The sequence below is a fragment of the Cohnella sp. GCM10020058 genome (genome assembly GCF_042683485.1).
Lineage (GTDB): Bacteria > Bacillota > Bacilli > Paenibacillales > Paenibacillaceae > Cohnella.
Genome location: NZ_JBHUJV010000017.1, coordinates 632777 through 748119, shown reverse-complemented (window position 1 = coordinate 748119; position 115343 = coordinate 632777). Strand labels below are relative to the sequence as shown.

The following is a 115343-nucleotide window of genomic DNA, read 5'->3' as shown; positions in this document are numbered from 1 at the left end:
GGTGCTGAATCTCTCTAACGGCGGTACCGAGGTGATCGGCTTCACTTCCAAGCAAGCGCATGATTTATTCGAGCTGCGCCTGCTGCTCGAACAGAAAGCGCTCGAACAAGTATTGGCGAGTCGTTCCTTTCATTTCCGGCCCCTTTTCGAAGCCATGGAGGACCTGGAACGACGTCTGTCTATTCCCGGGAACGCGCCGTCGAGCGCGGAGACGTCCGTTCTCGACATCCAGTTCCACCGCAGCCTGGTGACGATGGCGGAGAACAGTCCCCTACTGTCGGCATGGAATACGATGGCGAACGTGTTCCAGGCGATTTTGGAAATCACGAATATGACCAGCGCGACCTACCGGCAATTTTACGAGAGCCATCGTCGGCTGGCAGATCTGGTCATTCAGAGGAATCCCGATTCGTTGGACGAGCTGACGCGTCATATCTCGAATGCCAAAGAAATCATTATCGCCCGGCTCGAACAAAACATGAAGCCCTGACCGCATCGCGATTTTTACTCTTGAGCGATTACAGGAAACGGCTTCTTTTGCGGTAAGCGCCGGGCTGCATGCCCGTATGTTTTTTGAACCATTTACAAAAATGATGCACGCTGCCGAACTTCATCCGTTCGGCGATCGCGGTGGAGCTAAGGTCCGTTTCCTCTAGAAACTGCCGGGTTTTGGCCAACCTGGCCTGGTTATGATAGTCACGCGGCGTCTGCCCGAAGCATTGCTTAAACAATCGGGAGACATAATCATGGCTAAAAGGCAGCCCGTCCGTCAGCCAATCGGTCCGGTAGCTCTCCATCGTATGGCTTTCCAGGCTTTCTTTCACGCGAAGGATTCGCTTGTCTTGCGGCAAAGCAGGCGCAGGCTCCTCGATCACCCATCGCGCGACTCTGGCCAACAGTTCCGTGAGCAGTCCTCTTAACACCAACGCGCCCATCGTTCGGTTACCCCGATACTCCTCGACCAATCGCTCGAAGTATGGCAGCGGCCAAGCGCCCGTCTCCATCCTCGCGGGAAACGGTACGGGGACATCGGAGTTCATTTTTTCGAAGCGATCCCAATTCACGTTTTGAATCATTCGCAGAACATCGTCTAGGCCGGAATGACCTTCATAACCAAAGTGCAATCCGTACAACACCAGCGGATCGTCTTCGCTCGAGCAGAACCAGTGCGGCTGCCCGGGACCGTAGGTGAACAAGCATCCGGAATAAACGCGGAACGACTGGTTACCAATCCTCGCATTGCCTTTCCCGCTCCTCACGTAGATCCATTGATAATCCCCGATGATTCGCGGCCCGAACGATTCGCCCGGAACGCCGACCCACCGGTTCGCAAAATGAACGACGGGCTGTGCGTTTTCGATTGCCTTGACGAATGCTTCCAACCGTGATCCCTCCCTTGATTCCATTCCGGTAAATGACAATCCTTTCCGCTGCCATCTAAATGATTATCACCAATTGGATGTTATGATGGCAACAATACGAGAGGAGGAAACGCAAATAATGAATCCCGTAATGGACAATGATCGAAAGCCAGTCTCAGGTACGTTCTCGGACGCCAGCCCGCTTCTTGACCAGCCCGATCAATTGCGCGCCAGAGCGAACGAAGATGGCGTTCTGTTCTTCAAAGGCCTTCTCCCGCGGGCCCGCGTACTCGAAGTCCGAGGGCGTGTCATGGACATTCTGGACAGCTTCGGCGTAATGAACCCGCAGTATCCGCTTCTGGAAGGCATGGCCGATATCGAAGCCGTCAACCGTTACACCTCCGATGAGCTGCAATGGAACGGCGTAGGCGTCACGTTCGAGATGTACCACCGGATTCAAAAGCTTGAAGCATTCCATGCCATGGCCCATTCTCCGGAAATCCTGGCGGTATTCTATACCCTCTTCCAAGAATCGCCGTTTCCGCATCCGCGGAATATCGGCCGGGTCATGCTCCCGCATCGCGACGCGAAGATCACGCCTTCGCACCAGGACTTCCTTCATATCCAGGGGGCGTCCAACACCTGGACCTGCTGGATGCCGCTGGGCGACGTATCGAGACAGCTGGGCGGCCTGGCCGTGCTTAAAGGAAGCCATCAGGCAGGACTGCTCGGCGTATCGAGCAACCCTGGAGCCGGCGGGCTGGAATCAATCCTGTGCGGACTTGATTACGAGTGGCAGACGGTCGATTATGAGGCTGGCGACGTGCTCGTCTTTCACAGCCACACCGTTCACAAGTCGATGCCGAACCAAATCCCGGGTCAGATCCGGTTATCGTGCGATTACCGCTATCAGCCGGCAAGCGAAGTCATCGAACCTGCTTCATTGAAGCCTCATGGTCCGTTTGAATGGGATGAACTCTATGCGGACTGGACCAATGAGGATCTGAAGTATTATTGGAAGAGCAAGGAATTCCGGTTTACGGAATTCGATCATTCTATCCGCTGGCAAAAAGACAAAATATGCTGATGGACGAGAAGCTGCGAACCGGATTTTCGGCGTCGCAGCTTCTGTTTGCTATTATATCAGAATCGGCGCCAGTACCGGCGTCAATGCATCGGCAATCCGCATGAAGCCAAGGTCGGTCGGATGGACGCCGTCTACCGTGCATTCGTTCCAGCACTCCCCGAGCAGATGAGCCCCGTCGTAAAAATGAACGAAGCGATCGCCCTGGCGCCGAAGCGCTTCCACCCACTCTTTTTGATAATCCCGTCTCGCAATTCGATCCAGACAGGATGAAGTTTGCGTATGCTCGTAGCCATAAGGAATCCGCGACAGCACGAGGATCGGTACATTTGCATGCCTGCTTCGCAAAATGCGAATAAATTCGGGCATCGTCCGGATCAGATTGTCGATATTCGGATTGTTGGCGTCATAATCAAGGACGATGCAGCCCGGATCGTCGATCTCGGTCATGAATCTCGCAATCTCGGGGTCGCCCTGGCCGTTGCCGGAGAAACCGAGATTAATAAACTCCCGGTCGAATCTGCGGCTCAGTAGGTTGGTGTACGACATCCCAGGTCGCGATGCGCAGCCTCCCTGCGTAATCGACGTTCCGTACAGCACAACCTTGCGATCCGACGCGTACGCCGGAAACGCGCTGATGTCGGCACTCGGATTTACCCCGATACGAACTTCATGCACGCCCTGGAATAACGGAAAGTTCAAAGTGACGCAGCGCTGCGCCGCCTCCAGGCCTTCAAAAAACACATACTCGTAATGATCGGCATCATATGGAAATCTTGTCGTTCCGAAATACCGCTGCTCGCCGGGTGCGCCCAGATAGCAGTCGAATCCGTTAACGGCCGTCGCAGGGATATGCTCCGCGGTGTTCGGCGCGAACAGCTTGACCTGTATGGCGAGCTTGGTCGCATTCGTGCGGAAACGGATCTGGCCCCCTGACGTATGGTTCGCCAGCTCATCCAGAATCTCGCGAATCGCGCCGGGCGCGACGGTCGGCAGCCGGCGATACTTGCGCTCCTTCGTCCGCCAGGCAAATCCGGCGATCTGAAAAGGAGGCTCATCGGGCGCGTGCCATAGGAGTTCTTCCAATTAAGCCGTCCCCTTTTCTTCGGACAACCATAGCAGCAACTTCAGTTCCTGCGGCGGATTCGGAAGGTAGAGATGCGTACCGCTCAAGTTTCCGTTCCATTCCGGAGCCCGGCCTTCGCGATTTTGACCGTCTCCGGGAGGCAGTTCAACCTTTCGTATTTCGTAGCCATTCTTTAAAACGAACGTTACTTCGAACGCCTGAATTCCATTCGGCAGTTGAACCTCGACTTGAAGCAAGTCAAGCGAGCTTCTGGTCAGCTTAAAGGATAGCTCGCCCAAATAGGTCGCTACCCGGTTCGCTTCGATCCGCTTCCCGGGCTCCAGCCAATCGGCAGGCGCGCACGGCAGCAGCTTAATCGTACGATCTTCCAAAAGGTACAGTGAATTCAGAATCATCTCCATAACGCGGCCGTTGCCGCTTCCGTTCGGCTGCCAGGGAGACAGCCACGGCAGCTGCGGACTAAAGCGCTCATGAACGTGAAGGGTGTCCAGCGTCGTCGAAAAGGCCATCGTCGAATAAAAATAACGCAGCGCCTTCTCCCGTTCTCCGCGCAAGCACCATACCCGATGCCAGATTCGCTCCGCCTGGTTGACATAGTATAAATCAATCGCCGAGCCCGCATATTGCTCCTGAAGCTTGCCCAGCGCCGCGTCTTCCATCCCGGGCAGCCTCACCGCGAACAAGTCGCCCATGGAAAAGTAGCTGCGCATATAATACTCGATCTCCGGAACAAGCGAATCCTCGGCGGACAGAATCCCCGTGTCCAATAAGCAGGCAGGACCGTCGATCGCATATACGGCTTTCTTTTCTCCCGGCTCGGTATAGGCTTCATTGGAGATCCAGCGGATCTGCTCGCCGGGGGGATACGAATAGGTCGCCCGTCCAATCGCCGCTTCCAGACATTCCCGATAATCCCGGGACGCCGCCGCGTACTTAGCCGCGTCTGCATAACCCCATTCCTGGAGAGCAAGGGCCATCAGATTCAAACCGTGCCACGTATGCGCGTCCGAGAAGAAGAAATGCCCCTGATCCGGCCAATCGTGAACGCGTCCTTTCGGCAGCAGGCCGTAATGCGCCGCTCTAGTGCCGTCTTCCTGGATGATTTTAGTCGCGCTTCTCTCCCGTTCGATCCATTCGCAGGCTTGAACGATCGCCGGCAGATGCTCGCCGAACCACGCTCGGTCCTTCGACGTCAAATAATAATCCGCCAGCATCCCGAGTACCGCTCCCGTCTCGCACATCCAGAAAATATGCGCGCGAAAGGATCCCTCGGGAGACACGATGTCCCCGGCCGGCCCTTTGCTGCCGGCCTGCGTGCTTAAAAAATACTGCAGCGTTTTTTTAACCGTATCCCCGTAGCCAAGCCGATTCATCATTTTTAAATATGCGGATACTTCCCAGGAATACACCGTCATATATTCGTTGAATCCGCCTTGTCCGGGCAGTGCGGCGCCATCCGCTCTTTCCGCGATCAACTGCAAGGCGTTGACTTGGGCCGTATCGAATATATCCTGAATGATCGGTTCCGGCACATGAATGCCTGCTTTCCCGGTTAACGCCGCGTTCCAGACTTGCCTGCATCGTTCGATGGCCGTAGCTTCATCTAATCGGATTTCATTTTGAATGGAAACAAGGTCATTCGTTCTTCCGGTCGCCGTGTCGAAAATTTCGATATGAATTTTTTGGGTCTCGCCGGGAGCAAGCTCCATATGAAACTGAAGGATATTGGCGAATTCGCCGACTTGTGCCGCATACGCCGTGCTCGTGCCAGTCGCCGCTTCGTACCGCACAATCGTAACGCCTTGCCGATCGAGCAGGAGCCCGCTTGAGGAATCGATGGCCCGATGCTCGAGATCCATCCCGTTTAGCCAAGGCGCAAGGACCTGGTCATAAGGGACATAATCTTCGTTGATATCGACATAAAAGTTCTCATGCTTGTCTTCAACGCTCGCAAAATACCAATCCGCCGATCTGGCGAGGGTCGGATGCAAATTGGCAATTGAAAGATAAAGATGTACGCGCGCGCCGCCATCCGGCTCCGGTAAGGTCAAGCTCGTCAATCGATGATCGAAGCCGGATTGCGGCAGCGACGAGAATAAGATCGGTTCCTTGGGCGACAAATACGTTTGCTCCACGTTGCGGAAATCGAAAAATTGCGGTTCCCCGCCCGCAGACGCGCTAACGAAGAAGCCGTGTCCCCTTCGGAGCTGGCCTTTGCGTGCGAGCGCATCCTTAACGATTAACGTCAGATCCGGCCTGACCTCGACCAGCGAATCGGCCAAAGGCGGATGAATATAAACTCGTTTGGAGCGGGTCCGGGGGTAACGCCCCGAAATTTGCGACCAATTGGGTTCAGGCGTACGGGAAAGCGTCATAAGATATTCCTCCCCAGCGTCGTTTGCGCATATCGGATTAAATTGAGTAGCAGCCGGTCCGCTGCCGGATGGCGATCGATTTGCGCCAGAACGTTCATTGCATTCAGGAAAAACCGGCCCTCTTCAGTCTGATAATGAGCGATTAACAAACTCGACTCGTAACCTCGAGGAATCCGATAATGTCCCGTGTTGAAGCCGGCGCAAATCGTTTCATAAGGCGTATCTTGTCCTAAAAAGATCTCATGCGAGATCACTTGACCGTAAACGTCCATATCGAGAATGCCGGGCCCTTGCAGACCGTCGAATACGACATGCCGGTTCGCTACGCATTCCTTATGATAAATCGATTCTTTGATGCGCTTGCACGTGCCTTTATTCGTCAGAGGCAGCCATTGAATCGCCGATTCGTTGTCAATAAAAAGCGTCGGGTCCGCAAAAAGAACGGCCGCGCCATTATTCATGCGTTGCTTAAGAAGCATCCAGGTTTCTTCGTTCGAGGCGTCTACCGGATTTCCGACAATAATGACTTCCTGGTTCGGTCCTTCTCCAGCTTGAAGCGGTATGCAATTTAACCCGCGATCTGCGAGCCAATTCTCTACAGACTGATCGATCCCCCATAGCGTCACTTGTCCGTTGCATAGCGGATATGCTTTCGGATCGGTCATCTGAAATTTCACCGCGCCCCCGGAAGGCGCGCCGCCTCGTTCCAAATTGGCCGCAAACGTGTAACTTCCTTGCAGACCGTCGATTCGGATTGTCTCTTTTATCACGGGCACCGCAAAAGGCATGCTCTCCGGAACGGTAAACGAAACGGCTTTCTCCCATACCGTGCCTGTCGGTCCGAAAACTTTGAATCGGGCGGGATACGCTCCCGGCGCCAACACGTCCTCCGTGGCCAGAACCGCTTCGACCGTAATCTCCCGGCCGCAATAGCCATGCATGGCATCCACGAACAAGCACCACCTGAGCGGGGCAAACCCGTCGCTTACCGCATCGAACATCGTCGGCTTCCATTCGCGCCACATCGTCCACATGCCTTCGCCGCTCATGCCGTGATCGAGCATGCCGGTTAAATTGTATCCGCACAGGCGCGGATTCGAGCGGATCAAATCGAATCCGAACGTGCGTTGGCGAGCGTTCAGCCGTTGGCTGTCGCGCAGCATGTCTTCCGGAAACGGATAGGCGTCTTCCAGACCGAGCCGCTTCCAATCCGCGTACAAGGACTCGCTTTGCTCCTGCAGCCATGAAGCGTCCTCCAGGTCGGTCCTGGCGCCCGCTTGTTCAAAGTGCCTCCACTCATTAATCACGTTAAAGAGACTGGCGATTCCGTATTCCGAAAGATAAACCGGCTTGGTGTCTTTGCCCATCTGGCGAAGGAAGCTGTTCGTCTCGTCGGATTGCGGCGTCGGCGGATAATAATGAAATTCGCCGCTGCCCTCGGCGGACGGGCGATCGAACTTAAGCGTCGGCGCGTCGGGCGCTTCGATCCCCCAGCAATACTCCCATGAATCGCCGCCGGGATTGCTTGCCGAGCCGATGCTGAACCGAAAATCAAAGCGGCCGCTGTTGAGAAGCACTAATCGGGAAGCGTCGTAGCGACGCAGGGTGGGAAGAAAGGCAACGGCCCTTTCGAAGACGGGACCGTCGTTCGTCTCGTTCAATAAGCTCCACGCGGCGATGCAAGGGTGATTGCGGTCGCGTTTGATCATTTCCACGTTGCTGTGATCGTACCGCTTCCCGACTTCCTCGGTATAAGGAAGATTCGGATATTTAGGATCGCTCGTGAAATTCAAGCACCAGTTGGCCATCGTCTCTTCGAAAACCAGCAAACCGATTTCATCGCAAAGATCGAGCTGCTCCGGCGAAGCGACGCCTGCAATAAACCGGACCGCATTAAAGCCGGCTGCTTTCAAATAAAACAGATCTTTGCGGAGATGATCGGATAAGGTCTGAACGTTCATCGTAACGGGCGTCGCATTACCCGTGTGCGTGCTTTTCAGGAAGATCCGTTTGCCGTTCAAGTGAAAGAAACCGTCGACAATCCGAAAATCCTTGAAGCCGAAACGAACGGTTTGCCTGTGCGGGCGTTGCCCGGCTGTTTGAATCTCGATCGTCAATTGATAAAGATAAGGGTCTTCGAGTCGCCACAACCGCGGATTTGGGATCGTCACGGTCATCTCATGAACGGACTCGCCGCATTCTGCGTTCAAGATAATGCGATCGGCTTGAATCGTGTCCCCGGATCCATCCGTTCGTGCGACAGCGCCTTGTAAAGCAGCGGCCTTTGCTGCGCCAAGACCGTTGCGCACCGTAGTCGTGATCTTCACTGTGCCCGTATTCATTTCCGGCTGCACAAAAACGTCCGTCACATAAACGGCAGGCACCGTCCTCAAATCCACGTGCCCTTTGATCCCGCCATGGTTGAAGTCCCCGCCGGCCGACGCGACTTCATTTTTGTTCCGATGCGGTACTTGGCCGAGTACGATGCCGTCAATCGGTTCATTGGTTGGATTCAGTACGCGAACAGCCAACAAGTTCCCGCCTTCGGCAGCCCATAAATCCGTGATGTCAAACTCGAAAGGCGTTTCCCCGCCTTCGAAGGAGCCGGCGCGCTTGCTGTTCACCCATACGTCGGCCAGATAATCCACCGCGCCGAAACGGAGGAGGGTTCGCTCTCCGGCGGAACGATCGCAGTCGTCCTCGATCGTCTTCCAATACCAGGCCACGCCATGGTATCCGGGAAACACTTGCTGGATGACGCCTGGTACGGGAGCGGGCTGTGCTTCGAAACAAATGCTGTCGAACCATCGTTCCTCGATGCCTTTATTCTCCCGGTCGACGAGCAGCTGCCAGGTACCGTTTAACGATAGGATGCTGCCTTTTTGGCCGGTTGCGGTCATGGTCATGCGTTACGCCTCCAATTGCCCTGCCCCTTTGGAATGAAAACGAGTTCGGAAATGGTATTCGCCGGACCCGACCTGCACGACTCGTTTTTGCCCGACGATGCCAAGAACGATTACGGATGCGTCAGTCCGGTCGTTCGTCCCGTCATGTAAAGGCATGCCGCCCTCATAAACTTGCTCCCCGTCGATGAACGGAATATGAATGTCCGCCTGCGTATTCGGCGGAATCGTCACCTGAAGCTCGGCGAAGCCGTCTTCGATCGACCAGCGGCTCCGGATCGTGCCGTAGCTGCTTTCATATTCGCAATCCACGGATGCGAGACGGGCGTTCATGAAGGGCCGGATCTGAATGTGCTTGTAACCGGGGATTCCGGAAGCCTTGTCGATCCCGCCCATGTATCGGAACATCCATTCCCCTACCGCGCCAAGCGCATAATGGTTGAACGAATTCATGCCCGGCGTCTGGAACCCTGTCTCCTCGGTCCAGCCGTCCCAGCGCTCCCAGATCGTCGTCGCTCCGTTGCGAATGGAGTACAGCCAGGAAGGATACGTATCTTGAAGCAGCAGGCGGTAGGCGACTTCCTCGTAGCCTGCTTCGCATAAGACGGGCAGCAAATATTTAATGCCGTGAATTCCTGTCGTAATATGCCAGCCGCGCTGCTCGATATCCGCGACCAGATGGGCCGCGGCCTTCGCTCTTGATTCATCGGGAAGCAGCTCCATGAAGAGCGCCATCGCATAACCGGTTTGTGTCTCTCCCGCGATTCGTCCGTCTTCCCCGACAAAGGTTTCGTTGAATCGAGATCGGATTCGTTCAAAAAGTTCGGCGTACGAGGCGGCTTGCTCCTTTTTCCCGACCGCCTCCGACATGGCTGCCATGAGCTTGGCGCAATAAGCAAAGTAGGCGGTAGCGAACAAGTCCATCGGCGTGTTTGCGTTGAGGGATAACCAGTCTCCGTAATACTGGGTATCCGTGCGCAGCAGGCTCGGATTCATCTTGATCAGGAAGTCCATCCAGGCGGCCATCGCCTCGTAATGGTCTTCGACGATCCTTCGATCTTCATAGACGCTGTACATCGTCCAAGGGATGATGACGCCTGCGTCGGCCCAACCCGCGGAAGCGACGAACGTGCACCAGTCCGAAAATCCTTTGAGAAATGGCGCCGTATCGGTAAATGCCCCCGTTTTCCGCTGCGCATCCACGATATCGGTCATATACTTCGCGAAAAAACCGGCAACGTCCATGTTATACGAAGCGGTGCGGGAGAAGATCTGCGCATCTCCGGTCCATCCCATTCGCTCGTCCCGCTGCGGACAATCGGTCGGGACGCTTATAAAGTTAGCGCGCTGCGTCCAAAAGATGTTGCTGAATAACTGATTGACGCCCTTATCTGAAGTGACAAGCTTGCCCGTCGACTTCATCGCATTGTGGATGATGCGTCCGGTGATTTGCGTCACCGTCACATCATCGGACGCGACAATCTCCACATATCTGAATCCGTGGAAAGTAAACTTGGGCTCGTATATTTCCTCCCCCTCGCCTTTGAGGGTATACGTATCCGTTTGTTTAGCCGTCCGCAAATTATCCGTGTAGATGGAGCCATCCTGGTCCAATATTTCCGCATAGCGCAAGGTAACCTTGGAACCCCGCTCGCCGGTCACCCCGATTCGAACCCAACCGACCATATTCTGGCCGAGATCGATCAGCTGCGCTCCCGACGCCAGCTTCCGCTCCGCAATCGGCTCCTTCTCTTCCATCACTCGGATCGGCGGGCTCGCCTGGGCTGTGATCCATCCTTTGAAATCGCCGTACACATGCGGGCTTCGCCATGCCGAATCGTCAAAGTCAGCTTCATTCCACCCGCCATGCTCCAGTCTGGCGTCGTAGCGCTCGCCCATGAGGAAGTCCGAGTACAGAATCGGTCCCTTGCTCTCCTTCCACGAGGCATCCGAGACGATCGTGTCCTCCGTTCCGTCTTCGTATCGGATGGAAAGCTGCAGCATAAACCGGAGCGCCTCGCCATAAAGGTTTTTTCCGTACCAGGCAATATGACCGCTATACCATCCCTCTCCGAGAATACTTCCGACTGCATTCGAGCCTTCGCGCAGCAAAGCAGTGACATCGTAAGTCCTGTAATGCACCCTGGTCTGGTAGTCGGTCCATTCCGGCGCAAAGTAGTCCTCCCCGACGCGGCTGCCATTGATGCTGAGCTCGATCGCGCCGAAAGCCGTCGCGAATAACGTCGCGCTCTTCACCGGTTTTTCGATCGTAACGGACTTGCGGAAGAAGCTGACTTCGCGATGGCCATCCACGGGTTTAAAAACCTCGCCGATCCAATTCGCTTTCCAGTCGCTTATGCTCAGCAGCCCCACGGACCACTCGCTTATTTCGCTCCAATCGGACGGATGGTCATCCCGATCCCACACGCGAACTTTCCAATAATAGCGTTCATTGGACAATAGCGCAGTCCCGTTATAGGGCACGAAGACGGATTGCGCCGAACTCACCTTCCCCGAATCCCAGACGAACGCGGACTCTTCAACGAGCTGCTGCCGACCGGAGGAGACGAGGATTTGATAAGCGAATTGGATAAATCCCCTCGACTCGGTTTTAATCATCCAGCTCAATCTTGGGCGCGGCGTATCGATGCCCAGCGGGTTGTACAAGTATTCCGTCTTGAGATTCGTCAGGATGACGTTGTTCATAGGTCCGCCCCCATTGAAAAAGTTAAGCCTCAGAGCAATTGACCGATCCGCGGCTGGAATTGGGGATCCTGCGGATCGTAGAACACCATCTCGCGTTCGAAGTCCGTTCCGTAATGGTTCAGCTTCGTAATGTCCAGATCGATGCCGAAGCCCGGGCGGTCGGGAACCGTTATTTTCCCTTCGTTGAACACAAGCTCCTCTCGTAGCAAGTCGCCCTTCATAAATTTCAGATGGGTATCGTTCGCAAACGGGAAGTTCCGCGAGGACGCGACCATGTGCACGTTTCCGAGCGTGCCGATGCCCGTCTCCGCCCAGCTTCCCGTGGCGCACCAGACGCCTGCGTGGTTGGCCAGATCGACGATTTGTCTGGCCTTCAGAATGCCGCCGGCCTCGGACGGATAGACAAGGAAGCAGGCGCAGGCGCGCTTGTCGATCAACCGCAAGGCATCCTCGTATGTGGCGCAGCCTTCGTCCGCGATGATCGGCACGTCGACGGCGCGCGCGACGGCGGCCATGCCGTCCACGTCGTCGAAGCGCGTCGGCTGCTCGACCATTTGCAGGTCGTATTTCTCCATCTTGCGGATCGCCTTGATCGCCGTCGGCACGCTCCAGTTCTGGTTGGCGTCGATGCGGATCTTCATCGCGGGGCCGACCGCTTCGCGCACGGCTTTGACCCGCTTCGTATCCAGGTCGATGTCGCGTCCGACCTTCAGCTTCAGTTCTGTGTAGCCCGCTGCAGCGAACTTGCGTGCTTCTTCGGCGTTGACTTCAGGCTTGTCGATAAAGATGTAGCCCGAGAACGCCACTTCCTGCTTCACCTTGCCGCCCAACAGGTTGTAGACGGGCGTGTTCAGGATTTTGCCGCGCAGGTCGAGCAGCGCCATCTCGATGCCGGCCAGGCCGTAATTGCCGATCTGCTTCCAGTTGACGCAATATTCCTCGAGCCGGTGAAGGATCGATTCCAGCTCCATCGGATCGCGGCCGATGACGAACGGGGCGAACTCCTTGTCCACGACGGATTGGATGACCGGGATCGTCGGTCCGACCGACTCGCCGATTCCGATCAAGCCTTCGTCCGTCTCGATCTGCACGATCAGCGAAGGCGCGCTGTACCTTGTCCCTCCGGACCATTTTTCACCTTTAAAAAAGGGGATTTTAATTGCTTTCGTATGGACGGCGACGATTTTCATGGCGATTTCCTCCTATTCGTGATTGACGATAATTTTGATCGCTTCATCCGGTTCGTTCCGCGCGAATGCAATCGCTTGATCCAGTTCGTCGAAGCTGTAATGATGCGTAATCATCGGGCTCACCTTCACACTGCCGGAAGCGATCATCTCGATGACGCGCGGCCATACTTGCGGCGCGTTCGTCGAGCCCATCAAGGTTAATTCCTTCAGCACCGCTGCCTGAATGTCCACCTGGACGGGATGGCCCGGCAATCCGAAGAGCAGTAGTTGTCCACCTCTTCGAAGCAGCTCGATGCCGAGCTTCAAGGAAGCCTCGTTGCCTGCCGCATCGATGACGATATGCTGGGTTTCCGCCGCCGGAAGCGGATCCTCGGCATCCAGGGCTTCTGACCGCAGGTTAACCGCGGCATCCGCGCCTAGCTTGCGACCGAGCGCAAGACGATTGTCGCGCATGCCGATCAGCGTGACCTTGCTTGCGCCTGCCGCTTTTAACAGCTGCACATAGTAGAGGCCAGTCGGACCGTCCCCGATCACGGCGGCATGCTGTCCAAGGCGAATATCCAGTTTATCGATGCCGCCCAGGCAGCAATGCAGCGTCTCCGCCTGGGTCGCTTCCGCCAAGCTGACGTTGTCGGGCAGCCGGTACAGGTTGACGGCGGGGACGACCAGATACTCCTGCCAGCCGCCCGGGAATTGCAGCCCGATCTCGCCTGCATCCGAGCAGCGGTGCTTGTTGCCGTTCCGGCATTCGTGGCAAACGCCGCAGCCGGTCAGCGGATCGATGCAGACGCGGTCGCCAGGCTGCCAACCTCCAACGCCGTCGCCGATACGCTCCACGATGCCGGCCAATTCATGGCCGAGCGCCAGCGGCGGCGTGCCGAAGCCGGCGTGGCCGCTCATGATATGCAGATCCGTGCCGCAAATGCCGATCGACAGAATGCGGATCTCGACGTGGCCGCTGCCCGGTTCCTCGCGCCCGATAACGCTTGACGCCATCGTATTGGTTCCCGTCCATTGCCATATCTTCTTTTGCATCTGCAGCACCACCCTTCCCTTAAAGCGCGATCGCCGTATCGTAAGTCGTTAAGACGCCCGCATCGTCAAGAATCGCAAAGGACAAGGGCGAGAGCTGAACGGAATAACAGCGGTCTGCCCATTGGACAATCCCCTGGTTTTCCGTTTCCAGCAGATTAAACAAAATACACTTGCCGCCGTCCTTGAGCCATACCAGGCCGACCTGATTCCCCTCAACGAACCGCGGGAAATCCCAGGAGCCTTGAGCAATCAGCCGCTGCAGCAAAGAAAGTTGCTCTGCGGAAGGTCTTGCCGTCGCTGGTTGATCCCAAATGACAATGCTGGTTGCGGCAAGCTGCAGCTGTTCCAGCAGATCCTTGTTTTTTTTGGCTGCCGCTTGGTCAAATACGACTTGCTTATATCTGGGCAGCTGCGCCAGCCATTGTTCGCTCAACCGATAATCGCCGAAAAACAACAGCAGCTCTCCGTCTTCTCCGCTCTGGTCCGCGCGAACGGCCTTGACCGGCAATCCCGCCAGCAGCGGCAGACTGGTCGGGACAAATGCTTCCGCGAATGCGCCATGCGTGCCGTAAGCCAGATGCACCGGAAATGCTCTCGGCACGTTTGCGGTCGCTTGGTCCAGCTCGCGCAATACAGGCAGCGCGTCCGCGATCGCATGCCAGTAGCTCGCTTCCAGCACCCAGGTGCCGCTCATGAACAGCACGTTCTCAAGGCCGGCGGTAATGGCCAGCTTCGCTTTATAGACCAGATTGTGCTCCTTTAATGAGCGCGGCGGAAAAATCGTCGATTCGCTGTAAGCGAATTTCTTATCTATAAAGCTCAAGTGATACAGAATGCCAAGCAGTTCTTCTGCTTTTGCATGAGGAGCCGAGAATCTCGTATCGTTGAATTGGTACTCCCCCACCCGGAAGAGCGTGTCGGGAATCTGCTCGCGAATTGAAGGCATGTCGATCCCATGCCGCTCGTCTCCGAAATGCATCACCATAATACCGGGCTGAACGCCTTCGATATCCGTTGCCTTCACGACGTCCGTTACTTTGACGCACTGGAACGCAACCCAGTCCTTCATGATGGCCGTGTTCCGATTTTGCGTGATTTCGACCAGCAACGATTCTCTCGTTTCCTGACGGCCGTAGGTGCGATTGAATTCCGCTACGCAAGCGTCGCAGTAACAGCCTTCTATAAATTCGTTGAAGTTGCCGGCTCGCAGATCGTCGTCCAGGAATACTTCCTTGAAGCCCGCATCGCGCAGATGCTTGGCCGCCTTCCCGTTGTCCTCGATCAGACACTTATCGATGGCTCCGCAATAATAGACGGTTTCGCCATGGATATCGACCCGGTAATGCCAATGCTTGGGGATCTCCAGATCCAGATCGGGGTCGTCCGGATTCAGCGCGTTGCCGGGGTGTCCGATCGGGATCGTGACCGCGCCGACCTCAAGGCCGTGCAGCTCTGCGAACGCCTTGGCCTCCTTCAGCTCCTCGATGTCGACCATCTTGCCGGAGAAAAATCCGGCGATCCAAATCTTCTCGATGCCGGCGTTTTTGATATTCGCGATCAGGTCATCCCGCGTGGCGGTGTCCAGCAAGGGCTCGTGCGCCATGCTATATTGCAGCTTCATTTTTTTCACTCCTGTTTTGCTCGATTTTAAAGTAGCGGTTTGAAATGGGTAACCTGGCCGCTAATTTTGAGTGGCGAGGCGTGCGAGAGCGTCGGATTTGGCCGCATCGCCTGCACTAGAGCAGGCGATGGGCCCGGGAGCGCCCGAATCGGTGGCATCGCCTGCTCTAGGTTAGGCGATGGGCCCGGGAGCGCCCAAATTGGTGGCATCGCCGCACTAGGTTAGGCGATCAATTCGGGCGCCCGAATCGGTGGCATCGCCTGCACTAGAGCAGGCGATTGGCCCGGGAGTGCCTGAATCGGTGGCATCGCCTGCACTAGAGCAGGCGATTGGTCCGGTAGCGCCCGAATCGGTGGCATCGCCTGCACTAGAGCAGGCGATTGGTCCGGTAGCGCCCAAATTGGTGGCATCGCCTGCTCTAGGTTAGGCGATGGGCCCGGGAGCGCCCGAATTGGTGGCATCGCCTGCACTAGAGCAGGCGATTGGCCCGGTAGCGCCCGAATCGGTGGCATCGCCTGCTCTAGGTTAGGCGATGGGCCCGGGAGCGCCCGAATTGGTGGCATCGCCTGCACTAGAGCAGGCGATAGGCGCGAAGGCGCCCGAATCGGTGGCATCGCCTGCACTAGAGCAGGCGATAGGCGCGAAGGCGCCTGAATCGGTGGCATCGCCTGCTCTAGGTTAGGCGATGGGCCCGGTAGCGCCCAAATTGGTGGCATCGCCTGCACTAGAGCAGGCGATTGGTCCGGTAGCGCCCGAATCGGTGGCATCGCCTGCACTAGAGCAGGCGATTGGCCCGGGAGCGCCCGAATCGGTGGCATCGCCTGCACTAGAGCAGGCGATTGGCCCGGGAGCGCCCGAATTTGTGCAGGTACGCCCGATTCGATCCCGCCGCTGCATCCTCGGCTGTTACTTCACGGTAACATCCCGCGAATCCCGGTCCGGGAGCGGCGGAAACGCCGCATGCGGTTCCGACTGGTACCAAAACGCCGTGGATGCCACGTCGTCCTGCAGGTGCAAATACTTTTGTTTGTCCTCGGCGTCGACCTGCCAGCCCAGCGGCTGAACGGTCGCCTTAAAGTCCGCCCCGAACAAAATCGGATCGCGAATATGCCAGCGGTACAGGCCGTGCCGCATGCAGGCCGACATGAAGCCGTCCGGCTTGATCAATTGATGGTAGCCGAGATAAGGCGCGCTGTACATCTCGTATGCCTGCTGATCGTTCGTGAAGAAGCCCCAGGCCCCGCCGAAATAATCCTCTAAGCCCGTCCCGCAATACGTAGGGAACTGCGTGTCCCCGTCGATATAGAACTTGACCTCGCCTTCACCCCACCAGCGGTTATGGCGCTGCTCCCAAGCCAGATAGACGCCGGCGAACCGGCCTTTGCCGGAAATGCCGTCCACGATCGTATATTCCGTTCCCCGCGGAATCGGGTTCTGCCTGCGCCACTGTGCATGGAAATACGTGCTGTCCTCGGGAACTTCCGCAAGCGCATAATCGATCTGGTAGAACAGCATCTCGAGATCGACCCGACGCGTATTCTCGACCGTGATGCGCGCCGAGCGCCGGAACGGCATCGGCCAGTAGCCGTTGAAGCCGCCCAGCGGATTCACGTTGACCGGCTCGGACACCACGTTGACCGGCACCCCCCAGCCGTTGCAGAAGAAATCTCCGTAAGGCACCTCGACCGACGGCTCCTCTTCGCCGTCCCAGTAGAAGCGCAGCACCAGATCTCGAAAAAACTTCTCGCCGCCGAGCGTCATCCAAATATGCATAACGATGCCCGGCCCTTCAATATCGGCCAGCACGACCGTTTCTCCGCCCTTGACCGTTATATAAGGACGCGCCTTCCACCCGATGCCCATGGCCGACGCCGGTCCGTCCGGACTCGGCGCCGCCATCGCGCCTTTGCCCTTCTCCCCGGTGGGATTCTCGGCGGAGATCGAGCGGGACACGGCGGTCGAAGCTTGAAAGATCGTGGATAAATCGAACGATATGCTCATCGCGAACCTCCGGTCATTTTGTTGTTTGCTGCGTCTTACGGAAGCAGATGCGGACTTCCCGGGATCGGAAACAACGGCAGGCTGCGGAAGCCTTCCGCGTATTTATAGCCCGGGGCAAGACCGCGCATGGAGGCGATTCTGACCATGTTCGCGACGATATCGGCGCCGTACACATGCTGCATCCAGACGTCCTGGCTTTCATGGCATTTGAGCATTTGCGATTTGGCCTCGAACGTATCGGTAATATCCACATAAGCCTCGGGCTGAAAATCGACGGCGCCTACGTTTTCGTATAAGAACACATGCGGCACTTTGGTCATCGCCGGATATTCCGTGACGATGAGCGGCACGGTCACCGGTATACGGCAGTCGATCGATATTTCCGAGCAAACGCGGTGGTCGGGATGATAATCGTTGGGACTGTGCACGAACATGACGTCCGGATTCGCTTGACGGATCGCATTGATAAAGGTCATTCGGGATTCGCGGTCATGGAACAAAAACTCGTCGTCGTAATCAAGCCAGATCAAATCGGCGCCGATGACATCCGCTGCGGCTTGCGCCTCTTTTTTGCGAACGGCCGCGATTTCTTCCTTCGTAAGCGTAGGCGAGCCGACGTTTCCGTTGGTCGCCACCATGACCGTCACTTCATCGCCGCGCGCCGCGTACTTCGCCAACGTACCGCCTACGCAGCATTCCACATCGTCCGGGTGTGCGCCGATAGCCAAAATTCTCATTCCCGTTCTCCTCCTTTTGCGTCCGTTTAATAGGGATTCGACGGCATCATTTCCCAGACCTCAATCGTCTCGAAGATAGCCGTACCTCCCTCGCTGAAGAGGTAGACGCCCGTGCTGTCCGATCTTTCCGGATAAACCCGTCTTGCGATCGCTTGTCGCTCATTGGCGAAAATTTCGATCACGCCTTTATCGATATAGACCGAAAATTCGAGTCGTTCGGAATCTTTCAATTGAAACGGAGCGGCTTCCCTCGCCTTCCAGCCGCCGGCGCCGCTGCGCGTCGAGTCAAAGACGAGCTCTTCCGTCTCGGCATCGTAATAGAGCAGCGTGACTTCCGCTTCGTCCGGGGAAGTGCGCACCTTCAGACCGGACTTCCGGGCGTTCCCGGGTGTGATCGTCAGCTTGATTTCGGAAGATTCGCCGTTTATTCCGTCCAGCTCCAGCTGTTCTCCTGAGGAGAGTTCGATGGCCGGAAAGGCTTTGGCGTTATATCTTAGCATCGCGAGCTCGTCTACCGGCGCCATCCGCAGCGTCTCGTCCTCGCCCAACCACACGGTTCTAGGCAAGCTGTACACGCCGGACCACCCGAAGCCGGATTCGTCCTCCAGATTATCGATGAGCCATACCCATACGATCTGTCGGCCTTTATCGTCCATCAACGCTTCCGGCGCGCAGAACACCCTGTCTACCCATGTCATGCGTCCGTGACTTTCCGGCAAGAACCTATTCTCGCTGTATTCGCCGATATAATATTGGCAGCCCTTGTTATGCGAGATGAACAGCTGCAGGTATTTGCCGCTCGGCGCCCCGCCTTGTCCGGTCAGCGGCAGCGGGAAAAAGCTCGCGCACATGGCGTCTTCGGATTCCTGCGTCCATCGGTTCGAACGGTCTCTTTCATAAAAACGGCCAGCGTATTCCCAGTTTTTCAAATCCGCCGATCGGAATAAATCCGTCCAGTCTCCTCGCGCCTCAAGCGGAGAATCCGCCGATTTTCCGTAATCGTCCAGCACGCATAAATTCCCGGTTTGCATATAATACACGCCGTCTTTTTTCCAAATGTTGCTTGGATCGCAGCTCCCCGCATACACGATGTCGCCGTTTTTGCCGACAACCTCCGTAATGCCGTTTACCGTGCTTTGAATAGCCAGCGCATCGAATTTTTCCCACTGTTCATAGTGTCGGTCGGAGCTCCTGGCAATCCCGACGCCGCCGCCGGACATCGTCTTTATGTCCGTCGCGAGGCTCGAATAAGAAAGATACGCGGTGCCGTCGTCATCGACGAAAGCCCCGCCGCTAAAAGCGCCGTTATCACCGTGGCTCGGAACCAACGCATCCGGGTGGTGGCGCCAATGGACCAGATTGTGGCTCGAAATATGCCCCCAATTAAAAGCGCCGGTCGTGCTCGAGCAGTTTTCATAGAGATACATCAGATGGTATCTGCCGTTCGCATAAAAAGCGCCGTTCGGGTCGCCCGGCAATCCGTAGCCCTCGGGAGTGGCAAAGTGATAGCCGGGACGGTAACGGTCGCCAAGCAGCATCGTCCTAAACGCTTTGACGGTCCGGATCGATTCTTTTATCGTTTGATGGTCCATAACCGGCTCCTCCAGCCCATCCGTAGCCGCATTTTGCGCCTATAGGAGTATTTTTAATATAGCGCCGCTGAACACGCGATCGAACAGTCCCCAGTTCTGATCGACAAGCCCATAGGGATGGTTGACCATATTGCCTTTAAGCTCCGTTATGAAATACTTGCCGAACTTGTGGAGGTTCTTGAAGTAGCTGTAGCCTCCTACAAAAGCCACTTGGTATTCGGCAGCCAAGCCGCGATACAGGTCGTGGAATTGCTGAAAGCTCCTTGATGAGCCGTTTCTGGAGAATAGCGGGTTGGCGCCGTTATTCGTCAGGAGAATGCATGGAATGCCCGACTCCCGGATGCTTTGCAAAAGATAACGGGCGGCTTCCTCGGTCTCCTCCGGATGGCCATGGCATACGTCGTTGATGAAATACTCCATAACGATTAAGTCGGGCGCTACGCTTAATACTTCATGGTGGAACCGATGCCTGCCGTGACGCATCTCCTCCCCGCCGTAGGCAATGACTGAGGTTGAGATCGCCGTCTGCGGATAGGCCTTCCTTAGCGCCCGAACGACTTGCGCGGGCCATAATCCGTGACGCGCGTTGCTGGCGCCGAAAAACGCGATGCGTACCGGATCGCCGGCTGCGGCTTTTTTCCTGAAGCCGTCCAGATGCTCGCGCTGCTCCAACGGAACCGCGTCCAGCGGATCGCTTCCGTTAAGCGCCGGTCTTCGATCGAATATCATTTCCGGATAGGCGGTAACCCGGTACGCGCCTGACAAGTCGACATCGGCATCCGCCACCGATGGGGAAAAATCAAGCTCCAGCCCCCAGCTTACCGGATACCGGTAGGCGGATTGCAGCAGCAGCGGCAGCTTCCGATCTTGCGGCAGAGGCATGGCTTCCGTCCATCGCAAGTGATCTAACGTGAAGGAGGCGCCCGTGCCGTAGTCCTCTCCCGTCGTCCCGATTTTGACTTGATAGGATGCCGACGAATCGCCATCTGCAGCGCGAACCTCGACCACGTAGGTACGTTCTGTCATGTCCTCGTATCGTCCCGTCACGACCGGCAGCGGATGCTCCGACGCGGAAGACGACGCGCGATCCGCGTCGACCGCGCTCCCTCCGCCATAGATGCAAGATTGGCCCCAGCCCGTGAAAACATGGGCCAGCACAACCCCCTTATCCACCGCCGGCGGCTCGGGCAGCAGCAGCTCGCGAGACTCCGGCGCTTCGCTGTCCCCTTCGACAACGCGGATCGTGCCGTCATCAAGCAGGACGATGGCGTCATATCTGCACAGCCATACGGCGTAATCGATGGAAAGCTCTTCATCGACGCCGATCTTCCCCTGCGGATGGCGCTTGATGGTCCCCCAGTAGCTGTCTTGCGTATAATCGGCTTCAGACACGTATCGCTTCCCGCGGTCCTTTGCGTACACCTGCAGCGAACCGGGAACCATGCGCTGGTAAGGCATCCCCGCGGTGCCGCGAATATTTTCGCCGTTCCAGCCGCTCGGGGAAGCCGTGCCTTCGCCAACGATCCGGTAGCGTTGGTCGTTATACCGCCTTTGTCCGGCCACGCGAATACATACCGTTGCGGCTTCGGCCAGCTCGATGACCCGATTGCCCGTCGCGATGCGTCCAGGTTCGACGATTACGTTCATGGATGCCGGCTTCGTAGGTACGACCGCCAGGCCCGAAAAACTTGTTAACATGAATAGCCCCCTGCTCGCCGGTTCATCGCTCGGCTTTGGTCAGTAATATCATTTGCGAAGTTAAAGCCGTGTCCAGCTCGATCGCGAGTCCTTGTCTCGACAATTCGTAACCGCCGACAACGAACTCGCTTCCTTCCGGCTCAAACCGCACGCGATAGCTCGCGCCCTTGTCGAGTCCTTTGAATTTTAAGGCGTAGCGATCTTCATCCGCATTGATTAGCCGGAACACGGTCGCCACGGCTTTTTTTCGGTCTTCCGACACGTACTCCAGCGCGGCCCACCCCGTACCGTCGGCGCCTGGGATGACCGGCGTATGATGGTAGACTTTTGCCGTCCGGTGGAAGGTCCGAATGAAATTTTTGTAAATGTCGACATATTTTTTGACGCAAGCCATCATGGCGGGACTCGCTGCCGCAAGCGAAGGGGTAACCCCGCACAACATCGGATGCCCCAATATCGTCACGTGCATTTGGGTGTCCAAGTTCCCTTCCATCCCCGGCGAGTATGACCTGTTGATATATTCAGGCGGGAGAGCCATGCTCATGCCGTTTAAGATTCGCACCGTCCGCGGCATCTTGAACCAATCGGAAACCCAAGTCGTCGTAAACCGGCTGACGATGCCGATATCCGTCCGTCCGCCTCCGCTCGCGCAATTCTCGAGCTGGAGGTTCGGAAACTGCCTGCCGACCCGCTCGAAAATCTCGTAAATGGCTTCCATATGCCGCCAATGCGTGTTCTCGTTCCGGCCTTCCTTAAGGTTAAAGCCCCCTTCGTTTGAGCTTGAATTGTAATCCAGGCGGAACATATCCAATTGATATTTTTCGACCAGCCGAACGATTTCGGACGCCACAAAATCCTTGACCTCCGGCTTCGACAGATCGAGCACTCTAGGGAACGTGCTGCCGTATTTCGATAAGAACCAGTCGGGATGATTTTCGGCGAGCTTCGATTTCGAACCGGCGGTTTCGATTTCAACCCACAAACCGCACTTCAAGCCCTTTGAACGCGCATGCTCGTAGACGGGAAACAGATCGTTGGGAAGAATGTCCGCAGCGTGCCAATCGCCCGTCGTATTCCCCCAATCCGTTCCCTGTTGCCCGTTGTTGCCGTACCAGCCGGCATCAATCATAAATAGCTCCGCGCCCAGTTCAGCCGCGATGTCGACCTCGTGCTTGAGACCTTCTTCGCTCATGTCCGGCTGCTTATAGGTGGGCACCATATATCCGGCTTGGTTGTAAACGACGGGCTGCAAGCCATCGCCGACTTGACGCAGGACCGATTGCCGCAAATAGGCATGCAGATTTTGGACCGCCGCATCCAAGTCGATATGGCTCATCCCGAAATGCATGTCCGGCGCCGCGATCGTCTCTCCAGGCGCAAGCAATCTGGCGGGAGACGCCGTAACCGGTTGAACCTCGAAGTTCAAGGTGATCTTGTTCGGAAGGCGGCTATCGTTAAAGTAGTCGGCGAAGAAGGACGTCTTCCAGTTGGCAGACCAACCCATCTGGGAGACGAAATAGCCGCCGTTGATATTGTTGCGAAGTATAAAGAAAGGGCTGCTGTGCCCGCTCATGCCGAAGGTGGAGTTAAAGAAAATGCCGGTGTTCACCGGAATATCCTGCCAAGCGAAGTTCCCTTCGTTCGCCCAATACAAATCCTTGAATCGCCCGACGGAATAAGGCGCTACCGTGCCGTCCCGCAGATTGTCGGCGACGTTATCCGTTATGCTCCAAATACATCCCTTTAATGGGATGACGCTCGTTAAACCGACGGTCGCATCGTCCGACAGATTCGTGATTTCCATCGATCTTCTGAAGAAGCCGAAGCCGCAGCAGCTCGTTATTACTTTTAACTGAATAGGTTTTCTTACGTGCTTTAACGTCAAGGTCCCGGTCGTATTCCCAAGTTCATCTCGTTTCGATGCGAAATCGCGATATTCCCATCCGTCATTCAAGGATTCCCCGTCGATCGTCAGGTCGAAGGCGGGTTTATCCTTTAAGTCGTTGTAATCGTATATCGTGGTGCCGTTATCCTGAAACCCGGCGAAAAGCAATCTTCCTTCCATGAGCTTTTCTGTATAAATCGACAGCTCCGATTTGTACTGGAAGCGCATATTGTCACGATCGGCGATGATCGAAGTCGAATTTGCGGACATTGAATTCCCTCCAATAGAAGTCCTTGGCCATTCGAACCAGTAGAAAAGGGACCACCAAAAGGCAGTCCCTTTTCAATTGCGTCAATGGCTTCCGATCTTATTCCAGGTTGTTCTCTTTCACGAACGCTTTGGCGTCGTCGACCAGCTTGTGGAATTCGGCATAAGCTTTGTCTACGCCCATCGCCATGAAATCGTCGACGGCTTTGTTCTTGGCGGCTTCGAAGGCTGCGTCGTCTTTGGCCATAATAAATTTCGCGACGTTCGCCAGGAAGTATTGGTCCGCCTTCACCATAATTTGTTGATTCGGCTCGGACATTTGCTTGACGAATGCGGTGAATGCAAAGTATTTCGAATCCGTGACGGCTTTTCCATCTTTAACCAGCTTGTCGTAAACTTGGCCCGGGTACAGGTCCGCTCCAAACTGCTGAGCGAGCTCCTTCTCGGCCGGCGTGACGGTACTCGGATCAATGACGAGCTTCAGATCAAGCGGATAGCCGTCTTCTGCCGTCCAGGCCTCATGGAGATTGGACAATTTGTTCAGCTTCTCGGTACCTACGCTCGTCAGGTAGTCGTTGTAGCCAGGATCGGTCGTATTCGCCATTTTGCCGATCAATTGCGGTTTGCCGTCTACGACATCCCAATCCACGCCTTTAACGCCGGTGAACAGCAATCGTCCGCCTTCGTCGCCGCTCAGGTAATTAAACAGCTCCATCGTGCGTTCCGGATATTTGTTGGCCTTCGTGATGGCGCGAGCCGGTCCCAGGAGGTTACCGCCTGGCGCGTCTTTCGGATACAGAGCCATGTAACCAGGGAACGGTCCGGGCAATTGCAGCAGTTCCGCATTTGCATTTCCGGTATTCGTCACCAGGTCGTTGCCGCCCATCCAGAAGCTTGCCGCCGAGTTGAATACTTGGCCGGAATTAAGCTTGGCAATGTACTGCTCGATCTTCTGCGTGAAGCCTTCCGGATCGAACAGTCCCATGCGGTAAGCTTTATTAAAGAACTTGATGCCGTTCCAGAATACGCCGTCCTTCGCGATATAGTTGTCAACGATGTCGCCGGTCGTTGCGCTGATCGACGTATTCGCCGTCCAGTTGTTGTAGCCCATCGAGAACGGATAAGAGATGATGTACGGGAACGGATCCGCCGCCCATGCCGAGAACGCATACGTTTTTTTGCCGTCCTTCGTCGTGGGGAACTTGTCTTGCATTTCCTTGTTGACCTTCAAGAAGTCGTCTTCGTTCGTCATGGCCGGCGCGCCGATGGCTTTATACAGATCCCATCTGGTGTAGAATCCGGCAAGCGCGCTCTTAAGCGGCACAGGGCTGCTTGCTGCCTTGTTCACCCGCACGGGCAGGAAGTAGATTTTACCTGTATTGTTGCTTGCGGATGCTTTCATGATTTCCAGCGCCTGTGGCGTATTTTTTTTAATGTTCGGGCCGTACTTGTCGATCAGGTCATCCAATTGAATAACCTGGCCGCCTTGGATCAAGGAGTCGACCAACGCGCTGACGGATCCGCCGGTCGTAATGACGTCGGGCAAGTCTCCGCCGGCGATCATCGTCTTCTCTTTGACATCGTCGCCCGTAATGAAGTCCAGCGTGATGCCGAATTTTTCTTGAATGACTTTGCCGATCGAAGTATTCCAAATGCCCTTGTTGGCATCCGAGCCGCCAATAAATACCTTCAGCGTGATCGGATCTCTGGGAAGCTGGGGATAGTCGGACGTACCGGCCGAATCGCTGGATGCCGGGCTGGATGCAGCGGCTTGACTTGATGCGGGGGCTGCGCTTGAAGCGGGTGCGGATGAAGCATTGTTCGTTGCGTTATTGCCGGAACATGCCGTCACTGCCAGAAGGGACATGCTGACTAGCATCGCAAGCAAACTCGATTTCTTTTTCATCCCTGACATCGAATAACCTCCCTAGTGATTGACTTCCTGTTTTATCTATTGATACATGGTTTTTAGAAAAAACCATTATACCCGCATTAACCTTTGACGGCGCCGAGCATGATGCCCTTGATAAAATTCTTTTGGAGGAACGGATAGACAAGAATGATCGGAAGCACCGAGATGACGGTAATGCTCATCTTGATCGTCTCCGGCGAAAACTGGAGCTGCCTGCCCGCCCCTGCATGCGCCGCCATGGCCGCCAGATCCTGCGTCATGCTCTGCGCTTCGTTCAGGTAACCGTACAAGATGACTTGAATCGTCTGCAGATTCGCTTTCTCGACCAACAGGTAATTATCGATCCAGGTGTTCCAGCAGCCGACCGAGGCATATACGGCCACCGTTGCAACAATCGGTTTGGACAAGGGGAAGATAATTTTATTGAAGACCGTCATGAATCCCGCGCCATCCAGCTGCGCCGACTCTTCAAGCGATGACGGCAGCTGCTCGATATAGGTTTTGATCAGGATGATATAAAAAGCGTTAATAATGCCGGGCAGGACGTAGAGCAAAAAGGAATTGCGCAGTCCGTACGTTTTCATCGTGATATACCAGGGGATCAAGCCCGAATTCAGGTACATCGACGAGATCACGATGCGATACATGAATCTGCGAAAAGGCATCTGATGTTTGGTGAAAAGGTAGGATAGCATCGCCGAAAAATAGACGCATAATATCGTGAACAGCAATGTTTTTTCAACCGAAACGAGGAAGGCATGCGGGATCGTGTTCAGGCTGAACACTTTGACATAAGCGTCGATATTCAAGCTTGCCGGCCAAAAATAAACGCCTTTTTGCGCCAATCTCGGTTCGCTGATCGAATAAATAAATACATAATAGAACGGGTAGACACAGATAAAGGAGAACAAAGCCATAAATACGTAGTTAAAAATGTCGAATGTGCGTTCGCCCAGCGAACCTCGTTGTTTGCCGATCACAGAATCGACTCTCCCTTCGTTTTCTTGGAGAGATAGTTGACGGAGAACAGCAGCGCGATTCCGAGCAGCGACTTCACCATTCCCAGGACAGTCGCATAAGAGTAGTCGCTGACAGCCCAGCCGACCTTGTAGATGTAGTAGTCGAGCACATCCAATTTATCTGCGACAAGCGAGTTGTAGAAAACGAAGTACTGATCAAAACCGTTATTCAACAAATTGCTGATCTGCAGCAGCAGCAGGACAAAAAATGTTGGCGCGAGACCCGGAATCGTAATATGGCGCATCAGACCGAACTTGCCTGCCCCGTCTATACGAGCCGCCTCGTACTGCTCGCTGTCAATTCCGGCGATCGCGGCCATATAGATGATCATCGTCCATCCGATCGTCTTCCAGACGTACAGCCCCGCCTGGAAAAACCAGGCCGCGCCATTGTTGCCTAAGAGTCCGATAACAGGTACGTCGAGATGCAGGTTTTTCAGCAACGTATAGTAGAGACCATCGCTGGAAAAAACGGCGAACGCAAGGGCGAATACGACAATCCAGCTTATAAAGTTCGGCAGCGTCGTCACCGTCTGAATAAATCGCTTGTACTTGGTATGTCTGATTTCATTCATCATAATGGCTGCGATCAACGGCAGCGGCGTGACCAGGATCAGGAGGAAGCTCATGGCCAAGGTGTTCTTCAGAACCCGGTAAATCTCGCTGCGTTCGTTATACATCTTCATGAAGTTGTCAAAGCCTACAAACTTAAGCTGCGAGAAACTGAGCGCCGGATTGTAATTATAGAAGGAGTAGATCCAACCGAATAACGGTACGAAGTAGAAAGCGATGACATAAATCATAAACGGCATGGCGATGAGGAAGTATTTCCACCCGATTCTATTCTTTTTAGATAGCATCGATTTCTTCTCCTTGGTTCGAATTTGTCTATATTCTTATTATAGAAAGGGCTTTCATGCTTAAAAATGGACTTTCTATTGAAAAATACAACAAACCTGCACGACCAAAATGAAGCTTCTGCTTACCCTCTAAAAAGTTGTATTTTCTTTACGTTTTTTGCACTTTTGGAATCGTAAATTTCAATTCGGTCCCCCATTGCAGCTCGCTTTGAATTTTTATCGTGTGACGGTCTCCGAAGTGAAGCTGAATTCTGCGATTCGTATTGTACAGGCCGATCCCTTTCTTTTCGCTCGATTGCTCGCTGCTGCTTTTAAGGAGCGACTCCCTGATCTCTTGCAGCTTCGTTTCGGACATGCCTTCGCCGTTATCGAAGATGCTCCAGACGATTTCGTTTTTATGTTCCGCGGCCGATATGGTAATGACACCCCCGTTTTGATTTCTCAATCCATGGGTAATCGCGTTTTCGACCAAAGGCTGCAGCAGAAATCGCAGAATGGGATAATCCATCACCCCGGGCGCAATCTGAAAATGAAGCTTCACCCCGCCAGCCATGCGATAATTCATGATCTTGATATAATTTTCGATATAATCCATCTCTTCCCGGATCGAGCAAAGCATGCCCTGCTTAAACATAGGCTGCAAATAATCGCCTAAAGTCGTGATGCTTTCCACGATGTTGTCGGCCTTGACCATGATGGCCATCCATTTGATCGTATTTAGCGTGTTATAGAAGAAATGAGGATTAATCTGCGACTGCAAGGCTCCGATCTCGATCGTCCGCTTCTCTTCCTGTATCGATTCCTTTTGTTCGATCAGGTCCTGGATGTTCTTGGACATTTTATTAAATTGCGCAATGAGAATCCCAAGCTCATTCTTTAAATCGAGATCGAGCGTTAATCCCAGGTTGCCTTGCCCCATTCTCCTGACGACGGTCGTTAAGCTGTTGAGCGGCTTCGTAATTCTGCGAATCCAGTATCCGGAGAGAAGGGCCGCCGACGCCAAACTGAAAATAAACATGGTCACGACGATGAGCCGCAAGGTCAAGATGTCGCTGATAAAAAGACTTACGGGAATCTCGTTCACAAGGAACCAGTCCATCTCGCTGATACGGTACGACATGATCTGTTTTCCGTTTCGTTCTTCGCTGGCGAACTTATCGTTTGCGTGCGCGGGATGGTAGCCTTGTTCGGGGACGGCACCCGTTTGCCCGATTTTCGCTTCGTCCCCATGGGATACGATTCGTCCCGATTCATCGACCAGATACAAATCGTTATTCTCTATATCGTTGGCATGATTGTAGATATCGTTGAAGTACCTCATATCCATGTTGATCACAAGCGTGGCCGAGTGGTTATTGGAGTAAAAACTGCGCGCGGCGGTAATATAGTGAATCGGCTTCGCCACGATGCCGGACAGCGGTTTCGTATCCGCGATATTAAAATCCTGGTCGGTAAAACCTCCGAACCAGACGAGCGTTTGCCCAGCCGACTTCATTTTGCTATACAGCCGTTCTTGATAAAATGCGTTCACTTTACTGGTCGAATCGAATAAAATATCGTTTCTTTGCGCGGTCGTTCGAATCATAAAGCCGTTGTCGCCAAAATAACTGATCGAATCGATGAATTTATTATCCGAGAGCGCTTCGGTAAAGGATTGGAATGCCGCCGAAACCTGCAGGACGCTGTCCATCTCGGTCATGCTCTTGAAGTTGATTAAATTTTGCAGCTCGGCCTCCAGGAAAAGCTGCCTGGAAACCTGGTCCACCTCGTTGACGAACACCGACAGATTATAATCGTTTTGCTTGAACTGCTGTTGATTCGTATCGATGGCATTTTTTTTCAGTACATTCAGGATGCCGAAATAAGCGATCAGCGAGCTGATCGTGAAGATAAACAGAAAGATGATCAGGAACGAGACGACCAGCTGATTGGCCAGAGAATATCGGTTTGCTCTATTGAACAGTCTCATCATCCGCGTCATCGTCTCTTTCCTCCCTGCTGTCCACGAACCATTGCTTCCTGAATTCATGCGGGCGCATGCCGGTTAACCTTTTAAATATCCGACTGAAGTAACTATCGTCCTTATAGCCAGTCTTGGCGGCGATCTCATAGGATTTCAAATGGGTATTCATCAGCATGTTTTTGGCCATATCGATCCGATAAGAATTTAAATATTCGATAAAGCTCGTTCGCAGATGCTTCTTGAACAGCCTGCTTAAGTAACTCGGATTCATCTTCACCTGGTCGGCCAGCTGCTGCAGGGAAAGATCCTGATCGTAATGCGCTTGAATATATTTGATCGCCTCGGCAATTTCTTTGCTGATCGCTCTTTTTTTCTCGTGATAATACTGAACCTCATGTAAATATTGCTTAAAAATCGCGATATTGTCGTCCAAAGTCGAGCTGAGATGAATCCGGCCGGCATAGTCGAGCGCCATGCTGGAGATGTCGTCCGCGTAAATATTGAGGTTCACGGTCGGCCAGTGAATCCAGCGAATCATCATCGACTGAATATCCTGCTTGGAGCTGCGCTCAAGCTGGCAGAGCGACTGATTGCCGGCTTCGATTTCTTTGAAGTACCTTTCGTTAAACGGCTCCAATTCGCGAATCATTTTGTCCAGCTTCATGGCTACGTTTTTAGACACGCGGTCCGCGCCCATTTGATCAGAACGGATATAGGATACGTTTCCGAGAACAAATTTCAAATCGAGCATGCGGAGGCATTCCACGTACATGTGCTTAAGCGCGGAATAACCGTTGTGAATGGAACTGATTCCGAAGGTGACGGAGGCATTGAGGTAAGTTTTAATGACGCTGCCGATATGCGAGAGAATGTCCTGCAGCTGTTGATAAATGTTCGATTCGCTGACGATATCCTGGAAGCTGAACGCGAGTATATACTTCTCGTCCCGTTCGTAGATGACCTCTCCCCGGTTGTAGCCCGCCAGCAGCTCGCTCATCATATTTAGAATGCTGAATCGGATCAAATTGCCGTGGCTGTCCTTGAATTTGCTTTCCATCTGCCTGAAGTTGTCGATCGCCATGACGCAAAGAATCAGCCTCTCCGGCTCCAGACGGAAGCGCAGTTCTTTGGTAATAACGGCGAATTCAGCATCCGAATAGCGCCCGTAAGACAAATAATCCTTCATGGCGTTTTCTTTGAGGTTGATGGCGTTCAACAGGTCGTGCTGGGGCTCCGTTACGGATCGGACGCTTTTCGTTTTTAATTCGGCCTGCACCTTCTGCAACACCTTTTCCATCTCGTCGATGGACATCTTGAACTTGAGGATATAATCGGTCACGCCGAACCGGATGGCCTTATGCACCCAGTCGAATTCCTCGAAGGCCGTCAGGATGATAATCTTGGTCTGGTCATCGTGCTCCCTAATGCGGGTGATCAACTCCATCCCGTCCATATTCGGCATTCGGATATCGGTCAGGATGAGATCGGGCCTTACTTGCTGGTAGAAATCCCATGCAGTCTGCCCGTTCGAAAAGTCGGCGATGACCTCCATGCCCAGTCTTGCCCATTCGATCGAATTTTTCAGACCAATTCGCACGAGCATCTCGTCTTCTACGATGATGACTTTGATCATAGTTCACACCTCTTTATACAAGATGCAATTGATTTTAAATACATAGAAAGAGCCTATTCGGATAAAGAATCGGCTCTTTCATGCGAGATTCGAATTGGTTGTGATTCGGACGGTTACAGCATGGAGGATTGCAACAGCTCGACCTTCAGCAGACGGTCGCCGTGCGCGTACCGGCCTCGGGCGACGCCGATCGGCGCGCCGCTTCTCTGGCGAACGGCCATGCCCGTCGCGTCCAGCTCGACCGGCTCGTCCTCGGCTGGCTCCGCCTCCGGATGAGCGCGAATGAACACGATTCCGCGATCCTGGACGATGCCGTAATCGCTGGGCGATATGGCGTCCATTGCCGTTCCGTACAACCGTTCGCCCGGAGCCCACGACTTCACGCCATTCCCTTTCAGCGATACCAGGCTCCCTTTTTCGATGTCCGTCGTTCCGGCATTCCGAACGAACCGATGGAGCGCAGGATCGCTGATGGACCACTTGCCCTCGCATAGCTCATCGAACGCTGTGGGAACCGACGTGCTGCCCAGATCCGATGTCGTTAAGGCTTCAATGTAATCGATCGAATTGCCCCGGAGCTCGAACGAAAAGCTGGATTGAACGTACGGACGCAGCTGCTTCACGGCTACGCCTTTAATGTATAGATAACGGAGGAATTCCGCCCGGCAGCCTTCGATGATGACCTTTTCACTGCCGTAGGTGATCAGTTCGCCTATTACGATATATGGACTGATGCAGTTGTAAAGCTCAAACCGGCAGCCTTCGCCGGTATAAGCCTCGAAGCCGTTGTGCATCCAGAGCATGCCGTTGGAATGCACGCCTCTGGCGACGACCCGTTGGCCCTGTCGAAGCCCGCATGCGAGACCATTTTGATAATTGCCCATATCCGGCGTGTTTTCGTTGATCAAGGTGCAGTCGAAGAGCTCAATCGTGCCCTGCAGGTATTCGTCGTCGATGTGCACGGGCGCCTTTAAGTTATAGCTGACGATGGTTAAGTTCCGGAGTGACGCGTATTCGATTCGTTGTCCGTAATAGGCCGAGTCGAACACGGCTTTCGCGTCGCTGTAGCTTTCGTCCCGTTTTACGATTCGCACACCGCCCCGGGATTGCCCAACGATCTCCACGTAATTTTTCAAGCCCAAGTAAAGGTTTCCGTCGTTCGAGAGATCGTAAGTGCCGTTCAAAATCCGCAGCATATACCGCTTCCGGGCCGAGTTATCCGCGATATCGTCGAGCGCAGCCTTCAGATCTGTATAATCGCAATCCTCGCCGACGGTTCCGCCGGCTTTTACGACCTTCTCTACGAGTTCGTACTGTGCGCTCAAATCATGGGCCATGCCGGAACCGCCTCCTTGCGTGACCAATGTATATTGTTCGAAGCCGTATCGAACAGGGAAGCCGTGTCGACCAGGCAAGCATTATCGGCTAGGGAAGCAGCTTGAAGTTCGGCATATAGCCGTGAATCCGGAAAGCCCGGAAGCCTTCGGCATACTCGTAACCGGCCTGCAGACCTCTGAACTTGTCCGTTATCTCCATGATGCTGAGCAGGTTATGCGACTGATATACGTCCATCCAGTTGAACTGACTGGTATGCTTGGTCAGTGCTTCCTTCTTCAGCGGGAACACGTCGGAGGTGTCGACGTACACTTCCGGCAGGAAACCGATGCCGGCGGCAGGCGTGTAGTAGAACAGAGACGGATTTTTGGCGATTGGCGGTTCGTCCGCCGGAATCAGCTTACCCGGAATCGACAGCATGACCTCGCTTACAATCTTCCCGGTAACGCCATGGTCCGTGCTCGGGTCTTCCGGAGAATGCGTCAAAATGACGTCCGGAACCGCCCAGCGAATCGCGTTGATGACCGCTCTTCTCGTCTCGGGCGTGTCTTGCAGCCCTTGATCGTCGAAGCGGAGGAAGCGGACTTCCGCACCCAGGATCTTCGCCGCTTCCAGCTGCTCCTGTTCCCGCTGCGCGGCGATTGCCTCTCTGCTCTCGTACTCGTTTGAACCGATATTGCCGCTGGTCGTCAATGCGATAAAGATGTTGTGCCCTTGCTGCTTGTACTTCAACAAAGTTCCCGCGCAGTACACTTCGATGTCGTCCGGATGCGCGCCGATGGCCAATACGTTCATAGGGATCCTCCCGCTTTCGAATCAGGTTAGATTTTTTTCAAGCGAATGACGTTCCAGGACAGCTTCGGCAGGGTAATATGCAGGCGTCCGTCCCGCAGTTCGGAGCCGCTTGCGGCATGCGGCATTACGTTCAACGGGTCACTCGCCGTATTCCTTGCCTTCGGATCCGGATTGTCCAGCACCAGATGCTCGACGATCCGGTAGCCGGCGAATTGCCGGAGATCGGCTTCAACGTCCAATGCTTCCGCCAAGTCCCGGTTCACCGCGAAAATCGTAAGCTGCTCCGACTCCTCGTCGTAAACGGCGGCCGACTCCAGATACGGAACGTCCGTAAACTGCTTGCAATCGTACTTGGGGCTTCGGATAATCGGCTTCAGCGAGACGCCCCGTCCGTATATCGATGCATGCAGATAGGGATAAAAAATCGTCTGACGCCACGCGATTCCGTTGTTTGCGGTCATGATCGGGGCAATCACGTTCACCAGCTGCGCGATGCAGGCCATCCGGATGCGGTCCGCGCGCTTCAGCAGGGAGATGATCATGCATCCGACTACGATCGCGTCTTCGAGCGTATAGATGTCCTCAATCTGCGGCGGCGCGATCGTCCACCGCTCGAGCTGTTGATCGGCGGCCGCGCTATGATACCACACGTTCCACTCGTCGAAGGAAAGCATCATCTGCTTCTTGCTGCGCTTCTTAGCTTTCATATAATCGCAGACGGCGATGACGGAATGAATGTAATCGTCCATCTCCAGCGTTTTCGCGACGAAGCTGGCCGTATCGTCCTTGCGGTTCCCGTAGTATGTGTGCAGAGATAAGTAGTCGACTTGATCGTACGTATGGTCGAGCACGGTGGCTTCCCATTCGCCGAACGTCGGCATGTCGCGCATGGAGCTGCCGCAGGCGACCAGCTCGATCGAGGGATCGACCCATTTCATAAGCTTCGCCGTCTCGAGCGCCGTACGCCCGTATTCGTCGGCCGTCTTGTGACCGATCTGCCAAGGACCGTCCATCTCGTTGCCCAAGCACCAAGTCTTGAACTTATGTGGCGCTTCGTAACCGTGAGATTTGCGCAGATCGCTCCAGTACGTGCCGCCGGGATGGTTGCAGTATTCGATCAAGTTGCGCGCATCTGCCGGACCGCGCGTGCCCAGGTTGACGGCCATCATCACTTCCGCGCCGACTTTTTGCGCCCATGCCGCGAACTCGTTCGTCCCGACTTCATTGGTCTCCAGCGCGCCCCAGGCCAAGTCAAGCCTTCGCTTGCGCGCGGCAACGGGACCGACGCCGTCCTCCCACTCGTAGCCGGACACGAAGTTGCCGCCGGGATACCGGATGATCGGAACGCCCAGCTCCTGAACCAAGGCCATGACGTCCTTGCGGAAGCCTTGCTCGTTGGCCTCCGGATGGCTTGGCTCGTAGATGCCGCCATAGACAGCGCGGCCGACGTGCTCGATGAACGATCCGTACAGTCTGGGATCCACGGTGCCGATCACGTATTCTTTGTCTAAAATCATTTCAGCTTTATTCATTCGCGTTGAGTTCCCCTTTTCGATGCTATGGTAAGCGGTTACATTGAGGCGCCATTTTCACCGACTAAGTTAGCTTCATGTTGTCCATTAGGTAAGTTGTCTGACCAATTTAATGATAATATATGTGATTTCCTATGCGCCGTCAATCTCTTTCGAGGTTTCCTTCGAAGTCCAAACGATCGAAGGCGCATATGCGAGCTCTATTCTACTTCCTCCGCCATGTCCGAGAACCAGAACCTATTGCCAATATCTCCATCGCATCCGGTTAGCTTGTAATGGTCGCCCCGCTCTTCGTTCTTCTCCAGCTCAATTCCCCGGCACACCGTGCTCGGACGGCCTGCATCACTGCCAAACTTGTCCATCGAATTGTCGTAGGTATAGGTAATCGCCTCGCCCCCATCGTACACCAGCTCACTGAAGATCGGGTCGCCTTCTATCGTATACTGCGTAATTCGAACCTGATTCGCCACGCCCGTTTCGATATTCGCCAGGAAGAGCTTCCACTTATCGAGATTGTACTTCTTTCCATGAACGTCAACCACGTCGCCATTCTCGGCGGCTTGGTCGGGATTATAGGGGTCAGACACTACAGGGAAAGCCTTTGGCTTTGCTTTTGGAATAACCGTTTCCCCCGGTGCGGGAGCGGTAGTCGGATTAATTGAAGCGCCAGTTGTGCCGGATTTATCCATGCAGCCAGTTAGTAGAACTACTGAAGCGGTTAATGTTAACGTCCATTTGTTCATTAATAATCACCTCTAAATAAATAACGTAATGAAGTGAAGAAATGTTTTGTCACACGAGTGGTTACAGAGCTTCATGGCAATCAGGTTTTGGAATTAGACCATGGCGAATGGCGATCGAGTTCCGACTCGAAGGTCTCAAGAATTTATAAGTGATGAATTCAGATTTAAATATTAATTTTCTAATTAATATGACCAAGCAAAAATAATAAATAAAACCGAAATGAGGTTTGTAAAAAGCAATGTAAATGCATTCAAATACCAATTAACACTTTCAGACAAAATCACATAGTGCGCACTTTTTCCAAGATCCCCATTTTCAAAGTTTTCGTAGCCATTATTGAACCAATTTTATTTGTAATCATGCAAATAGTAACTAAGAATAAAGACCAACAACCAAAAATAATGGGGACATGTTTTAGCCATCTATTATATTTATATTTTTATTCAGTAACCTCCTTCAAACATTAGACTCACAACATTATACTCAACTATAAAATTCTTAAATTGACCTACGATCTTCATCGTAGCGTTCCTTAAATAAATGTTTCGAATATCTTTAATTACGCTTCTCCAGAATGCTTGTGTAGGATAGTTCTTTTCAATTTGAGTCACTTTCCACAGCTGCTTTTCTAAATAGCCCTTCTTCATTTAGTTCAAAATTCAAATATGAGCTACACTCATAATCGTAGAGTTAAAACATATTTTGTAGAGCGCACGCCTTCGAAAATTCCACTTGTTCGATTTTATTTCCAAATGTCTCATCTCTCCTTTCGTAATCCTTTGAAAGTATTCCGTAATTTGTTAGATGCCTGTTTCAGAATTCAATAATCGCTCGCTACTTTAACAAGTGTCATTTAATAAGAGCGCTAATTTTTTTTGAAAAACTGTCCCAATCACCACTGTATCCCGTGTTCATTTTCCATCCGGCTGCTTTTAAATCTTCGCCTAAGGTCATTAACTGGTTTATGGCGTCGCCATTCAATTCGGTGTTTGAGGAATCCTGATATGTATAATATTTCAAAAAATATGTGCTTAATTTGTGCATATCTTCTTCTTGGGACTTTGTAACCAGACCTGTGTTTTTACCTGTTGCTAACAAGTAAGTAATGCTTTCGTTAACATCTTCTATTTTTTCGATTACCTTGTCCGTTTCTTTCCAATCAACGTTATTTTGGAGCTCGATAGCATTCTCCAGTTGAACCAGATCGTTCTGCAGCGAAAAGGATAGATTGGAATAAACATTTGTCAGAAGATTCGCCTTCAGATATAAATACGTAATTAAAATAAGATTTAGTAAGATTGAACAAATGATTATTAATTTCTTCGCCAACTCCACCACCCCTTTCCATAATTTAGATGCATTTTTTTTATTAATGTTGCGATAATCTTGCTAAATAGCTCAAAGAAAAAATGCCGCCACAAACCCTGCTGTCCAAGGACAGACAAAGGATTTATGAGGGCATAGTCATGAGGCAAAAGTTTACTGCAAACCAATTCAACATTAATTCGCTTAATCATTATCGGCGGGTATTGCTGCCAGCAATTCTTTAAGAAAATGGCACCTGTAAACGATCAATCTATGTAACCGGTACTGGCACCGATACTTCGTACGAAGCGGTGTCCTCTTTAATCTCGAAGATTACCTCGGCCGATGACTTCACGCTCGTGCTTTGCCCGGGTGCTACAGGCTCCGCCGTGCTCATCGCGTACTTGCCCGGAGGCAAGTACAGTTCGAATTCGCCCTGCCTCGGCTTGAAGCCCATCTTTTGGCCGTTTACGGTGTTCCTCATCACTAGTATTCCGTTATAATTGGCAGGATCGGATGCCATCACGCGCGCTTTTACATTGAGTGGCGGTAAAGTCAGGCGCGAAGGCGCTGCTGCCGCTTCTCCGATTTTTATGATTGGCTGCCGATCCAGGAACCATGCCTTGCCGTTAACGAGAACTGATTCAGGCTGATAGTTGGCGCTGTCAAAGTAGGCATATTGGACAAATCTGACGCTCACAGGAGAACCTTTACTTGTGTAAAACGGACTTAACTTTACATTGCCCTCCCAAACGGGATTGCCCTCTGCGGTCTCTATTGCAAGGCGCGACAGTGTCTGAGCCGCATCGCGCACAAGCCATCCCTCTACGCCACGGTCACGGGCAGCCTTGCGAGGCGTCACAGAATTAAGCCATAAAAGATCCGGGTTGCCGCCATGGCGCAGCAGCTCTTGAATCGTATCATAATCGGCAGCTCCGGCGGCGCGGTAGAAAACATCCGATGACACTTCGGCTCCAAACTTTAACAAAAGACTGACCGTATCATAGGATGGCATGACCGTCGGTCGCGGACTCGGTGCATTTATGTTGATTGGATAATTATTAAAGGCTTGCTCCAGTAGCGTATACGGGCTATCGAATACCTTACTATTTGCATCGAGCCCATTTTTGAGAAGTACCTCCAGCGTCTCGGTCGCCTGCTTATCACTTGGGTAGAGCAGTGGAACAACCTGTGCTTGCTTATATGTGCCTCCCCGTTTAAGCAGAAGCTCTGCGAGAAGGGGGCGGTGTTGCTGAATTGCATAGTCCAGCACCGTCCATTCGCTTGAACCGTTGATTTTCGCATTTATGTCGAAGCCGATGTCAAGGAGCTTTTGCAGCTTTACCGCATCTCCCTGCATGACCGCATCATATGCCAGCTTGTTCAGCTTTTGACGGCTGTAGCTGAATGTAAATCGCTTGCTCTTGTCGTCATAGCTCCATACATCGTATTCCATAACGCCAATGGCCAACTTTGCGGGTATGTAAAGCGTTCCATTAATAAGTTTGGGTGAATACTCGAGCTTGGCCGTCGTTCCGTTAATGAATGCATTTGGCGAACCGATCGTTCCGGTTATGCTGCGACCTTCGAGTTTGGCGGAGAAGACGTTTTTCTGCAGCTGAAAGCTCGCGCCGACGTTTTGAAAAAACGAGCGAGCCGGCACCATCAGCACCTGGCCGAGTTGAACAGTTTGAAGCTGAAGGGTTGCTAGCCGATCGGATACGTTAAGAGACGAGGTCGATAAAGATAAGGCCGCTGTTGGGTTGGCGGACATTGCGGATATAGGTTGTACTGCAAGCAGCAGCGCGACGGCTGTTGCCGTTGACAAGCGAAGTCTAGCGATTTTCATTTGGGCCCCCTGGCTGCTTAATCACTTTGTTTTAATCCCGATCAGAATCCATAATCTCTCTCTTCTACCGCTCACGTCCATTATATAGTGAATACGGTTCATTGGCACTAGCTTAATGCGGATAGAAATAACCCGCAAGCGGACACTTTTCTCAAAGTACCGATCTTGCGGGTCACGGATCACTATCAGCTTTGCTTGCACAATTATTTAGTCAAGAGGTTCAGTAGTCGATCAACCTCTTGCGTCCAATCCATCCCCATCATCTTCGCATCTTGCAGCATCAGACCGTTAACGACCGATAGAAACAAAATCAACCGTTTGTAAGCATCGCCCTCTGCGAATTGCCCCTCTTGCTGCCCTCGGACAAATATAGGGATCATCCGCTCGATGGTATCCTGGGGGGAATATCGCTCGATAGCTTCTCTAGCCTTGCCCGGAACGCCTTCGGACGTAAGTGCCTGTTGAACGAGCAGGAAGTATTGCTTGTGTTCTTCATCTAACAAATGAAGCGTGAACGCTCTAAGCTGTTCAAGAGGCGAACCTGGCAACTTTCCGATATCCTGAATGGCGCTCCGGGATTCTTCGATCGCTTCTTCCACCAGTAGCCCGAAAATCTCGTCTTTGGAATTAAAGTAGCGATAGGATAAGCCCTGGCTGATGCCTGCTTCCTCGGCGATCATGCTCATCTTCGTGCCTGCGAGGCCTTTCTCCGCAAATATTTTAAGAGCCGCCTTTTTGATCTGCTCTTTGCGTTCGTCGATCGCTTGCTCGGCTTGCGCTCTTCCTATTCTTGGCATTCGTCATCCTTCTTCCTATTTGCAAGTCGTTCTGCGGGTTTCGCAAGTCGTTCTGCGGGTCAAGTTCGGGCAATACGGGTTTGCGCTTCGCTCGCTTCCCACAGCTTTTGCGCCGCTTCCATGCTGCCCGCATGCGTTGACGGCGTCGTTATTTGCTTGTCGTAGTAGTACCGCCCGCTCTCCAGATTATTGGCGTCGGTATCCGCCAGCCACACAAGCGTCTCCGCACCCTTCTCCGGCGCTTGGGCAAACCGCTTCATGACGGCCATCGTCATCCGGGCCAGCCATCCGTTATCGTGATTGAAGTTTGTGTCGACGAGTCCCGGGTCGAAACAATACGCGGCGACATTGGTGCCTTGCAATCGCTTTGCCAACTCGGCCGTAAATAAAATATTCGCCAGCTTCGTCTCGCCGTAACGGAAGTTCGGGCCACCCTTCAATTTGCCCCAAAATCCAAAACAGCGCTTGCCGTTCAAATCCTCGAAGTCGATGCCTTTTCTGGCCATTTTATGGCCGTGGGACGACGTCGTGATGACGCGGGCATCTTCGCTCAACTTCAGTTTATCAAGCAGCAGTGTCGTTAACAAGAACGGCGCGACATGATTGACCGCCCAGGTCATCTCCAAGCCGTCCTCCGTCAGCTTATGGTCGACGAACATGGCGCCCGCGTTATTTATCACCATATCGATCCTCGGGCACTTCGCCAACATCTCGTCTGCCGCTTGCCGAATTGAGCGCTGCGAGGACATGTCGGCGATAAAAACGTCAACCGTAATCCCAGCGCCGGAAGACTTCTTTATTTTAGCCGCAACCTCATTCGCTTTGGCCGCATTGCGCGCAACGATGCCTAAATTCGCACCTTTGGCCGCTAATGCGTGCGCAGCCGCCAAGCCGATTCCGCTCGTTGCTCCGGTAATTACGATATATTTACCTTTTACGTTTTGACCCTCGACACGTTGAATTCCGCTCATTAGAATTCCTCCTTATAAATGAATGAATGGTTCATTTGTATTTATTGTATGAATGATTCATTCATTTGTCAACAAAGAGAATTATAAAATTTCGGAACAGAAACAGCATCAATAACAGGACCCGCAAACCCAATACAAAACCCGTCGCTCCATTAAGTCGTCAAGCGATTATATAGGCATTCGTTTTAAGAGCGGCTATAATCTAGTTAATCTATTAGTAACCCCCTGCCAACTGGCGGATATAGGAGGCTCGCAAAAGGATGAGCATGCGCAAACGCAAAATTCCCGGTATAAATCAAGCGTGTTCGGTCATCGTCATGGGCGGCGTCGATCTCGGGACTCGCCTGGACGAGCATCAGTCGATGCGGCTATTGGATCTATATGCGGACGCAGGCGGCAACATGGTCGATACGGCTGAAGTGTACGGCAACTGGGTTCCGGGAAAGACAAACGCGAGCGAGCTCGTTATCGGGAAATGGATGAAGTCGCGCGGCAATCGGGATCGTATGATCGTGACGACGAAGGGCGGGCATCCGAACCTGGGATCGATGAATATCTCCAGGCTTCATGAAGCCGACATCAGAGCCGATGCCGAAGGCAGTCTGCGCCGGCTGCAGACGGACGTGATCGACCTCTACTGGCTGCACCGGGACGACCGGACCATTCCGGTCTCCGAGCTGCTCGGTCCTCTCGGTAGGTTGGTCGAAGACGGAATCATACGAAGCTTCGGCTGCTCCAATTGGGAGACCGATCGGATTATTGAGGCGAATCGGCTGGCGACTCAGCAAGGTTTGCCGTTATTGTCCGCCAACCAGGCTTGGTGGAGTCTCGCAAGCTTGGATCAGTCTCGGATCGAGGACCCGACTGTCGTCGTATTGGATGAAGCCATGTACCGTTATCATGCGGCAACCGGTATGCCTCTTTTCGCCTACTCTTCACAGGCCAAGGGATTGTTCTCTAAAATGGAGGCCGCTACAGCAGCAGGCAAGGCTTTTGAAGCTCCTCCCTTGTATGCCGTAGCCTCAAATACCAATCGATTTGAGCAATCGCTCCGCATAGCCTCGGAACGAGGCGTGACGATCTCTCAGGTTGCGCTATCTTATATCGCTTCCCGCCCGTTTCCCGCATTTGCAGTCGTGGGCGCTTCCAACGAATCGCAGTTGGCGGACAGTATGGGCGCCGGCGCATTGATTCTTGATGAAGAAGAGTTAATAAAGCTTGATGGCGGACAGTACGTCGAATAAAGAAAAAGCCTCGTCCCTTCAGCAGGGGCGAGGTTCTTGCATTGTTCGCTGCACGAATACGACGCCTACGCAAAAAGCCTGCCGGTCGGCAGGCTTCCTAAGTCGTATTAACGGCTTTTGTCCAACAATTCTAATTCTTTTAAAACTTCATTTACATCGCGTTCTGGATTTAACGCTTTGATCATTTCGACCGTAATAGGAGCCCCATTATATATTTGCCCTACGATATCTAACGATAACGACAATTCAAAGTAGCCTTCGGCGAATTCGACAAAATCCTCAGGCGTTTGGAATATACAACCGACGAGAAAATCAGAGCCATCGTTCTCTCCATCCGCGAATTCTACATCTCCCTTGCGCCAGGTCGAGTCGCTGCTTTCTCGCCAAATGCAAAACGTCACATCGTCTTTTTCCATGGCTTCGTCTTCGAGCAATCGCAGCAATACTTTGGGAACGTCGTCATAGATTCCTTGTACAACATGATGTTCATCCTGCGCATAGGGGCTGAATTCAGATTCATGATCGAAACCCTTCAATATACATCCGTCCCGGGAAAACAATATGAACAATCGATCGCCGGCGCCATTCTCAATTTTCGCCATACTGACGTTCTCGTCCCATTCTTCAACGAGGCTGTGATATCGAAGCCATTCCTCTTGACAGAGAATGATATTGAGAGCCGCTTGAATTCTCATTAGATTTTTTAGATTGGCTGGTTCTGGTATTTGGTCTAAGACGGTTGATTTCATGAATAGTCATCCTTTCTTAAAAGCCACGTAAACCATTTTGCAATCGTTAGTACTAAATCGGAACACTGTCGCCGCTACAATAAAAATCTCTCCTTGATCATTTCGGCAACTTCATGAGCCATGAGTGACGTGTTGTTTATTTTTAAATCGTTTTCCTTTTTAATTTCCCCTTCAAACGAGTTTAATCGATGTTGTTGCATTGTCTTTCTCAGATCTCGTTCGGAACGTACAAGATCCCTCTTCGTCGGTTTGTGCTCAAGCCTATGCGGGGTATTGTTACGCGCTACTCTTTCCTCCAGATCAGCTTCAAGCTCGACAAAATACACTTCCGCTCCTTTTTCCTCAAATACGTTAACGATTTTATCGACATAGTCCCAGTCGCTCTGCAGATCGAATCCCCACACGTAAGTGAAGCTTCTCAATAATCTGGTCATGAGCTTATTAGATAATGCCAAAGCTTCTTAACGCGTTGATGCGGGAGCGGTTCCTTCCAAATTTATACGCCCTACGTTTCATGAAGTTGTACAAAAATAGGCTCCCAGCTCATTAAAAAAGAGCAGCTTGCCTGCAAGGCAAACTGCTCCAGCGTGAGATGTAAAATGTCTCATGCGTTCTTATAACCGTATTTAGCATCACCGGTTGTCCCGTTATGCTTGTAATAATAGGCCCGCATCACGACAACAGTCGCCATCTCGCGCGTGACGGAGCCCTTTGGATCGAATAGGCCGTTCTGACCTTGCATCAAGGAACTCGACGCTACCGTCTGCACATCCGATTTTGCCCAGTCCGAGACGTTCTCCAGATCGCGCAGCAGAGTGGCCGGCGTTGCCGGTTTAAGATTCAAAGCTCTGACGATAACAGAAGCCAACTGCTCGCGCGTAATCGCATCGTTCGGTTGGAAATAGCCGTTATAGCCGTTCACCAGTCCGGCATGCGAAGCCTTATTGACATAAGTGTAATACCACTTGGACTCGTGCACATCCTTGAAGCCTCCTCCATTGTCGGTCGTAGCGGTCAACTCCTGAATGGAGACGAGCAGCTTCGCGAATTCGGCCCGCGTCAGATTGGCTTTCGGATTCAGCTTGCCGTTGCTCCCTTGGACAAATCCTCGTCCTACTGCGTCCGTCATTGAATCGTAAGCCCAGCTCGAGATCGCGTTTGCGTCCGAGAACAGCTTATTCATGTCAACGTTCCCGCCGTTTTTGGCGCCTTCGACCGTGTATGAGACAAAGGTGGTGAAGTGATTCGTTTTTACAATCAGGTTATCGCCCTTCACGAACGCATAGGTTATTTTTTCGGCTCCCTTTGTCGCTGCGACGCCTTGCGAGTCGTCGCCATACACCGGAATAGGCACCCATTTTCCGTCTTCAACGAAGCCGACTTTCCGGTCTTTTGCGTTTTGGAACGTAAGCGTTACAGGTGCGGAAAACAGGAAAGATTGATCCTTCGCCCCGAGAACGAAGGCGCTATCGATCTTCTTCAGTCGTTCGGTAGCGGCAAGACCGCCTTGAACAAGCGCTTGAAGCCCGCTTTCCGTCGGATCAAGCTTCGTGAAAAGCTCGATGGCGCTTCCGCCCTTCACCAATGCTTCATGTTCAGGAATTTCGAGCGAGAGCTCGCCGCGTCTGACCGTAATCCTGGGCATATCTTTCAATACAGCGTTGAGATCGAGAATGACCTTTGGCTGAATGTCCGGTATGTTGACCTGGATTCCGTTAGGATAGGATTTTCCGGCTTCTATTGCGAAAACAAAATCTTTCGCAGCATTCTCGGGGACATTGACCACCGTTGGAGCTCCCGCTCCGCCTCCTGAACCGCTCGAATCGCCGTTGTATGGATGCCCCAGATCGGCGCCCAGATCGGTCGTATAGCGCCACTGTACGCTATCGCCGTCCTTTAACTTATAAAGACTGGCACCGTAATCCGGGTACATCCCGTTGACGTTATACATCCAGCCGCTGAGATTTCCGTGATCGAACTCGCCGTCGCCGGCGATCGATTGAACGTACACGCTGTTGTATTTCGGCGTGTATTCATATTTGTAGGCAATCTGCTTGCTATCCAGCACGCGTGACAGTATGGTCCATACGGTATCGCCATCCTGAAGCTCAACGCGCTCCGGGGCGATCACATAGCCTTTGCCTATCGTATTTTTATCGATCGACAACGTTACATGTCCAGTTGTATTCCCGCTGCCTCCGCCGCTCGAAGGATCCGAGGATTTCTCGGCATAAGCGACAAACTGGGTAAAATGGTTGGTCTTGACGATCAGATCTTCTCCGCTGTCGTACGCGTACTCGTCTTTGCCCGTTTCCATGCCGGCCGCGTCATCGGCGACCTTTTGAATCGTGTGGGCTTGATCGTTTTCAACGTATGCGGCGCTCTTTCCCTTCAAGCCTGTGAAGGTCAGCGTGATAAACCTGTCGAACGTCACCCGAACCGTTCCGCCCATCGCGAACGCCTTCGCAATAGAATCCAGTTTCATGCCGCTTGCCGCGATGCCGCCGATTTTCTCGTTTAGCGTCGGGTCGGCTGCCTCGATCGCCGTAAGCAGCTCAACCTTAGACGGATCGCCGCTCTTGATCTGTGTGCCTTGCGGAATAAAAGCGGACACGTTGCCCTTCGTGACGGATAACGCTGGAAGATTGCTGTCCGTCGCCGTATTCAGGCTAACCTTCGATCCGGAATCCGCCGGAATCGTAACCGTTACTTGCTTGTTCTGGTCGTAAGGATAGAGCGTAAGGCTGTAATCGTTCGTGTCCAGCGGGATATCGACGACCGGCGTCAAACCGTCCGGCAGCGGCAAATCGATTACTTTGGGCGCTGCCGGATCGACGGCATCCGTCATATCGTACAGCCGGTTCTCGCTCTTCGTATATCGATCGTATGCGATGAGCGCATAAGTGCCCTGGTCGGTCGCCATGCTGTCTACTTTGCCAGTCAGTACGTGCTTGAAGCCGCCATCGGGAGCGCCAAATGACAATAACGCCTCCAGAACGGACATGCCTTGCTTGACGAATCGCGCATCCGTCGCCGAATCGATGCCCAGAGCGGATAGCGCCGTAACGACCTGCGCGATGCTCTCGCTGCTGGTGCTTCCGAAGTTCGTAAAGCTGCCCAGGTTGTTCTGTTTAGCAGACAGCCAGACGATCGCCCGATCGACCGCCGCCCGTACCGAATCGTCGGACGCGTAATACGGTGCGAGCGACTGCATCGCCATCGCGGTCAGATCGACGTCGGCCGTAACCGTGCTGAAGCCCCAGCCGCCGGCCTGTTCGGTGCCTTTTTTCACTTCATTGTTCAGCATATATTGAATGAGGTTTTCTCTGGTCGCTTGTTTTTTGCCTTGCGCGGCGGTCGGGAACGCATAGCCGCGCGTATCCATTGCGATCAGCGCCCAGATCGGACCGTTGATGCCTTGCTTAAGGAGATAATCGTAATCGGACAAAGCCTGCGTCGCGTCAAAGCCCCCGACGTCATGCGGGTCCTTGGCGATTGAAGCCAATCCTAGAATAAGACGCGAGTGTTCTGTGCTTTTGCTCTTATCGAGTACGCCGTCGTTCTGAGCGGCTAACGAACTAATTTTCGCCGTGACATTGTCGTAATACTTCGCATAATAGCTTGCAGGTATATCGTAATGCCCGCGCGCGAGCGACAGTACCGACCATTCGCCTCCGAGCGTTCCGAAGGTCGGTTCTTTTACCGTATTCGCAATCCAGGCGAGGTTTTTGCCGAGCTGATCTCCGACGATGCCCGATAGATCATAGTAAACCGTAAACGTCCGAAGCGCCGAGTTACCTGCGTTATCCTTAGCCGTAACGACGATCGTATTGGCGCCTACGATCAGGTTGGCCGTATATTGACTACCCTTGGTCGTAAGTGCGGTGCCGTTCAAGGTCACTGTCGGGACGATGCCGGGCGTACCCGCGTCAGTTGCGGTTACTTGAAAGCTCAGTTGTTTCGTATGTAGATAAGCCTGGTCTTCGATGCCGGCGATCGTGAGCTCCGGCTTGACGACGTCCCATCCGAGTCCGTCCGCCAGTTCCGTTAACGCCCGGTCGACGCTTTCTTGCGTGCTCTCGATATTTTCAAGCACTGCGTACGCATGCGAATACGAGACGGCTATCGTCGGATCGGAAAGCAGCGTATCTCTGGCTGGATCTCCATTGACCTTGCCGATCAGTGCCGTCAATTCATCCTTATCGGCTGAATCTATATAGCCACTGCCGCCTGAATGGTCCAGATCCGCACCGTAGCCCCACACCGTGAACTGCGTGCGGACGACGTCGCCGTCATGCGGGAGGTAAGCCGACAATCCGACCGGCGGGAATTCCCCGTTGACTTCGTACATCCAGCCTGACATCGGCGTATAGTCAAATTCGCCGAGCCATTCGGAATCCTGCCGCCCGCCGAGCGTCTCATTGCCTAACGCGATTTGTTCGAGTATGTAGTCCGGCACATGCGCTTCTTGCACCGAGTCTCGTACATCGGATAAATAGAAAGCGCCGTCGACAGTCCCTGTATGCTTGATATTTTCTTCGCCCAAAACCCGGGCGATGACGGCCGCGCCGTTCTCTCCGGCGTAAAAGGGCACACGGGTAGGCTCCAGCTTGTAGCCTTGACCCAGCGTGAACTTCTCGACACTCAACGTGATATAACCTTCGAGCGCTCCCGCCGCCTCAGCGGCGCCAGTCGTTCCTGCGCCTGCCGCAAACATCGAAAACGCGACGCTTAGCGTGAGCAGCCAGGCCGTTATTTTTCTCATCATGGTGAATGATCCCTGCTTCCCATTCATTATGCTTGCTGATTCGCGATGTGAACGCAATAAAAGAACCTCTTAACGGAATCGTCAAGAGGTTCTAGACCGAGAACGCCAAATAACCAGGCAGCCTCAACTAAAACACCCCCTATCGCTCGTAGAGTTGTCGGTGTGTCATTCAGGCAGGTCTTCTGGCTCGAGAATCATCGTCTCATGCCGCCTTCCCGGAACATCCAGTGGCGTATGGCATAAAGCTCATCTCTTACAGCGGCGGGACCGCGCGGGAATTGCACCCGCTTCCCTTTTAACCCGTCCATAACGCTAGAAAGCAAATCATGACGGGCACCTGAAATGAAAGTATTCAATTAGACTTGATCATCATAGCGGAATATCATGCCTTTGTCATGGATGGTTTATGGCAATTTAATGAATACCGCAAAAGAGCCCGAAGACCAAAAGTCTCCGGGCTGAAACTATGGGATGCAAAGCCTGTCCGCACTTACAGACGCCAGCCAGGCAGCATCGACTTCGTGTTTTGCAGCATGCGGTCGAACAATTGCTCCGCACGATCGCGCGGTATCGTCACCAACGGATCGTTCAAAAATGCCTCCAGTGCCAGGCTTTTATCCTGCTTTAGCGCGGCCTGCAGCGTCGTCTCCTGGTTCGTGACATGGCGCAGCACCATCTCATGAACGGCGTCCGGCAGTCTGCCGGCTACGACCGGGCGAACGGAGTCGAAGGCGAACACGGCATTCGTTTCCACGACCGCGCCGGCCGGCAGGTCCGTCGATTGTCCGCGATTCGTCAGGTTTACGTTCGTGATCAACTCACCCATGCCGAGCAGCGATTTGATCATGTCGATGCCCTCTTCCCCCGTCGGCTTCAGCGTAAAGCTTTCTTCTCCGGCAGCCAACCGGTCGCCGTCGGCATGCAGCTTCTGCTGATTGAGGATGCGCCAGTCGACCTTCGTCAAGCTGAACTTCCAATCCCGAACCGCCTCCGGATCCCGGAGATACTGATCTCCCGGCATAAACTCGGCCAAGTGCCGGTCGCCGGCGGCAGCAATAACGCCGTACCGGCGGAACAGGTCGAACTTCACCCGCTGCGCCGACGCAAAGTGATCGTTCAGCCAGTGACCCTTGCGGCTGCCCTCGAACCCTTCCTCGTAAAATTCGTCTACAAACTCCTTATACAGGGGAAACAGATCGATTCCCTCATAAGACGCCTGGTCCAGCCAGGTAAAGTGGTTGATCCCGAGCACGTTTACCTTGATCTCCCTGCGGTCCACCTTGGCAATCCCGAGCTTGCGCTCGACCATTTGGGCCAGCAGATGCTGCGTTCCGAACACTTCGTGGCAGCAGCCGATCGCTTTGATCCCCGGGAACACTTCATACAGCGTCCGCGTGCACAGCGTCATCGGATTGGTGTAGTTGATTACCCACGCTTCCGGCGCATGCGCCTTGATCGCACCGGCAATCTCGACATACTGCGGTATCGTCCGCAGCGCGCGCAGAAGGCCGCCCGGACCTACCGTGTCGCCGACGGACTGGTAGATGCCGTATTCTTCAGGCAGATGAACATCGGATGCCATCAACTCGAAGGAGCCGGGAAGGATGGAGATGATGACGAAGTCCGCGCCTTTGAGCGCTTCCGGCAGTGTTCGGGCAGCTTCGTACCGCCACTTGCCGGGCGCATCGTCCCGTTCTGCCAGCCTGTTGCCGATGACCGCATTTTGCGCTGCTGCATCGTATTGCAGGTCGTACAGCCTGACGACGCCCGACAGATTCGGCTCCATCGCGAGGTCGCTCATCAACCCCCAGGCCCATCCGCGCGAACCGCCGCCGATATAGGCGATTTGTACGTCTCTATGCTTCTCTCCGCTTGCTTGTTGCATAGCCGCCACGCTCCTTATCCTTTCAAACCTGTGGTAGAAATTCCTTCTACAAAGTATTTCTGCGCAAAGAAGAACAGCAAAATACAAGGCAGAACGCCAGTCACCGACATCGCCAGCACCTGATTCCACGATACGACGGATGACGCGTCAAGCGACATGCGCAGGCCGAGGGACACGGTGAAGTTTTTTACGCTGCTGATATAAATGATCGAGTTAAAAAAGTCGTTCCAGGTCCAGATGAACTGGAAGATGCCGACCGAAAAAATCGCTGGCTTGCTCAGCGGCAGAAGGACGCGAATAAGCACCATAAAGGAATTGCAGCCGTCGATGATCGCCGCTTCGTCCAGATCTCGCGGCAGCCCGCGGAAAAACTGAATAAGCATGTAGATAAAGAACGCGGACGTCGCGAACCCGGCAGGTACGATAAAAGGCAAATAGGAATCCAGCCATCCGAGATTGCGGAACAAAATATACCGCGGGATAATAATCGTCGATTCCGGCAGCATGAGCGTCGCCATCATGAGCGAGAACAGCAGCGTCTGCAGCGGGAAACGAAAGCGTGCGAAGCCATAGGCGACCAATACGCTTGAGGCGATCGTCAGGACGACGGTCGGTACGACAAGTTTAAGCGTGTTTAAGAAGAAATCGGAGAAGCCGTATTGACCGTTCCCCTTCCAGCCCAGCTGGTAGGAATTCCAGACATAAGTATGCGCAAAGAGCTTGCTGGAGCCGAATATATCCTCGTTCGTTTTAAAGGAAGAAACGAACAGCCAGATCAGGGGGTAAATCATGATGAACCCGAGGACGATGAGCAGTACGTAAAAACCCGCTCGTCCCAGCGCGCCGCGTCTTGCCAACGTCATTTGGCCTTCCCCCCGTCCTCGTAGTACACCCATCGGTTCGATGTCCGGAAGATAACGGCGGTAACGATCATAATGATGATGAACAAGATCCAGGAAAGCGCCGAGGCGTAACCCATTTTAAAGAACGAGAACGCTTCTTGATAGAGTTTGAGCGCGTAGAGAAAGGTTGATTTCATCGGTCCGCCGCTCGTAATGACAAACGCACCGGTAAACTCCTGGAAGGCATTGACCATCTGCATGACCAGGTTGAACAGCACGATCGGCGTTAGCATCGGTACCGTAATCCGGAAAAACATGCGCGTACGCGAGGCGCCGTCGATCGACCCGGCTTCGTACAGCTCGCTCGGGATTTGCTGCAGACCGGCAAGGAACAGCACCATAGATGAACCGAACTGCCAGACGGACAGCAGGCCGAGCGTATAGAGCGCGATGTCGGGATTGCCGAGCCAGTCGACCGGACCGAGGCCGATGGCGCCGATCGCGTTGTTCACGACCCCGTCCTTCATGAACAGAAAGCGCCAGAGCACCGAGATGGCCACGCTGCCGCCGAGAATGGAAGGCAGATAATAAACCGTGCGAAAAAAGTTGATCGCCTTCAGCTTCGCGCTCAAGATCAGGGCAATGAACAGCGCGAACGCCAGCTTGACCGGCACAGCAAGCAAGACATATATCGAGGTGACTTTTAATGACTGGCGAAAGTCCGAATCTTCCGTCAATATTTTGCGGTAGTTGTCCAGACCGACCCAATGCGGCGGATTGATCATATTGTAATCCGTCAGCGAATAATAGAATGACGCGATAAACGGATACAGTTGAAAAGCAAGCAGTCCAACGATCCAAGGAAGCACGTAGACGAGGCCGATCCATTGATAGTTCTTTTTGCTCCTCCAGGACACCGAGTCGCCATCTCCTTTCTAACCTGTTGACCTGCAATCGAGCGGCGGAAGCAGGCAGAGCCGGGATAAGCCTCCTAGATCCGCCGCCTTGCGTCAACCTCTGCCCTTCAGCTCATCCAGCTTTTTTTGCAGCGTCTGAATTAACGTGTCAGCCGCTTTATCCGGTGTCAGCTTGCCGTATGCGGCCTGCTCGATCACGTCTTGCAGGACGGCCGACACTTCCGAGTTGGTCGCCACGACGCCGTCGACGATTCCGGCGTTTGCAAGGCCGTCCGCGACCGCTTTGGTTACGGCGGGGTCGATCTTGCCGGCTGCGAGCGCCGCTTCCTGCGCGGTCTTGGACGCCGGCGAGGAGCGAACGTCGCCCAGCAGAACCGCCGCATCGGGATCGTTCAAGAACCAATTCAGGAATTTGACGGCTTCATCGGCGTTTTTGCTCTTGGCATTCACTGCGACGAGCTGAGACGGACGTACCAGCTCTGCCGTGTCCTTGCCGTCCTTCGTAACTGGCGGCAAGGCGGTCGTGACGACGGTTCCTTCAGGCAGCACCGACTTTAAAGTGAGCATCGTGCTGCTCATCGCCGGGATCATCGGGATGTCGCCGTTGATCCACTTCGTGTTCTGCTCGGTTTTGCCGAAGAATAAATCGGCTTCGCCTAGCGGCTGGTAGACGCCTGCTTCCGTTGCCCGCTTAATCCAGTCGAAGCCCGCAACCGCGTCTTCCTTGGCGAATCCTAGCGTGTAGTCGTTATTCACCCACTGATTGCCCGTGCGCTGCTTGAGAATGTTGGTAAAATCCTGCATGACCATGCCATGGTCCGCCACGAGCAAATATTTGGTTTTGTCGCTCTCGTGCAATTTCTTGCCTGCCTCGTAGAGCGAGTCCCAATCCCATTTGATGTCGGTCGGCACGCCGAGCTTGTCCGCGGCGGTCTTGTTAATGACAAGACCGTAGGCGTTTACGCCTGTCGGCAGCCCGACCACCTTGCCGTCGTAGGTACCGAAGTTTTTGAGAAAATCCGCATCGAAGCTGTCCAGCGACATGTTCGGCTGATTGTTCAGATCGAGGAAAAAGCCGCTCTTGCTAAGCTCGGTCATCCACGGTACATCGAGTTGGATGATATCGGCCGCGGTGGCGCTGGCCAGCTGCGTCTTCACTTTCTGCTCATACCCGTCGAAGCCTTGATACTCGGCCTCGATCGTGACGTTCGGCGCCACTTTTTTGTAAGCTTCGATGGCTGCCAGCGTCGCTTTATGACGGTCGTCGCCGCCCCACCAGCTGAACCTGAGGGTGACGTCTTTGGCTTCGCCTCCGCTTTGTCCGGCAGCCGCGCCGTTTGCGTCGTCATTGCTTTTCCCGCAGCCTGCCAGCAGGCCAGTTGCTAATATAGCCGTCATCGTAGCAGGAATCCATTTTTTCCGGCTCATTCAAATCTCTCCCCTTCACTTGATTGGAAACGCTTCACTCATTATAAAAACGTTTTCTCGTGTTGATAACGCATCCAATCTTCGATTGTGGGTGTCATCTTTCAAGTGTTTTTATGGTGAGGGTATCCTTATATCGGTTAACGTATCCTCATTATACAAGTTGATGCCAGAACACCGTAAAGGCGTTTACATGTCTGCTTTGGTGCTATAATAGCAAGGAAAAATGACTTCACAGAGGTGTGGGCCGGTGTATAAGCTGCTATTGGTAGACGACGAGGCGGAAGCCCGCGAAGCGCTGTCGCTTTACTTTCCCTGGCATGAGCTTGGCTTTGAAGTCGCTGGACAAGCCGGCAACGGGCGGGAAGCGCTCGACATGATCGCTTTGCAAGGGAACATCGACATCGTTTTAACGGACATCCGCATGCCCGTCATGAACGGCATCGAGCTGGCCGAAGCGATACACGAACGCAAGCTGGATATCGAGGTGCTGTTCCTCAGCAGCTACCGGGAGTTCGAATACGCGCAAAAAGCGCTCAAATATCGCGTAAAAAATTACATCGTGAAGCCGGCCAAATACCAGATGCTGATGGACGTATTCAGCGAACTCAAGGCGGAAATGAGCGTCTCTCGGCGCGCCGAAGAGACCGCCGGCCTGGCTGTCCAGACTCGGATCGGCGAGGAAGGTCTTATTATGAGCAAGATTAAGGCTTTTCTGCAGGAACATTATCGAACGGCTACGCTCGAAGAGGCAGCTAAGCTCGTCCATATGAACGCCAACTATTTGAGCTATCTGTTCAAGCAGAAGATTGGCGTAAACTTCACCGATTATCTGATCCGCGTCAAGATGGAGGTTGCGCTGAGGCTGCTGGCGGACGTTCGTTATAAAACTTACGAAATCAGCGAGATGGTCGGGTACAGCAACGCGAAGAACTTCACGAGAACGTTTAAAAGCTACTACGGCAAAACGCCGAGCGAATATCGAAACGGATTTGAGCAAAGATGAAAAAGCGCTATTTCATCAAACATCTGGCGACCTTCGTCATCCCCCTGCTCATTCCGCTTCTCATTCTCGGCTCTGTGTCCTTCTTCACGTCCCAGCACGAGATGAAGGCCGATATCAACCGCAGCAGCCAGTTTCTGCTGACGCAATCGCAGCGGCAGATCGAAATGATCCTCGACGAACTGGATACGCTTAATCTCGCGCTCTATCAAAATGCCAAAGTATTTAACGAACTGGCCAATGTTCTCCGCAGCCCCAGCTATTCCTACGAAAGCTCGTCTGCCTATCAAATCATTAGCGGCTATATGACAGCGCTCACAAGTTCGAAGCCCTATATTCAATCCGTCTACTTCTACATCGATAACCCCAACGGCCGCTTTCTGTCCTCGGTCGACGGGCTGTCGACGTTCGCGCATGCGACGGATACCGCCTGGTTTGACGAATTCATGGCCTATGACGGACCGCCGCACGAGTGGACGACGAGGAGATTGACGAAGCAGCTGGGCATGGCGGACACCGTGACCATTTCCAACGTGATCTCGGCCCGTCATATCGGTATTTTCCTGAATATCCGGCCGCAGTATATCGAGAGCATTTTGCGCAGTATCACCACTTACGACGGACAGAAGCTGCTCGTGCTGGACGAGAACGATGAGATCGTCTTTTCCAATGTCCCGTCCGCTTCGCTCAGCAAGTCGGAGCTCCGGCGAGTAGCTCGGGAAACGTCGCCGTTTTTTGATATGGAGACGGCCGGCGGGAAGGAGAACGTCACGCAAGTGGAATCTGCCCGCTATAAATGGAAATATGTATCCATCATTCCCCACTCATCCTTGTACCGCACGCCGTCTCGCATTTTATCGTTTACGATCGTTTCGGCCAGCCTTTCTTTTGTGCTCGGCTTGCTCTTGACTTATTATCTGACGCGCCGCAACTATCGGCAGCTGCTTGCGATCACGACGCTCATCCGATCGGCCGAGAACAACCGGGCACCCTTGAAGTCGCCGGTCGACGTGCGTGACGAATATGCGTTTATTACGCAAAATATCGTAAAGCATTTTATCGAGCATCGCTTTGTCGAAACGCAGCTGTCGGAAAAGAAGTATCGCCTGCAGGCGATGGAACTGCAAGCGCTGCAGGCGCAGATCAATCCCCATTTCCTCTACAACACGCTGCATTCGATTTATTGGGAGTCGGTCGGACTGACCGGCAAGCCGAACAAGGCAAGCGAGATGATCGAGCAGCTGTCCGACATTTTGTCTTACTCTTTCAGCAATCCGAACGAGCGGGTGACGTGGGAAGCGGAGATCGCCAATACGATCAATTATGTGAGCATCCAGAAGCAAAGGTACAAAAATCTGTTCGATGTCATTTTTGAATACGAAGAAGACATTCGCGGATTGACCACGATGAAGCTGCTGCTTCAGCCGTTGATCGAGAACAGTATTTACCATGGACTTCGAGAAAAGCCCGGCGGGGGATTGATCAAAGTGAAAATATGGCGTCGTGCAGATGCGCTTCGAATTACGGTTATCGACAACGGCATTGGCATGGCGCATGCACGCTTGTCTGAGATCCGACGGCGCCTGCGCCAACCGGACGATGCGGCAGCCCATATCGGCTTGCGCAACACGCACAAACGGCTGGCGCTGATGTACAATGAGATGAATCTGTTTCGCATCCTCAGCAAGCCCGGCTTGGGAACGGTGGTGTCCATCGTCATTCCGGCGGCTCCGCCGGTTCGCAGATGAACTTTGCCTGAAACTAACGCTATCGAGTAATGTAAAAAAGAGCCCGTTCGGGCTCTTTTCTTGCGTTACTCGCCCAATGCTTTGGCCAACACGTCCCCGTGAAACAGAGCGATGAAAAGCAGACCATCATGAAGATATATACCGCTGGCGTCGTCAGACAACGCCAGTAATTCTCTGCTTTCCCCGGTGCCGGAATCAAGCTCGAGGAGCGTTTTGTCCGCGGCTACATAAAGTTTGCCGTTACTGGCCGCTAAGTTCGATAGATGCCAGTCCGTCAGGTATTGGTCAAAGGATACCGTCCATTTTAGTTCGCCTGTTTTGGCGTCAAGGGCATGGACGGCGTTTGAAGTCGTTGTATAGACGGTGTCTCCATCTAACAGCGGATAAGAAGTTACTTTATCCGTGCGGGTTTCCCATAGAAGACTTCCGCTTTTCCGGTCGATACCGTAGACGTTGCCGTCCCAACTGCCGATGATGACAAGGTTAGCGTAAAATACAGGCTTCGTATTTAAGAGCTCCGCGATTTGATTGTCCGGATTATTCCAATCATTGCTCGCTAAAAGCGTAGGTGTCTGCCACTTCATCTTTCCGCTCGAAGCGTCGGCCGCAATCAATATGCCGTTGTTTCCGTAAACATAGATTACGCCGTCCTTTTCTGTAATCTCTGATCGTATGCCCAGATCATCTTGCTTGGCGGACCAAATTTCGTCTCCCGTTTTCGGATCGAGAGCGAGGATGCTCCCATCATCGATGCCTGCAATCAGCTTATCGTCGTAGCGAAGCGGCGCTGCCGTCGTCCACTGGCCGATCTGCTTCTGCCACAGCTTACCGCCGTCGACTTTATTGTAGGCTCGGATGCTGTAACTTCCGCTAACAAACAGGGCATTATCGTCAGCGCTTATGCCGTTCGCGTTGTCGGCCATTTCAATGCCCTCAACAGTCGTAGAGATCGGATCGGTAGACCACAATTTTTTCTTTGCAGCGATATCGACAGCTGTTACGCTGCCGTCTATGTCTCCCATGTAGAGGACGTTGCCTTCCGCGTACGGCTGAAAGTCCCCGCTGATGAGCTCGCCTAAATGGTACCCGAATGCGTAGCCCGGCGCCTCGAAAAAACCGGCCTCCTTTTGTTCTCCTTTCGTTTCTGTCGAGTCAGGCTGTTTCTCCGAACACCCCGCTGCTAGAAGCGACAATGCCACCAAGGAGAGTAAGACCCCTTTTTTCAACGATTTCTCCGCCCTTCTTTAGCCTTATAAGCACGAAGTAATATCATATCTTAGCGTCCTCCTCTGGTAAAGCGTTTGGTTGCAACGTTACCGTGCTTGATAAGTAAAAGTTCATGAGATCAACCATTGACAGAATAATGCATCGCATAATTGAGAAAAAGCCGCGAGTTTTCGCGACTCTTAATGGGATATTTCTGCAATATGGGTCCATTACGGACGCATGTTCATCCCTGCCAACGCGCGCGCAGCGGCGTTCTTGGCATTGCTCACGCCGTTTCTCGCCAATTCGCGCAAGGGTTCCTCTGCAGCCGTAAAATGCTCTTCGCCTAAACGTTCGCAGGCCCTTTCCTGTACGTACATATCTTCATCCTCCAGCAATACAAGCAGTTGCGCCAGATCAGCCTTGGGTGTCAGACCTACGATTGCAAAGGCCGTCTGGCAGCGGATGTCCTCGTCATCCTCTTGCTTCCATAATGGCCACAGCTGCTCCACCGTTTCTCTGTCCCCTTCAAGTTGCTCTCCCGGACTGTCTTCCGGAGTCGGATAATCGAAGGTCCAGTCGCGCCACTCCCCTTCCGGATCGGCATCCATCCGTTCCAGCAGCGAGATAACGTTGCGCCAGCGAGGCGTTAAGTCCGTCTCCTCATGGGACATCACGCAAATTTTCCCGTCAAGCGGACCGCTCCGATAGATCGCTATGTAATCGCCTCCGCTATTTTCCCAAAGCGGCAAAAGGTCTCGATAGACCGGGATGGACGCAATCGCCTCCAGCAGTTGACCTTGCTCCTGTACCGACATCCACCGCATCTCGTATTCCGTTCCAAGCTGTTTTTCTGCATGCCGCTCCAGTGCGTCCAGCTCCGGCTCAGGCAACTGGATGCCGATCGACGACAGCCATTCTTTCATTTCCATGATTGCTCCCCCTTGTCCTTTAAATATATTAAACCAAAATAATCAAGCAAATTGCATTTATCCGCCCAATGCGCTACTATTTTTATATCGACAAATTTGCAGGTCTAAATAAGGAGGGAGCCACGCCCATGTGCCCGCGTACCAAGGAACAAAATGAGCGCATTCGCATGCAGCGCAGAGAACAGATCCTGGATGTCGCAGCGCGCGCCTACTTCCGCACGGGCGGCAGCTTTGACGTTCGCGACGTCGCGCGCGAGGCTGAGCTCGGATACGGCACGGTATACCATTATTATCCGAACCGTCATATGTTGATTGAGGATTTGCTGGACAGCGGCTTCGAGCGCTGCGAGCAGTCGCTGGCGGAATGGCTGGACGTTCGTGTCGACAGTTCCGACGGAAGTCAGTTGTTGGCGTATTGCGAGGCGCTGCTCCGGCTGTGGCAGGCGGACGCCCGCGCCTATCTCGTCTATAAAATGGCGTCGGAGCACTTTGCAGGCTTAGCCGAGAAGGACCGGAATCCCGCCAAGAGACGATTCAGGGAGCAACTGTACAATCCGTTGCAAGCGATCGCCCGGCGTGATGACGACAGCATTGACCACATGCTTGCCGTACTGGTCGGCTGCAGCGGATTGCACTACTATGCGGGAAATTCAGAGCTGGATGTCGATCGTATCGCCCGGCTCGCCATGCAAGCTATTACAAAGGAGTCCTGATCAGACCATGATTATCTTAAAGAGCAAGCATGAAATCGAAGCGATCCGCAAAGCCTGCCAAGTGGTGGCCGAATGCCATCGTGCGATCGCCCCGCTTATTCAACCGGGCATTACGACAAACGAGATTGAGCGTTTATTCGAGGAAATCATCTTGAAACACGGCGCCAAGCCATATACGAAGGGGTACAAAGGCTATCAATATACGACTTGCGCCTCCGTCAACGACGTGATCGCACATGGATTTCCAAGCGACAAGCCGCTTGAGGAAGGCGATATCGTGACGATCGACACGGTGGCTGAGCTAGATGGCTGGCTTGGCGACTCGGCCTGGACCTATGCAGTCGGCAAGATCTCCAAGGCAGCCGACAAGCTGATGCGCGTCACGAAGGAATGTCTCGACCTCGGCATCGAGCTGGCACAGCCCGGCAATCGGCTCGGCGATATGACGAGCGCGATCCAGCAGCATGCCGAGTCCAATGGCTTTGGCGTCGTGCGCGATCTTCTTGCCCATGGCATCGGCCGCGACCTGCACGAGGATCCGAACTATCCGCATGTCGGCAAGCCCGGCAAAGGGCCTCGCATCAAGGAAGGCATGGTGTTCACCATCGAACCCATGATTACAGAAGGCACCTACCGCATGACAATCGACGAGGACGGCTGGACCGCACGGACGCTGGATCGCAAGCTCGCCGCCCAATACGAGCATACGATTGCCATTACGGCCGAAGGCCCGCAGATTTTGACTGCGCAATAAGGCAACGACTCACAAAATTTCAATATACCCTTCTGTTCCGTTCACGCGAATTCGCTGCCCGTCTTTGATCAGTCTGGTTGCATTTTCCACGCCGACAACGGCGGGCAAGCCATATTCGCGCGCGATTACGGCGCCGTGGGTCATCAGTCCGCCCACCTCGGTCACCAGTCCTTTTACGGATATGAATAACGGTGTCCAGCCAGGGTCCGTAAAGGCGGTAACGAGTATATCCCCGTCCTCCAGATTGGCATTTTCCATGTTGAAGAGGACACGCGCCCTTCCTTCTATTACACCCGTTGAAACAGGCAGGCCTAAAAGGGCGTGAGTCGGCATATTTTCTCGTTTGTACGCGCCTGTTATGATTTCGCCTTCTGACGTGATGACGCGTGGGGGCGTTAATTTTTCAAAAAGTGAATAGTCTTCTTTCCGTTGGTCGATGATCCGTCGATCCAATCGGTTTGCGCGTACGACTTCGCGAAGCTCATCGAACGCGAGGTAGTAGACATCATCTTTGGCATTCAAAACGCCCGCTTGAACGAGTCTGTCCGCTTCTTTTAAAATGGCTTGCTTGTATACGAAAAAGCGACTCACCATGCCGTATTTAGGGTATTCCCTGTAACCGATATAATTTCGGATGAGGTCGATTTTTTGCTTCGTTTCTTCAGCTTTTTGTTCGCCGTCCGGAAGTTGTCTCAATCGATCTAATAGTTCTCTTTCCTTTTCCAGCGCTTCCTGGAGACCTTGCTCGAATTTTCGTTTGCCGGCATTCGGCTGGAAGTTTTTGAGGTGTGCAACGATCATTGGGACAAGGTTGTGCGGGTTTTCGCTCCAACGCGTTCGCGTGATATCGATTTCGCCGGGACAGCGCATGCCGTATTTGTCGAGGTAATCGCGGATGGCTTTCCTGGCTTCCTTACCTCCATTGAACCGGACCACTTCCTCCAGAAAGTCATCCCCTTCCGTATGCCGCAAATAGTCAATGACTTCCGGATAAGGGCGAATCGTATCCGCGACATCCAGCAGCGCCAGGCCCATTTCCGAAGTAATATTGTGCGGTACCGATTGAGAGAGCGTATCTGCCGCGTTTTTCTCGCCCAACCATGCATTCATGCGTTCATTGATCCATGCTGAAGCGTTCATCGCAGTCATAAACACAGCCGTGCTCTGCGGATCGAACAAGATTTTCTTTAATTGCTGGATGTCCTCCAGAATAAATTCGAATAAAGCCGGTCCGGTTTTCGTTTGGATGTTTTGTTTGAGCGCTTCGATCGATGCTTGGCTGCGTTTGATCAAATCGGAAACGACAGCCGGATCGTTGTTTAACGGTGCCGGTTGATTTGAATGGCTTTTGTTGGGAGTCGAAGCTAATGGGGCTTGGGAGGACAATTTAATAAAGTCCCGTTCGATTATCGTTTTGACCGCACCCGTTATCAGGGGATCGGAGTCCAGCATTTTTAACAAGGCTTCCCGGCCGGCAGTTGTATTCAGCCTGGGCGCAATATCGACAAACAATCTCCCGCCGGCTTTGCGCATAGGTGCGGGCGTAATCAGCAGGTAAAAAGACAAACCCAAAGGCTTCATGGGATCTGTCATCATCTGTTGATGGCCGACGGACAGATAGACGTGATTTTCTTCATCGTTCGCTTCGGGGATCGGGAATAAAGTCGTAATCGGACGACTCTGGACGATATAAAAAGTATCGTCAGCCAGACACCATTCGATATCCTGCGGGCATTCAAAGTGAGCTTCGATCTGTCTGCCGATGCGTGCTAACCGTAAAACTTGCTGCTCGGTGAGGGTTGGAGACATCCGCTGTTCAGAAGCGATCGGCTTCTTTTCCGTTCCACCCTCTTTTGTCCCGTAGATCGCCCCATTTTTATTTGCTATCCGCTTCTCGACGATTTCCTCTTCCCTCACTTTATAACAATCCGGCGTTACCAGACCGGAGACCAACGCTTCTCCGAGTCCAAAACCGGCATCGATGGACAGCAATTTTCGGTTGGAAGTCAAAGGATCTGCGGTAAATAAAATACCCGAAGCCTGAGGGGAAATCATCCTTTGAACGATAACGGACAAGTACACTTGCTTATGATCGTATCCATGCTGCATACGGTAAATAACCGCGCGCTCCGTGAACAAGGAAGCCCAGCATTTTCTGATATGCTGTAAAATCGACGCTTGGCCCACGATATTTAAATAAGTATCCTGCTGGCCCGCAAAAGAAGCATGCGGCAAATCCTCGGCGGTCGCGCTGGAACGCACAGCATAAGCATGTCCTTCGCCATATTGGGACAGATAGGTTGCTACCGCTTGCTTAACTTCGGCGGGGATTTCTGCTTCCAGAATAGTCTGGCGGATCGATCTGCCGATTTCGCCGACTTGCTCCTGATCTTTTACTGTAAGCGTCGATAGTCGCTCCAACAATTTGTGGTAGGTTTCATTCTGTGCGAGGGCGGATTGATAACCAAAAGTAGTTACGCAAAATCCTTCAGGAACTCGAATACCTTGAATTTTAGTTAGTTCTGCTAAGTTCATTCCTTTTCCGCCGACAAGCCTAAGTTGCGTGTTATCCATCTCGTGAAAATCGAGCGCCCAATTATTCATGCAACTTCTCTCCTCTACTCCACTTGGATTAAGAAAACATTTGACAAAAGCTGAACGGAAAGTTACAATTGAATTATAAAATGTTCTATTTATGCGAATTTTAGAAAAAATAGTTGCGTTCCCATTTTAACATCATCTCCTTCTAATCGCAATTTAAAGAACCTGGAGCAGTTTTCCAGGTTCTTTTTTGCTGGATCGGCAAATACAAATTGTGCTGCAAATTGTGACGGGTAAGCGCACTTTCGAAAAAACCTGCATATTTACATGTATTTTCTGCCAATCAACGACACGAGATAAAAAACCTGCAAATATACAGTTAATTGCAAAACGCAAGCCGAAAATCAAGCTGATGTAGGAAAATAAATGTATATTTGCATCTTTTTTGTCCAAAAGGGGGCAACCCTGCGTAAAAAGATGTATATTTGCAGGCATTACGGAAAAAACGCGGGCGTCAATAGCCACACCCATCAGAAAGGCTCGCCGACGCCCCTTAACAGGCAATTTGTAGAAATCAAGTCTCGGATAACCTCCAATTCTATCTCAAGCCATGCTTTTATGAGTTAATTACTCGAATGATTTACCGGCCTTACTAAGGGTACCGCTTATTCCTATTGTTTGGATGCCTATAATACATCAGTAAAATTTTTCCATGATGGGTGCTCTGGAAGTGGCTGATCTGTGTTTTTGTTGTAAGCGTCCATTGTTTTAATCCATGATTCCATTGCCTCGAGGTAACTTTCTAATGTAGGAACACCTTTAATAATCCGTTAAAATATTTTTTTAAAAATAAATACTATTTACTCCCCATGGAAGCCGTTTCTATTGCCGTGATTTCAGGATTTCCGTTCTTGACAAGCCCTACATAACTCCTATCCACCGTGCTTCGCCAAATAAAATTGCACGATGGCCACCGTAACAAGAAAAATAACCACGTAGATCGCGATTTTAACCAGCAGCTTGGATTTCCCCCTTGCGCGGCTTTTGGGTGTCGTAAACTTCATGACCATCGCACCAATCCCGTCTTTCCCCACCAAGTATCGCTGCGGAATCAGATGTCCGGCATTGCTGGCGATGAAGAGATAGATTCCCTTTTTATTCACGATTACTTTCTGCACATCCGGCCATAGCACCTTGGAGGTTGAGGATTCGGATGCCATTTGAAATCCTTCCGGCGTAAATTCATAAACCTTCTTTTCCTGCAAAAACTTGTTCTGATAGCTTCGGACGGCACTTCGGTACAGAGTTATGGGAAACAATGCGCTGAAGAGGACAAAGAACAGACTAAAAGCATAAGATCCGAACGGTTTTCCCTGAGAAATTTGAAAAATGGTATAGGCAAGGAACAGGACGCCCATAAAGGAAATGATCCAAATGCCCCCGTTTCGCTTCATGTACGAAAAATTAAAATCTACGACATCGCGACTCGTAAGCTGCATTTCGATTTTTTCGTACTCTTCCATCTAAACGCTCCTCGATTAAAATAGTAGAAGCCCAATTGGTACATTTAGGAATGCCCAAAGAGGTAATTTTTCGACATTTCTCTAGAAATAACCTTTAAATCCTTCCATTTTTCTCAAGAAAATTTATTACTATGGCTTAACCGACAGGTGTTCCTACGCGGAGATCGACCATCGTCCGCGTCATTCTTTCGCCGAAAATATGCCTGCAAATATACATCTATTTTTGCAAAATTCGGCTAACTCGAACAAGAAAGCTGCAAATATACAGTTATTTTCTTCTATCTGCTCGATTTATGGCTTGCGCTCTTAATTTACCTGCATATTTGCATGCATTCTTTTCCAAGCCGTGAATCGGTAGAAAATGCATGTACAAGTGCAGGTATTTCCATTCGCCGAACATCGCCGAATATCGCGAAACGTTCGCCAAGCGCAAGCACGCCGGACGCGCTCGCCTGTCCACGAATCGTCGCCGCTAACAAAAAAAGCCCGCGATTCACGCGGGTTTCACACAAATGTTGCTCGATGTAACTACGATCTTCTTCGGTTTAACAAAACGATACCGGTCGCGAGAGCCGCTAGTCCGGCGCTCACCGCATACATAAAGCTGTATGAAAATCGGTCAGCCAGCGGTCCCATCGCAACGCCGCCCATCGCAACGCCAAGATCGGCCGCTGCGATGAACCACCCGATCATGATATTGCGAGATGCGCTTGGCAACACAAAGGTCAAATAGGACATCAGCGTCGGATACAACAGCGCTTGCGCGATTCCGATCCACACAGCCGCGGTATAAAACAGAACCGGCCCCCCTGATCGCGAGAACGACAACATCAAGGTCCCCGCTGCGGCGAACAAACAGACTGCGCCGATAAACCGAATGTGCCACCTGCCGTCGGAAGGAATCCGTTTTCTATAAACCAGCCGACAGACAACGATGACCGAAGCCTGGACCATCAAATACAAGCCGGCATGCCCGTATGAAACTTGCTTGGCATACAAGGGAATAAACGTGGCGACTGTCCCGAACACGACCGAAACGGCAAGCATCAGCACGCTGCAGACAAGCAGCGGTCGCTGCCCGGGTATTTGGCTTAATGCGCCGGACAAGCCTTTTTGCTTTAACTGTTCTCCTTCTTGCGGATGAATCCGCTGCATAGGCACGCTGTAGCCAAACCATCCAGTGACCAATGCGATCGCAACGGTAACGACCGTAAAGGCGTGCATGCCTCCCCAATCCCAGATCCCGATGGCCAGAAGCGGACCGGCAACGGTCGGCATATACGTAAACAAGGAATATAGCGACACGCCTTGCGCGCGCTGGTCCTCCGGCAAGGCATCGATGATCCCCGTTTGGAGCGCCATGGAAAAAAAGGCGGTGCATATGCCCTGCATGATGCGGGCGAAAATAAAGCCCTCCAGACCTACAAATGAATACAAAACAAGAGCCAGACCGTTCACAATCAGCAAAATTCGAAGCACGATAACGGGTCCATGCCGCTGTATCAAGTGCCCTGCCCAAGGGCGGAACAGCATACAAGCGAACATATACGCGCCCATAATAACGCCCACATGGCTATTGCTCGCCCCAAGCGACGCGCTTCGCAAAGGGATAATGACGCCAAGAACGGCATTCGCGCTGAAGAACAACAAAGCAAGCGCATAAAGGCGTAAAAATGGCGCGGTCAGCGCTGTGTTTCCCGTCATCTCAACAGCCTTGTCTCCGCGTTCATATTCAGCGTGGTCTCCGGCACGTCCAGGCTCCGAATCAAATCCGGTCGATAATTGGCCTCGTCTGCCGGATGCAGGCTCCATGGCCGCAGCTGCCGTGCCATCTCACGAATCGTATTCATGTCCGAGACGGTCGAAAACCCTTGCTGCCCCATCCACTCGTCATTAAATAACGTCTGTATGTAACGTTCTCCTCCGTCAGATACCATGCACACTACCCGCTCCCCCGGATCAAGCTCCTGAGCGATCTTAAGCGCGACCAATGCGCAAGCCCCGCTCGACGGCCCCATCAGAATGCCTTCATGCCGAGCAAAAGCCCGAGCGGCGAGAAAAGCCTGCTCATCCGTTATTTTATAAGCGCAGTCGATATCCGCTAGATTCAGGTTGACCGGCGTCCAGCTAAGACCGATGCCCGGAATGCGGTACGACTCCGCCCGTCCGCCAAAAACGGTAGAGCCCGCCGCATCCACGCCGATGACTTGCACCTCGGGAGCAAAAGATTTCAAATAGCTGGAGATGCCGCCCAATTGACCGCCGGTACTGACCGCTGTTATGAAAGCCGCTATTTTACCGCAGCATTCATCCATAATCTCTCGGGCCGTGTGATAGAAGTGCGCCTCGCCGTTCAGTAGATTAAAGCACTGATCGGGACGGTAGGCGTGCTCGATCTCCTTCGCCAGCTTGTTCGCGAGCGAGATTCTCGTCTTGTGGTAGCTGCCGGAATCGTCCTGCTCGGTGACAACGATGACTTCGGCCCCGAAGCCCTTTATTAGCGCTAAATTGGCGTTCGTCGTTTTGGGGTCTGCCAGAATAATGACACGGTAGCCTTTAGCCGCACCGATCATCGCAAGCGAGATACCGAAATTCCCGCTGGAAGACTCAATAATCGTCCCCCCAGGCTTGAGCCATCCCCGTCGCTCGGCTTCCTGAACGATATACAGCGCGGGGCGGTCCTTGATACTTCCCCCGGGATTAAACCGTTCGTATTTGAACAGTACTTGCCCTTCATCCGCTCTATTCGTATTAGGAATGGAAATTAGCGGCGTGTTGCCGATCGTATCCAATATACTTGCGATCATATTGCATCCTCCTCGTCGCTGTCATTATTCCAGGCCACTCTCCATATCGGCGGCGCATCGAAGCAGTAATTGCGTATAGGGCTGCTTGCTTTCCTCGAGGCGCGAACGGGCCTGCAGCACCTCGCAGAAGCTTCCCTTGTCCATGACGGCAATGCGATGGCAGAAGGACCGGAGTACGCGGATGTCATGTGAAATCATTAAAATAGCGAAGCCGTACCGTTGTTGAAGTCGCCGGAGGAGTGCCAAAATTTGCGCTTGCACGTTCATATCCAGGGCGGACACCGCTTCGTCGCAAATGAGCGCTTCAGGTTGCACGATGAGCGCCCGTGCGATCGCGATTCGCTGGCACTGGCCCGTGCTTAATTGCGGCGGTCTCCGGCTCTGTATTTCTCCTGACAAGCCTACTTCGTCAAGATAAAGCTTGGCCATGCTTTCTCTTGCTTGCTTGTCCCCGATTCGCTGGTACCGAAGCGGTTCCTGCGCAAGTTCAAGGGCGGTACGCGACGGATTTAGACTTGCTCTGGCATCCTGGAAAACAAGCTGAATGTACTTGCACGTGGCGCGTCTCGATTTTCCCCGTAAGCCGCTAATCTCGTCGCCGCGAAACAAGATGCGCCCCCGGCTTGGCAGCTCCAAGCCGGCAATGCACTTGGCCAAGGTCGATTTTCCGCAGCCGCTTTGCCCTAAAATACCTAAAATCTCCGATCGGTGCAGGATCAGATCGACCGCTTGGAGCACGCGCTTTTTCCGATTGAAAATTTTCTCGAGCCCAACGATTTCTAGCAAAGACGCTTGAGGCTGGGACTGATCGCAAGTCCGTTTGGTTTTAGAAATCTGCGTGCGGGAGTCAAGCAAAGTGCGCGTATAATCGGACTTCGGCTTGTCGAGCACAGACCGGGTATCCCCTTCTTCGGTCACGACGCCTTGATTCAACACTATGACGCGATCGCCAATCGCATTCGCCGCAGCGAGATCGTGGGTGATCAACAATACCGTTAAACCAAGCTCCGCCTGCATGCTTTTTAATAAATCGAGCATCTTCTTCTGGCTGACGGTATCGAGCGCGGAAGTCGGCTCATCCGCAATCAGTACGGCCGGCTTCAGACATAGCGCCAATGCCAGACAGATCCGCTGACACATCCCGCCGCTCAGCTGAAATGGATAGCGCTCCAGGATGTCCAGCGGATCGGAGAAATTTAACGACCTTAATAACCTCGCGCTCACGTCCAGCACCTCGTCTGCCGAGGCCAGGCGATGAAAGAGCAAGCTTTCGCGAAAATGCGCTTTGATCTTGAGCATCGGGTTGAGCGCCTGCTGCGCGTCCTGATGAAGCATCGCGATCTCTCTTCCGCGAATCAGCTCCCATGGCGCCTGCGTAATGGGCAGAGCGTCGACGGTGCGAGTTCCCACCGCTATCGTTCCACCGCCGATCCTCGCAGAAGATGGCAGCATTCCCGTCAAAGCTTTGGCAATCGTCGATTTCCCGGAACCGCTCTCTCCGAGAAGCGCAACGACTTCTCCTTTTCCGAGCGCAAACGAGACGCTGTTTACGACATTGACGATTCGTCCGCTTTGCGGATATCCGACTTGCAGATCGTGAATTCGCAGCACCGGCTTAAACGTTCTATTCAACCTCCGCGCCTCCTACAAGACCGTTTTTTCATAGGGATCCAGACGGTCCCGCAGCCCTTCACCGATTAGGTTAAAGGCCAGCACCGTCAGTACGATAAAAATGGCGGGACCTAGCAGGATGTGCGGCGCTTGCAGGAAATGGTCGCGACCGTCTGCCAGCATACTGCCCCATTCGGGTGTCGGCGGCTGGGCGCCCAGCCCCAAAAAAGAAAGCGCCGCGATGGACAGAATCAAGCTGCCAAGCTCGAACGTCGCCAGGATCAATACCGGGCTGATCGCAGCGGGAAGGAGCTGCCGCCACATCAGAGACCCGTCCGATGCGCCAAGCACCTTGGCCGCCGCGTACGAGACGTTGCTTTTGATATGCAACACAACGCTTCGCGTCACGCGGGCAAAGGATACCCACCACACCGAGACGACTGCGACGAGCAAATGAAATAGGCTCGTGCCGAACAACGCTGCAATGATCATGGCCAGCACCATAAACGGAAAGGCCAGCAGCACGTCGATCAGTCGCATGAACATCGTATCGAGAAGCGAACCGCGATAGATGCCGGCCAGCAGACCGACGATCAGGCCGATGACGAGCGCGGCGCTTAGCGCGGCGATGGAGGCGATCAGCGTATTTTTACCGCCGTACAGCGTGCGGGACAGGACGTCCCGGCCGAAGCGATCTTGACCGAGCGGATGATCAAAGCTGGGCTTCTCTAAACGTTCGGCGACATGTTGCTGCAATGGATCGTACGGAGAGAGCCACGGCGCAGCCGCAATCGCGAGCGCAAGCATTCCGAGCATCACGACGCCGACGGTCAGACCGATCGGATTTTTCATTTTCAGATTAATCACCCGCTTCCTCCGCTCCTTCCCGGTGGATTCGAGGGTCTATGCGTCCATAGACGACATCCACAAGCAGATTGATCCAGATCACGATAGCAACCATGATCAACGCGTAGCCTTGAATAACCGGATAATCCTTCAATAAAATGCTGTCAAGCGCATACTTGCCGATGCCCGGCCAGGAAAAAATGCTTTCGATCACCGCGGCGCCGCTGACGAGCGTCGTTAACGAGAGCGCAAGTACGGTAACAAGGGGCAGGAGCGCATTTCGCAAAGCATGCCTGAGGATGCGCTTGCGATCGAGTCCTCTCGATCGCACAGCTAGCACATACGTCTGACCGAGCTCGGTCAACAGATTCGCTCGGAGGATGCGGATGAATGGCGGCGCCCCCATCAGGCCCAGCGTGACAGCCGGAAGCCATACTCTCGCCAGACTCGCTTCGCTGCTAATTTCGTATGCATGGAGCTTCACGGCAAACAAGGAGAGAAGGACCAGCGCAATGACGAACACCGGCGTGGACGATAATCCGACGCAGGCAAGCCGGATCGCGCTGTCGTGCATCTTCCCCGCCTTGAGCGCCGAGACCGTTCCGAAGAACAGTCCCAGGACAATTTGAATGGCCAATGCGCCTATCGATAGAACTGCCGTCGCAGGCAATCGATGCGCGATCTCCAATCCGACGGGTCTTCCCGTCAGAATGGACGTCCCCAGATCCAATTGCAGCAAACGCGTTAGCCAGGCGGCATACTGCATGAACAGATTCCGATCCAGGCCGAGCTGCGAACGCACTTCGGCGACGCGTTGATCATAGTCGTCCGTATTGCGCATCGCGACTTCGGCGCCATAGCCCAGCATCGATTTGACCGGATCTCCGGGCGCAAGGCGTATGAGCACGAAAAGGATCAGCGTCGCGCAAAACAACGTCACGATCGCGCCAAGCAGCTTTCGCATAAACAGGCTAGCCATACCGCGAGCTATTTCGCGGCCAACGTCAGGTTGGCGTTCACGACATTTTCAAACTGCCGGAAGTGGGCTTCGAAGCCTTGAAGCAAAGGGCTGATCGCTGTAATCTGAGGGCGCGGGTACAGGCTGATGACGGGTGCCTGCTGCGCGACCCGCTCATTGATCTTGCGGGCCAGCTCGTGACGCGCGCCGTCGTCGGACGCTTTCTCAAGCGCCGCCAGCCATTCATTTGTTTGCGCGTCGTCGTAACCGCCGAAGTTCGCACTCCCTGTCGGGGCATACTGGCCCGACAACAAGGCGAACGCTTCGCCGAAGGTGCTCCAGGCTTCGATCGAAGAATCCCAATCGCCGGACTCCCGTGCCGTCTCGATCAGGCTGTAATCTCCGTACTTCACCTCGGTCTTCACGCCGATGTTCGTCCATTGATTTTGAAGGGCTTCGCCGAGCGCCTTGTCGCCGCCCCAGGTCATCAGACGCAGCGTGAGCGGCTTGCCGTCCTTGTATCGAATGCCGCCTGCGCCAAGGGTCCAGCCTGCCTCATCCAACAGCTTGGCCGCTTGGTCCGGATCGAACCGGCTATATACCGCGTTGCGATCTTCCGCAAATGCAGGATTGGAGCTTAGCCAGGTCGTCACCGGGAAGCTCTGGCCCTCGGCCGCGAGCGTGACCAGCTCCTCCCGGTTTACCGCCCAGGACAACGCCTGCCTCACCTTGACGTCGGCAAGCTGAGGCTGCTTCATGTTCAGGTAAACGGTTTGCGTATTGGCCGCCGGCGTAGCCGACAAGGCAGCTTCTGCGTTGTTTTTAAACTGCGACAGGCTCGTTACCGGGATGTTGAGAACGACTTGGCTGCGTCCGCTGAGGCTCGTTAGCACCCGCGTTTGTTCGTCCTTCATTTCCTCAAACACGATGCGTCGGATGGCTGGTTTTGCTCTCCAGTAGCTTTCGTTCAGCTCCAACACCATCTTTTGCTTCGGTACGTAGTCGACGAATCTATACATGCCCGACAGGTCCATCGTGGCGACCGCATCCTGCTTCGCTTCCGCATTATGGATCAGCGTCTGATAGTAAGACAGATTGAGCGGCACGGGCAGATGCTCGCGCGTCGTTTTAACCCGAATCGTCAGATCGTCTGACTTGCTGAACGTTAATTCCTTTAAATAAGGCAGTGCCTGCAAATCGAGCGCCTTCGATCGTTCCAATGAAGCGATCACCGCATCGGCGTCTATTTTTTTGCCGCTCCAGAAGCGCGGCTCCGGCCTAAGATGGATCTCCCATGTCGTGGCGTCGATTTCCTTGGCGCTTTTCGCAAGCTCGGGTTCCACCTCGCCTGCGGCATCCACTTTAAACAGCGCCTCGCCGGCTCCGATCAGACGCAGATAGCTCGAAGTAAGCGGTTTAACCGGATCCAGGCTGGCCGCAATTTCTTGGGCTACCACAATCAGCTCCTGATTGTTTTCTTCTACGGCGGCGTCCTGCGTTCTTGTCTGATCTGGGGTTGAACTGGCTTGACTCGACGCGTTCTCCGCTTGGTTTGCAGCGTTACCACAGCCTGTAATTGTAAATATTACGATTATTAAAAATGCGAAAAGGCTCTTTTTCATGCGATCCCCCACCCTGCTCTACAGCAGTTTAAGTAATATAAATCTTTTGCTATAATGCCTGCGCAATCACTTGCATCCGTCTTCCTTGCAGCGTCTCGCCGAACGCGAGCGGACGTTCCCGTTCGTTCCGATCAATATGAGGAGCGGGCTGATCGAACAGATGCAGCAGCCTGAAGCCGCTCAAGGATAGGTAGAAAGCCAATTCTTGCGGAAACAACAGCCGGTGCCTTAAGCGCTCGATAATCGGCGCCTTTCCCGGTACGGTCCAACGATAGTCCCGCAGCAGCAGTTGGTTGATCTGGTCTATGCTGAACCGGGTGCGAAGCGAGATTGTATTTCCTTCGACGACCGTCTGTTCCGTCAGTTCCTCGCTCAGCCATCGCTGTCCTTCTTGCGTCAGGAAGAACGCGGCATTCCGCATATCCAGGTACAGCAATCCGCCGGTATGGAGATGCTGCCTGAAACATTGCAGGCATGCGCGCACTTCTTCATTCGTGAAGTTGTACAAAAAAGTGCTGCCTACGCAATACAAGGCGTCAAACTGCCGCTGCAGCGAAAAGCCGGTCTGATTGCCGTAAACAAATGTCGATCCCGGATGATGCGCGCCGGCCCAAGCGAGCATTTCTTCCGAGTTATCGAGCCCGACCGCTTCGTAACCGGCTTGATTCAGATAAGCGACCTCGCGGCCCGGTCCGCAGCCAATGTCCAGCACCGTTTTGCCGGCATTGAATTCGTCCAGGATCGTATGTATGAAGCGCGCCATGCGCTGGTCGTTCTCCCCGTTAAACGCCAGGTAGAGCGAAGGATTCGTATGCAGAAAGTTGTCCGCCCCCTGTTTAACTTTCATCCGCCCTCTCCTCTCCCTCGCTTAAGTAGCAATAGAGCGTCGACGGACCTGCGTTAAATTGCGTGAACGGGAACGGCTCGGCTACCAAGGCTGTAACGCCGTTATCAATAAATGGCGCAATAACTGCACTTCCCGTTTGCGCGTAGACGGTGAGCGGGATTTGTCTTTCTCTGGCACGCGCCAGGACACGATCGAACGTCCCGTTGCCGAGCGTCATGGCCGTGCAAATCACATGGTCCGCGCGGTCGAGCACCTTCTCCATATCCTTCTCGACAGCTTCTCCCTGCTGCGTGATGTCCAACTGCAGATCGCAGGGCAGGCAAATGCCGCCGCGCGTTTGGATCGCTTCGATTAACGGATTGACGACCCCGATAAGCGCTACGCTCTGTTTGGGCTGGATGCCGGCCATTTGCGCAATCAGCGCATCGCGTTGCCTGGCTTTCTGGATCGGCGTTCCGGTCTGAATCTCTACCGTCTTGCTGCAATGCTCTGAATGGGGGCGCACGACGCCGAGGTAAGCATCCATAGCCGCCACTTTTACCGGAGTACGCGGGTCTCGCAGCACGACATCGAGGGATAGCCCGGATAGCTGCCCTGCGATCTCGATGTCTAACTGATCTGCCGTGTAGGAGCAAGCGCCAAAGTAAGCCTCCGAACGGAGCAGCAAATAGTAATTGTGATATTTGATGCCGGAGGATGGAAACTGCGTCGTTTGATAAATGGCAGACGCACCTGTGACCGGCAAAGTTTCCGGCGAGGGGCCCCATTCTCCGTTCAAAATGGAATTCCGCAAAGCCGCCGCGCTGCATGGCGGATGGAAAGGCGCTTGCTTCATACGCTGGCTCCATCAATTTTATAGTTTAACCTCAGCCTTTCTAAAGCCGCTTCCGCAAACGCCCTCGCGTTCAGTGCTTCCTTGTCCTCGACAATGACATGACCCAAGTAGCATGCGTTATCGATCGGGGCCTCTATGACTTTGCCTGCGCAATCCTCGATCTTGTAGCGCATGACATGTGCGTCCGCTTCCAGCGCTTCGATTCCCTCGATTTGCGCGATCGTGCCGCCTGCCGGAGGAACGAGAAACATGACCGCCGCGCTGGCTGCTCCTTTTTCCGAAAACGCGATGTTCGGTTCTAATCCCAGGGATAGCTCAACGAAAGACTGCAGCATGTCAACGCCCGTCACGCGTGCGATAAGCTCCACGATATAATTGCCGGCCGTTCTCGGGTTCATTTCGACGATTCGAGGCCCTTTTGCGGTCAGTTTGACTTCGGTATGGGCGATGCCGTGATCAAAGTCAACGGCCTCTAGTGCGCTTCTCACAAATTGCGTTACTGCTTTTTGCTGCTCATCGGACAGCTTGGCCGGGAACATATGGGCGTTTTCGATGAAATAAGGCTTGCCGGTCACAGACTTATCGGTTATGCCTAATATTTTCGTTTCACCGTCGTACGAGATGCTTTCAACGCTTACTTCATCGCCATCCATATAAACTTCAAGTAGGTAGGTGCGCTCCCGCTGCTGCTCTCTGAAGTTGAGCGGAAATGCCTCGAGGGCTTTGAATGCCGCCTGCAGCTCTTCTCGATTTTGAACGAGACTGACAAAGGCGCTGGACGCCAAGTCGACCGGCTTTAGCACAAGCGGATAACCGATAGCTGCCGCCGCTTCTTCCGCTTCCTCCCAATCGTTGGCGAGACGATAAGCCGGATTATCCAGTCCGGCGCGGTCCAGTGCCTGGCGCATGAGATGTTTCTGCCGAACCGTTTTTACATGAGACGGAAATGGGCAAGGGAGTTGAAAAAAGGCGGCCACCTCTTTCACCGTTTCAATGTAGTAGTCGCATACCGTAATGACGCCGTCAAAACGATATGGCTGCAAAAAGGCAAGCAAACTCGGAACGTCGTTCGTCTCGGCAACAAGCAATTGGTCAGCGTATCGGATGACCGGATGTTTCTCCGTACTGAGCGCAGGCTGATAATGCTCGGGTTTACGCGTCACGAAGGTATACGTATGCCCCAGCGATTTTAGAAGCGGCGGCAACAGGTTGCCGCTTGCGCCTACCCAGCTCTCGATCATAAGCAAATGTGCCATTGAATCCTCCTACACTTTTATTTAATAGTAATAATTACAATTAACAAGCAGAGTATATATTAAACTTGACTGGACTGTCAATTGTTGTATGTAAGTTTTCGGGCGCCGAATCCATAATAAATACGATTGGAACCTCGCAAATACATTGGGCATACGTTGATTTATGTCATTTCGAGAGGATGTTCGGACATGTTTGCGTATCGACCGGTTCACCCGCAATACTACTATCCGGATTATAGATATGCGACATCCGGCTATTATTATCCCCCATTCTCCGACTGCGGATGGTTATGGCAGCACAATGCCGGCGAGTCGGAAAAAAGCTTTCGTTCACCTGAACGACAGAAGCTCACCTTCGTGCTGGTGCACGGCTCATGGGCGGACGCCCACTTCTGGGATGGCGTAGCGGCGGTATTGCGCAGTCAAGGTCAAGTTGTCCATACGCCGGAATATGCAGGTCACGGCACCGATCCGAACAAGAATGTTACGCATGCCATGATTACGAAATCTGTCGTCGACTATATAAAGAGTCAAAATCTGCAGGATATCGTCCTTGTCGGACATAGCTTCGGCGGATCCGTCATCCAGAAGGCTGCCGAACAGGTGCCGGATCGAATTAAACGGCTCGTCTTTTGGGATGCATTCGTCCTAAAAGACGGCGAGTCGGTGATCGACGAGTTGCCCCCTTCAACGAGACAAGGATTCGAGCAGCTCAGAACGGAGTCGAAAGACGATACGATCATGCTTCCGTTCCAGCTGTTTCGTGAATTGTTCGTCAATACCGCCACCTTCGAGGAAGCCAGACAGTTCTATAAAAGCGTCGAGCCGGAACCGGCTAAGCCGCTTTTCGAAAAATTGGATCTCAAAGCGTTCTATACGCTGTCGACGCCACGAAGCTATTTATACTTCTACCAGGACAACGTATTGCCCCAAGGCGAGGGCTTCGGCTGGAATCCGCACATGTCCACGCGGCTCGGCGTGTTCCGCCTGATCGTGGGCGATGGAGACCACTTTACGGATACGCGCACAAGGCCTGCTATGTTAGCCCAAAAGATTTACGAGGCGGGGCGAGACTGAGGACAATTGCCGGAAAACTTCCCTTCCGTTCGATGAAAAACGGCAGCCTCACCTCTTGGGCGGCTGCCGTCGTAGCTTTTCGAACGAACGTTTTTCCGTTGCCTCGGCGCTCGCGTCGGGGTATCGGATGCTTCGATCCCGCTTGCGCTACAGCTTCCGGACCGCTTCGGGAGGGATCATGCCTTCGATCAGCACTTCCTTGGTGCGGATGACGTCAAGCAGCGCCTGCCACTCCTTGGCCGACAGCTGGTTGTGATCGACCGCGAGCTGATTGGAGGACGGCTTGGCTTCTTTCTTCTCTTTTTTCTTCTTGCCTCCGGCCTTGCGTTCTTCCTTCTCGCCCGATCCGTCGGATGAGTCTTTGGACTGCTCGCGGACGGCCAGACCGATCGTTTCTCCCTTGTCGCCCCCGGTCATCCCGTCCAGCAGAAAGTAGCGCATGCCCAGCGATGTGTATAGTGCCGACAGATTGTCCGGATCGATGTAAGACAGATCGACGACGACAGTAGCCGCCGCCTCGAACGTCTTTCCCTTCGGATTGAGCGCGTCCTCGTCCTTGGCCGTAACCGACAAATAGTCGGAGGGCTTGTGTCCTTGAACATGATGCATCTCATCGCTCTCCGCTCGGATCTTGTTGCTGCCGATGCCGCTTGCGACCTGGCTTCTGTCCGCGTCCGGCACCGGGCTGATCCGCGACGGATACATGCCTTTCTCACCCGAGTGCTTGCCGTTCAACTCGTCAAGGTTCGCCTGCGAGATATTGCGACGCGAGTAGCGGGGAACCAATTGGCCCAGCTTGTCGATGGCGAACTCGCCCTCCTCGCCCCTCAGAACGATCAGCGTCTGATTCGCGTTATTGGGCGACACGGTTTTTTTGATGTCCCGGCGGCTCAACGTACGTTCGCGTGCCTTGCGCTCCAGCTCAAGCCGTTCCCCTTCCTCCTGCGGCCGGTCCAACTCGTCGGTCCAGCTTTCTTCTTCCTCTTTTTCAAAAGGACGATATTCGTAATCCGCGCGCTCCTTCTGCTTGTCGAATGCAAAGGCCGCTTCCCGGAACAGGTCGTTAAGCTTGCGAAGCTCCGCAAGCGTCTCTTTCGACTTCGGGTTCTGGCCGCGCGCCTTCAGATAAGCCGAGATCGCCTTGTCGAACCCGAAGGCGGACAGCCCTTCGAGTGTCTGGTACGTATCGAGCTTGTCCTGCAGATACCGGGCGTCGACCTTTGCGACCAGCTTCTCTTTCTCATGATCCTGCCTGCGCTTCTCCTTGTCTTCCTGCCGCTTAGACGCGGCTTCGCCGCGCCGATCCTTGACGAGCTTGGAGGTATGTCCGCCGGTGCCGGCCGTGTCGCCGTAGACGAGCATCTCGTGAATCGTCTCGTCGATGGCGTCGTCCGACAGATTGTCCGCCGTTCGCTTGCGAAGCTTCAAGATCGTCTGCTGCTTTTTATCCTCGTCGATCGGCTTGCCGTTGTGACGAATCAGCAGCATCGATTCAAACAGGCAGTCACCCGTCTTGCTCGTCTTCAGCCACCTGCGTTGACGGCCGACGTCCATCCCGTCCGTAACGCCGTCCACCACCTCGTAGTGGTTGCCCAGATGCACCAAAGCCAGTTCGCCGACGGGGGCGTGATTGGCTCCGACCTGATTGACGCGGTGGAAACGCCCTTGGACAATGACGTACACCTGCGCCCTGATCCGGAGATGGTCGGCGAGCACTTCGGCTTCCGCTTCTCCCGCCCAGGTGCCCATCTTCTTCATATCCTCACGATAATTGCGGCGTTCGTCGAGACCGACATTCAGGTTCAGATGGTCGGGCGCATGCGGCGCCGCCGATTCGAAATCCGAGCCCGACTCCGAATCGGATCTCGAACCGGGACTCCGGCCTTCGGCTTTAACAAGCTCTCGGGCAAGCGAGATGACGACATCCTTGTATACCTGCACGGACGGATGCGCCGCATTTTGTTCGACGAACTTTCGCGCGGCCGCCACCTCGGCACGAATCTCCTTCATACGATTACGGTCGGATTCTTCAAGCTCCTCGGGCTTCTTCTGTTGCAGTTCGGCAATCCGGCTTCCCAACTCGAACAGTTCCTCCAGATTGCTCTCGCCGTCTAGCTCGTCCTTGTCCCATTCCCGCTGAATACGCCGGAGCAGCTCGGCGTTGCCCTCGAGCGTCATCTCCAATGTCAGCGAGTGACGCTCGAGCGCGCTCAGTTTCTCGGTATCGACCACGTCTCCCGCCGCATCCGTCTCTTGCGCTTCCCGGTAAACGGAGTCCTTGACGATACGCATTCGCTGAATCGGGGGAGCCGATGTCGCCGGGATCGCGCCTTTGGCGCGAAGCATCTGCATGACGGCACGATTGCCGCCATTTTGCTGGAGCTTCAGCAGTGCTTGCGCTTGTGACCCGAAGGATGCAGCTCCCGGCGGCACGGAGGTCTTTGAAGCTTCCCGGCTCCAAGAGGCGTCTGGGGCTTGTGCCGGACGCGACTCCCTTTGGAGGCGTTGCTGCGGCATAGCCGTGCGTTCCAATCAATTCCCTCCTTTTTCCTGTGCCTGGATATTTATTCGGCATTTTATGCTTTTTAGATTAGAAGCTAGGCTCCGGTAACTACCGGACGAGCTGTCGAGGCGGATGCTGTTTCATTGAACTTCTAAGTTCGTTATTCAACGAGCTTTCTTTAAAAAATCGTCGGTACCATCCCCCCGTCCATTCGGATCGGCGAGCCTTTGAACGCGGAGGCATAAGGACTGCAGACGAATGCGGCTAATCGACCGATCTCCATCGGTCGTATAAATCGCTCCATTTCCGATTGCGGCAAATTCTTCGTCATGAAATCCTTCTCTTTTGCCTCGAAAGTCATCTTTTCATCCGGATAAAAGCCTTCGATAATCGCCTGCACGTTCTCGGAAAGCGTCGGTCCCGGCAGGATTGTGTTTACCGTGACTTTCAATCCCTTGGTCAGCTTGGACAAGCTTTTGGATAACGACAGGAGCATCGACTTGGTCACCGCATAATGAGGCATCTGCCCCGAAGGCATTACGGCTTCCTCGCTCGCGATAAATAGAATGCGCCCAAAGTTTTGTTGGATCATGGCGGGCAAATAAAATTGGGTCAGACTGTTGGCGGCAAGCACGTTCGTGCGGATGTACTTCTCCCACATGGCATCGTCCAGGGCCTCGTAGGACATGAGCTCGTATATGCCCATACTGTTGACCAAAATATCGACATGGGGAATTGCGCGAGCAAAGCGTCCCTTTGCTGTGCGTCCACGAGATCCGCCGTCGCCTTCCGAGGTTTGGTATCCGGGAATTTGGTCTGAATCTCATTTACCGTAAGCGCCACTTCGACATCGTTTCGGCCGTTTATGAGAACGTGAACGCCTTCTCTTGCAAGTTCAACGGCAATCGCTTTGCCGATCCCCCTGCTCGAGCCCGTTACTAATGCGGTTTTATTTTTTAAATGCAGTTCCATCTGTCCCTACTCCTTATTATGAAGATAGGGATCATAGTAGCGCGTTTGCGCTTGGTGGTAACTAGCGCGCTGCGTCAAAGTTCTTGCGCCGCGCGCCAATTTGCCGGCGTTGCGCCTTCCCAGGAACGGAACGCGCGATGAAAAGAATTGGGATCCTCAAATCCGACGAGGAAAGCGACCTCTTTGATCTCTAGAGAGGGGTCTGCCAAAAAAGCGAGTGCCTGCTCATGTCTGGTTTCTGCCAGCAACTGCTTGAAGCCCGCTCCCTCTTCCGTCAAGCGACGCTGCAAGGTGCGATCGCTCAGACCCAACGCTTGGGCTACGGTTTTGATGTCGATCCTTCCCTGCGACAGACAGCGCGCAAGGATCCGTTTCACTTTGCCGCTTACTTTTTGATTGCTCTGCAGCTCAGTCAACGATCGATCCAGGGCGGGGGTCAGAATATCGAGAAGCTCTTCATTATAGGAGACAAAAGGGAGATCCAGATCGCTGCGGCGCAGCATAAGCCGATTGACGTCTGCGCCAACCTGAACCGGGCAACCGAAGAAAGCTTCCAGCGCATCGGTATCGCCCATTTCGCCGACAAACGAAACCGATTGAGCCGTCAGCGGCAGGTTCGTTCCTCGGCGGCCCAGCTCTAGAAGATAGGCAAGCGTAGCACCGACCATAATCGAGGGGCCAGGCTGCGTCGCATGCGCCCATTCCAGATCGATAATGCCACGATCGTCTGTTTCTCGCATGCGCAAGTGCTCGGGCGGACACATCTGCTTGTACCGCGTCATTCGCGTTAATGCATCCCGGTAATCCCGGGCATGGAAGGTCGATAAAGCGGCAGGCGGATATTGCGCCGTCTCGAAGGTGGTGGCCAACCTGACGATTCCGGCGGCGGCATCGCCGACGAGCTCGGCGTAAGCCTGCCAGATCGCGTAGTATTGAGCGGTTGTGACGGCCGGTTCATTTATAATAGATAGCGGCAAACAGCATTTGCGCACGATGTCTTGTGGGGCGATCCCAATGTGGCGCATGCTGGCCCAGAAGCCTGGTGCGAGTTTCACTCGGTCAGTGGCGGCAGCGTTCAATGTTGTATACCTCCCGGTGCCATTTACAATGGCAAAAGGCCCACGGCGTCCGTGGACCATAGTTTCTATTAATTATAGCTTAAGCATGGAGAAGTTGCCTATCAAGTTCATTGTTGCATGGGATCCAAATAAGTCCATCGCGCAAATAAGTTTTGCGGTTTATCCACTCCGTTTATCTTCTCAAAGTATGGGGTAATTCTGGCTGCAAGTTGCTCAAATTCCCGCTGCTCTTTTTTGCTAGGGAAGATCGAAGGTCACCCTGACGGTCATATTAGGTTTGGCGGATATCTGAAACTCGTTTTCGCGGAACCCCGGTCGATGACACATCCGACAGTCGTTCCGTTGATCAGGCCAACAGCCATTTCGGTGGCTCGGCCGATCGTCGCCCACACCCTTCTTTTGCGTAAAGCCTGCAAATATACATCTTTTTTGCCGATGTCGACCCTTTTGAGAGGTAAAGCTGCGAATATACATCTTTTTTCTTCCATCAGGCCGATTTCCGGCTTGTGCTCTGCATTTGCCTGCACATTTGCAGGTATTTCTTCAAGCCGTGCACGTCGGCGGAAAATACATGTACAAATGCAGGCTTTTTGAGCTCAACCAACATCCGAAATGGTCCGATTCGCCGAAAATGCGCTTACCCGTCCGTCCATCCGCGATTCGTCGCCGCCCGAGTCAGGAAGGAAGGAAAGAAAGCGCGCAAGGACATAGGCCTCAATGAAAGCTTCGGCAACCCGCGAGACTAACGCCCTTGCCTCATCTCGTAAATTTTGACGGCTAGGTGAAGCTGCAGCCGGTCGTTCACCTTTTCCGGATCGAGACCGAGCAGCTCGTAGACGCGCTCGATGCGGTATGCGACCGTGTTGTAGTGCGAAAAAAGCGCTTCCGCCGTCAGCTTGCCGTTCTCGTTGTGCTGCAGATAGCATTGCAGCGTTTTGAGCAGCTGCGTATTATGCTTGCTGTCGTACGCTACGATCGGCTTGACGATGCGGTCGAGAAATTCAATGACCTGCTCGGATTCGGGCAGCAAATAAAGCAGCTGATAGACGCCAAGCTGGTTGTAACGAATGTGGGCGTCGCGAATGCCGCATATCGCGCTGATAAAATGGATTTTGCGCGCTTGCTCGCAGCTGCGTCTAACCTCGTCGGCGGCGTCGACGGGGTCGCCGATACAAAACGAAATCTCAGCTTTGGATTCCAGTCCCAGCAGGTGCGACAGTCGGTAGAGACATTTATCGAGCTGCTGGTTCAACTGCTCTACCGTCTCGTGCGAGACGAGTAGCGCCATATGTCCGTCGAGCTGCGTCCCCCAGATGCCGTCGCGCTCCGTACTGAACCGTCGAAATTGCTTGATCGCTTTGGACAGCAGCTTCGGGTTCGCATGCCTGTCCGGGAGCCTGACATATATCGCGCTGTAGGCGCCTTCGCGAGCAATGCGGCATCCGCAAGCGTCCGCCCTCGCATGTCCTGCCCGGTGACGATACGCCCCGTCAGCCAGTCCTGCAAAAACTGATCGACGTACTTGGACTCAACCTCGCGCCTGGCGTGAAGATTAGCCAATTCCAGGCTGACCAACACGCCGATCCGATCCATCGTCAGCTTATCCGCGTCATCCAGCTCCCGGTTCCACTCGAGCAGCAGCATGCTGCATTCGTTGTCCTTGCCGTCCTCGTTCGAGATATACACCCGTATCCGGCGTTCGCGAACAGTCATGAAGCTGACGCCCAGCTCGATATCGTGGCATAGCCGGGCCCATTCCTGCGAATCTTCGTTTCCCGGGAACAATGCCTTGGCCATGGGCGAAAAGTAAAGCTGGTTGGAGCCATCCATCAGGACGACGGGATTCAGCAGCGTCTCATCCAGCTCGCCGAGAAAATCGTCGATTCCCCCGCCATGCAGCAGCTTCTTCGACAGCTTTTGGTATCTGAACTGAAGCAGCGTCAGATGCCTCGCTTCCTGGACCAGCACCCGCTCCATGACCTCGCGGACAACGTCCGAAAAGGACGTCGGGAGCGGCAGCTCGATGATCGGAATATCGTATTGATTCGCCATCTCCAGCACGGCAACGGGAATTTCTTCTATATATCTTCTCGTCTTGATGCCGAGCGCCGCCACGCCCCGCTCCGCGAGCTGCGGAATCATCTCCGCGATGCGGTCCGGATCGTCGCGAAACGGAAAGCCGCTGGTCACCAGGAACTCGCCGGGGCGTACCCAATCAATCACGTCCGGCACTTCCATGACGTTGACCCTGTTGACTGCCCGATCCATTCCCTTGTGACCCGCGAGTACGATAGCGCCTTGCAGATTCGGAATCAGCAGCAGATCGCGGCAGGTGAAGGCCAACGTGTCGTTAATCATTGGCCAAGCTTATCGGTATAGGTGTCTTCGACGAGGTGCGTATTAAAGTAGGCATTCTTGGGCGCATCGGAATCCACGGGCAGGAAAATGCTGATCTGCTCGCTCGGCGAATCTCCGACGCAGGCGACGGAATGGACGACGCCTGCCGGCACGTGGAAGGTATCTCCGGCTTTGTAAAGCGTCCAAGATCCGTCGCGCAGAAGCTTGACCTGGCCCGCCGTGATATGAATAATTTCCGCAACGTCGTGGTAGTGGGGAAGAACGGCGCCGCCAACCCCGATTTTCTCCCACAGCACCGAACTGATCCGTACGCCGAGTTCGTCCGCTTGCGAAGCGTTCACGATTTCCCTGTGATAAAGGTGCCAATGGTTGGGCATCAAGCCCCATTCCATTTCGGCTCCGACGATTACCTTCGTTTCCTCCGCTTTGATCATGTTATCGCGCTCCTTCACGGTTTCTTGTTTATTTTCAGTCAAACCTTCCTCCAGCTCCCGGCGGCCGTGACATCTTCCGCAGCCGCATCTTGCGACGCGTATCCTTCGCATACGAACCCGGGCACCTCGGTACCGTCCGCCAGCTCGATCTTGCCCATCCCGAGCGGCGCCGGTATGCTTGCGGCAAATCTACCGAACGTTTCCAGCGGCATCTCCCAAATTTCCAGCTCGATGGACGATCCGCCATGCGCTTGCTTGACGAGTCCCGGCTTGGCGGGGGAGGTCGGCAGTTTGTACAGCTCGTATTTGGAAGCTGTTTTCCCCTCTCGCACGAACACGGCGTCATGATCCTTCATTTGCCGCTCGAGCGGGAATCCTCTCATATGAAGTCCGCACACGGCTACGGGCGTTGTGATTGGTTGCTCTTCGGGAAATACGGACAAGCGCTGCTCCGCTGCCCCGGAAGGGTCGGACCATCGATCCGCCAGCTTGGCCAGCATTCCTTCTCCGCCCGACAATGCGAATAGCGTTATCCCGAACGGCACATCCGGCGCGGCTTCTCCCGCCGGAACGGCAATGGCGCACAGATCGAGCAGATTGCAGTGATTCGTCCAGCGCCCCATGTCACTATTCGTCCGGATCGGGTCGCTCCTGACCTCGTCGCGGGACCATGTTCCGCCGGCCGTCGGCAGCAGGAGCACGGCGTGCTCAAGCAGCTTGGCCGCTTCGAGCTTCAACGTCTGGATCCGATGCATGGCCGTAAAAACCGCAGCTGCATCGTGCCGATCGCCCGAACCGGATCGCAGCACTTGCTCCGTCACGGGAAACGTAACGCCGGGATGCGTCTCCACGAACGCGCCCAACGCCGCCCAGCGCTCGGCTACCCATGGTCCGTCATACAGGACGGCGGCGGCTTCCGCAAACAACGCATAATCGATCGTCTGCACCTCGATGCCAAGCTGCGCCGCCTTCTCCTCCGCTCGTCGCCAAGCGGCTTCATACTGCGAAGCATAGGGGCCGAAAAACGGCCAGTCTCCGCTGGGAAGCAAAATGCGCCGCGGCAGCTGGGACGGCAGCCGAGCGATCGTTCGGGACCACGGATCCGAAGCGTCCGTTCCACTTACGACCCGATCGACGCGCATCGCGTCTTCGAGCTCATGCGCAAACACCGTGACGCAGTCCAGACTCCGGCACGCCGGTACGACGCCTCGCGTCGGCCATGCCCCCAGGCTCGGCTTCAAGCCGATCAAGCCGTTCAGCGCGGCGGGCACGCGTCCCGATCCCGCAGTATCGGTGCCGAGTGCGAACGCGGCCTGTCCCCTTGCTACGGCGACGGCCGAGCCGGAGCTGGAGCCGCCGCTGATCAGCTCGGGCTTCAGCGCGTTGTGCGTCTCGCCGTAAGGGCTCCTCGTTCCCACGAGGCCGGTCGCGAATTGGTCCAGATTCGTTTTGCCGAGCGGGATCGCTCCCGCTTTGACCAGCCTTTCAACAACGGAAGCGTGATCGTCCGGCGTATAAGCGTATTCAGGACAGCCCGCCGTCGTAGGGATGTTCGCAAGGTCGATATTATCTTTAATGGCAAACGGGATTCCCCACAGGGGCGCCGATTTGTCCAATGTATCCAGCCTATTTAGATAAGGCTCGAGCGCTTCGATCTCCGGGGGCGTGATCCAGATATTCATGTCCCGGTCTGCGCGAGCGCGGCGGACGATCTCTTCTACGACGTCGTGCGGCGTAAGCCGCGAGGAAGCGTATTGTTCGCGCAGCCAGGCTGCGGTTATTTGAAGGGGGAAATGTGTCGCTGTCATCGTCGGTCAATCCTCCTTGTCATGTGCTGACGTACCCGTATCCGTTTCTGCGCCTGCGCCATTGCTCTTGCAGTCAGTTGGGCGATGCGTTCGCGCGCCGGAAAATGACGGCCACCGGTCCTCCGCCAGCCGGGCCTTGATGCTCGGCGCCGCCGGAGACGTAGATCATCGGGTCGCCGACGATCGATGCCAGCACGGCACCTACGGCCGCTCTTGCATGGCGCGTATGGTTAATATCCGAATCGTTAAGCATGGTGTGTCTGCGGCCGCGGACAAGTCCGGTCGGATCGGCTTCGGCCTTGGCGAGCACCTGTACGACCTCCGCGCCGGGATTGTCGGCAAGCATTGCGAGCAGCGGCTTCGCGTCGATCGCGTCGGCCATGACGCCATGGCTCATGTACAAATCGCCGCTTGCCTGCGCCGAATTGCCGAACACGATCACTTCGCAATAATCGAGCTCGCTTCCCGCCGAAGTGGACGCGACTTCGCTGTACTTGTCCCAGGACTGACAGACATCTTCGTCGCTGATCTCCGCGAGATCAATCTCTCCGAGCGCGACGGCCGCGCCTAACGCGGAAGCCCCGCGGGAATAACCCATCGACTTGTAGGTGTCGTCTACCGCGACGGCGGCTCCGCGGGCACGGGCGTCCGCCATGTCGGCGTCCGTCAGCAGCGGACACTTGATCTGCACGAAATGCACGTCGGCAGCCGCTTCAATGCGCGCCTCCGCCATGGCCCGGCTAACGGCAGCCGATACTTCAACGATCTGCGCGGAGCGCCCCAGCTCTTCCGGGAGGAAGCGCCGGGTATGCGCAACGCCGACCGCAAGCGACTTCGAGCCGACCGAAGCCGTCGCATACTCAGACGTTCCGGAGCGGCTAATGACCGTGAAGTGCGGGGAGAGCACGCCTTCCGTGCCGCCCGACATAATAAAGGAGATGCGGTCCGCCGCTTCTGCTCCGATGAGTCCGGAAAAAAATCCGCGAAGCGATTGAACCGCGTATCCTCTCGTAAAATCGTTGACGCAGCCGTTGCCTTCGGTTTTTCCAAGGACCGCGATCACCTGCGACGGATGAATCGTTCCTTCTTCGATATAGGCCCGCAGCGATACGATGTCGCTTGGAGAAGCTGCAGGAACGCGTACGACCGAGATGATCATGCCTCATCCACCTTCTGCCAGAAAATGACCTTTTTTTCGACGGCTGCGATAATGCCGAACAAGATTAGCCCAGCGACCGCAGCTGCCGCGATGGCTGAAAACATAATCGGCGTATCCAAATGATAAGAAGACAAGAGCACCAAATATCCGAGTCCTTTATTCGAGCCGACGAACTCTCCGACGATAGCTCCCACGATTGCGAGCGAGCTGGAGATTTTCAGCGCGGACAGCACATAGGGAAGGCTGGTCGGCAGGCGCAGCTTCCAGAAGATCTCCGCCTTCGTTCCTTTATAGGCCGAAAACAGCTCCCATGCTTCGTGCTCGACCGCCTTTAAACCTTTAACGCAGTTAACGAGTATGGGAAAGAAACAAATAATCATGGACGCGGACACTTTGGACCAATATCCGGTTCCCAGCCAGATGACGAGCAGCGGGGCAAGCGCTACGACCGGCGTCGTTTTTAGGGCGATCGCCAGCGGAAATATGCCTTTCTCGGCCGGACGGGAATGGACGAACAGGATCGCCGTCAGGAATCCCAGCACGTTGGCGAGCAGAAACCCGAGCACTGCCTCATAAAGGGTCACGCCCATATTGCGAAGCAGCTCGCCGTCGATGACTTGGGCAATGTCAGAGGGGGCCGGAAGCAAATAAAGCGGAATGTCGAAAATGCGGACGACGGCTTCCCAGATCAAAATCAAGCCGACTGCGAAGGCTACGGGATACAGAATGTCCTTGAATTTGGTCGTCATAGCGCCTTCACCTGCTTTCGAATTTCCCTGACCGTGCTTAAAAATTCCGGAAGTTCTTGCATATCCGCCTCGCGCGGGTGGGACAACGGCACGTTCACGATGTCTTGGACCTTGGCCGGTCGCGGCGACATCATGACGATCCGGTCCGACATGAGCACGGATTCCTGAATCGAGTGGGTGACCATGACGACCGTATTCAATCCGGTGTCAGGATTGGCCCACAGGCGGAGAAGCTCGATGTTGAGCTTCTCCCTCGTGAATTCGTCCAGCGCGCCGAACGGTTCGTCCATCAGCAGGACTGACGGATCTGCCGCAAGCGCTCTGGCGATCGCGATCCGCTGCTGCATGCCGCCGCTCAGCTGCTGCGGAAAGTGGTTGCGGAAGTCGGTCAATCCGACGAGCTCCAGCGACCACTCCGCTTTCTCGCGGCGTTCGGCTTTCGATTGTTTGGCGCGCTGGGGTCCGATGCTAAGCGGCAGCTCGATGTTTTGAATCGCGGTTTGCCAAGGCATCAGCACCGGCTTCTGAAAGACAATGCCGATCTCTTCCCGGGGCACGTGATGCGCGATCCCGCCGCCTTGGTCGGGCGAGAGAAGTCCGAGGATAAGCCGGAGCAGCGTGGACTTGCCGCAGCCGCTCGGCCCGAGAATGGACATGAACTCTCCGCGCCGGATATCGAGAGACACCTGATTTAATACGCGTACTTGGCCGAACGTCAGCGAGCAGTCTTTTATGGAAATGGCGTTGGCATTTATGCTGAGGTTGGCGTTGGAGCCAGCGGCGCGTTCTCTGGCAGACTCGGCGATGCTATGAATGGCCGCCATCGGCAATCCCTCCTTTATTGTTGAATGAATTCGTTCGTAAAGGCTGTGGGCAGGTCCTGCTTCTTCTTCAGGAAGCCGATATCGATCAGGCTGTCCTGCAGCGTGCTCCATTCGGACTCTTCCATCAAGCCCAGCGGGCCTTTGTCGGCCTCGAGCAGCGGGATGCTCGCGTTCATCATTTTCGTCTCATGCTCGATGTTAAGCTGATCGCCGTATTGAACGGTCACTTGCGCCGCTTCGTCCGGATGATGGATCGCGTAGTCCCAACCCTTCATCGTGGCCTGGACAAAGCCTTTGACCGTCTCGGGGTCCTTCTGAATCATTTTCTCGGTCGTGAACAGCGTATCCGCGTAGAAATTGATACCGTAATCGCTCGGATAGATCACGTTCACTTCCTGTCCTTGCTCCTGAGCTGCGATGACTTCGTTGATTACGTAGCCCGGCCAGGCTTTGACCTGTCCCGTGAGCAGCGGACTGAGATCGTATTTGACGGGCATCTCGCCGATCGACTTGGCCTTAATGCCCGCTTTGTTGACCATGGCCCGGTAAGTAAGCTCCTCGTTGCCGCCCAGCTTGACGCCGACTTTTTGGCCCTCGAGATCTTTCATCGACGTCATGCCGGAGCTTTTAAGCGTGAACAGCACGAACGGCGACGAGCGGTAAATGACGGACAAGGCGACGACCGGCGCTCCTTTCTCGCGGGACATCAGAATCTGGTCGGCTCCCGTTACCCCGAAGTCCTCGCTTCCCGAAGACACCATTTGCACCGACGGAAAGTCCGAGCCGCCCGGGCGAATATCCACGTCGAGACCGGCGTCTTTGTAGTACCCTTTCTCCTTTGCGATGTAAAAGCCGGCAAACTGGGCTTGATTGATCCATTTCAGCCGGACGACGACTTTTTTCAGGTCCTTCGCGCCGGCATCCGCGCTTGCCGTCGAAGCTGCCGCAGACGTCGCTGCCGATGCCGACGGAGACTCATCGCCAGCCCCCGATTGATTGCTGCCGCCTGCGCTGTTGCCCGCGCTATTGCTGCCGCAACCTGCAATCGCAACTACAGAAGATAACAGAAGTACGGACATCCATTTCCCATTCGCTTTCCTCATTTTCGATTCCCCCATTTTTCGGTTTATAAAGATTCCAAAGCTTTGATCAATTTGACGGAATCGGACACGCTGCCAAACACGCCGCCTTGCATCTGCACCATATGAAGCGCCGCTTCATGGTTGGACGGATCGGTCGCTCCCGTACAATCCTCTAATATCAGACATTCATAGCCGCGATCGTTCGCTTCGCGCATCGTCGTATGGACGCAAACGTCGGTGGTGATTCCCGTTAGAATGAGGTGCGTGATACCGCGGGTCTTCAGGATCAAATCCAGGTCCGTGGCATAAAAGCTGCCCTTGCCCGGCTTGTCGATGAGCGGTTCTCCGGGCAGCGGCGCAAGCTCGGGAATGATCTCCCAGCCCGGCTCTCCCCGCACCAGGATTCGACCCATGGGTCCGCTAGAGCCGATCTCGGCCCCTGCCTGACGGCTTCTCCAACGCTTGTTCGCCGGCAGATCCGACAGATCCGGCCTGTGTCCCTCTCTTGTGTGAATGACCGTAAACCCCGGTATCCCTCTGACACTCTCAAGCAGCCGCGAGATCGGTCCGATCGCCCTTGCGGTTAACGACAGATCGTAGCCCATCCGTTCGACATAGCCGCCTTTGCCGCAAAAGTCAGTTTGCATATCGATAATCAATAGCGCTGTTTTGTACGGTTGAATCTGGCCGTCATAGGGCCATGCATAGGGTGTCGCCTCTACCGCCATGTCAGGTCCTCCTATCTTCGTGTCTGTTTTCTTTGTGATGTGTCACATTATATCACGTTAAATTCCTCATCGCTTTGTATATATTCCAAATATTTTTGCATTAAAGTTGTAAAAATTCCGATAAGAACAAAATGAATAACATATTGTGTAACTTTAATGTTATATTTAAAAAACGATTCACGGGCTTCTGTTAAACCTTTATTCTATGAAACTTTTTCCAAGAGAAAGGCGTCTAAACCTTGACGCGGTAGAACAAAATGGATGAGGTGGAAAGAGAATTGAAAAAGATTGGCTTCTTTGTTTTGCTCGCAGCTTTCATTTTCGGTTTATCGTTCGCAGGACAAGGACAAGCTCGCGCCCAAACTTCCGGGGCTACAATCGTCCTGGACGGACAAGCGCTGTCGCTTCAGAAAAAAGACAAGGTCGAGATTATTAAAGGCAGTGTCATGGTCCCCCTGCGCGTCATCGCCGAGAATCTGGCCCTGCTGGTGACATGGAATCAGCGGAGCGCTCAGGTCAAAATCTTGACCGGAACCGGCGACATCGAGCTGACGATCGGCCGTATGACCGCCAGCGTAGGCGGCGCCGAATTAAAGCTGAATGCGGCTCCCGTCAACCGGTCGGGCACGACGCTCGTACCGCTTCGCTTCATCGGGGAAGCCGCAGGGCTTGAGGTGGGCTGGGACAATGCGAAGAAGGTCGTGACCTTGGCTTCGTCCCAAGCTTCAGAACCTACGCCCACGCCAACGGCTTCTCCAACGCCTGCACCGTCTTCACCGACGCCATCGCCTACGGTTACGCCGGGAGCAACGCCGACACCCGCTCCATCTGCGTCCCCGGTTTCCGGCGCACAGATCAAAGGTATTGGCTGGAGTAACGACAGATTGGCAATCTCGTTCGTCGGCAGCATGGCCCCAAAAGCGTATGCGGCCGCAGATCCGGCGCGCATCGTCGTCGAATTGCCAAAAGCCTCGTTCGATCCGGCTTTCGCATCGATTCAGGCATTCGATCCCGTTACCCAGTCGGGCGCGTTCGCCATTACGGATAGCTCGAATGCGACCCGCGTGTACTACGCAGTGACCGATCCGGCCGCTCAAGCCGTTACGATTACGGTAGAGCTATCCGGGTCCGGGAACAGGACCTTTACCGCTTACCAGGAAGGCGACCTGGAAACGAGCGTATACGTGATCGATCTGAAAACGACTGCGACGCCGACACCTTCTCCGGCCCAGCCGGGCAACGGCAAAAAGATCGTTGTCATCGATCCGGGCCATGGAGACGGCGACCCCGGAGGCATCGGCGCGACCAACAAGCTGGAAAAGAACTTTAACCTGTCGCTTGCGCTTAAAGTTGAACAGCTGCTGCTGAACGAGCCGGCCTTCCAAGTTCTTATGACGCGTCGCGACGATACCTTTATCCCTCGTCCGGATCGCGCCTCGCTCGCCAATGCCGCAAATGCCGACGCCTTCGTATCGATTCATGCCAACATCGCGGACGGCAAGCCGACCGTGCGGGGTACGGAGACTTACTATTATAAAAATAGCGGAAAAGCCTTGGCGGATATCATGCACAAGCATGTGCTCAGCGCTACCGGCTTCACCGATCGCAAGGTCAAGAACGCGAATTACCAGGTGCTGCGCGAGACGACGATGCCCGCCACGCTGCTCGAAGTCGGGTTCCTGTCCAATGCGACGGAGGAATCGATCTTGTTCAGCGACAGCTTCCAGAACCGGGTCGCGCAAGCGATCGTTGACGGGCTGAAGGAATACTTCAGCATAAAATAGTTCATTCATAAGGGAAAAAGAAGACCGTCAGAGAGGCTGATCTCCTTGACGGTCCTTTAGGCTTGGCAGATGCAATTTTAAAGCTGAAATACGACAGTCGGATTCGATGCGGTATTATTGATGCTCTCCGTAAACGTTCCTCCATCGTACATTCTGAAGGTATAAGAGCCTGCCAATGGCTCTTTGCTCACTTCGCCGACGCTCGTATCTCCGATCGTCCGCCAGCTTCCCCCGTAAAACTTCGCCGTGCCGCCGTCGACCGGATTCCCTTGACTATACTCGACGTAATAGTTTTCCGGCCATGCCAATGCCTTAACGCCGTTGGGGGCCGTTCCTGAAACGACCATTGAATAAAATTCATTCTAAAAGACCTAACTTTTCGTATACGGCCTGCGTGACGATGCCGCTAGGGACGAGATCGTTTTGACGCTGGAATTTTCTCAATGCGATTGTCGTTGAAGACCTGAATCTGCCGTCACATCGTCCTTGGAAATAGCCTGCGCTTTGCAAGCGGTTCTGAACAAGCTGAACGACTGCGCCGGCATCCCCTTCGCTGATCGGCTTCAACTCTTGATTCGCCTCGCCAAGCACATGACCGAATATGGTTACTTTCGTTCCTACAGGGATCATCTCGTATAATTCCTCGACATCCCGATTCCGCATCCGAATACAGCCGTGACTGGCATGTCGGCCGATGGAGAACGGCTTGTTGGTGCCGTGAATTCCGTAAACGCCCCAAGGCACATTTAAGCCGATCCAACGCGAACCGAACCAAGGGCCCCAATTTTTCCCCTTATAGGTGACGACATACTCCCCTACGGGCGTTGGCGTAGAGGGATTGCCGACCGCTACAGGGAAGCTTTTGTAAGCGATATGGTCAACATAAACCAACAATCGATGACGTTGAGGGAATACTTCAATCGTAATGATACCGGTATCTTTGACGATTGGAAGCGCCGGATTCGCATGGATATGTAACGGCATTAACAATTGGATTAAAATGAAAAAGATCGGCATACCCCATACTTTTAATCGGAAGCGGCTCATACCCATACCCCATTCAATTTTCCCTTATTTTGACCAGAAGCCTGGAAATCATGCGATGATTTGACACATATGCCGAGCTGTCGACTCATATTGTGAGGAACAGGGAAAGTACGCGCTTGCTGCGAAAACAGGAGGGATACCGAATGGCCGTTTCATATATGGATTTCACTTCGCCGAACGTGCAATTTGCATATGATGTCAACCAAAACCGGACCTTTACGAAAGACAGCTCCAACTATATCAACGCGCTCGGCATTCAACAGCTGAACACGCTTGGCAATGCATCGCTGCTGGATATTTATCTGTCCGCCGGCAACGTGGTGGAGCCTCATGTCCATCAGAACGCTTCCGAGCTCGTCTACCTGGTCTCGGGAGCAGCCGTCGTCTCCATTCTTAATCCGTTTACCAAAGAAGTGCGGAACTTCGCCCTGAAGCCCGGACAGGTTGCCCTCGTTCCCCAGGGCTGGTTTCATTGGGAGATGGCGACGGAAAACCAAACGCATATTATCGCGATCTTTGACGCCCCGATCCCGGAATTTATCGCCGTTTCGGATTTTCTGCGGCTCGCGCCGAGAAATTTGCTTGCACATACTTATTGTCTTGACGAGTCGCTTATTACCGCCGCGCTAGCGCCAATCAAGGAAACGACGACGATCGGACCGCCCGCCAACTGCGGGAAACCGGTTGCGTCGCATTCGCAGTCTCGCTTTCAATACGGCTTGCGTCCTAACGGGAACGGATCGTAGCGTTGGACCCTCAGACGTCAAAAAAGAGGAACCACCAAGACTTCATTTCCGATATCCGAAAAGAAAAATCGTTTATTGCTGCCGCTCGCAGCCAATAAATCAGAAAAGATCGTCAAAATTTCGAGGCTCATCCAATCGTTGTCCACAGAAAGTGCGTAGCGGTGATTCCTTCCGTTTGCGTTAAAGGCGATCCACGCCTCGCCTGCATCGATCTCCACGTAATCCTCAATATCGATGACGCATAGAGTCGGTCGAACCATTTCCGCAATTCTTTTCAACGCCGGAATATAGTCTCCATGGTCCTCGATGCATTCGCGGTCGAAGCACCAAACGTCGTCAGAAAAATAAAGATCGATAGGCGTTGCCGCGCCCTCTCGTACGCCTCCCATGCGCATCAGGAGATGAATGTAAGGGTTTTTCTCATACGCTTTGAATGTACGATCTAATAGGTCGCTAATTTCTAAATTCGGCTTTAGCGTGATGCCCACGTCGGCAAGATTTGCGAGCTGATTTTCAATCGAAATTCGGACTGGCGGAGGCGACGCAAATTTGATCTTTCGCTTAAAGAAACCGAGCATTTTTGATCCTCCCTCCGTTTAGGCGATAGCTTTCAAAGCTCCAACCTGGCGTTAGCCGCTTCAGAGGCGTCCGAGAAGATGCCGATAAGCCCAATAAGGCATTAATGCAGCCTAAGAAGCGATCAGGAAGGTGCCGATAAGTGTTAAAAGGCGCTATCGCCGTATAAAAGGCGCTCTCGAATGTTCCGATAAGCGCAAAAAAGCATTAACAATGCTGTGGTGTCGCTTTCTTTGCAGCGCGATTGCCGTTTCGAGCGTCGATTACCGGGAATCCAGCCGATATAGTCCGCCTTCGGCCGAGGTTAGATATAATTCCCCTCGCTCGTCGCGGCCGAAGGTCGTGATGTTCAACTCGGATTGCAGGAGGAGCGCGTTGCGATACTTGCCGCCCGTCTCCTCTTGGAGCGCCCAAATCTTCCCCGAGCCATAATCGCCGTATATATACCAGCCTGCGAGATTGGTTATATCCGTCCCTCGGTATACGTATCCGCCGGTAATAGACTGCCCTTCCTGCCGCCCGTAGGACCAGATCGGGTCGATGACGTCCGCTTGACTCGCCTCGGCTTCGCAACCGCTTGCCGGATCATAGCAGCGATCCGCCTCTTTGAGATTCCAGCCATAGTTGCCGCCGCGCACGATCTTATCGATCTCCTCGAATTGATTTTGACCGACATCCGCCGCCCACAGCTCCCCGGTATCGGCATCGAAGCTGAAGCGCCAAGGGTTTCGGAGCCCGTACGCATAGATTTCCTTTGCCCCGCCGCCCTTCGCGAACGGATTGTCCGCGGGAATCGCGTATGCCTTATCGCCTTCAGTCCTGATGACGTCGATACGGAGAATCTTGCCGAGCAGCGACTGCTTGTTCTGGCCGTTGCCTTGCGGATCTCCGCTGCTGCCGCCGTCGCCCGTCCCGATATACAAATATCCATCCGGACCGAATGCCAGTTGGCCGCCATTATGGTTCGCATAGGGTTGCTTGAACGTCAACAGCACCTTCTCGCCGTTCGCTTTTTCTGAAGCAGCCTCGCCGTCTTTAGCCAACGTGTAACGCGCAACGACCGTTTTCGTTTGCGTCGTATAGTTCACGTAAACAAATCCGTTGTCTTCATATTGAGGATCGAACGCGAGCCCTAGCAGCCCTTGCTCCGTCCCCTTGGAATAGACGCGGTCCGTCAGGTCCAGCACCGTTTCCGTTTTTCCGCCACTGACCGCCTCGGACGTTTTGATCGCGACGACGCGACCTTCCTGCTCGGTCACGTACAAACGGCCTCCCCTCGTCTCGATCGCCGTCGGTCGTTCCAGATTTACTCTTTCAAATACTGGTGTAAGCTTGACTCTGGCGGGCGCGAATGAATCGTCAAGGTCTCCGACTTCGTTACCGCCCGCTCCGGTTGAGGGGCCTTCCGGCACAGCAACGTTCGAGCCGAATCCAGTCGTAACGTCCGTCGTCTCCGATCGCTGCGGAGATTCGCCGGGCACGCCCGCGCCTCCATCGCGCTCTTTCGTACAAGCTGCAGTACCTGCCAGCGCCAGGCTCAGCAGCGCATACAGCCCCCATTTGATTTTCACTTCATCTTCCTCCGTTCGGATAGCGATCTTCAGTCTATACAAGATCAGCCGATCCCCCGCTCCGTTTCTTCCCGCAGTTTTCTGATATCGCTGATGGGCGGCAAGCCGAACAGTCGCGCATATTCGCGGCTGAATTGCGAGGGGCTCTCGTAGCCGACCCGGTAAGCGGCATCCGCAGCATCGACAGCTTCGGTCAGGAGCAGTCGGCGCGCTTCCTGCAGTCGGATCCGCTTCTGATATTGCAGCGGGCTGAGCGTAGTCACTTCCTTGAAATAACGATGCAGCGACGACGGGCCCATATGCGCCATTCTGGCCAGCTCTTCGATAGGAAGCGTATTTGCAAAGTCCTGCTTAATACGGGCAATGACGCCGGCGATTCGGCTTGTGCCGCTTCCGGCCAGTGCGATCTGCTTAAAGGCGCCGCCCTGTCCTCCGCTTAATAATCTGTAATACATCTCGCGGATGATCAGCGGCGCCAAGTAAGAAATTTCGCGGGGCGCATCCAGCAGCTTTACGAGCCGAACCGCAGCGTCCAACAGCTCCGGACTCGTCCGGTCGACGTACGCCCCCCGCTTCAATTCCCTTGCATCCTCGCTCTCGAGCTCCGCGCCTTTTATGACCTCCAGCACTTGAGCCGGGTCCAGCCCAAGCCGCAGGCATAAGTAAGGCGATTCTGCAGAAGCTTGCAGCAGCCGCGAGGTAACCGGCAAGTCCACCGAAACGACAAAATGCGCGGAAGGGCCGTAAGTATAGCTGTCGCTGCCAAGCATGACGATTTTCGAGCCTCGCGCGACGATGACGACTGCCGGCTCATAAATGGTATGAACAGGCAATGTAGACTTCGAGCTTCGAATCAGCCGCAACAAGGGGATGGCCGTATCGAAGATCCCGTCGCTGCCCGTATTTCGTTCGATAAGCGAAGCCAGCTCTGCAAGCTTGTCGACGAATGCAAGCCCGTTATTTTGCAAAAGACCGTCTTGATCGGCCTGCCCCGGCGGGGACATGACTTGCGATTGCGGCATTCGATTCCCTCCGTCGCTTTGAGCTATTGTAGTTAAAGTCATTATAGCACTGAACGATAACGACAGCCGATCGCTTGGAGGATCAGGCAACAACTTGGTACGATCCGGCTACCGGATCCGATGCCGGACGCCGCATAATAAAGATGCAGGTCCAACATACTTGAACAAGAGAGGCGGATTGAATATGAAAAGAAGAACGTTAGGCAAAGGCGGCCTTGAAGTGTCGGCACTCGGACTTGGCTGCATGGGCATGTCCGACTTCTACGGCGGCAGGGACGACGAAGCGTCGCTGCGCACCATCGACCGCGCCTTGGAGCTGGGGATCGACCTGCTGGATACGGCGGATATGTACGGCGTAGGCAAAAATGAACAATTGCTCGGCAAAGCGCTCAAGGGACGGCGCGAAAAGGCGATAATCGCAACCAAATTCGGCAATGTGCGCAGCGAAGACGGCAAGTATCTCGGTATAGACGGCCGTCCGGAATACGTAAAATCCGCCTGCGAGGCAAGCCTGCGCCGTCTTGGCGTCGACTATATCGATCTTTACTACCAGCATAGAGTCGATCCGAATACGCCGATCGAAGAGACGGTCGGCGCGATGGCCGAGCTGGTGCGCGAAGGCAAGGTTCGTTACCTGGGCTTGTCCGAAGCGGCGCCGGCTACGATCCGCCGGGCTGCTGCCGTGCATCCCATCGCTGCGCTGCAGACGGAATACTCGCTATGGAGCCGCGACGTCGAGGACGATATCCTGACCGTGTGCCGTGAGCTGGGTATCGGCTTCGTGCCGTATAGCCCCCTCGGCCGCGGATTTTTGACCGGACAGATCCGCAAGTTCGAGGATCTGGCGGAGGACGATTACCGCCGCTTCTCCCCGCGTTTCCAAGGCGACAACTTCCAGCGCAATCTGGATCTTGTCGAACGAGTCGCCGAGCTGGCCGCGGAGAAAGGCTGCGAGCCCTCTCAGCTGGCGCTGGCTTGGCTGCTGGCGCAAGGCGAGGACATCGTGCCGATTCCCGGCACGAAGCGGATCAAGTATCTGGAAGAGAACGTTGGCGCACTGGAAGTCGCGCTTTCGCAAGAGGATCTTGCGCGCATCGACGACGCGGCGCCGCGAGGAACGGCCTTTGGCTTGCGCTATCCGGAAGCTTCCATGAACAGCGTTAACCTGTAACGTTAATAAAAAACGCTTTGTGCGGAGGCTTCTCCTTACAAAGCGTTTTTGTATGATGCTCTGTTCTTTACGTACGGGAGGCCATTCGCTCAACGAATTCGATCAGCCCCCAGAGTACCACGATGCTTAAAGTCGCGATGATAGCGGAGCCGCCGGCATGAATAAGCGCGGCGACGCCAAAGGCTGTTGCCAGCCCAAAATGGATTTTGCGCGTATGCTTGCTCTTCAAGCGGCGAATCAGGAAGCCGTAGACCGCTAAAGTCATCAGCAGCAAGAATGCCGCGATGCCTGTAAACGCGTCATCCTTGACGACCGCCTGTGTCAGGAAATAAATGCCATGCGCTGCGATCAGTACAAGGGCCGCATAAGCGACCGGTTGATGGAGCCGATTGAACAGCGCAACAAGTTTTTTCACGAAGGCGGACGGCGATCTACGCTTCTTTTTCAGTCTCAGCCATGTGTAGCTGATAGCCGCACACCAGACAGCGACCGTCCCCAGGGTCCTGAATACCCCCTCGCTTCCTTGCTCTCTACGGCCCAAGCCTGGAGGAAGATTGCCGGGGGACGGTCCGCCGTGGTCGATTCCTTGATGGGCAACTCCGAAAAAAGCGTATAAAATCAAGACGATACCGGCTAGAAGCGAGATGGCTGCAGGAATGTACAGGGTTCGTTTTTGCTTCATGCCATGACCTACTTTCCGAGCAGGGAATGCAAGACACCTTAGAGGCTGTGCTGTTTGCTCGTTTATGAGGATACGACATATTTATTAACTAAATCTTAAGTCATTCGATTTCGCATATTTCCCGCCGGCCGTGCGAATTTTCATCTATTTTCGCCTTCACTTGACCAAGTCATACCAGATAACGCCACCGTGCTGCGACTCGGATCGGCCGTGGTTCACGAATCCCTGCTTTTCATAAAAAGGGACCAATTCCGCTTTGCAGGTTAGCGTGATGCCTTCCCTCTCGTTTTCTTGCGCAAGCGCCTCCCACTTCTCCATTAATCTTTTCGCAATGCCCTGCCCTCTGGCCCTTTTGGACACAGCCAACCCCAGAACGCTTTGATAGCCGCCCTTCTTGGGATTCGCCTTAATTTCTTTGAACAAGTCGTCCGTTATGTACGGTCGATCAATGATAGGACCGTTTATATAGCCGAGTATCTCCCCATCCTTTTCAACCACGATAAACGTATCGGGGATCCATGCTATTCGCTCCGCAAAGGCCGCCTCGGTGGCAGCCTCCTCTTGGGAAAACCCTTCGTTTTCAATCCGTACTAGCTGCTCCAGATCTGAGGGTTGAACGTTTCTGAACAAAAGCATGCTTAACCCTCCCCGTTTCCTGAATCATTGTGGCACGCTCATCTCCATCCATTTTAGCGAATCTGCCCATGAGCATCAATCGGCGTAAAAAGGCCGGTGCATCCATGCACCGGCTTCGAAGACGCTTCGAACCTATATTAACCTCTCCAATATTTTAAGTGCGGATATCGGAACGATTCCACCGCCATGCGTTCGCCGAGCGCAAATTCCCCTTCCGGTTCGTAAACAAACGGCTCCTCGCCTTGCGCATAGGAGGTCGCGGCCCTTCGGTCCAAACATTCGAGCAGCATCTGCTGCTTCAGACCGAGATACTCGCGCGTATGCGGTCCATAGTTCCATTCGATCTCGCCGGGGCGGAATTCATAGTAGACCGTGCGTCGCAGCGGATTGCCGTCTCCAGCGGGGGAACCGTGCAGCACCGTGATGTCGTGGAAAATGGCGTCGCCCGCCTCCAGCGGAACGGGGATGGCATCCTCCGTGCTGAACCGGTCGGGTCCGTCTTGGTCGATGCGCGCTTTGCATGCCTCCGTCGACCACTTGTTGCTGCCGGGGATAACCCAAAGACAAGTCGCCAGATCCGCGGCATCCAGATAAAAGTCGACGTTAAAAATAGGTCGCGGATCCGTACAGCCTGCCGGAACCTCCGCATCGCGGTGCCACGGTACGATAATGCCTTCGTCCGGCATTTTAAGAACCATCGAGTCCCACGTTGGAATAAAGTTGTTGCCCTGCAGCTTCTCGACCGAGCGCAGAATAAACGGGTGCCCGAGGAGCGCTTTCATCGGATCGCTCTTGTCGATGACATACTCGACGCGACGCAGAACGTTACGTCCGGTTTTGCCGCCTTTGCCGTACATATAGTCCGGGTCGTCCTGGACGCCGGCTACGCCTTTGGCCACCTGCTTTTCCATCTCGGCCTGAACGGTCGCAAGCTCTTCTCCCCGCAGCACGCCTTTAATGACCAGAAATCCGTTATCCAAAAAGAATTGGGCTTGCTCCCCCGTAATACAGCTTTGGGTGCGCGCATCGGCCACTTGCATTTCGATCTGCGATTTGCTCATCGTTTTGTCTCCTCTTCTCGTTTGGTTGTGCTCTCGAGTAAGATTTTAGCGAATAAATCGCCCGATGTATTTGGCGGGGACATTCAATCTTGTTGCCAAAATCACTATATATTACGATAGTAAAAAGGAGAGGATGGCGATGAGCGACGAGGAACGGGAACGGCCGGCATCTGACGGATTATCGTCCAACGAGGCGGCAGCAGACTTGCCGGACTTTTATTTCCCGCCTTATATCACTTTGGCGCATTTGTTCGATGCCCCCAAGGGGTGGGCGATCCATAATCGTACGATGGGTCAGTATGTCCTTCAATATGTCGTGGAAGGCAGAGCGGATTATCCGGTTGGCGGTCGGATGTATGCTACAGTCAAAGGCGACCTGCTGTTCCACCGCCCTGGCGAGCTTCATTCTATCCTGACGTTGGAGGGAGAACCGTATGTCTGTCTATCCTTCGTGTTCCATTTCGGATCCCATGAATTCCCGATTCACCAGCTGTTCGGAGAGCTGCACTTGCTCGGTAACTTTGCGGGTACGGAGCTCGAGAAAAAGCTGATCCGCCTCGTACATCTATATCGGCAGCCGGGTCTGTCATCGCAGCTGCAGGCACAAGGCCTGCTGCTCGAAGCGCTCGGGGAGGCAGCGGCCGGTCTGAACGGTTCTTCGATCGGAACCACGGTAGAGGAACGAATAAAAGCCAAACTTCTGCTGCTGCAAAACTACATTCGCGAGCATTATGCGGAAAATGTCCAGCACAGCGACCTTGAACAGATTGCGGGGCTTAGCCGCAACTACATTATCGTGCAGTTCAAGCGCCAGTTCGGACTTACGCCGATGCAGTATTTGACCTGGGTGCGCATTCAAAAAGCGAGAGAGCTGGCGCTCCAGACCAATCTGACGATAAGCGAGATCGCAACCTTCGTCGGTTACGCGGACGTGCATACGTTCGGCAAAATGTTCAAGAAAAAGACGGGAACGAGTTTGTCCCAGTTTTGCTCGGCGCTGGTCACATATAAGGTTTAACCATCTGCGTCATGGCCGCTTTTTAATTAGGCAATCGCCCAATCTCCTGCATAGGCGAACGCATATATTGGGTTTGAACCTAAACGAGGAGTGATTTTACTTGTATCAGCAATGGCCCCATCCACAAGTAAGCCCGGCTCAGGTCGGTCCTGGAGAAATTAAAACCGTATCTTCGATCGATCCCTACGTCGTAGAAGCGCTTCGTAAACTAACGGGCCGCTGCGTATTGCTGGAGACAACAAGAGGCGCGATCGAAGGAACGATCGTCGACGTTAAGCCTGACCACGTACTGCTACAGCTTCATAGCCGGCAGGCATGCGTTCGAATCGCGGAGATTGTCTGGACAATGCCGCTTTAGAGCTCGTCGACTGAGAAAAACCGTCATGGGGAAATCGCCCTGACGGTCCTTTTTCAAGTTTGACGGACGGTAAAAACTGGATTCGCCCCAAAAGCCTATTGACGACTCATCCGATAGCCGTGCCGATAGCCATGCATGTTGTCGCCAGCGTCGTTCTTTCGCCCTAATGCCTGCAGATATACATCTTTTCATACCGATATCTACCCTTTTAAACAAGATATCTGCAAAAAGGCCGTTATTTTACTCCATTTGCCGAATTTCCGGCTTATGTTTTACATTTACCTGCACATTTGCAGGCATTCCATCGCGAGTGTCGCGTCGGCAGAAAATACATGTACAGATGCAGGCTTTTGTCATTGCTCAAGTATTCCTTCATATAGCTGCTGTCGGACTGCATGTTGATGACGACGATCTTGTCGAGCCCCATCCATGTCTGACCGTAGCCTGCATGTTTAACGATGGGTGTAATTTTCAATACAGCATCTCCTTTACTAAGCAGATCTGTGCCTGAAATTGCGATTCGCTTAGTTTAGAGAAGGAACCTTTAAAGAAGCTTAAATGAAGAGCGGATGAAGCAGTTGTCCAAGCGCATTTATTTCTCCCAAAGCTCGATAAGCCGACCTTCGGGATCTTTAATCCAAATGAATTGACCAAAGTCCGAGCTCTCTTTTTCCTTTGCAAGCGGCACGCCCATTCGGCCCAGATGCGCGATCGTCTCGTCTATGGAGTCAACTTGAAAATTCAACATCACTTGCTGTTCTGCGGGAAAGTAATCGTCAATCTCTTTAAAGAAAGAAAAAGCCGTCTCATTGTCGGCTTGGGACGTAATCACGGTCCCATTCCAGTCGTTAAATTCGAGTTTTAACACTTCGCTATACCACTTTTTAACGGCTTCAACGTTCTTCGTTCTCCAAAAGATGCCACCGAATCCCATTATCATAATATCAGCTCCCCCATCCTTCCATATCGATTCTACCGGTTAGCATAAGTATTCGAGCCTATATTTACACTTCCTTTTTGAACGCGGAATAAATATTGAATTCGCAATAAAGACGCCGCCGAACTCATCGGCGGCGTCCTGCGCATTCGCGATTCAGTTAGGCTGCGAGAGCGGGTTGCTCGGATTTTCGACCATGACGCCGACTTCGCAGAAATCGTAGCTGCCTCCGGACGCCTCCAGTTCGACCCTGAGATGATAAAAACCGTTATGAAAACGGAGCGTATCGAGATACAGCGGCTCAGGTACCGTTACGCCTTCGTACAGCACCTTGCTGCCGAATCTGAAGGTAAACCGCTTGATAGATTCTCCTTCCGGCACGCCGGCGTCCACCTTGATCTTCAGTATGTTGTTCACCTTCTGACGGTCCTTGATTCCCCGCATATTGACGGCACATTTGGGAGCCGGTGCCACATAGATGCCGTCGATCCAGAGCTGTCCGTCTTTGCGCTCCTGCCGCCCATGGACGGGGGTAACGACCAGGATGACCGCGTCTTCAGCCGGCACGACGAACGTAGCAGTACCGGTAACTGACTTGGCCAGAAATCGTCCGCTCACCGTATCGTAGAGATCGACCTTTTCCAGACCGAGTCCGTTAATCTCGACCGTCTGCGCCGAACCGAACGGATTGTAGTACAGGTAGGTCGGATAGGCCTCTTTGTGATAATAGTCCGTTTTCAGGCAGTCGATCTGCAGAATGCCCTCGACATTCGTCTTCGCGATCAGCGCGCCCATGAAGCCGACATGGCTGCCGCTGTAAACTGAAAAATCGAGCGGCCCCCATCCGATCACGGTGGCGTCGCCGCCCGCATAGGGAGACTTCTCCTCATATTCTTTGCGGATGCCCTCGTACGGAAGCACGCAATCCGGATCGCCGTCCCAATTCGCGCCGGATTGTTTATCCGCGGGAAGGCCGTCCGCATAGAACAAGCGGGATTGATTGGCGACGTTGAGCATCCACTTGCCGATCGCGCGCGCATAGCGCGAATCGTATCGCAGAAACGGCGCCAGCGTGCTGAACAGGAAAAATCCGTTCATGACGAAAATGTAGCCGCCGAAATCCTTCAGATTGCCGACCAGTCCGTGCATGTCGTAATTCCCCCACCGTTCCGTGCACATGCCCCAATCCGGGCGAATCTCCACGCCGCCGTCGAAGATCCAGTTGATATATTTGGTGACGTCATGGCTTGACCCATGCTCGGCCTCCATGCGGGCTGCCAGATACGGGGAGTAATACATGAGCAGCTCGTAGTAGGGGTTGTCCTCCTGGTCGTCCAGGAAGTCGAGGCAAGCTTGCGCCGTATCAAAATAGACCTGATCTCCAAAACGCAAGTAAGCCAAATACATGAGCATGGCCACGCCGGAAGCGGCGTCCGGTTCCTTCCATTTGCCGTTATCGACCGGCTCCATATTTTTAAAGTCAAATGACGTGTAATTAAAATTGACGCGTCCGTCCTGGTCGGTCATAATCTTCACCGCTTCGACCCAACGGTCCGCCGACGAACGAACAAGCGCCTCCATTTCCGGTTCGTCCGGATAAAAGTAAGCCAGTATGGCGTATAAAATGTTGGCCTGAATCTCGTACCAGAACGTATCGCCGCTCGGTATGCTCGGGTACCAGACGAAGACGCCTTCTTCTTTGCGGAAGAAGGTTTGCAGCATTTTTACATAGTTGTTGCCGTCCTGATAGCGCTTGTCGATGCCGACCAGGGTAGCCCCGAGCACGGAAGCCATAACCGTGATCGCCTCCTGGGAGCCGTTGCTGCCTTGGTCCGATTTGCCGACGTAGGACATCAGCCCGAACGTATCTTCTTCCATGTTGTAATGCGTCCTGTCCCGCCAGATAACGGGGAGATATTCGCCCTTGCGGTCAAAGTCGAACGCGAACCGGTCGAATGCTTTGGCTTTTTCTCTCCAGTCCCTGATCTCAAACGGTTTAGGGACCGTCGGCATGGATTGGACTAGATGAAGATTTTTCTGAGGTGAGGGCGTAACGTTCGCTTGCTCCGTTTTACGCATAGGCAGCTGTGTGGCCATCCAGGTTCGCCTCCTGAGAACAGTGATTTCCGCAAGAGACTATTACCCCGGATGATCGGAATATAAAAACAATGCGTTTATTCCGTGCGGCGTGATGAGGCTAGGATCCTTTTCCAGTAAAAAGTATTTGAACGCTCGACCGCAGTGCCGTCTCTTGGATGTCAGCCAATCCGTCGACGGTTTTAAGCGCGTCGCTTATTTTGGACGTTAGGCCGGTCTGAACCTGACGTGCCTGATAAGCGGATGTATTTGAAAAGCGGCGACGCCTCCCCATGCGACGATCAGGACGACAAAAATCAAAATGATAACGGACCGCTGCATAACGGATTGAATGAGTTTGTTCATAAAAAGAAGCCCCTCTCGGTCGATCTACCTCAAAAGGGCTTCTCGAAAGTTCGAATTGTTCATTGCGAATAAAAATAAAATTTTGCCATTTCCGTTCGTTCCGCAAGAGTAAAATCATGCAAACTTTGGCATACTCCCATTACGTCCGAGACGGAATCCAGTGCGGGAGGAACTTCACCGATGTCATCCGTTCTGGGTTATATCCCAAGCTGGGGCGTATTCGGTCAGGCCTTGGTTGCGCTCCTCGTTCCCATCTTGGCAAACCGCATTTATCGAATCACATTTTCCATCGTCCGAAACGGCAAGCCTTCTACCGCGCATGGCGAAAAGCTTCCCGCCGAATCCGCCGCTTCTCCGGAAGCCAGACGCTTCAGTGGAGACTACGATGTCGATCTCGATGCCATATTGGCTTCGATCGGCGGAAGCTGCGACGTACGCTCCCGATCGTTCTTGATGTCGAAGTCAAATCGGCAAGCGACGCTGTTCTGGGTCGACGGCATGCAAAATGACCGGATACTGAACCTGCAGATCATGCAGTTCCTGATGTTCGAAGCCGCCGCGGACGACCTGGCGCATCCAAGCTCGCTCGGCGATTCCCTTCCCTTCAACTGCTTGATTGAGTCGGACGACATGGACGGCTTTAACCGTTCCGTTCTGTTTGGTCATGCGGGACTATTGGTTGAAGGCGTGCCGTACGGCCTGCTTATCGAGTGGCCCGAAGGCGCCAATCGCGGTGTCGAAGAGCCTGTGTCCGAGGCCTTGCTGCGTGGACCGCGGCTCGGCTTTTCGGAAGTACTCAGCGAAAACACTTCCATGCTGCGAAGGCAAGGTTTTAGCGACCAGTTGGAGATGAAAAGCTATCGGGTCGGCACAACGCTCAAGAAAGACCTAGTAATCGCCTATTTCAAGAACATTGTTAACGCGGATTTGCTCGAGGAGGTTCAGACGCGACTAGATAAGCTGGATTATGACTTTTTCGGCGAATCGGGCATCGTCGAGCAATTAATCGAGGACAACGCGCTCAGCCCGTTTCAACAAGTACAAAATACCGAACGTCCGGACCGGGTCATTCATGCGCTGGTCGAGGGCCGGGTTGCCATATTACTCGACGGGACGCCATTCGCTTTAATCGTACCGGCTACCTTCAGCATGCTGTTGCAGTCTCCGGAAGATTATTACGAGCGTTGGCTGCCAAGCTCACTGCTTCGAATCCTGCGTTTCCTCGCCGCATTCATTGCACTGATGGCTCCGGCGCTTTACATCTCGCTGATCTCCTTCCATCCGGGACTGATTCCGACCGAGCTGGCGCTTTCCATCATCGAGACGCGACAGGGCGTTCCGTTTCCTGCGCTGATCGAGGTGCTGATCCTGGAGGTATCCATCGAGATTCTGCGGGAAGCGGGCATTCGGCTGCCTAAGCCGATCGGTCCCGCGATGGGCATCGTCGGCGGCTTGATCATCGGAGACGCAGCCGTACAAGCGGGAATCGTCAGTCCATTCCTGGTTATCGTCGTTGCCGTAACGGCGATATCCTCCTTTTCGATCCCCACCTATAGTGCGGGAATCACGCTGCGCATTTTAAGGTTTGCCGCCATGTTGTTCGCAGCTATTCTCGGGATGTTCGGAACGATTCTCTTCTTCCTGATGCTGTGCAGTCATCTTACGAAACTCAAGAGCTTCGGCGTTCCCTATTTGACACCGTTATCCCCTTTTCGGCTTCGGGACTGGAAAGATCTGTTCGTTCGTGCACCCATCCCGCTGATGAAGCGCAGACCTGCGATGATGAAAACGAAAAATGATAAACGACGATCCTGAGTGCCATGAAGGAGGCCCGATTGTGTTCGTACGTACCGACGATAAAATCACCAACTCGCAGGCTGTCGTATTTCTGACCAATACCGTGCTTGGAGCCGGCATCCTCACGATGCCAAGCGGCATCACGCAGGAGATGAAGACGCCCGATTCCTGGCTGACCATCCTGATCGGCGGCCTCATCGTCCTGCTGGCCGTTTTTTTGATGGTCAAGCTGTGTCAGCAGTTCCCGGGCCAGACGGTTTTTCAATTTTCCGCGCGCATCGTCGGCAAGTTTCCGGGCGGTTTGTTAAGCTTGCTGCTCATTCTGTACTTTCTAACGATCGCAGGCTTCGAGATTCGTTCGCTCGCCGAAGTTACTTTATTTTTTCTACTGGAAGGCACGCCGATTTGGGCGGTCATCGTTCCTTTCATTTGGGTTGGCTGCTATCTGGTCACGGGCGGCATCAATGCCATCGCCCGGGTTTATCAAATTGTTTTTCCGATCACGATATTCGTTCTCCTCGTCTCCTTTGGAGTCAGCTTCCGGCTTTTCGATCTCGACAACCTCCGTCCTGTGCTTGGCAGCGGTATCTCGCCTGTATTGCGAGGATTAAAGTCTTCAATATTAGTCTTCACGGGCTGCGAAGTCGTGATGACGATCACGGCATTCATGCAATATCCTAAACAGGCGGTAAAAGCGATGCTTGGCGGCATCTCGATTCCCTTCGGCCTTTATATGCTCACCATTATTTTCGTAGTCGGCGGTCTTTCCATCGACACGGTCATTACCAGCGCCTGGCCGACGATCGACTTGATCCGCAGCTTCGAAGTGACCGGCTTTTTCGTGGAGCGGCTTGAATTTCCGTTAATGGTCATCTGGCTGATGCAGATGTTTTGCAATTTTTGCAGCTTTTTCTTTCAATCGTCTCTCGGGGTCTCCCAGCTTTTCAAGTTTTCTTATCCTGCAGTCATTTTTGGTATGGTTCCGATCATCTTTCTGGCGGCGTTGATACCGAAGAGCCTGCAAGATGTTTTCACCCTCGGAGGCACGATCGGGACGATGGGTCTCTGGCTGTTCGGGCTGGTGCCCGTGCTGCTCTCGCTTGTCTGGCTGGTTCGAACGAAGGGAATGAAACAGCATGTATAAGATAATTTTCAGATGGGTTCCGCTGCTTCTATTGTCCGTCTTGCTCTCCGGCTGCTGGAGCAGCAAAGAAATCGAGAAGCTGGCTGTGTACACCGGATTGGCATTGGATGTCGGCATGCCGGCTCCCGTAGAGAAGGAATTCGAAGAAAAGGGAGCCAATTATACGGAACGCAACAAAGTCATGGCTACCGTTCAGATCGTTCCGGTGAAAGCCATGGGATCTCAAGACGAGAAGCAGAAAGCGGCACAGCGTCCTTATCAAAACGTATCCGGAAGCGGCGACTCCATTTTAGAGATTTTCCGTCAATTTTCAATTCGATTGGACCGGCCGATCATCGGTCACCACCTCAAGGTCATCGTCGTTTCCTCCGATTTGCTAAGGCGGCAGACGATGGAGCAGCTCATGGACTTCGTTTTGCGAGACAATGACATTCGTCCCAGCACCATGGTTTTTATCAGCCAGGGCAAGGCCGTCGATACGCTCTCCTCCTCCCAACCCAACGAAGTACCTTCTTTGCACATTAAAGACATGCATTACAATCAAGCAAGAACCAGCAAAGTGCTGAAAACGGTAACGCTATCCAAAGTCGATTCTTTAACCTACGCCAAAAGAAGTTTTGTATTGCAAAACATTGTTGCCGGCGGCAGCGAAATCGAATTCTCGGGCGCGGGAATTATCAAAGGCTCGTCCGGTCATTGGATCGGCAACTTGAGTCAAGAGGACACCGAATGTCTCGCTTGGCTCAACAAATCTGGGGCAAGCGGCGTAATCAAAGCCTATGACGAAAAAGATGAGCCGCTTACTTACGAAATCGAGTCCGTAAAAAGCAAAATGAACACAATTGTCAGAGAGGACCAAATTAACTTCAAAGTTTCTCTTTCCTTTAAAGGGCGCATCAGCGAAACCTGGGGCAATCACAATGCGCCGACAACGAATGCCCATGCCGAGAAGCTCGCATCGATCGTTGAGGAGAGACTGTCGTCGATGATGAAAACGCTGATGCGCAAGCTGCAATCCGAATATAAAATCGATGTCGCGGGCTTTGGCCAGCGGCTCGCAATCGAACATCCCTCCGTTTGGAAAAAAGTAAAAAACCAGTGGGACGATACCTTTAGCCGGTCTGACATCGACATTAAATATGACGTAGAAGTAACGAACTTCGGCTCTTTTAGCGAACGGTGATTAGATGCATCGAATAAAAGTGATATATAATTACATTGACATCATTCGCATTGGTGGAATATACTCTTATTCAAATATATATGTTAATTTATATTACGCAAACTCTTGTATAAGCTCATTAATTGGAGTGAGCGTCTCGACCAGGCAACCGTAATTGCCCCAGGCTACAAGAGGCCGCGTGATGGAACCTTCCGTTTTCATTTGGAAACGCGACAGGCTTCTTGATCTCGCGCCTCTTATGCCTGGGGCTTTACTGCGTTTGATTTAATTCAAAGGAGTGTTCGAAATGACCCATTCAAACGCTGAAGTCGAAGTCCAAACACAGCTCCCTCGCGATTGTACGTTCACCCCTTCCGATTGGCAGGTGCTGTCGCAATATTGGTATCCTGTCGCGATCGCGGAGGACATCAAGGATCGGCCGGTTCCCGTCCAGCTGTTGGATGTCAGAATGGTCTTATATCGCAGCAAGGGTCAAATCGTCATCGCCCGCGATATTTGTTTTCACCGGGGCGCCCCGCTCAGTAAAGGTTGGGTAGAGAACGACGAGATTGTCTGTCCTTACCATGGGTTCCGCTATAATTGCGAAGGCGTATGTACGTCGGTTCCCGCCCACCCCAACGGAAAAATATCGCCCAAGCTCAGATTGATCACCTACCCGTCCGTCGAAAGGTACGGCCTGGTCTGGACTTCGATTGCCGGCTCGGAAGTAAATATTCCCGACTTTCCGGGTTGGGAAGACTCGGACTATCTGAACGTGCTCCCCCCCAGCTTCGATATTGCCGGGGCCGCAGGCCGTCAGATAGAAGGCTTTCTGGATGTATCGCACTTTGCGTTCGTGCATACGGCAACCTTCGGAGACCGCAACAATACCGAAGTGCCGCAATATAAGGTGACCAGAGAAGGCGATGTGCTGCTGGCGGATTATTGGAGCACGGTGAGCAATTACGGCAAAGGCCAGGAGAATCCGGCTCCGGAAGGCTTTATGTGGCTGCGGGCATTTCGAGTATACGCGCCGTTTACGGCTTCGCTTACCGTCCACTTCCCCAACGACGGCAAGCTGATGATCTTGAATTGCGCTTCTCCCGTCTCGGCAAGGCAAACCCGATTGTTCAGTCCGATCTCACGCAATTTCGACAAGCGCGTTCCGGTTGAAGATACGATCAAGTTTAACCTCCAGGTGTTCCGGGAGGATGCCGAGATGGTCGAATCTCAAATGCCGGAGGATCTCCCGCTGGATCTATTGGCGGAAGCCCATATTCCCGCTGACCGGACATCCATCGCTTATCGTCAGCTGCTGACGGAGCTCGGACTCGGGCGCCATTATACGTCATAATAAACGGGAGCTATTCCTCGAAATCAGTTGAGATTCTGCCGTTTATCCCTATAATGAAGGAATGTACGGTAGATCAGGCAATCATCAGCCAACGAGAAATGAGGAACCAAAATGCTGCAAAAAGCAACATTCGCCGGCGGATGCTTCTGGTGCATGGTAAGTCCATTTGAAGAGCAGCCCGGCATTCACGGCATTATCTCCGGATATATGGGCGGCGAATTGGAGAATCCGACTTACGAGCAAGTATTGACGGGTGAAACGGGACATCTCGAAGTCGTGCAAATCACGTTCGACCCTGAATTGTTCCCATACGAGAAGCTGCTCGAGCTGTACTGGCCGCAGATCGATCCGACCGATGCGACCGGTCAGGGCAATGACCGCAAAAGCCAGTATCGTGCCGCTATTCTTTATCATAACGAGGAGCAGCGGCAGCTGGCGATCGAGTCGCGGGAACGTCTGGCGCAAAGCGGACGCTTCGAGCAGCCGGTCGTCACCGCCATCGAAGAGGCTTCCGTCTTCTATCCTGCCGAGGAATACCACCAGAACTATCATCGCAAAAACCCGAAGTTCTACAAGGAATCCCGCGTTTACTCCGGTCGCGATGCGATCATCGAGAAATATTGGAGCGAGTAATTCCGGTCGGCAATCCGGCAAGGAAAGAGGCACCTCAACGGTGCCTCTTGTTTATTACGGGAACGAATCGATTCATTCCGCATACGAATCCATTAAACTTTACAGCTGTTCTTGAAAAGCAAGGCTTGCCGACTGAGGGAACGAGTCCGGAAATGCCGACCAATCCGATATCATCTCCGCCTCCGTCAACAAACACGAATCCAGCTCTTCGCTCAGTTGCCCCCGGTCCAGAGAAAAACCAATCAATACGATTTTATTGATGCGATCCCCGTACGTTGCGTCCCAATTCCGGGCGATCTCCGGATACTCCCTGAGCACCGCTTCCCGTTCCGGCTTCGCAATCGCGGCGACCCAATATCCGCCCGGCCCGAACTGAATGGACGGCCCGGCCTGGCTCAAGTTTTGCGCCATATCGTTCCGCGTGGCCAGCCATACCATGCCTTTGGCGCGCACGACCGCTTCCGGCCATTCGCTCATCCAATTCATGAGGCGATCGGGATGAAAAGGCGCTCTTCGCTCGTACACAAACGACGAGATACCGTATTCCTCCGTCTCCGGCACATGATGCTCCTTGGCCATCTCCAGCATCCATCCTGCGGACTGGCTCGCCTGTTCAAAATCGAATAGTCCCGTATTCATTATATCCGACGGATTGATCTGTCCGAACGCGGAGCGAATGAATCTCGCGCGAGGCTGGAGGCTCCGAAGAACGCGCTCCAGGCGCTCAAGCTCCTCCGGCGTTACACGATCGCATTTATTCAGGATAAGCACGTCGCAAAATTCAATTTGATCAATCAGAAGATCGACAACCTCGCGCCGGTCATCCGGACCCACATGCTGCTTGCGATCCGTCAACGTATCGCCGGAGGAATAATCGTTCCAGAAACGGTAGGCATCGACAACCGTAACCATGCAGTCCAGTGTGCAAAACTTGGTCAAATCGATGCCCAGCTCTTCATCGATATAAGTGAAGGTCTGAGCGACCGGGATCGGTTCACCGACACCGGTGGATTCAATCAGTATGTAGTCAAAACGGTTTTCGAGGGCGAGCCGTTCGACTTCTTGCAGCAAGTCCTCGCGAAGCGTGCAGCAAATGCAGCCATTGGACATTTCTACCAGTTTCTCGTCCGTCCTGGATAATCCCCCGCCTTGCTGGATCAGATCCGCATCGATGTTGACTTCGCTAAGGTCGTTTACGATAACCGCAACGCGAAGGCCTTCCCGATTGTTCAGCACATGATTCAAAACGGTGGTCTTGCCCGCGCCCAAGTAGCCGCTAAGGACAGTTACGGGAAGTATTGGATGGGTAATCGGCATGCTCATTTGAATTCGCTCCTCTATTTCGTCTTTAATAGTAATATTTACGATTAGTATAGCAGACGAAATGGCGTTTGTGAATCCAAATTGTAATCATTACTTTTAACGAGCCTGACTTTTCTGGGCGTAAAAGAGCAAATAGACAATCGTTAATGCCGTTAAGTATGAGCAGTACGTCCAACCGATGTTCCAACCGTTTCCATATAAGATCCATTTCAGTTGTACGAGGATCCATTCTGCAAAGGAGATACCCAAACTCCAAACGAAAATGACGAAAATCGGAGACGCGATCCGACGTTCAATAAAAAAAACCAGAAACACCCCACACACCGGATATAAGCCCAGGTTAAAGGGGACGGTCGAGAAAGATTCGTTCGCTTCCGTAATCGGCTTGGCGATCCAAAAACCGTATCTGACAAAAATATCGTTGAACAAAAACGCAATCAGCGAGCCGCTCGGCGCAACGCGAAGACATAACATCTGTTTATTGGGAATCGGACTTAACGCCAAGCACAACCAGGGAATGATAAACCCGATAAGCCAGTTGATGAACACACCTAGCACCTCTACTTGTCTTCTTATTATAGAATCAGTATTCACCTGGCTTCGGCCTTTGAAACGAGAATCGTGCGAGTCTTCGAATAACCGCGCTTTCGCTTGCAGCTGCGGCTTTTTCCTGCATCAACAAGCAGCCCTGCTCCAGCTGGTTCTCGTCGATGACACATCCGCCAAGCGTTCCGCTAAGTTGGGCTATCGTTACCCACGTCGTTCATTCGCCATAATGCCTGCAAATATACATCTATTTCCGCCGAGATTGACCCTTTTGAGCAATAAAGATGCAAAAGCGCAGTTATTTTACGCCATCAGCCGCGTTTTCGGCTTTCGTTTTGCATTTACCTGCACATTTGCAGGTATTTCATCAAGCGGCGTTGGTTGACAGAAAATACATGTACATATGCAGGTTTTGAGGTCCCGCCAAACATCAAAAAAAGCTCCGGCACGCCGTAAGCGCGCCTAGCTGTCGCAAACCGCCGCCAAATTTTTATTTTCTGGTTATATATAATTAAAAAATCCGCCGTACCGGCGGATTTAAAAGGCATTATAGGATGGGATTGAGCGCTCCAAGGCGCTCGGCCAGCTTGGCGCTGCTCGTGGACATCGGCGCCGACTTGGATGCCGTCGGGTCCAGGTAACGCTTGGCACTGTTGACGGCGAGCGCGGCATCCGATATGGCGCCGGCGATCAGGTGAAGCTTGCTCGGAAAATGAGCCGCGTCGCCGGCCAAATAGATGCCGGGCAGCCCTGTCGCCAGGCTCGCGTCCGCATCGAAGTTCCAGGCGGACCGTTGCAAGCCCCATGCGGCGATCGGGCCGTATTCGCTGCGCGTGCCGTGATCGACGATCACGGCGTCGACGTCCAGCCGTTCCCTCTCCGGACCAATGCCGATATCGTCGCCGATTCGCCGGATCGTCACGGACTCGATCGATGCCCCGTCCCCGTGCAGCTGCTCGATAGCATACGGAACGCGAAGCTCAAGAGATGCGGTACCGGCTCCAAACCGCTTAAGCCGCTTATCCCCGCCCTCGCCCTCGCTTCGCCGTACGACGATTACTTTGGCTGCGACTGCCGCCAGCTCGTCGAGCATGACGGCAGCGGACGATCCGCCGCCGCGGGAGAGCAGAACGCGTTTGCCGCGCAGCAGGTCGAGATTCAAGTTCTGCGCGTAATGCAGATTGGCCGCTTCATACCTCGCGGTGTCATCCAGCTCCAGTCTCACCGGTCCGGGTACGCCATGGCCGAGCGCAAGAATAAGGGAACGCGTACGATGCCGTTCGCCCGTATCGGATACGACGATCATCGTTCCGTCATCGCTCCGCTCCAGCTGCGCGATGCGCTGTCCAAGCACGATCGCAGGCTCGAAGGTCCGGGCTTGCCGGATCATCTGCTCGATCAGCCGGCCGCAGCGGATCGGAGGAACGCCGCCGACGTCCCAAACGACCTTGTCCGCGTAAGTGAGCAGCCGGCCGCCGAGCTCGGCGCGCGCTTCGATCAGTTTGACGCGCATGTCGCGCAGCCCGCCGTAAAACGCGGCGTATAACCCGGCCGGCCCTCCCCCGACGATCGTGAGATCGAACGTCTCCAGTCGATCGGTCATGAAGCCCCTCCTATTTTTGAATATCAGGCGCGCCGGCCGCGGAACAGCAAATACATAAAAAACGGCGCGCCGATGCCGGCGGTAAACACGCCTGCGGGTATATCCATCGGTAAAAACAGCGTTCTTCCCGCCAGATCCGCCAGCAGCAGGATAAACGCGCCGGCGAGGGCGGATGCCGGAATGACAAGCCGGTAATCGGTTCCTACCAGCCTGCGGGCAATATGCGGGGCGAGCAAGCCGATGAAAGACAGCGTTCCCGCTACGCCTACCGATACGCCCGCTAGCACGACACTACACATAAGCACCGCGGCGCGTGTCAGCTGCAGCCTGCTGCCCAGGCCGCGCGCCATATCGTCGCCGAGCGCCTGGACGTTCAGCGCCTTCGCCAGCCTCATGGCGAGCGTCAGGAAAATAACGATCCAGGGCCACAGCATCCGAACATAACTCCAGCTTGTTCCGTAGATGCTGCCCGTCATCCAGTTGAGCACTTGCGCCGCAAGATATGCCGGACCGCTGATCAGCAAGAACATCGTCAGCGCGCTAAGCGCAGTCGACAAGCCGATCCCGATCAGAATGAACCGGCTCGGCGAGACGCCGTTCTTCCAAGAAAGCGCATAGTGGACAATGACGATGACCAAAGCCCCTGCGACGGCCACGAACGGCACCAGATGGATGCTGTAGCCGGAGAACAGCGTCATGAATCCGACCACCGCAACGGACGCCCCGCCGGTCACGCCGGCGAGATCGGGCGAGACGAGCGGGTTCCGGATGATGCCCTGCAGAAGCGCGCCCGCAACTGCCAGCGCAGCGCCGATCAGTATGGCTGCGATCGTTCGCGGCAGTCGCAGCTGCAGGACGATCAGATCGCCGCTCTCCGAGCCGAAGCCGAGTATCGCGCGCGCCATTTGCCCGAGCGGTACCCGGACGGCGCCTGCGGACAACGATGCCGCAGCTGCGGCGACGACGAGTACGGCCAGCGCCGTCAATATCCATGCCGCCTTCCTGCGCTTGGTGTTAGCCATGGCGCCCCCTTCTGGCCGCGCGAATCAGGAAAGGTACGCCGATGAGCGCCGTCGCGACGCCAACGGGCACCTCCTTCGGCATCAGAATGAGGCGCGACGCGGTATCCGCAGCGACGAGCAGCGTCGCGCCGGCAAACGCGCAATAAGGCAGCAGCCAGCGATGATCGTTGCCGACGAAGTGCCGGCACAGATGCGGCACGACCAATCCGACAAAGGCGATCGGACCTGCCGCGGCGACCGCGCTGCCCGCGAGCAAGACGACGGCCGCCGCCGACAAGAAGCGGACAAGCCCGAGCCGGGATCCGAGGCTCCGCGCATTATCGTCGCCAAGCGCCATGACATTAAAAGAGGCGGACAGCGTCATGGCGATCAGCATTCCGGCAGCCATATAAGGCAGCACGAAAATCAGGTGCTCCAGCTTGCGGCCTGACACCGATCCGACCATCCAGAGCAAGGCCGCATCAAGCGACTGCTTGTTTAATAAAATGAGCCCTGAAGTAACCGAGGAAGCGAAGGCGGCAAATGCCGCCCCCGCCAGCGTCAGCCGGATCGGGTCGAATCCGCCGCCGCCCAGCCCGAGCGCCATCACGCATAAGGATGCCGCGGCCGCTCCCGCGAAGGCCAGCCAGACCATATTTCCCATCGACATCGCCTGGCCGAATGCGCTCAGTCCGAAGACGATCAGGAGCGAAGCGCCCGAGTTGATCCCGAACACCGATGGCGATGCGAGCGGATTTCTCGTCACCACTTGCATGACGGCGCCCGCCACGGCAAGGCATGCGCCGACGGCGGCCGCAATCAGCGTGCGGGGAACGCGCGAGGTTCTTAAAATCAATTGATCGTTGGTGCCTTCAAACCGGGTATACGCCGTCCAGATATCTTTCAGTCCGTACCCGTGTACGCCTAGCAAAAGGCTGCATACGATGCATGCGAGAAGCAGCAGCGCGCCCGCTGCCGCACCGGCAGCTTTTCGTCTGCGGCTTCCCAGCCATACCGCCATCGCGGCCACGCTCCCGCCTGTTACGGATGTCGGTCCCGGCTATCGTTTTCCCGAACCGTTTGCGTCTTACTTCGCGCCGAAATAGTCGGCAAGCTTGTCCAGCAGCAGGTTTGCCGCCTCGATGCCGCCCGAGGAATTCCAGATCGCTTCGTCGACTTCGACCACTTTGTTCGCCTTGGCGACGTTCAAGTTCTTGAACAGCGGATCGTCCTGCCATTCCTTCACGACCAGGTCTGCATCGTTCTTGCCCGCGACTCTCGTGACGAAGTAGAACAGTACGTCCCCGTCCATGCTCGGAATCGTCTCCTTCGACATCACCTCGATCGAGTCCTCTACGTCCTGGGAGGCAGGTCGGGCGAAGCCCAAGTCCTTCAGGATGGCGCCGGAAAACGATTGCTTCTGATAGATCCGGACCTGCGAGGCAGAGAAGCGGACGACCGAAACCTTCGTGGACAGCTTGTCGCCCAGCTTCGTTTTGAGGTCCGCGATCCGTTGATCGTAAGCCGCCAGCGCCGCTTCCCCTTCCGCTTGCTTGCCGACCGCTTCCGAATACAGCTTGAAGTTCGTCTTCCAATCGCCGCCCAGATCCTCGGAGAATACGGTCGGCGCGATTTGCTCCAGCTGCTCGTATATTTTCTCCTGCCGC

General features: G+C 53.9%; 92 protein-coding genes, 3 pseudogenes and 2 riboswitches (2 of these 97 running past the window's edge). Of the genes and pseudogenes, 18 read left to right on the top strand and 77 right to left on the bottom strand.

Annotated features, from left to right (window positions below):
* Window positions 1-490, top strand: the 3' portion of a protein-coding gene (locus tag ACFSR7_RS30620) for a GntR family transcriptional regulator (RefSeq protein ID WP_378168154.1). 191 nt of this gene lie to the left of the window's left edge; only the last 490 of its 681 coding nucleotides appear in the window; its start codon lies off the left edge, out of view; it ends in the stop codon at window positions 488-490.
* 28 nt (window positions 491-518) lie between these two features.
* Here ACFSR7_RS30620 and ACFSR7_RS30615 read toward each other — a convergent pair whose 3' ends face one another.
* Window positions 519-1382 (bottom strand): helix-turn-helix domain-containing protein, encoded by an 864-nt coding sequence (locus ACFSR7_RS30615; protein WP_378168153.1) that lies wholly within the window; start codon window positions 1380-1382, stop codon window positions 519-521.
* A 118-nt stretch (window positions 1383-1500) separates the two neighbouring features.
* On the opposite strand from ACFSR7_RS30615, the gene ACFSR7_RS30610 reads away from it, so the two are divergent.
* Window positions 1501-2448 (top strand): phytanoyl-CoA dioxygenase family protein, encoded by a 948-nt coding sequence (locus tag ACFSR7_RS30610; protein WP_378168151.1) that lies wholly within the window; start codon window positions 1501-1503, stop codon window positions 2446-2448.
* A gap of 51 nt (window positions 2449-2499) precedes the next feature.
* Here ACFSR7_RS30610 and ACFSR7_RS30605 read toward each other — a convergent pair whose 3' ends face one another.
* The 25 genes from ACFSR7_RS30605 to ACFSR7_RS30485 all read right to left on the bottom strand — a co-directional run bounded on the left by ACFSR7_RS30605 (window position 2500) and on the right by ACFSR7_RS30485 (window position 40257).
* On the bottom strand, window positions 2500-3531 hold the full coding sequence (locus ACFSR7_RS30605; protein WP_378168149.1) for an SGNH/GDSL hydrolase family protein: 1032 nt from the start codon (window positions 3529-3531) through the stop codon (window positions 2500-2502).
* Window positions 3532-5907, bottom strand: a complete 2376-nt coding sequence (locus tag ACFSR7_RS30600; protein WP_378168147.1) for a hypothetical protein — start codon at window positions 5905-5907, stop codon at window positions 3532-3534.
* Window positions 5904-8813 carry a glycoside hydrolase family 2 protein gene (locus tag ACFSR7_RS30595; RefSeq protein ID WP_378168145.1) on the bottom strand — a complete coding sequence of 970 codons (2910 nt, stop codon included), beginning with the start codon at window positions 8811-8813 and terminating at the stop codon, window positions 5904-5906. The genes ACFSR7_RS30600 and ACFSR7_RS30595 overlap by 4 nt, the downstream gene beginning before the upstream one ends.
* Before the next feature lie 3 nt (window positions 8814-8816).
* A complete protein-coding gene (locus tag ACFSR7_RS30590; RefSeq protein WP_378168144.1) occupies window positions 8817-11516 on the bottom strand; it encodes an alpha-L-rhamnosidase in 2700 nt (899 codons plus the stop codon).
* Between the two features lie 29 nt (window positions 11517-11545).
* Window positions 11546-12706: a mandelate racemase/muconate lactonizing enzyme family protein gene (locus ACFSR7_RS30585; protein WP_378168143.1), complete on the bottom strand. Its 1161-nt coding sequence runs from the start codon at window positions 12704-12706 to the stop codon at window positions 11546-11548.
* Between the two features lie 12 nt (window positions 12707-12718).
* Window positions 12719-13741 (bottom strand): zinc-dependent alcohol dehydrogenase, encoded by a 1023-nt coding sequence (locus ACFSR7_RS30580; protein WP_378168142.1) that lies wholly within the window; start codon window positions 13739-13741, stop codon window positions 12719-12721.
* 19 nt (window positions 13742-13760) lie between these two features.
* On the bottom strand, window positions 13761-15362 hold the full coding sequence (locus ACFSR7_RS30575) for a hypothetical protein (protein ID WP_378168141.1): 1602 nt from the start codon (window positions 15360-15362) through the stop codon (window positions 13761-13763).
* Window positions 15363-16268: 906 nt separating this feature from the next.
* The gene (locus tag ACFSR7_RS30570) at window positions 16269-17363 is read right to left on the bottom strand and encodes a glycoside hydrolase family 172 protein (RefSeq protein WP_378168140.1); all 1095 of its coding nucleotides are present in this window, start codon (window positions 17361-17363) and stop codon (window positions 16269-16271) included.
* Window positions 17364-17398: 35 nt separating this feature from the next.
* On the bottom strand, window positions 17399-18100 hold the full coding sequence (locus ACFSR7_RS30565) for a PIG-L deacetylase family protein (protein WP_378168139.1): 702 nt from the start codon (window positions 18098-18100) through the stop codon (window positions 17399-17401).
* A gap of 26 nt (window positions 18101-18126) precedes the next feature.
* Window positions 18127-19692, bottom strand: coding sequence for a glycoside hydrolase family 32 protein (locus ACFSR7_RS30560; protein ID WP_378168138.1), 1566 nt, complete (start codon window positions 19690-19692; stop codon window positions 18127-18129).
* Window positions 19693-19731: 39 nt separating this feature from the next.
* Complete coding sequence (locus tag ACFSR7_RS30555) at window positions 19732-21390, bottom strand: SGNH/GDSL hydrolase family protein (protein WP_378168137.1); 1659 nt, start codon at window positions 21388-21390, stop codon at window positions 19732-19734.
* A gap of 22 nt (window positions 21391-21412) precedes the next feature.
* A complete protein-coding gene (locus tag ACFSR7_RS30550; RefSeq protein ID WP_378168136.1) occupies window positions 21413-23545 on the bottom strand; it encodes an alpha-galactosidase in 2133 nt (710 codons plus the stop codon).
* 97 nt (window positions 23546-23642) lie between these two features.
* Window positions 23643-25457, bottom strand: a complete 1815-nt coding sequence (locus ACFSR7_RS30545; RefSeq protein WP_378168135.1) for a type 2 periplasmic-binding domain-containing protein — start codon at window positions 25455-25457, stop codon at window positions 23643-23645.
* 77 nt (window positions 25458-25534) lie between these two features.
* Entirely contained in the window at window positions 25535-26434 is a 900-nt protein-coding gene (locus ACFSR7_RS30540) for a carbohydrate ABC transporter permease (RefSeq protein WP_378168134.1), read from the bottom strand.
* Window positions 26431-27333 (bottom strand): ABC transporter permease subunit, encoded by a 903-nt coding sequence (locus ACFSR7_RS30535; protein ID WP_282908752.1) that lies wholly within the window; start codon window positions 27331-27333, stop codon window positions 26431-26433. The genes ACFSR7_RS30540 and ACFSR7_RS30535 overlap by 4 nt, the downstream gene beginning before the upstream one ends.
* Before the next feature lie 148 nt (window positions 27334-27481).
* A complete protein-coding gene (locus ACFSR7_RS30530; RefSeq protein WP_378168133.1) occupies window positions 27482-29314 on the bottom strand; it encodes a cache domain-containing sensor histidine kinase in 1833 nt (610 codons plus the stop codon).
* Entirely contained in the window at window positions 29286-30929 is a 1644-nt protein-coding gene (locus ACFSR7_RS30525) for a response regulator (protein WP_378168132.1), read from the bottom strand. Before ACFSR7_RS30525 ends, ACFSR7_RS30530 begins: the two co-directional genes overlap by 29 nt.
* Window positions 30930-31042: 113 nt before the next feature.
* Complete coding sequence (locus ACFSR7_RS30520) at window positions 31043-32266, bottom strand: hypothetical protein (RefSeq protein ID WP_378168131.1); 1224 nt, start codon at window positions 32264-32266, stop codon at window positions 31043-31045.
* Window positions 32267-32354: 88 nt separating this feature from the next.
* The gene (locus tag ACFSR7_RS30515) at window positions 32355-33059 is read right to left on the bottom strand and encodes a PIG-L deacetylase family protein (RefSeq protein WP_378168130.1); all 705 of its coding nucleotides are present in this window, start codon (window positions 33057-33059) and stop codon (window positions 32355-32357) included.
* Between the two features lie 26 nt (window positions 33060-33085).
* On the bottom strand, window positions 33086-34591 hold the full coding sequence (gene arfA, locus ACFSR7_RS30510; protein WP_378168129.1) for an arabinosylfuranosidase ArfA: 1506 nt from the start codon (window positions 34589-34591) through the stop codon (window positions 33086-33088).
* Window positions 34592-34791: 200 nt separating this feature from the next.
* Window positions 34792-35334, bottom strand: a complete 543-nt coding sequence (locus ACFSR7_RS30505) for a DUF4362 domain-containing protein (protein WP_378168128.1) — start codon at window positions 35332-35334, stop codon at window positions 34792-34794.
* Between the two features lie 850 nt (window positions 35335-36184).
* Window positions 36185-36664 carry a hypothetical protein gene (locus tag ACFSR7_RS30500; RefSeq protein WP_378168127.1) on the bottom strand — a complete coding sequence of 160 codons (480 nt, stop codon included), beginning with the start codon at window positions 36662-36664 and terminating at the stop codon, window positions 36185-36187.
* Between the two features lie 247 nt (window positions 36665-36911).
* Window positions 36912-38489, bottom strand: a complete 1578-nt coding sequence (locus tag ACFSR7_RS30495) for a stalk domain-containing protein (RefSeq protein WP_378168126.1) — start codon at window positions 38487-38489, stop codon at window positions 36912-36914.
* Between the two features lie 203 nt (window positions 38490-38692).
* On the bottom strand, window positions 38693-39286 hold the full coding sequence (locus ACFSR7_RS30490) for a TetR/AcrR family transcriptional regulator (protein WP_378168125.1): 594 nt from the start codon (window positions 39284-39286) through the stop codon (window positions 38693-38695).
* 59 nt (window positions 39287-39345) lie between these two features.
* Entirely contained in the window at window positions 39346-40257 is a 912-nt protein-coding gene (locus ACFSR7_RS30485; protein WP_378168124.1) for an SDR family NAD(P)-dependent oxidoreductase, read from the bottom strand.
* Between the two features lie 260 nt (window positions 40258-40517).
* Here ACFSR7_RS30485 and ACFSR7_RS30480 point away from each other — a divergent pair, with 260 nt between their 5' ends.
* A complete protein-coding gene (locus ACFSR7_RS30480) occupies window positions 40518-41501 on the top strand; it encodes an aldo/keto reductase (protein ID WP_378168123.1) in 984 nt (327 codons plus the stop codon).
* Between the two features lie 107 nt (window positions 41502-41608).
* Here the strand turns inward: ACFSR7_RS30480 and ACFSR7_RS30475 are convergent, their stop codons facing one another.
* From ACFSR7_RS30475 to ACFSR7_RS30445, 7 genes and pseudogenes are all read right to left on the bottom strand, one after another.
* Window positions 41609-42250, bottom strand: coding sequence for a hypothetical protein (locus ACFSR7_RS30475; protein ID WP_378168122.1), 642 nt, complete (start codon window positions 42248-42250; stop codon window positions 41609-41611).
* 74 nt (window positions 42251-42324) lie between these two features.
* Window positions 42325-42663 (bottom strand): annotated as a pseudogene (locus tag ACFSR7_RS30470) (shikimate kinase); the annotation flags it as partial.
* Between the two features lie 191 nt (window positions 42664-42854).
* Complete coding sequence (locus ACFSR7_RS30465; RefSeq protein ID WP_378168121.1) at window positions 42855-47018, bottom strand: S-layer homology domain-containing protein; 4164 nt, start codon at window positions 47016-47018, stop codon at window positions 42855-42857.
* A gap of 155 nt (window positions 47019-47173) precedes the next feature.
* Window positions 47174-47374, bottom strand: a riboswitch (cobalamin riboswitch).
* A 134-nt stretch (window positions 47375-47508) separates the two neighbouring features.
* Complete coding sequence (locus ACFSR7_RS30460; RefSeq protein WP_378168120.1) at window positions 47509-48903, bottom strand: family 4 glycosyl hydrolase; 1395 nt, start codon at window positions 48901-48903, stop codon at window positions 47509-47511.
* A 14-nt stretch (window positions 48904-48917) separates the two neighbouring features.
* On the bottom strand, window positions 48918-49766 hold the full coding sequence (locus ACFSR7_RS30455) for a carbohydrate ABC transporter permease (RefSeq protein WP_378168119.1): 849 nt from the start codon (window positions 49764-49766) through the stop codon (window positions 48918-48920).
* Window positions 49763-50662 (bottom strand): carbohydrate ABC transporter permease, encoded by a 900-nt coding sequence (locus ACFSR7_RS30450; protein ID WP_378168118.1) that lies wholly within the window; start codon window positions 50660-50662, stop codon window positions 49763-49765. The genes ACFSR7_RS30455 and ACFSR7_RS30450 overlap by 4 nt, the downstream gene beginning before the upstream one ends.
* A 93-nt stretch (window positions 50663-50755) precedes the next feature.
* Window positions 50756-52090, bottom strand: a complete 1335-nt coding sequence (locus ACFSR7_RS30445; RefSeq protein ID WP_378168117.1) for an ABC transporter substrate-binding protein — start codon at window positions 52088-52090, stop codon at window positions 50756-50758.
* 247 nt (window positions 52091-52337) lie between these two features.
* Here ACFSR7_RS30445 and ACFSR7_RS30440 point away from each other — a divergent pair, with 247 nt between their 5' ends.
* Together ACFSR7_RS30440 and ACFSR7_RS30435 are read left to right on the top strand one after the other, a co-directional pair.
* Window positions 52338-53093, top strand: coding sequence for a response regulator transcription factor (locus ACFSR7_RS30440; protein ID WP_378168116.1), 756 nt, complete (start codon window positions 52338-52340; stop codon window positions 53091-53093).
* On the top strand, window positions 53090-54838 hold the full coding sequence (locus ACFSR7_RS30435; protein WP_378168115.1) for a cache domain-containing sensor histidine kinase: 1749 nt from the start codon (window positions 53090-53092) through the stop codon (window positions 54836-54838). Before ACFSR7_RS30440 ends, ACFSR7_RS30435 begins: the two co-directional genes overlap by 4 nt.
* Window positions 54839-54903: 65 nt before the next feature.
* Here ACFSR7_RS30435 and ACFSR7_RS30430 read toward each other — a convergent pair whose 3' ends face one another.
* Entirely contained in the window at window positions 54904-56064 is a 1161-nt protein-coding gene (locus ACFSR7_RS30430) for an outer membrane protein assembly factor BamB family protein (RefSeq protein WP_378168114.1), read from the bottom strand.
* A gap of 210 nt (window positions 56065-56274) precedes the next feature.
* The gene (locus ACFSR7_RS30425; protein WP_378168113.1) at window positions 56275-56976 is read right to left on the bottom strand and encodes a HEAT repeat domain-containing protein; all 702 of its coding nucleotides are present in this window, start codon (window positions 56974-56976) and stop codon (window positions 56275-56277) included.
* A gap of 128 nt (window positions 56977-57104) precedes the next feature.
* Here ACFSR7_RS30425 and ACFSR7_RS30420 point away from each other — a divergent pair, with 128 nt between their 5' ends.
* Window positions 57105-57689, top strand: coding sequence for a TetR/AcrR family transcriptional regulator (locus ACFSR7_RS30420; RefSeq protein WP_378168112.1), 585 nt, complete (start codon window positions 57105-57107; stop codon window positions 57687-57689).
* Between the two features lie 7 nt (window positions 57690-57696).
* Window positions 57697-58443 (top strand): type I methionyl aminopeptidase, encoded by a 747-nt coding sequence (gene map / locus ACFSR7_RS30415; RefSeq protein WP_378168111.1) that lies wholly within the window; start codon window positions 57697-57699, stop codon window positions 58441-58443.
* A 9-nt stretch (window positions 58444-58452) separates the two neighbouring features.
* Here the strand turns inward: map and ppsA are convergent, their stop codons facing one another.
* The 12 genes from ppsA to ACFSR7_RS30360 all read right to left on the bottom strand — a co-directional run bounded on the left by ppsA (window position 58453) and on the right by ACFSR7_RS30360 (window position 73088).
* Window positions 58453-61047: a phosphoenolpyruvate synthase gene (ppsA, locus tag ACFSR7_RS30410; RefSeq protein WP_378168110.1), complete on the bottom strand. Its 2595-nt coding sequence runs from the start codon at window positions 61045-61047 to the stop codon at window positions 58453-58455.
* Window positions 61048-61670: 623 nt separating this feature from the next.
* Complete coding sequence (locus ACFSR7_RS36510; RefSeq protein ID WP_483862655.1) at window positions 61671-61808, bottom strand: DUF7660 family protein; 138 nt, start codon at window positions 61806-61808, stop codon at window positions 61671-61673.
* Window positions 61809-61916: 108 nt separating this feature from the next.
* Entirely contained in the window at window positions 61917-62507 is a 591-nt protein-coding gene (locus tag ACFSR7_RS30405; RefSeq protein ID WP_378168109.1) for a YcxB family protein, read from the bottom strand.
* 528 nt (window positions 62508-63035) lie between these two features.
* Window positions 63036-64211: a staphylopine family metallophore export MFS transporter CntE gene (cntE, locus tag ACFSR7_RS30400; RefSeq protein WP_378168108.1), complete on the bottom strand. Its 1176-nt coding sequence runs from the start codon at window positions 64209-64211 to the stop codon at window positions 63036-63038.
* Entirely contained in the window at window positions 64208-65314 is a 1107-nt protein-coding gene (locus ACFSR7_RS30395) for a PLP-dependent cysteine synthase family protein (RefSeq protein ID WP_378168107.1), read from the bottom strand. Before ACFSR7_RS30395 ends, cntE begins: the two co-directional genes overlap by 4 nt.
* A gap of 24 nt (window positions 65315-65338) precedes the next feature.
* Window positions 65339-66925: a nickel ABC transporter ATP-binding protein NikE gene (gene nikE / locus ACFSR7_RS30390; protein WP_378168220.1), complete on the bottom strand. Its 1587-nt coding sequence runs from the start codon at window positions 66923-66925 to the stop codon at window positions 65339-65341.
* 33 nt (window positions 66926-66958) lie between these two features.
* A complete protein-coding gene (locus tag ACFSR7_RS30385; protein WP_378168106.1) occupies window positions 66959-67792 on the bottom strand; it encodes an ABC transporter permease in 834 nt (277 codons plus the stop codon).
* A complete protein-coding gene (locus ACFSR7_RS30380) occupies window positions 67785-68750 on the bottom strand; it encodes an ABC transporter permease (protein WP_378168105.1) in 966 nt (321 codons plus the stop codon). The genes ACFSR7_RS30385 and ACFSR7_RS30380 overlap by 8 nt, the downstream gene beginning before the upstream one ends.
* An 8-nt stretch (window positions 68751-68758) precedes the next feature.
* Entirely contained in the window at window positions 68759-70186 is a 1428-nt protein-coding gene (locus ACFSR7_RS30375; protein ID WP_378168104.1) for an ABC transporter substrate-binding protein, read from the bottom strand.
* A 214-nt stretch (window positions 70187-70400) separates the two neighbouring features.
* On the bottom strand, window positions 70401-71198 hold the full coding sequence (locus ACFSR7_RS30370) for a class I SAM-dependent methyltransferase (RefSeq protein WP_378168103.1): 798 nt from the start codon (window positions 71196-71198) through the stop codon (window positions 70401-70403).
* Window positions 71188-72033, bottom strand: a complete 846-nt coding sequence (locus ACFSR7_RS30365; protein WP_378168102.1) for a Rossmann-like domain-containing protein — start codon at window positions 72031-72033, stop codon at window positions 71188-71190. Before ACFSR7_RS30365 ends, ACFSR7_RS30370 begins: the two co-directional genes overlap by 11 nt.
* Window positions 72030-73088: an ATP-grasp domain-containing protein gene (locus tag ACFSR7_RS30360; protein ID WP_378168101.1), complete on the bottom strand. Its 1059-nt coding sequence runs from the start codon at window positions 73086-73088 to the stop codon at window positions 72030-72032. Before ACFSR7_RS30360 ends, ACFSR7_RS30365 begins: the two co-directional genes overlap by 4 nt.
* 390 nt (window positions 73089-73478) lie before the next feature.
* Between ACFSR7_RS30360 and ACFSR7_RS30355 the strand changes: the two genes are divergently transcribed.
* On the top strand, window positions 73479-74366 hold the full coding sequence (locus ACFSR7_RS30355; protein ID WP_378168100.1) for an alpha/beta fold hydrolase: 888 nt from the start codon (window positions 73479-73481) through the stop codon (window positions 74364-74366).
* Between the two features lie 147 nt (window positions 74367-74513).
* Here the strand turns inward: ACFSR7_RS30355 and ACFSR7_RS30350 are convergent, their stop codons facing one another.
* From ACFSR7_RS30350 to biuH, 12 genes and pseudogenes are all read right to left on the bottom strand, one after another.
* Complete coding sequence (locus tag ACFSR7_RS30350; protein ID WP_378168099.1) at window positions 74514-76898, bottom strand: OTU domain-containing protein; 2385 nt, start codon at window positions 76896-76898, stop codon at window positions 74514-74516.
* A gap of 149 nt (window positions 76899-77047) precedes the next feature.
* Window positions 77048-77841, bottom strand: a pseudogene (locus ACFSR7_RS30345) (SDR family NAD(P)-dependent oxidoreductase).
* 74 nt (window positions 77842-77915) lie between these two features.
* The gene (locus ACFSR7_RS30340) at window positions 77916-78920 is read right to left on the bottom strand and encodes a helix-turn-helix transcriptional regulator (RefSeq protein WP_378168098.1); all 1005 of its coding nucleotides are present in this window, start codon (window positions 78918-78920) and stop codon (window positions 77916-77918) included.
* 742 nt (window positions 78921-79662) lie between these two features.
* Window positions 79663-80328, bottom strand: coding sequence for a PucR family transcriptional regulator (locus tag ACFSR7_RS30335; RefSeq protein WP_378168218.1), 666 nt, complete (start codon window positions 80326-80328; stop codon window positions 79663-79665).
* Window positions 80329-80948: 620 nt separating this feature from the next.
* Window positions 80949-81188, bottom strand: a pseudogene (locus ACFSR7_RS30330) (PucR family transcriptional regulator ligand-binding domain-containing protein); the annotation flags it as partial.
* A gap of 86 nt (window positions 81189-81274) precedes the next feature.
* Complete coding sequence (locus ACFSR7_RS30325) at window positions 81275-81712, bottom strand: cupin domain-containing protein (protein ID WP_378168097.1); 438 nt, start codon at window positions 81710-81712, stop codon at window positions 81275-81277.
* A 38-nt stretch (window positions 81713-81750) separates the two neighbouring features.
* Complete coding sequence (atzF, locus tag ACFSR7_RS30320) at window positions 81751-83520, bottom strand: allophanate hydrolase (protein WP_378168096.1); 1770 nt, start codon at window positions 83518-83520, stop codon at window positions 81751-81753.
* Window positions 83521-83593: 73 nt separating this feature from the next.
* Window positions 83594-84679 carry a cyanuric acid amidohydrolase gene (gene atzD, locus ACFSR7_RS30315; RefSeq protein ID WP_378168095.1) on the bottom strand — a complete coding sequence of 362 codons (1086 nt, stop codon included), beginning with the start codon at window positions 84677-84679 and terminating at the stop codon, window positions 83594-83596.
* Complete coding sequence (locus ACFSR7_RS30310) at window positions 84676-85428, bottom strand: ABC transporter permease (RefSeq protein ID WP_378168094.1); 753 nt, start codon at window positions 85426-85428, stop codon at window positions 84676-84678. Before ACFSR7_RS30310 ends, atzD begins: the two co-directional genes overlap by 4 nt.
* Window positions 85425-86252 (bottom strand): ABC transporter ATP-binding protein, encoded by an 828-nt coding sequence (locus ACFSR7_RS30305; protein ID WP_378168093.1) that lies wholly within the window; start codon window positions 86250-86252, stop codon window positions 85425-85427. The genes ACFSR7_RS30310 and ACFSR7_RS30305 overlap by 4 nt, the downstream gene beginning before the upstream one ends.
* Before the next feature lie 14 nt (window positions 86253-86266).
* Window positions 86267-87355, bottom strand: coding sequence for an ABC transporter substrate-binding protein (locus ACFSR7_RS30300; protein WP_378168092.1), 1089 nt, complete (start codon window positions 87353-87355; stop codon window positions 86267-86269).
* Window positions 87356-87378: 23 nt separating this feature from the next.
* Window positions 87379-88062, bottom strand: coding sequence for a biuret amidohydrolase (gene biuH, locus ACFSR7_RS30295; protein ID WP_378168091.1), 684 nt, complete (start codon window positions 88060-88062; stop codon window positions 87379-87381).
* Window positions 88063-88340: 278 nt separating this feature from the next.
* Between biuH and ACFSR7_RS30290 the strand changes: the two genes are divergently transcribed.
* Complete coding sequence (locus ACFSR7_RS30290) at window positions 88341-89846, top strand: N-acetylmuramoyl-L-alanine amidase (protein ID WP_378168090.1); 1506 nt, start codon at window positions 88341-88343, stop codon at window positions 89844-89846.
* A 77-nt stretch (window positions 89847-89923) separates the two neighbouring features.
* Here the strand turns inward: ACFSR7_RS30290 and ACFSR7_RS30285 are convergent, their stop codons facing one another.
* Window positions 89924-90193 carry a hypothetical protein gene (locus ACFSR7_RS30285; RefSeq protein ID WP_378168089.1) on the bottom strand — a complete coding sequence of 90 codons (270 nt, stop codon included), beginning with the start codon at window positions 90191-90193 and terminating at the stop codon, window positions 89924-89926.
* Between the two features lie 10 nt (window positions 90194-90203).
* Window positions 90204-90863 (bottom strand): L,D-transpeptidase family protein, encoded by a 660-nt coding sequence (locus ACFSR7_RS30280; RefSeq protein WP_378168216.1) that lies wholly within the window; start codon window positions 90861-90863, stop codon window positions 90204-90206.
* Window positions 90864-91036: 173 nt separating this feature from the next.
* Between ACFSR7_RS30280 and ACFSR7_RS30275 the strand changes: the two genes are divergently transcribed.
* Entirely contained in the window at window positions 91037-91639 is a 603-nt protein-coding gene (locus ACFSR7_RS30275; protein ID WP_378168088.1) for a cupin domain-containing protein, read from the top strand.
* A gap of 17 nt (window positions 91640-91656) precedes the next feature.
* Here the strand turns inward: ACFSR7_RS30275 and ACFSR7_RS30270 are convergent, their stop codons facing one another.
* The 3 genes from ACFSR7_RS30270 to ACFSR7_RS30260 form a co-directional block, all read right to left on the bottom strand.
* On the bottom strand, window positions 91657-92217 hold the full coding sequence (locus ACFSR7_RS30270) for a hypothetical protein (protein WP_378168087.1): 561 nt from the start codon (window positions 92215-92217) through the stop codon (window positions 91657-91659).
* Between the two features lie 261 nt (window positions 92218-92478).
* Window positions 92479-93786, bottom strand: coding sequence for a PQQ-dependent sugar dehydrogenase (locus ACFSR7_RS30265; protein WP_378168086.1), 1308 nt, complete (start codon window positions 93784-93786; stop codon window positions 92479-92481).
* Between the two features lie 44 nt (window positions 93787-93830).
* Window positions 93831-94808, bottom strand: a complete 978-nt coding sequence (locus tag ACFSR7_RS30260; RefSeq protein ID WP_378168085.1) for an AraC family transcriptional regulator — start codon at window positions 94806-94808, stop codon at window positions 93831-93833.
* A 184-nt stretch (window positions 94809-94992) separates the two neighbouring features.
* On the opposite strand from ACFSR7_RS30260, the gene ACFSR7_RS30255 reads away from it, so the two are divergent.
* Window positions 94993-95979 (top strand): aldo/keto reductase, encoded by a 987-nt coding sequence (locus tag ACFSR7_RS30255; RefSeq protein ID WP_378168084.1) that lies wholly within the window; start codon window positions 94993-94995, stop codon window positions 95977-95979.
* A 67-nt stretch (window positions 95980-96046) separates the two neighbouring features.
* Here ACFSR7_RS30255 and ACFSR7_RS30250 read toward each other — a convergent pair whose 3' ends face one another.
* The 3 genes from ACFSR7_RS30250 to ACFSR7_RS30240 all read right to left on the bottom strand — a co-directional run bounded on the left by ACFSR7_RS30250 (window position 96047) and on the right by ACFSR7_RS30240 (window position 98358).
* The gene (locus tag ACFSR7_RS30250) at window positions 96047-96661 is read right to left on the bottom strand and encodes a hypothetical protein (RefSeq protein WP_378168083.1); all 615 of its coding nucleotides are present in this window, start codon (window positions 96659-96661) and stop codon (window positions 96047-96049) included.
* Window positions 96662-96817: 156 nt separating this feature from the next.
* A complete protein-coding gene (locus tag ACFSR7_RS30245) occupies window positions 96818-97297 on the bottom strand; it encodes a GNAT family N-acetyltransferase (RefSeq protein ID WP_378168082.1) in 480 nt (159 codons plus the stop codon).
* Between the two features lie 137 nt (window positions 97298-97434).
* The gene (locus ACFSR7_RS30240; protein WP_378168081.1) at window positions 97435-98358 is read right to left on the bottom strand and encodes a phytanoyl-CoA dioxygenase family protein; all 924 of its coding nucleotides are present in this window, start codon (window positions 98356-98358) and stop codon (window positions 97435-97437) included.
* A 139-nt stretch (window positions 98359-98497) separates the two neighbouring features.
* Between ACFSR7_RS30240 and ACFSR7_RS30235 the strand changes: the two genes are divergently transcribed.
* Together ACFSR7_RS30235 and ACFSR7_RS30230 are read left to right on the top strand one after the other, a co-directional pair.
* A complete protein-coding gene (locus tag ACFSR7_RS30235) occupies window positions 98498-99376 on the top strand; it encodes a helix-turn-helix transcriptional regulator (protein WP_378168080.1) in 879 nt (292 codons plus the stop codon).
* Between the two features lie 100 nt (window positions 99377-99476).
* A complete protein-coding gene (locus ACFSR7_RS30230) occupies window positions 99477-99734 on the top strand; it encodes a DUF2642 domain-containing protein (RefSeq protein WP_378168079.1) in 258 nt (85 codons plus the stop codon).
* 265 nt (window positions 99735-99999) lie between these two features.
* Here ACFSR7_RS30230 and ACFSR7_RS30225 read toward each other — a convergent pair whose 3' ends face one another.
* The 4 genes from ACFSR7_RS30225 to ACFSR7_RS30210 form a co-directional block, all read right to left on the bottom strand.
* The gene (locus ACFSR7_RS30225; RefSeq protein WP_378168078.1) at window positions 100000-100209 is read right to left on the bottom strand and encodes a hypothetical protein; all 210 of its coding nucleotides are present in this window, start codon (window positions 100207-100209) and stop codon (window positions 100000-100002) included.
* A gap of 117 nt (window positions 100210-100326) precedes the next feature.
* Window positions 100327-100674, bottom strand: coding sequence for a VOC family protein (locus ACFSR7_RS30220; RefSeq protein ID WP_378168077.1), 348 nt, complete (start codon window positions 100672-100674; stop codon window positions 100327-100329).
* A 153-nt stretch (window positions 100675-100827) separates the two neighbouring features.
* A complete protein-coding gene (locus ACFSR7_RS30215; RefSeq protein WP_378168075.1) occupies window positions 100828-102768 on the bottom strand; it encodes a hypothetical protein in 1941 nt (646 codons plus the stop codon).
* Window positions 102769-102975: 207 nt separating this feature from the next.
* Window positions 102976-103113: a hypothetical protein gene (locus ACFSR7_RS30210; protein WP_378168073.1), complete on the bottom strand. Its 138-nt coding sequence runs from the start codon at window positions 103111-103113 to the stop codon at window positions 102976-102978.
* A 180-nt stretch (window positions 103114-103293) separates the two neighbouring features.
* On the opposite strand from ACFSR7_RS30210, the gene ACFSR7_RS30205 reads away from it, so the two are divergent.
* From ACFSR7_RS30205 to msrA, 5 genes are all read left to right on the top strand, one after another.
* Window positions 103294-104928, top strand: a complete 1635-nt coding sequence (locus tag ACFSR7_RS30205) for a spore germination protein (RefSeq protein WP_378168071.1) — start codon at window positions 103294-103296, stop codon at window positions 104926-104928.
* A 22-nt stretch (window positions 104929-104950) separates the two neighbouring features.
* The gene (locus ACFSR7_RS30200) at window positions 104951-106054 is read left to right on the top strand and encodes a GerAB/ArcD/ProY family transporter (RefSeq protein WP_378168069.1); all 1104 of its coding nucleotides are present in this window, start codon (window positions 104951-104953) and stop codon (window positions 106052-106054) included.
* On the top strand, window positions 106047-107237 hold the full coding sequence (locus ACFSR7_RS30195) for a Ger(x)C family spore germination protein (RefSeq protein ID WP_378168067.1): 1191 nt from the start codon (window positions 106047-106049) through the stop codon (window positions 107235-107237). The genes ACFSR7_RS30200 and ACFSR7_RS30195 overlap by 8 nt, the downstream gene beginning before the upstream one ends.
* A gap of 85 nt (window positions 107238-107322) precedes the next feature.
* Window positions 107323-107424: riboswitch (purine riboswitch) on the top strand.
* A gap of 99 nt (window positions 107425-107523) precedes the next feature.
* On the top strand, window positions 107524-108570 hold the full coding sequence (locus ACFSR7_RS30190; protein WP_378168065.1) for a Rieske 2Fe-2S domain-containing protein: 1047 nt from the start codon (window positions 107524-107526) through the stop codon (window positions 108568-108570).
* A gap of 114 nt (window positions 108571-108684) precedes the next feature.
* Window positions 108685-109203: a peptide-methionine (S)-S-oxide reductase MsrA gene (msrA, locus tag ACFSR7_RS30185; RefSeq protein ID WP_378168214.1), complete on the top strand. Its 519-nt coding sequence runs from the start codon at window positions 108685-108687 to the stop codon at window positions 109201-109203.
* A 99-nt stretch (window positions 109204-109302) separates the two neighbouring features.
* Here the strand turns inward: msrA and ACFSR7_RS30180 are convergent, their stop codons facing one another.
* The 6 genes from ACFSR7_RS30180 to ACFSR7_RS30155 form a co-directional block, all read right to left on the bottom strand.
* A complete protein-coding gene (locus ACFSR7_RS30180) occupies window positions 109303-110520 on the bottom strand; it encodes a GTP-binding protein (RefSeq protein ID WP_378168212.1) in 1218 nt (405 codons plus the stop codon).
* 102 nt (window positions 110521-110622) lie between these two features.
* Window positions 110623-111075: a CBO0543 family protein gene (locus ACFSR7_RS30175; protein WP_378168063.1), complete on the bottom strand. Its 453-nt coding sequence runs from the start codon at window positions 111073-111075 to the stop codon at window positions 110623-110625.
* Between the two features lie 544 nt (window positions 111076-111619).
* Complete coding sequence (locus tag ACFSR7_RS30170) at window positions 111620-112675, bottom strand: NAD(P)/FAD-dependent oxidoreductase (protein WP_378168061.1); 1056 nt, start codon at window positions 112673-112675, stop codon at window positions 111620-111622.
* A 23-nt stretch (window positions 112676-112698) separates the two neighbouring features.
* Window positions 112699-113697 carry a FecCD family ABC transporter permease gene (locus tag ACFSR7_RS30165; protein ID WP_378168060.1) on the bottom strand — a complete coding sequence of 333 codons (999 nt, stop codon included), beginning with the start codon at window positions 113695-113697 and terminating at the stop codon, window positions 112699-112701.
* Window positions 113690-114697, bottom strand: coding sequence for a FecCD family ABC transporter permease (locus ACFSR7_RS30160; protein WP_378168058.1), 1008 nt, complete (start codon window positions 114695-114697; stop codon window positions 113690-113692). The genes ACFSR7_RS30165 and ACFSR7_RS30160 overlap by 8 nt, the downstream gene beginning before the upstream one ends.
* Before the next feature lie 66 nt (window positions 114698-114763).
* Window positions 114764-115343, bottom strand: the final stretch of a protein-coding gene (locus ACFSR7_RS30155; RefSeq protein ID WP_378168056.1) for an ABC transporter substrate-binding protein. 1430 nt of this gene lie beyond the right edge of the window; only the last 580 of its 2010 coding nucleotides appear in the window; its start codon lies off the right edge, out of view; its stop codon occupies window positions 114764-114766.

Bases quoted from the DNA above. Each gene is read 5' to 3' on its own strand.
- ACFSR7_RS30420 (WP_378168112.1), top strand. From the start codon at position 57,105: ATGTGCCCGCGTACCAAGGAACAAAATGAGCGCATTCGCATGCAGCGC.
- ACFSR7_RS30600 (WP_378168147.1), bottom strand. From the start codon at position 5,907: ATGACGCTTTCCCGTACGCCTGAACCCAATTGGTCGCAAATTTCGGGG.
- ACFSR7_RS30240 (WP_378168081.1), bottom strand. From the start codon at position 98,358: ATGAGCAAATCGCAGATCGAAATGCAAGTGGCCGATGCGCGCACCCAA.
- ACFSR7_RS30495 (WP_378168126.1), bottom strand. From the start codon at position 38,489: ATGAAAATCGCTAGACTTCGCTTGTCAACGGCAACAGCCGTCGCGCTG.
- ACFSR7_RS30275 (WP_378168088.1), top strand. From the start codon at position 91,037: ATGGCCGTTTCATATATGGATTTCACTTCGCCGAACGTGCAATTTGCA.
- ACFSR7_RS30170 (WP_378168061.1), bottom strand. From the start codon at position 112,675: ATGACCGATCGACTGGAGACGTTCGATCTCACGATCGTCGGGGGAGGG.
- ACFSR7_RS30455 (WP_378168119.1), bottom strand. From the start codon at position 49,766: ATGACGTTGGCAAGACGCGGCGCGCTGGGACGAGCGGGTTTTTACGTA.
- ACFSR7_RS30590 (WP_378168144.1), bottom strand. From the start codon at position 11,516: ATGAACAACGTCATCCTGACGAATCTCAAGACGGAATACTTGTACAAC.
- ACFSR7_RS30555 (WP_378168137.1), bottom strand. From the start codon at position 21,390: ATGTTAACAAGTTTTTCGGGCCTGGCGGTCGTACCTACGAAGCCGGCA.
- ACFSR7_RS30480 (WP_378168123.1), top strand. From the start codon at position 40,518: ATGAGCATGCGCAAACGCAAAATTCCCGGTATAAATCAAGCGTGTTCG.
- ACFSR7_RS30260 (WP_378168085.1), bottom strand. From the start codon at position 94,808: ATGCCGCAATCGCAAGTCATGTCCCCGCCGGGGCAGGCCGATCAAGAC.
- ACFSR7_RS30180 (WP_378168212.1), bottom strand. From the start codon at position 110,520: ATGCCGATTACCCATCCAATACTTCCCGTAACTGTCCTTAGCGGCTAC.
- ACFSR7_RS30435 (WP_378168115.1), top strand. From the start codon at position 53,090: ATGAAAAAGCGCTATTTCATCAAACATCTGGCGACCTTCGTCATCCCC.
- ACFSR7_RS30535 (WP_282908752.1), bottom strand. From the start codon at position 27,333: ATGCTATCTAAAAAGAATAGAATCGGGTGGAAATACTTCCTCATCGCC.
- arfA (WP_378168129.1), bottom strand. From the start codon at position 34,591: ATGAATAAAGCTGAAATGATTTTAGACAAAGAATACGTGATCGGCACC.
- ACFSR7_RS30325 (WP_378168097.1), bottom strand. From the start codon at position 81,712: ATGATCAAAGCGGAGGAAACGAAGGTAATCGTCGGAGCCGAAATGGAA.
- ACFSR7_RS30610 (WP_378168151.1), top strand. From the start codon at position 1,501: ATGAATCCCGTAATGGACAATGATCGAAAGCCAGTCTCAGGTACGTTC.
- ACFSR7_RS30490 (WP_378168125.1), bottom strand. From the start codon at position 39,286: ATGCCAAGAATAGGAAGAGCGCAAGCCGAGCAAGCGATCGACGAACGC.
- cntE (WP_378168108.1), bottom strand. From the start codon at position 64,211: ATGACGGGAAACACAGCGCTGACCGCGCCATTTTTACGCCTTTATGCG.
- ACFSR7_RS30595 (WP_378168145.1), bottom strand. From the start codon at position 8,813: ATGACCATGACCGCAACCGGCCAAAAAGGCAGCATCCTATCGTTAAAC.
- ACFSR7_RS30530 (WP_378168133.1), bottom strand. From the start codon at position 29,314: ATGACGCGGATGATGAGACTGTTCAATAGAGCAAACCGATATTCTCTG.
- ACFSR7_RS30160 (WP_378168058.1), bottom strand. From the start codon at position 114,697: ATGGCGGTATGGCTGGGAAGCCGCAGACGAAAAGCTGCCGGTGCGGCA.
- atzD (WP_378168095.1), bottom strand. From the start codon at position 84,679: ATGATCATCTCGGTCGTACGCGTTCCTGCAGCTTCTCCAAGCGACATC.
- ACFSR7_RS30560 (WP_378168138.1), bottom strand. From the start codon at position 19,692: ATGGACCATCAAACGATAAAAGAATCGATCCGGACCGTCAAAGCGTTT.
- ACFSR7_RS30305 (WP_378168093.1), bottom strand. From the start codon at position 86,252: ATGGCGGCCATTCATAGCATCGCCGAGTCTGCCAGAGAACGCGCCGCT.
- map (WP_378168111.1), top strand. From the start codon at position 57,697: ATGATTATCTTAAAGAGCAAGCATGAAATCGAAGCGATCCGCAAAGCC.
- atzF (WP_378168096.1), bottom strand. From the start codon at position 83,520: ATGACAGCGACACATTTCCCCCTTCAAATAACCGCAGCCTGGCTGCGC.
- ACFSR7_RS30190 (WP_378168065.1), top strand. From the start codon at position 107,524: ATGACCCATTCAAACGCTGAAGTCGAAGTCCAAACACAGCTCCCTCGC.
- ACFSR7_RS30210 (WP_378168073.1), bottom strand. From the start codon at position 103,113: ATGAACAAACTCATTCAATCCGTTATGCAGCGGTCCGTTATCATTTTG.
- biuH (WP_378168091.1), bottom strand. From the start codon at position 88,062: ATGGCGGTAGAGGCGACACCCTATGCATGGCCCTATGACGGCCAGATT.
- ACFSR7_RS30280 (WP_378168216.1), bottom strand. From the start codon at position 90,863: ATGCCGATCTTTTTCATTTTAATCCAATTGTTAATGCCGTTACATATC.
- ACFSR7_RS30195 (WP_378168067.1), top strand. From the start codon at position 106,047: ATGTATAAGATAATTTTCAGATGGGTTCCGCTGCTTCTATTGTCCGTC.
- ACFSR7_RS30355 (WP_378168100.1), top strand. From the start codon at position 73,479: ATGTTTGCGTATCGACCGGTTCACCCGCAATACTACTATCCGGATTAT.
- ACFSR7_RS30475 (WP_378168122.1), bottom strand. From the start codon at position 42,250: ATGAAATCAACCGTCTTAGACCAAATACCAGAACCAGCCAATCTAAAA.
- ACFSR7_RS30270 (WP_378168087.1), bottom strand. From the start codon at position 92,217: ATGCTCGGTTTCTTTAAGCGAAAGATCAAATTTGCGTCGCCTCCGCCA.
- ACFSR7_RS30245 (WP_378168082.1), bottom strand. From the start codon at position 97,297: ATGCTTTTGTTCAGAAACGTTCAACCCTCAGATCTGGAGCAGCTAGTA.
- ACFSR7_RS30525 (WP_378168132.1), bottom strand. From the start codon at position 30,929: ATGATCAAAGTCATCATCGTAGAAGACGAGATGCTCGTGCGAATTGGT.
- ACFSR7_RS30285 (WP_378168089.1), bottom strand. From the start codon at position 90,193: ATGGTCGTTTCAGGAACGGCCCCCAACGGCGTTAAGGCATTGGCATGG.
- ppsA (WP_378168110.1), bottom strand. From the start codon at position 61,047: ATGAATAATTGGGCGCTCGATTTTCACGAGATGGATAACACGCAACTT.
- ACFSR7_RS30405 (WP_378168109.1), bottom strand. From the start codon at position 62,507: ATGGAAGAGTACGAAAAAATCGAAATGCAGCTTACGAGTCGCGATGTC.
- ACFSR7_RS30485 (WP_378168124.1), bottom strand. From the start codon at position 40,257: ATGAGCGGAATTCAACGTGTCGAGGGTCAAAACGTAAAAGGTAAATAT.
- ACFSR7_RS30235 (WP_378168080.1), top strand. From the start codon at position 98,498: ATGAGCGACGAGGAACGGGAACGGCCGGCATCTGACGGATTATCGTCC.
- ACFSR7_RS30465 (WP_378168121.1), bottom strand. From the start codon at position 47,018: ATGATGAGAAAAATAACGGCCTGGCTGCTCACGCTAAGCGTCGCGTTT.
- ACFSR7_RS30425 (WP_378168113.1), bottom strand. From the start codon at position 56,976: ATGGAAATGAAAGAATGGCTGTCGTCGATCGGCATCCAGTTGCCTGAG.
- ACFSR7_RS30395 (WP_378168107.1), bottom strand. From the start codon at position 65,314: ATGATCGCAAGTATATTGGATACGATCGGCAACACGCCGCTAATTTCC.
- ACFSR7_RS30255 (WP_378168084.1), top strand. From the start codon at position 94,993: ATGAAAAGAAGAACGTTAGGCAAAGGCGGCCTTGAAGTGTCGGCACTC.
- ACFSR7_RS30165 (WP_378168060.1), bottom strand. From the start codon at position 113,697: ATGGCTAACACCAAGCGCAGGAAGGCGGCATGGATATTGACGGCGCTG.
- ACFSR7_RS30445 (WP_378168117.1), bottom strand. From the start codon at position 52,090: ATGAGCCGGAAAAAATGGATTCCTGCTACGATGACGGCTATATTAGCA.
- ACFSR7_RS30380 (WP_378168105.1), bottom strand. From the start codon at position 68,750: ATGGCTAGCCTGTTTATGCGAAAGCTGCTTGGCGCGATCGTGACGTTG.
- ACFSR7_RS30585 (WP_378168143.1), bottom strand. From the start codon at position 12,706: ATGAAAATCGTCGCCGTCCATACGAAAGCAATTAAAATCCCCTTTTTT.
- ACFSR7_RS30365 (WP_378168102.1), bottom strand. From the start codon at position 72,033: ATGAAGCAAGCGCCTTTCCATCCGCCATGCAGCGCGGCGGCTTTGCGG.
- ACFSR7_RS30515 (WP_378168130.1), bottom strand. From the start codon at position 33,059: ATGAACGTATTGGCCATCGGCGCGCATCCGGACGACATCGAAGTGTAC.
- ACFSR7_RS30520 (WP_378168131.1), bottom strand. From the start codon at position 32,266: ATGGCCCATGATTTGAGCGCACAGTACGAACTCGTAGAGAAGGTCGTA.
- ACFSR7_RS30370 (WP_378168103.1), bottom strand. From the start codon at position 71,198: ATGAAAGTTAAACAGGGGGCGGACAACTTTCTGCATACGAATCCTTCG.
- ACFSR7_RS30460 (WP_378168120.1), bottom strand. From the start codon at position 48,903: ATGCAACAAGCAAGCGGAGAGAAGCATAGAGACGTACAAATCGCCTAT.
- ACFSR7_RS30570 (WP_378168140.1), bottom strand. From the start codon at position 17,363: ATGAGCATATCGTTCGATTTATCCACGATCTTTCAAGCTTCGACCGCC.
- ACFSR7_RS30220 (WP_378168077.1), bottom strand. From the start codon at position 100,674: ATGATAATGGGATTCGGTGGCATCTTTTGGAGAACGAAGAACGTTGAA.
- ACFSR7_RS30300 (WP_378168092.1), bottom strand. From the start codon at position 87,355: ATGAGGAAAGCGAATGGGAAATGGATGTCCGTACTTCTGTTATCTTCT.
- ACFSR7_RS30505 (WP_378168128.1), bottom strand. From the start codon at position 35,334: ATGAACAAATGGACGTTAACATTAACCGCTTCAGTAGTTCTACTAACT.
- ACFSR7_RS30550 (WP_378168136.1), bottom strand. From the start codon at position 23,545: ATGTCCGCAAATTCGACTTCGATCATCGCCGATCGTGACAATATGCGC.
- ACFSR7_RS30215 (WP_378168075.1), bottom strand. From the start codon at position 102,768: ATGGCCACACAGCTGCCTATGCGTAAAACGGAGCAAGCGAACGTTACG.
- ACFSR7_RS30310 (WP_378168094.1), bottom strand. From the start codon at position 85,428: ATGACGACCAAATTCAAGGACATTCTGTATCCCGTAGCCTTCGCAGTC.
- ACFSR7_RS30545 (WP_378168135.1), bottom strand. From the start codon at position 25,457: ATGTCAGGGATGAAAAAGAAATCGAGTTTGCTTGCGATGCTAGTCAGC.
- ACFSR7_RS30575 (WP_378168141.1), bottom strand. From the start codon at position 15,362: ATGAAGCTGCAATATAGCATGGCGCACGAGCCCTTGCTGGACACCGCC.
- ACFSR7_RS30250 (WP_378168083.1), bottom strand. From the start codon at position 96,661: ATGAAGCAAAAACGAACCCTGTACATTCCTGCAGCCATCTCGCTTCTA.
- ACFSR7_RS30205 (WP_378168071.1), top strand. From the start codon at position 103,294: ATGTCATCCGTTCTGGGTTATATCCCAAGCTGGGGCGTATTCGGTCAG.
- ACFSR7_RS30580 (WP_378168142.1), bottom strand. From the start codon at position 13,741: ATGCAAAAGAAGATATGGCAATGGACGGGAACCAATACGATGGCGTCA.
- ACFSR7_RS30565 (WP_378168139.1), bottom strand. From the start codon at position 18,100: ATGAGAATTTTGGCTATCGGCGCACACCCGGACGATGTGGAATGCTGC.